Annotated in this window: 98 protein-coding genes, 1 tRNA gene and 1 pseudogene (2 of these 100 only partly in view); 54 read left to right on the top strand and 46 right to left on the bottom strand. The window is 71.5% G+C overall.

The window, feature by feature from the left end; translation table 11 throughout:
- The 4 genes in view from OHT57_RS19200 to OHT57_RS19185 are tightly spaced (at most 7 nt apart) and all read right to left on the bottom strand, a layout consistent with a single transcriptional unit that may run on beyond the window.
- On the bottom strand, positions 1 to 679 hold the 5' portion of the coding sequence (locus OHT57_RS19200; RefSeq protein WP_328747672.1) for an acyl-CoA dehydrogenase family protein. It extends 482 nt beyond the left edge of the window; 679 of the gene's 1,161 nt are visible here — the first part of the coding sequence; the start codon lies at positions 677 to 679; its stop codon lies off the left edge, out of view.
- 7 nt (positions 680 to 686) lie between these two features.
- A complete protein-coding gene (locus OHT57_RS19195) occupies positions 687 to 1,607 on the bottom strand; it encodes a hydroxymethylglutaryl-CoA lyase (protein ID WP_328747671.1) in 921 nt (306 codons plus the stop codon).
- Positions 1,604 to 3,520 carry an acetyl/propionyl/methylcrotonyl-CoA carboxylase subunit alpha gene (locus tag OHT57_RS19190; RefSeq protein ID WP_328747670.1) on the bottom strand — a complete coding sequence of 639 codons (1,917 nt, stop codon included), beginning with the start codon at positions 3,518 to 3,520 and terminating at the stop codon, positions 1,604 to 1,606. Before OHT57_RS19190 ends, OHT57_RS19195 begins: the two co-directional genes overlap by 4 nt.
- 6 nt (positions 3,521 to 3,526) lie before the next feature.
- Positions 3,527 to 5,143, bottom strand: a complete 1,617-nt coding sequence (locus tag OHT57_RS19185; protein WP_328747669.1) for a carboxyl transferase domain-containing protein — start codon at positions 5,141 to 5,143, stop codon at positions 3,527 to 3,529.
- A gap of 98 nt (positions 5,144 to 5,241) precedes the next feature.
- Between OHT57_RS19185 and OHT57_RS19180 the strand changes: the two genes are divergently transcribed.
- The 3 genes from OHT57_RS19180 to OHT57_RS19170 all read left to right on the top strand — a co-directional run bounded on the left by OHT57_RS19180 (position 5,242) and on the right by OHT57_RS19170 (position 8,064).
- Complete coding sequence (locus OHT57_RS19180; protein WP_328747668.1) at positions 5,242 to 5,835, top strand: SACE_7040 family transcriptional regulator; 594 nt, start codon at positions 5,242 to 5,244, stop codon at positions 5,833 to 5,835.
- Positions 5,836 to 5,999: 164 nt separating this feature from the next.
- Complete coding sequence (locus OHT57_RS19175; protein ID WP_328747667.1) at positions 6,000 to 7,157, top strand: acyl-CoA dehydrogenase family protein; 1,158 nt, start codon at positions 6,000 to 6,002, stop codon at positions 7,155 to 7,157.
- Between the two features lie 34 nt (positions 7,158 to 7,191).
- Positions 7,192 to 8,064 (top strand): acyl-CoA thioesterase, encoded by an 873-nt coding sequence (locus tag OHT57_RS19170; RefSeq protein WP_328747666.1) that lies wholly within the window; start codon positions 7,192 to 7,194, stop codon positions 8,062 to 8,064.
- A gap of 22 nt (positions 8,065 to 8,086) precedes the next feature.
- Here OHT57_RS19170 and OHT57_RS19165 read toward each other — a convergent pair whose 3' ends face one another.
- Together OHT57_RS19165 and OHT57_RS19160 are read right to left on the bottom strand one after the other, a co-directional pair.
- On the bottom strand, positions 8,087 to 8,875 hold the full coding sequence (locus OHT57_RS19165) for a phosphatase (RefSeq protein WP_328747665.1): 789 nt from the start codon (positions 8,873 to 8,875) through the stop codon (positions 8,087 to 8,089).
- Positions 8,876 to 8,945: 70 nt separating this feature from the next.
- Entirely contained in the window at positions 8,946 to 10,406 is a 1,461-nt protein-coding gene (locus OHT57_RS19160; protein WP_328747664.1) for a PucR family transcriptional regulator, read from the bottom strand.
- 124 nt (positions 10,407 to 10,530) lie between these two features.
- On the opposite strand from OHT57_RS19160, the gene speB reads away from it, so the two are divergent.
- Positions 10,531 to 11,514, top strand: a complete 984-nt coding sequence (gene speB / locus OHT57_RS19155; RefSeq protein ID WP_328747663.1) for an agmatinase — start codon at positions 10,531 to 10,533, stop codon at positions 11,512 to 11,514.
- Complete coding sequence (locus OHT57_RS19150; RefSeq protein WP_328747662.1) at positions 11,511 to 13,199, top strand: thiamine pyrophosphate-binding protein; 1,689 nt, start codon at positions 11,511 to 11,513, stop codon at positions 13,197 to 13,199. Before speB ends, OHT57_RS19150 begins: the two co-directional genes overlap by 4 nt.
- Positions 13,200 to 13,287: 88 nt before the next feature.
- Here OHT57_RS19150 and OHT57_RS19145 read toward each other — a convergent pair whose 3' ends face one another.
- Both OHT57_RS19145 and OHT57_RS19140 read right to left on the bottom strand, forming a co-directional pair.
- A complete protein-coding gene (locus OHT57_RS19145; protein WP_328747661.1) occupies positions 13,288 to 14,094 on the bottom strand; it encodes an endonuclease I family protein in 807 nt (268 codons plus the stop codon).
- A gap of 189 nt (positions 14,095 to 14,283) precedes the next feature.
- The gene (locus OHT57_RS19140) at positions 14,284 to 16,560 is read right to left on the bottom strand and encodes a glycosyltransferase family 39 protein (protein ID WP_328747660.1); all 2,277 of its coding nucleotides are present in this window, start codon (positions 16,558 to 16,560) and stop codon (positions 14,284 to 14,286) included.
- A gap of 143 nt (positions 16,561 to 16,703) precedes the next feature.
- On the opposite strand from OHT57_RS19140, the gene OHT57_RS19135 reads away from it, so the two are divergent.
- The 5 genes from OHT57_RS19135 (at position 16,704) to OHT57_RS19115 (ending at position 24,566) form a co-directional block, all read left to right on the top strand.
- Positions 16,704 to 17,546, top strand: coding sequence for a serine hydrolase (locus OHT57_RS19135; RefSeq protein WP_328747659.1), 843 nt, complete (start codon positions 16,704 to 16,706; stop codon positions 17,544 to 17,546).
- A gap of 162 nt (positions 17,547 to 17,708) precedes the next feature.
- Complete coding sequence (locus tag OHT57_RS19130) at positions 17,709 to 18,743, top strand: esterase-like activity of phytase family protein (protein ID WP_328747658.1); 1,035 nt, start codon at positions 17,709 to 17,711, stop codon at positions 18,741 to 18,743.
- Positions 18,744 to 18,835: 92 nt separating this feature from the next.
- On the top strand, positions 18,836 to 22,540 hold the full coding sequence (locus OHT57_RS19125; RefSeq protein ID WP_328747657.1) for an ABC transporter ATP-binding protein: 3,705 nt from the start codon (positions 18,836 to 18,838) through the stop codon (positions 22,538 to 22,540).
- Positions 22,541 to 22,613: 73 nt separating this feature from the next.
- Complete coding sequence (locus OHT57_RS19120) at positions 22,614 to 23,003, top strand: hypothetical protein (protein WP_328747655.1); 390 nt, start codon at positions 22,614 to 22,616, stop codon at positions 23,001 to 23,003.
- Positions 23,004 to 23,126: 123 nt separating this feature from the next.
- Positions 23,127 to 24,566 (top strand): S28 family serine protease, encoded by a 1,440-nt coding sequence (locus tag OHT57_RS19115; protein ID WP_328747653.1) that lies wholly within the window; start codon positions 23,127 to 23,129, stop codon positions 24,564 to 24,566.
- Positions 24,567 to 24,606: 40 nt separating this feature from the next.
- Here the strand turns inward: OHT57_RS19115 and OHT57_RS19110 are convergent, their stop codons facing one another.
- A complete protein-coding gene (locus OHT57_RS19110) occupies positions 24,607 to 25,248 on the bottom strand; it encodes a hypothetical protein (RefSeq protein WP_328747652.1) in 642 nt (213 codons plus the stop codon).
- A gap of 133 nt (positions 25,249 to 25,381) precedes the next feature.
- Positions 25,382 to 27,178: a glycoside hydrolase family 3 protein gene (locus OHT57_RS19105; protein ID WP_328747651.1), complete on the bottom strand. Its 1,797-nt coding sequence runs from the start codon at positions 27,176 to 27,178 to the stop codon at positions 25,382 to 25,384.
- Positions 27,179 to 27,567: 389 nt separating this feature from the next.
- On the opposite strand from OHT57_RS19105, the gene OHT57_RS19100 reads away from it, so the two are divergent.
- The 3 genes from OHT57_RS19100 to OHT57_RS19090 are packed head-to-tail and all read left to right on the top strand — an operon-like array spanning position 27,568 to position 29,784.
- On the top strand, positions 27,568 to 27,810 hold the full coding sequence (locus OHT57_RS19100) for a hypothetical protein (RefSeq protein WP_328747650.1): 243 nt from the start codon (positions 27,568 to 27,570) through the stop codon (positions 27,808 to 27,810).
- 59 nt (positions 27,811 to 27,869) lie between these two features.
- A complete protein-coding gene (gene aroA, locus OHT57_RS19095) occupies positions 27,870 to 29,144 on the top strand; it encodes a 3-phosphoshikimate 1-carboxyvinyltransferase (RefSeq protein ID WP_443053463.1) in 1,275 nt (424 codons plus the stop codon).
- A 7-nt stretch (positions 29,145 to 29,151) separates the two neighbouring features.
- The gene (locus OHT57_RS19090) at positions 29,152 to 29,784 is read left to right on the top strand and encodes a GNAT family N-acetyltransferase (RefSeq protein ID WP_328747646.1); all 633 of its coding nucleotides are present in this window, start codon (positions 29,152 to 29,154) and stop codon (positions 29,782 to 29,784) included.
- Between the two features lie 67 nt (positions 29,785 to 29,851).
- On the opposite strand, the gene OHT57_RS19085 is transcribed toward OHT57_RS19090, so the two are convergent.
- Together OHT57_RS19085 and pdxR are read right to left on the bottom strand one after the other, a co-directional pair.
- Positions 29,852 to 31,087 (bottom strand): MFS transporter, encoded by a 1,236-nt coding sequence (locus OHT57_RS19085; RefSeq protein ID WP_328747644.1) that lies wholly within the window; start codon positions 31,085 to 31,087, stop codon positions 29,852 to 29,854.
- A gap of 92 nt (positions 31,088 to 31,179) precedes the next feature.
- Positions 31,180 to 32,589, bottom strand: a complete 1,410-nt coding sequence (gene pdxR, locus OHT57_RS19080; RefSeq protein WP_328747643.1) for a MocR-like pyridoxine biosynthesis transcription factor PdxR — start codon at positions 32,587 to 32,589, stop codon at positions 31,180 to 31,182.
- 92 nt (positions 32,590 to 32,681) lie between these two features.
- On the opposite strand from pdxR, the gene OHT57_RS19075 reads away from it, so the two are divergent.
- Positions 32,682 to 32,939: a hypothetical protein gene (locus OHT57_RS19075; RefSeq protein ID WP_328747642.1), complete on the top strand. Its 258-nt coding sequence runs from the start codon at positions 32,682 to 32,684 to the stop codon at positions 32,937 to 32,939.
- Here OHT57_RS19075 and OHT57_RS19070 read toward each other — a convergent pair.
- From OHT57_RS19070 to OHT57_RS19060, 3 genes are all read right to left on the bottom strand, one after another.
- Entirely contained in the window at positions 32,923 to 33,723 is an 801-nt protein-coding gene (locus tag OHT57_RS19070; protein WP_328747641.1) for a sugar phosphate isomerase/epimerase family protein, read from the bottom strand. The two genes, OHT57_RS19075 and OHT57_RS19070, sit on opposite strands and share 17 nt — an antisense overlap.
- Before the next feature lie 4 nt (positions 33,724 to 33,727).
- The gene (locus OHT57_RS19065) at positions 33,728 to 34,666 is read right to left on the bottom strand and encodes a bifunctional helix-turn-helix transcriptional regulator/GNAT family N-acetyltransferase (protein WP_328747640.1); all 939 of its coding nucleotides are present in this window, start codon (positions 34,664 to 34,666) and stop codon (positions 33,728 to 33,730) included.
- A 77-nt stretch (positions 34,667 to 34,743) separates the two neighbouring features.
- A complete protein-coding gene (locus OHT57_RS19060; protein WP_328747639.1) occupies positions 34,744 to 35,355 on the bottom strand; it encodes a dihydrofolate reductase family protein in 612 nt (203 codons plus the stop codon).
- Between the two features lie 435 nt (positions 35,356 to 35,790).
- On the opposite strand from OHT57_RS19060, the gene OHT57_RS19055 reads away from it, so the two are divergent.
- Positions 35,791 to 36,990, top strand: coding sequence for a 4-hydroxybenzoate 3-monooxygenase (locus OHT57_RS19055; protein ID WP_328747638.1), 1,200 nt, complete (start codon positions 35,791 to 35,793; stop codon positions 36,988 to 36,990).
- A 137-nt stretch (positions 36,991 to 37,127) separates the two neighbouring features.
- Entirely contained in the window at positions 37,128 to 38,855 is a 1,728-nt protein-coding gene (locus OHT57_RS19050; protein ID WP_328747637.1) for a methyltransferase, read from the top strand.
- A gap of 168 nt (positions 38,856 to 39,023) precedes the next feature.
- On the opposite strand, the gene OHT57_RS19045 is transcribed toward OHT57_RS19050, so the two are convergent.
- Positions 39,024 to 40,070 carry a LacI family DNA-binding transcriptional regulator gene (locus OHT57_RS19045; RefSeq protein WP_328747636.1) on the bottom strand — a complete coding sequence of 349 codons (1,047 nt, stop codon included), beginning with the start codon at positions 40,068 to 40,070 and terminating at the stop codon, positions 39,024 to 39,026.
- Between the two features lie 415 nt (positions 40,071 to 40,485).
- Between OHT57_RS19045 and OHT57_RS19040 the strand changes: the two genes are divergently transcribed.
- From OHT57_RS19040 to OHT57_RS19030, 3 genes are read left to right on the top strand one after another with little or no spacing between them, the layout of a single operon-like run.
- Positions 40,486 to 41,643: a Gfo/Idh/MocA family protein gene (locus tag OHT57_RS19040; RefSeq protein ID WP_328747635.1), complete on the top strand. Its 1,158-nt coding sequence runs from the start codon at positions 40,486 to 40,488 to the stop codon at positions 41,641 to 41,643.
- On the top strand, positions 41,640 to 42,794 hold the full coding sequence (locus tag OHT57_RS19035) for a dihydrodipicolinate synthase family protein (RefSeq protein WP_328747634.1): 1,155 nt from the start codon (positions 41,640 to 41,642) through the stop codon (positions 42,792 to 42,794). The genes OHT57_RS19040 and OHT57_RS19035 overlap by 4 nt, the downstream gene beginning before the upstream one ends.
- A 32-nt stretch (positions 42,795 to 42,826) precedes the next feature.
- Entirely contained in the window at positions 42,827 to 43,624 is a 798-nt protein-coding gene (locus OHT57_RS19030) for a sugar phosphate isomerase/epimerase family protein (protein WP_328753246.1), read from the top strand.
- Between the two features lie 189 nt (positions 43,625 to 43,813).
- Here OHT57_RS19030 and rbsD read toward each other — a convergent pair whose 3' ends face one another.
- The 5 genes from rbsD to OHT57_RS19005 form a co-directional block, all read right to left on the bottom strand.
- Positions 43,814 to 44,203, bottom strand: coding sequence for a D-ribose pyranase (gene rbsD / locus OHT57_RS19025; RefSeq protein WP_328747633.1), 390 nt, complete (start codon positions 44,201 to 44,203; stop codon positions 43,814 to 43,816).
- Positions 44,200 to 45,105, bottom strand: coding sequence for a ribokinase (locus tag OHT57_RS19020; protein ID WP_328747632.1), 906 nt, complete (start codon positions 45,103 to 45,105; stop codon positions 44,200 to 44,202). The genes rbsD and OHT57_RS19020 overlap by 4 nt, the downstream gene beginning before the upstream one ends.
- 66 nt (positions 45,106 to 45,171) lie before the next feature.
- Positions 45,172 to 47,121, bottom strand: coding sequence for an ABC transporter permease/substrate-binding protein (locus OHT57_RS19015; protein WP_328747631.1), 1,950 nt, complete (start codon positions 47,119 to 47,121; stop codon positions 45,172 to 45,174).
- Entirely contained in the window at positions 47,111 to 48,631 is a 1,521-nt protein-coding gene (locus OHT57_RS19010; protein WP_328747630.1) for a sugar ABC transporter ATP-binding protein, read from the bottom strand. The genes OHT57_RS19015 and OHT57_RS19010 overlap by 11 nt, the downstream gene beginning before the upstream one ends.
- Positions 48,628 to 49,668 (bottom strand): LacI family DNA-binding transcriptional regulator, encoded by a 1,041-nt coding sequence (locus OHT57_RS19005; RefSeq protein WP_328747629.1) that lies wholly within the window; start codon positions 49,666 to 49,668, stop codon positions 48,628 to 48,630. The genes OHT57_RS19010 and OHT57_RS19005 overlap by 4 nt, the downstream gene beginning before the upstream one ends.
- A 222-nt stretch (positions 49,669 to 49,890) precedes the next feature.
- On the opposite strand from OHT57_RS19005, the gene recD2 reads away from it, so the two are divergent.
- Together recD2 and OHT57_RS18995 are read left to right on the top strand one after the other, a co-directional pair.
- Positions 49,891 to 52,146 (top strand): SF1B family DNA helicase RecD2, encoded by a 2,256-nt coding sequence (gene recD2, locus OHT57_RS19000; protein WP_328747628.1) that lies wholly within the window; start codon positions 49,891 to 49,893, stop codon positions 52,144 to 52,146.
- A 231-nt stretch (positions 52,147 to 52,377) separates the two neighbouring features.
- Positions 52,378 to 53,667, top strand: coding sequence for a citrate synthase (locus OHT57_RS18995; protein ID WP_328747627.1), 1,290 nt, complete (start codon positions 52,378 to 52,380; stop codon positions 53,665 to 53,667).
- Positions 53,668 to 54,419: 752 nt separating this feature from the next.
- Here OHT57_RS18995 and OHT57_RS18990 read toward each other — a convergent pair.
- Both OHT57_RS18990 and OHT57_RS18985 read right to left on the bottom strand, forming a co-directional pair.
- Positions 54,420 to 56,639 (bottom strand): heavy metal translocating P-type ATPase, encoded by a 2,220-nt coding sequence (locus OHT57_RS18990; RefSeq protein WP_328747626.1) that lies wholly within the window; start codon positions 56,637 to 56,639, stop codon positions 54,420 to 54,422.
- Positions 56,640 to 56,763: 124 nt separating this feature from the next.
- Entirely contained in the window at positions 56,764 to 57,003 is a 240-nt protein-coding gene (locus OHT57_RS18985; RefSeq protein WP_328747625.1) for a heavy-metal-associated domain-containing protein, read from the bottom strand.
- Positions 57,004 to 57,312: 309 nt separating this feature from the next.
- Between OHT57_RS18985 and OHT57_RS18980 the strand changes: the two genes are divergently transcribed.
- Positions 57,313 to 58,356 (top strand): zinc-dependent alcohol dehydrogenase family protein, encoded by a 1,044-nt coding sequence (locus OHT57_RS18980; protein ID WP_328747624.1) that lies wholly within the window; start codon positions 57,313 to 57,315, stop codon positions 58,354 to 58,356.
- On the opposite strand, the gene OHT57_RS18975 is transcribed toward OHT57_RS18980, so the two are convergent.
- The 3 genes from OHT57_RS18975 to OHT57_RS18965 form a co-directional block, all read right to left on the bottom strand.
- Positions 58,337 to 58,903 carry a GNAT family N-acetyltransferase gene (locus OHT57_RS18975; RefSeq protein ID WP_328747623.1) on the bottom strand — a complete coding sequence of 189 codons (567 nt, stop codon included), beginning with the start codon at positions 58,901 to 58,903 and terminating at the stop codon, positions 58,337 to 58,339. The genes OHT57_RS18980 and OHT57_RS18975 overlap by 20 nt on opposite strands.
- Positions 58,904 to 58,991: 88 nt before the next feature.
- Entirely contained in the window at positions 58,992 to 59,192 is a 201-nt protein-coding gene (locus OHT57_RS18970) for a helix-turn-helix transcriptional regulator (protein ID WP_123989353.1), read from the bottom strand.
- 393 nt (positions 59,193 to 59,585) lie between these two features.
- Positions 59,586 to 60,503, bottom strand: a complete 918-nt coding sequence (locus tag OHT57_RS18965) for a sugar phosphate isomerase/epimerase family protein (RefSeq protein WP_328747622.1) — start codon at positions 60,501 to 60,503, stop codon at positions 59,586 to 59,588.
- 131 nt (positions 60,504 to 60,634) lie between these two features.
- On the opposite strand from OHT57_RS18965, the gene iolC reads away from it, so the two are divergent.
- The 9 genes from iolC to OHT57_RS18920 all read left to right on the top strand — a co-directional run bounded on the left by iolC (position 60,635) and on the right by OHT57_RS18920 (position 74,118).
- Positions 60,635 to 61,585 (top strand): 5-dehydro-2-deoxygluconokinase, encoded by a 951-nt coding sequence (gene iolC / locus OHT57_RS18960; protein ID WP_328747621.1) that lies wholly within the window; start codon positions 60,635 to 60,637, stop codon positions 61,583 to 61,585.
- Positions 61,582 to 62,463, top strand: coding sequence for a Cgl0159 family (beta/alpha)8-fold protein (locus OHT57_RS18955; RefSeq protein ID WP_328747620.1), 882 nt, complete (start codon positions 61,582 to 61,584; stop codon positions 62,461 to 62,463). Before iolC ends, OHT57_RS18955 begins: the two co-directional genes overlap by 4 nt.
- A gap of 10 nt (positions 62,464 to 62,473) precedes the next feature.
- A complete protein-coding gene (gene iolB, locus OHT57_RS18950) occupies positions 62,474 to 63,289 on the top strand; it encodes a 5-deoxy-glucuronate isomerase (RefSeq protein ID WP_328747619.1) in 816 nt (271 codons plus the stop codon).
- Entirely contained in the window at positions 63,286 to 65,163 is a 1,878-nt protein-coding gene (gene iolD / locus OHT57_RS18945) for a 3D-(3,5/4)-trihydroxycyclohexane-1,2-dione acylhydrolase (decyclizing) (RefSeq protein WP_328747618.1), read from the top strand. Before iolB ends, iolD begins: the two co-directional genes overlap by 4 nt.
- Before the next feature lie 16 nt (positions 65,164 to 65,179).
- A complete protein-coding gene (mmsA, locus tag OHT57_RS18940) occupies positions 65,180 to 66,682 on the top strand; it encodes a CoA-acylating methylmalonate-semialdehyde dehydrogenase (RefSeq protein ID WP_328747617.1) in 1,503 nt (500 codons plus the stop codon).
- 278 nt (positions 66,683 to 66,960) lie between these two features.
- On the top strand, positions 66,961 to 69,591 hold the full coding sequence (locus OHT57_RS18935) for an alpha/beta fold hydrolase (RefSeq protein ID WP_328747616.1): 2,631 nt from the start codon (positions 66,961 to 66,963) through the stop codon (positions 69,589 to 69,591).
- The gene (locus OHT57_RS18930) at positions 69,588 to 70,454 is read left to right on the top strand and encodes an ABC transporter permease (protein ID WP_328747615.1); all 867 of its coding nucleotides are present in this window, start codon (positions 69,588 to 69,590) and stop codon (positions 70,452 to 70,454) included. The genes OHT57_RS18935 and OHT57_RS18930 overlap by 4 nt, the downstream gene beginning before the upstream one ends.
- Before the next feature lie 147 nt (positions 70,455 to 70,601).
- Complete coding sequence (locus OHT57_RS18925; protein ID WP_328747614.1) at positions 70,602 to 72,125, top strand: vWA domain-containing protein; 1,524 nt, start codon at positions 70,602 to 70,604, stop codon at positions 72,123 to 72,125.
- 73 nt (positions 72,126 to 72,198) lie between these two features.
- The gene (locus OHT57_RS18920) at positions 72,199 to 74,118 is read left to right on the top strand and encodes an AMP-dependent synthetase/ligase (protein WP_328747613.1); all 1,920 of its coding nucleotides are present in this window, start codon (positions 72,199 to 72,201) and stop codon (positions 74,116 to 74,118) included.
- A gap of 80 nt (positions 74,119 to 74,198) precedes the next feature.
- On the opposite strand, the gene OHT57_RS18915 is transcribed toward OHT57_RS18920, so the two are convergent.
- From OHT57_RS18915 to OHT57_RS18905, 3 genes are all read right to left on the bottom strand, one after another.
- Positions 74,199 to 74,609, bottom strand: coding sequence for a rodlin (locus OHT57_RS18915; RefSeq protein WP_328747612.1), 411 nt, complete (start codon positions 74,607 to 74,609; stop codon positions 74,199 to 74,201).
- Between the two features lie 126 nt (positions 74,610 to 74,735).
- A complete protein-coding gene (locus OHT57_RS18910) occupies positions 74,736 to 75,746 on the bottom strand; it encodes an LCP family protein (protein ID WP_328753245.1) in 1,011 nt (336 codons plus the stop codon).
- Between the two features lie 107 nt (positions 75,747 to 75,853).
- On the bottom strand, positions 75,854 to 76,255 hold the full coding sequence (locus tag OHT57_RS18905) for a rodlin (protein ID WP_328747611.1): 402 nt from the start codon (positions 76,253 to 76,255) through the stop codon (positions 75,854 to 75,856).
- A 222-nt stretch (positions 76,256 to 76,477) separates the two neighbouring features.
- Between OHT57_RS18905 and OHT57_RS18900 the strand changes: the two genes are divergently transcribed.
- The 5 genes and pseudogenes from OHT57_RS18900 (at position 76,478) to OHT57_RS18880 (ending at position 78,437) form a co-directional block, all read left to right on the top strand.
- Positions 76,478 to 76,894 carry a rodlin gene (locus OHT57_RS18900; RefSeq protein ID WP_328747610.1) on the top strand — a complete coding sequence of 139 codons (417 nt, stop codon included), beginning with the start codon at positions 76,478 to 76,480 and terminating at the stop codon, positions 76,892 to 76,894.
- Positions 76,895 to 77,152: 258 nt separating this feature from the next.
- Positions 77,153 to 77,380, top strand: a complete 228-nt coding sequence (gene chpD / locus OHT57_RS18895; RefSeq protein WP_328753244.1) for a chaplin ChpD — start codon at positions 77,153 to 77,155, stop codon at positions 77,378 to 77,380.
- A gap of 130 nt (positions 77,381 to 77,510) precedes the next feature.
- Positions 77,511 to 77,663 (top strand): annotated as a pseudogene (locus tag OHT57_RS18890) (chaplin); the annotation flags it as partial.
- Between the two features lie 188 nt (positions 77,664 to 77,851).
- Positions 77,852 to 78,346, top strand: a complete 495-nt coding sequence (locus OHT57_RS18885; protein WP_328753539.1) for a hypothetical protein — start codon at positions 77,852 to 77,854, stop codon at positions 78,344 to 78,346.
- A 7-nt stretch (positions 78,347 to 78,353) separates the two neighbouring features.
- Positions 78,354 to 78,437, top strand: a complete 84-nt coding sequence (locus OHT57_RS18880; protein ID WP_328753243.1) for a hypothetical protein — start codon at positions 78,354 to 78,356, stop codon at positions 78,435 to 78,437.
- 60 nt (positions 78,438 to 78,497) lie between these two features.
- Here OHT57_RS18880 and OHT57_RS18875 read toward each other — a convergent pair whose 3' ends face one another.
- Positions 78,498 to 79,766: an FAD-dependent oxidoreductase gene (locus OHT57_RS18875; protein ID WP_328747609.1), complete on the bottom strand. Its 1,269-nt coding sequence runs from the start codon at positions 79,764 to 79,766 to the stop codon at positions 78,498 to 78,500.
- Positions 79,766 to 81,085 carry a carboxylate--amine ligase gene (locus OHT57_RS18870; protein WP_328747608.1) on the bottom strand — a complete coding sequence of 440 codons (1,320 nt, stop codon included), beginning with the start codon at positions 81,083 to 81,085 and terminating at the stop codon, positions 79,766 to 79,768. Before OHT57_RS18870 ends, OHT57_RS18875 begins: the two co-directional genes overlap by 1 nt.
- A 136-nt stretch (positions 81,086 to 81,221) precedes the next feature.
- On the opposite strand from OHT57_RS18870, the gene OHT57_RS18865 reads away from it, so the two are divergent.
- Entirely contained in the window at positions 81,222 to 82,556 is a 1,335-nt protein-coding gene (locus OHT57_RS18865) for a glycoside hydrolase family 26 protein (protein WP_328747607.1), read from the top strand.
- A 28-nt stretch (positions 82,557 to 82,584) separates the two neighbouring features.
- Here the strand turns inward: OHT57_RS18865 and OHT57_RS18860 are convergent, their stop codons facing one another.
- The 9 genes from OHT57_RS18860 to OHT57_RS18820 are packed head-to-tail and all read right to left on the bottom strand — an operon-like array spanning position 82,585 to position 93,049.
- Positions 82,585 to 83,697, bottom strand: a complete 1,113-nt coding sequence (locus OHT57_RS18860; protein WP_328747606.1) for a GNAT family N-acetyltransferase — start codon at positions 83,695 to 83,697, stop codon at positions 82,585 to 82,587.
- Positions 83,694 to 84,371, bottom strand: a complete 678-nt coding sequence (locus tag OHT57_RS18855; protein ID WP_328747605.1) for a lipopolysaccharide biosynthesis protein — start codon at positions 84,369 to 84,371, stop codon at positions 83,694 to 83,696. The genes OHT57_RS18860 and OHT57_RS18855 overlap by 4 nt, the downstream gene beginning before the upstream one ends.
- Positions 84,368 to 85,522 (bottom strand): glycosyltransferase, encoded by a 1,155-nt coding sequence (locus OHT57_RS18850; RefSeq protein ID WP_328747604.1) that lies wholly within the window; start codon positions 85,520 to 85,522, stop codon positions 84,368 to 84,370. Before OHT57_RS18850 ends, OHT57_RS18855 begins: the two co-directional genes overlap by 4 nt.
- A gap of 1 nt (position 85,523) precedes the next feature.
- Positions 85,524 to 86,240, bottom strand: coding sequence for a polysaccharide deacetylase family protein (locus OHT57_RS18845; protein ID WP_328747603.1), 717 nt, complete (start codon positions 86,238 to 86,240; stop codon positions 85,524 to 85,526).
- Positions 86,224 to 87,996 carry a murein biosynthesis integral membrane protein MurJ gene (gene murJ, locus OHT57_RS18840; protein ID WP_328747602.1) on the bottom strand — a complete coding sequence of 591 codons (1,773 nt, stop codon included), beginning with the start codon at positions 87,994 to 87,996 and terminating at the stop codon, positions 86,224 to 86,226. The genes OHT57_RS18845 and murJ overlap by 17 nt, the downstream gene beginning before the upstream one ends.
- Complete coding sequence (locus OHT57_RS18835; RefSeq protein ID WP_328747601.1) at positions 87,993 to 89,336, bottom strand: O-antigen ligase family protein; 1,344 nt, start codon at positions 89,334 to 89,336, stop codon at positions 87,993 to 87,995. The genes murJ and OHT57_RS18835 overlap by 4 nt, the downstream gene beginning before the upstream one ends.
- 7 nt (positions 89,337 to 89,343) lie before the next feature.
- Entirely contained in the window at positions 89,344 to 90,768 is a 1,425-nt protein-coding gene (locus tag OHT57_RS18830) for an exopolysaccharide biosynthesis polyprenyl glycosylphosphotransferase (RefSeq protein WP_328747599.1), read from the bottom strand.
- Entirely contained in the window at positions 90,765 to 91,940 is a 1,176-nt protein-coding gene (locus OHT57_RS18825; RefSeq protein ID WP_328747598.1) for a glycosyltransferase, read from the bottom strand. Before OHT57_RS18825 ends, OHT57_RS18830 begins: the two co-directional genes overlap by 4 nt.
- 50 nt (positions 91,941 to 91,990) lie before the next feature.
- Positions 91,991 to 93,049 carry a DUF3344 domain-containing protein gene (locus tag OHT57_RS18820; RefSeq protein WP_328747597.1) on the bottom strand — a complete coding sequence of 353 codons (1,059 nt, stop codon included), beginning with the start codon at positions 93,047 to 93,049 and terminating at the stop codon, positions 91,991 to 91,993.
- Between the two features lie 257 nt (positions 93,050 to 93,306).
- Here OHT57_RS18820 and chpG point away from each other — a divergent pair, with 257 nt between their 5' ends.
- The 8 genes from chpG (at position 93,307) to OHT57_RS18780 (ending at position 98,408) form a co-directional block, all read left to right on the top strand.
- The gene (gene chpG / locus OHT57_RS18815) at positions 93,307 to 93,546 is read left to right on the top strand and encodes a chaplin ChpG (protein WP_328747596.1); all 240 of its coding nucleotides are present in this window, start codon (positions 93,307 to 93,309) and stop codon (positions 93,544 to 93,546) included.
- A gap of 259 nt (positions 93,547 to 93,805) precedes the next feature.
- The gene (locus OHT57_RS18810; RefSeq protein ID WP_328747595.1) at positions 93,806 to 94,603 is read left to right on the top strand and encodes a hypothetical protein; all 798 of its coding nucleotides are present in this window, start codon (positions 93,806 to 93,808) and stop codon (positions 94,601 to 94,603) included.
- A gap of 172 nt (positions 94,604 to 94,775) precedes the next feature.
- On the top strand, positions 94,776 to 95,063 hold the full coding sequence (locus tag OHT57_RS18805; protein ID WP_328747594.1) for a hypothetical protein: 288 nt from the start codon (positions 94,776 to 94,778) through the stop codon (positions 95,061 to 95,063).
- A 161-nt stretch (positions 95,064 to 95,224) separates the two neighbouring features.
- On the top strand, positions 95,225 to 95,722 hold the full coding sequence (locus tag OHT57_RS18800; RefSeq protein WP_328747593.1) for a DUF5949 family protein: 498 nt from the start codon (positions 95,225 to 95,227) through the stop codon (positions 95,720 to 95,722).
- Positions 95,722 to 96,306, top strand: coding sequence for a vitamin K epoxide reductase family protein (locus tag OHT57_RS18795; protein WP_328747592.1), 585 nt, complete (start codon positions 95,722 to 95,724; stop codon positions 96,304 to 96,306). Before OHT57_RS18800 ends, OHT57_RS18795 begins: the two co-directional genes overlap by 1 nt.
- Before the next feature lie 131 nt (positions 96,307 to 96,437).
- The gene (locus OHT57_RS18790) at positions 96,438 to 96,950 is read left to right on the top strand and encodes a hypothetical protein (protein WP_328747591.1); all 513 of its coding nucleotides are present in this window, start codon (positions 96,438 to 96,440) and stop codon (positions 96,948 to 96,950) included.
- Positions 96,951 to 97,075: 125 nt separating this feature from the next.
- Positions 97,076 to 97,558 carry a tyrosinase family oxidase copper chaperone gene (locus OHT57_RS18785; protein ID WP_328747590.1) on the top strand — a complete coding sequence of 161 codons (483 nt, stop codon included), beginning with the start codon at positions 97,076 to 97,078 and terminating at the stop codon, positions 97,556 to 97,558.
- On the top strand, positions 97,542 to 98,408 hold the full coding sequence (locus OHT57_RS18780; RefSeq protein ID WP_328747589.1) for a tyrosinase family protein: 867 nt from the start codon (positions 97,542 to 97,544) through the stop codon (positions 98,406 to 98,408). The genes OHT57_RS18785 and OHT57_RS18780 overlap by 17 nt, the downstream gene beginning before the upstream one ends.
- An 88-nt stretch (positions 98,409 to 98,496) precedes the next feature.
- Here the strand turns inward: OHT57_RS18780 and OHT57_RS18775 are convergent, their stop codons facing one another.
- Positions 98,497 to 98,793, bottom strand: coding sequence for a chaplin (locus OHT57_RS18775; RefSeq protein WP_328747587.1), 297 nt, complete (start codon positions 98,791 to 98,793; stop codon positions 98,497 to 98,499).
- 193 nt (positions 98,794 to 98,986) lie between these two features.
- Between OHT57_RS18775 and OHT57_RS18770 the strand changes: the two genes are divergently transcribed.
- Positions 98,987 to 99,604 carry a DUF2087 domain-containing protein gene (locus OHT57_RS18770; RefSeq protein ID WP_328747586.1) on the top strand — a complete coding sequence of 206 codons (618 nt, stop codon included), beginning with the start codon at positions 98,987 to 98,989 and terminating at the stop codon, positions 99,602 to 99,604.
- On the opposite strand, the gene OHT57_RS18765 is transcribed toward OHT57_RS18770, so the two are convergent.
- Together OHT57_RS18765 and OHT57_RS18760 are read right to left on the bottom strand one after the other, a co-directional pair.
- The gene (locus tag OHT57_RS18765) at positions 99,581 to 100,540 is read right to left on the bottom strand and encodes a D-2-hydroxyacid dehydrogenase family protein (RefSeq protein ID WP_328747584.1); all 960 of its coding nucleotides are present in this window, start codon (positions 100,538 to 100,540) and stop codon (positions 99,581 to 99,583) included. The two genes, OHT57_RS18770 and OHT57_RS18765, sit on opposite strands and share 24 nt — an antisense overlap.
- A gap of 255 nt (positions 100,541 to 100,795) precedes the next feature.
- Positions 100,796 to 100,871 (bottom strand) — tRNA-Arg (locus OHT57_RS18760).
- Between the two features lie 322 nt (positions 100,872 to 101,193).
- On the opposite strand from OHT57_RS18760, the gene OHT57_RS18755 reads away from it, so the two are divergent.
- From OHT57_RS18755 to OHT57_RS18720, 8 genes are all read left to right on the top strand, one after another.
- Positions 101,194 to 102,801: a dynamin family protein gene (locus tag OHT57_RS18755; protein ID WP_328747583.1), complete on the top strand. Its 1,608-nt coding sequence runs from the start codon at positions 101,194 to 101,196 to the stop codon at positions 102,799 to 102,801.
- Between the two features lie 3 nt (positions 102,802 to 102,804).
- On the top strand, positions 102,805 to 104,736 hold the full coding sequence (locus OHT57_RS18750; RefSeq protein WP_328747582.1) for a YfjP family GTPase: 1,932 nt from the start codon (positions 102,805 to 102,807) through the stop codon (positions 104,734 to 104,736).
- Between the two features lie 279 nt (positions 104,737 to 105,015).
- Positions 105,016 to 105,489 (top strand): single-stranded DNA-binding protein, encoded by a 474-nt coding sequence (locus OHT57_RS18745; protein ID WP_328747581.1) that lies wholly within the window; start codon positions 105,016 to 105,018, stop codon positions 105,487 to 105,489.
- A gap of 357 nt (positions 105,490 to 105,846) precedes the next feature.
- Positions 105,847 to 107,232 (top strand): TQXA domain-containing protein, encoded by a 1,386-nt coding sequence (locus tag OHT57_RS18740; protein ID WP_328747580.1) that lies wholly within the window; start codon positions 105,847 to 105,849, stop codon positions 107,230 to 107,232.
- 43 nt (positions 107,233 to 107,275) lie between these two features.
- On the top strand, positions 107,276 to 107,638 hold the full coding sequence (locus tag OHT57_RS18735; protein ID WP_328747579.1) for a hypothetical protein: 363 nt from the start codon (positions 107,276 to 107,278) through the stop codon (positions 107,636 to 107,638).
- A gap of 231 nt (positions 107,639 to 107,869) precedes the next feature.
- Positions 107,870 to 109,534 carry an energy-dependent translational throttle protein EttA gene (ettA, locus tag OHT57_RS18730; protein WP_328747578.1) on the top strand — a complete coding sequence of 555 codons (1,665 nt, stop codon included), beginning with the start codon at positions 107,870 to 107,872 and terminating at the stop codon, positions 109,532 to 109,534.
- A 6-nt stretch (positions 109,535 to 109,540) separates the two neighbouring features.
- Positions 109,541 to 109,954, top strand: coding sequence for an acyl-CoA thioesterase (locus tag OHT57_RS18725; protein ID WP_328747577.1), 414 nt, complete (start codon positions 109,541 to 109,543; stop codon positions 109,952 to 109,954).
- On the top strand, positions 109,951 to 110,619 hold the full coding sequence (locus OHT57_RS18720) for a hypothetical protein (RefSeq protein WP_328747576.1): 669 nt from the start codon (positions 109,951 to 109,953) through the stop codon (positions 110,617 to 110,619). The genes OHT57_RS18725 and OHT57_RS18720 overlap by 4 nt, the downstream gene beginning before the upstream one ends.
- Here OHT57_RS18720 and OHT57_RS18715 read toward each other — a convergent pair whose 3' ends face one another.
- The 3 genes from OHT57_RS18715 to OHT57_RS18705 all read right to left on the bottom strand — a co-directional run.
- Positions 110,620 to 111,579: an ABC transporter ATP-binding protein gene (locus tag OHT57_RS18715; RefSeq protein ID WP_328747575.1), complete on the bottom strand. Its 960-nt coding sequence runs from the start codon at positions 111,577 to 111,579 to the stop codon at positions 110,620 to 110,622.
- Positions 111,580 to 111,739: 160 nt separating this feature from the next.
- Positions 111,740 to 114,436 (bottom strand): FtsX-like permease family protein, encoded by a 2,697-nt coding sequence (locus OHT57_RS18710; protein ID WP_328753242.1) that lies wholly within the window; start codon positions 114,434 to 114,436, stop codon positions 111,740 to 111,742.
- A gap of 115 nt (positions 114,437 to 114,551) precedes the next feature.
- Positions 114,552 to 115,343 carry the 3' portion of an FtsX-like permease family protein gene (locus OHT57_RS18705; protein WP_328747574.1) on the bottom strand. The gene runs 2,403 nt beyond the window's last position, so the window shows 792 of its 3,195 coding nt (coding positions 2,404-3,195); its start codon lies beyond the right edge, outside the window; its stop codon occupies positions 114,552 to 114,554.

Below are 115,343 nucleotides of genomic sequence, written 5' to 3'. Positions count from 1 at the left end.
CCGCCGGGACCCGGACGTCCGAGAAGGACAGCTCACGGGTGTCGGAGGCGTTCCAGCCGACCTTCGAGTACGGTGCCGCGACCGCGAAGCCCGGCGTGCCCGACGGCACGATGATCGAGGAGATCAGGGGCTTGCCGTCCGGCTTGCGCCCGGTGACCGCGGTGACGGTGACCAGGCCCGTGATGTCGGTGCCGGAGTTGGTGATGAAGCACTTGGTGCCGTTGATGACCCACTCGTCGGTGTCCGGGTCCAGGCGGGCCGTCGTACGGGTCGCCCCGGCGTCGCTGCCGCCGTCCGGCTCGGTCAGTCCGAAGGCGCCCAGGATCTCCCCGGAGCACAGCCGGGGCAGCCACTCGCGCTTCTGCTCCTCGGTGCCGAAGAGATGCAGGGGCATGGCGCCCAGGGAGACGCCGGCCTCCAGGGTGATGGCCACCGACGAGTCGACCCGCGCGAGTTCCTCCAGCACGAGGCCGAGGGCGAGATAGTCGCCGCCCATGCCGCCGTACTCCTCGGGGAACGGCAGGCCGAACAGGCCCATGCGGCCCATCTCACGGACGATCTCGTACGGGAACTCGTGGTGTTCGTAGTACTCGCCGATCTTCGGCGCCACTACGTCATGCGCGAACTCCTCGACCGTACGGCGGAGTTCTTCCAGTTCGGGGGAGAGACGGTGGTCCATCGGTGGGTCACTCCTGGTGGGAGAGGGCGCGGACGGTGCGGGACGGGCTGGGTCGGCCCAGGTGTTCGGCCATCCAGACGCTGGTGGCGACGAGAGTGCCGAGGTCGACCCCGGTGTCGATGCCGAGGCCCTGAAGCATCCACACGAGGTCTTCGGTGGCGAGGTTGCCGGTGGCGGACTTGGCGTACGGGCAGCCGCCGAGGCCGCCCGCCGAGGCGTCCACCGTGGTGACGCCGTGCTGGAGGGCCGCGTAGGTGTTGGCGAGCGCCTGGCCGTACGTGTCGTGGAAGTGCACGCCCAACCTCTCGACCGGTACGTCGAGTTCGGTCAGCAGCGCGCGTACGTGGCCCGGTGTCGCCACCCCGATCGTGTCGCCGAGGCTGAGTTCGTCGCAGCCCATGTCGAGCAGGGCGCGGCAGACCCCGACCACCTGCGGGACGGGGACGGCGCCCTCCCACGGGTCGCCGAAGCACATCGACAGATAGCCGCGGACGTGCACGCCCGCCGCCTTCGCTCGGCCGACGACCGGTTCGAACATCGCCAGTGCCTCGTCCACCGTGCGGTTGAGGTTGGCCTTGGCGAAGGACTCGGTGGCGCTCGCGAAGACGGCCACCCGGGTGGCGCCCAGCGCGAGGGCGCGGTCCAGGCCGCGTTCGTTCGGCACGAGGACGGGGAGGTCGGCCGCCAGGTCGCTGACGAGCGGGAACAGCTGCTCCGCGTCGGCCAGTTGGGGCACCCACTTCGGGTGGACGAAGCTCGTCGCCTCGATCGTGGTGAGCCCCGCGCCGGCGAGGCGGCGCACGAACTCCGCCTTCACCTCCGTCGGCACGGTCGACTTCTCGTTCTGCAGGCCGTCGCGGGCGCCGACCTCGTGAATACGGACCCGGGCGGGCAGGCCGGCTTCGGGGACCGTCATGGGCAGGGTCACTTCGCCGCCTCCTCGTGAGGTGCGATCACGGCCAGCACCTGGTCCATGGCGACCGTCGTGCCCGGTGTGACGTCGAGCTCGGCGACGGTGCCGGCGTGCGGGGCGGCGATGACGTGCTCCATCTTCATCGCCTCGACGACGAGCAGGCTCTGGCCCGCGGCGACCTCGTCCCCCACGGCGACCTTCACGACGGTCACGGTGCCCGGCATGGGCGCGGTGAGCGAGTCGGCCCCCTCGTGCGCGGAGCGGGTGAGGGACGCGGCCACCGGGTCGTGGTCGCGGACGTGCCAGGCGTCGCCGTCACGGCCGATCCAGTCGCCGGCGTGGTGGAAGGTGCGGCGGACGCCGTCGAGGGTGACGGTGACCTGGCCGGCGGTGACGGTGTGGGTGCCGCGCGGGGCGTACTCCACGGGTTCCTGTACCCGGAGATGGAATCCGACGGGCTTGCCGAAGCCGCCCAGCCGCCAGCCGCTCGGCACCGAGAACGGGTCGGTCCAGCCGGCTTCCTGCGGGCGCAGCGCTTCGAGGCGTACGGCCGCCGCCGCCTCGTACACCTCCTCCGGGACGTCGGTGGAGACCAGGTCGTCCACCACGCGCTCGACCAGCCCGGTGTCCAACTCGCCCGCGACCACCGCCGGATGGGCCAGCAGCCGCCGCAGGAACCCCGCGTTGGTCTGCACGCCCAGCGTCACCGTCTCCGCGAGAGCCGCCCGGAGTCTCCTGAGGGCGGTCGCGCGGTCCGGGCCGTAGGCGATGACCTTGGACAGCATCGGGTCGTAGAGGCTGCCGACCTCCGTGCCCTCGCTGAGCCCGGAGTCGGTGCGGACGCCGTCGCCCTGCGGCTCGTGCAGTCGCAGCACCGTGCCGCCCGACGGCAGGAACCCGCGTGCGGGGTCCTCGGCGCAGACACGGGCCTCGATCGCGTGCCCGGTCAGCCGGACGTCCTCCTGCCCGTACGGCAGCCGCTCGCCCGCCGCGACCCGCAGCTGCCACTCCACCAGGTCCAGCCCGGTCACCAGCTCGGTCACCGGGTGCTCGACCTGGAGGCGGGTGTTCATCTCCATGAAGTAGTACGACGACGGATCGCTGCCCGGGACGATGAACTCCACCGTGCCCGCGCCCCGGTAGCCGCAGGAGCGGGCCGCCTGGACCGCCGCCTCGCCCATGGACGCGCGCGTGCCCTCGTCCAGCAGGACCGAAGGGGCCTCCTCGACGACCTTCTGGTGCCGCCGCTGCAACGAGCACTCGCGCTCGCCGAGGTGGATCACGTTGCCGTGGCCGTCCGCCAGTACCTGGATCTCGATGTGCCGGGGCCGGTCCACCCACCGCTCCACGAGCAGCGTGTCGTCGCCGAAGGAGGTGCGGGCCTCACGGCGGGCGGCGGCGATCTCCTCTTCGAGGACGGTGAGGTCACGGACCAGCCGCATGCCCTTGCCGCCGCCGCCCGCGCTGGGCTTCAGCAGCACCGGAGGGCCCAACTCGCGGGCGGCCTCGGCGAGATCGGGGTCCCGGCCGCCGGGTACGACGGGCACTCCGGCAGCCTGCACGGTCTCCTTGGCGCGGATCTTGTCGCCCATGAGGGCGATCGCGTCCGCCGGGGGTCCGATGAAGACCAGCCCGGCGTCGGCGCACGCGCGCGCGAAGGCCGCGTTCTCCGCGAGGAAGCCGTAGCCAGGGTGCACGGCCTGGGCGCCGGTACGAGCGGCGGCCTCCAGGAGCCGCTCGACGGACAGATAGCTCTCCGAGGCCGGTGCCGGTCCCAGGCGTACCGCCGTGTCCGCCTCCCGGACGTGCCGCGCGTCGGCGTCCGCGTCGGAGAAGACGGCCACCGAGCGCACGCCCAGCGCGCGCAGGGTGCGGATGACGCGGACCGCGATCTCGCCCCGGTTGGCGACAAGCACTGTGTCAAACATGGGTCCTCACATCCGGAAGACGCCGAACTGGGGGTCGCCCAGCGGCGCGTTGGCGCATGCGGTCAGGGCCAGGCCGAGCACCTGCCGGGTGTCGAGCGGGTCGATGACCCCGTCGTCCCACAGGCGGGCGGTGGCGTAGTAGGCGTTGCCCTGGCGCTCGTACTGGGTGCGGACCGGGTCCTTGAAGGCTTCTTCGTCCTCGGCGGGCCACGTCTCGCCGCGAGCCTCCAACTGGTCCCGCTTGACGGTCGCGAGGACCGACGCGGCCTGTTCGCCGCCCATGACGGAGATCTTGGCGTTGGGCCACATCCACAGGAACCGGGGGGAGTAGGCCCGCCCGCACATGGAGTAGTTCCCGGCGCCGTACGAACCGCCGACGACCACCGTCAGCTTCGGCACGCGCGTGCAGGCGACCGCCGTCACCATCTTGGCGCCGTGCTTGGCGATGCCGCCCGCCTCGTAGTCCCTGCCGACCATGAAGCCGGAGATGTTCTGCAGGAACAGCAGCGGAATGCCGCGCTGGTCGCACAGCTCGATGAAGTGGGCGCCCTTCTGGGCCGATTCGGAGAACAGGATGCCGTTGTTTCCGACGATGCCCACCGGATGTCCCTGGATCCGGGCGAAGCCGGTGACCAGGGTCTGCCCGAACTCGGCCTTGAACTCGGCGAAACGGGAGCCGTCGACCAGGCGGGCGATGATCTCGCGTACGTCGTAGGGGGTGCGGGAGTCGGTGGGGACCGCGCCGTAGAGGCCGTAGGGGTCCACCTTGGGCTCCACCGCGGGCCGGACGGACCAGGGCAGCGGCCCGCGCGCGGGAAGGGTCGCGGCGATGTTCCGCACGATCCTCAGGGCGTGGGCGTCGTCCTCGGCGAGGTGGTCGGTGACGCCGGAGACCCGGGAGTGCACCTCGCCGCCGCCGAGCTCCTCCGCGGTGACGACCTCGCCGGTGGCGGCCTTCACCAGCGGGGGACCGCCGAGGAAGATCGTGCCCTGGTTCCGCACGATGACGGCCTCGTCGCTCATCGCCGGGACGTACGCGCCGCCGGCCGTGCACGACCCGAGCACGGCCGCGATCTGCGGGATGCCCGCCCCCGACATCCGGGCCTGGTTGTAGAAGATCCGCCCGAAGTGCTCGCGGTCCGGGAAGACCTCGTCCTGCATGGGCAGGAAGGCGCCGCCGGAGTCGACGAGGTAGATGCAGGGGAGCCGGTTGTCGAGCGCGACCTCCTGGGCGCGCAGGTGCTTCTTCACGGTCATCGGGTAGTACGTGCCGCCCTTGACGGTGGCGTCGTTGGCGATGACGACGCACTCCCGCCCGCTGACCCGCCCGATCCCGGCGATGACCCCGGCGGCCGGGGCCTGTCCTTCGTACATCCCGTCGGCGGCGAGGGGGGCGAGCTCCAGGAAGGGCGAGCCGGGGTCGAGCAGGCCGTCCACCCGGTCCCGTGGCAGCAGCTTGCCGCGCGCGGTGTGCCGGGCCCGGGCCCTGTCCCCACCGCCCAGCCGGGCCGCGGCGAGCTTGTCGCGCAGCTCCTCCACGAGGGCCCGGTGGGCCTCCTCGTTGGCCTTCCAGGCCTCCGACGCGGGGTCTGCCGCGCTCGTCAGCTCGGGTGCCTGATCCATGTCCGGCGGTCTCCCTCACCCAGTGATCTGCTGTTAATGAGCGTTAACCAACTCCTTCAGGTTAACGACCGCTAACCTCCCTGTCTAGAATTGCTTCCATGGCCACCAGAACCGACGCCCCCACCCGCCGCGAGCAGATCCTCAAGGAGGCCGCGCGGCTGTTCGCCGAGCGCGGGTTCCACGGCGTGGGTGTGGACGAGATAGGCGCCGCGGTCGGCATCAGCGGCCCCGGCCTCTACCGGCACTTCCCGGGCAAGGACGCGATGCTCGCGGAGCTGCTGGTGGGGATCAGCGGGCAGTTGCTGACGGGCGGGAAGCGGAGGGTGGCCGAGTGGGGTGGCGACGACCCGGAGGCGCTGCTGGACTCGCTGATCGAGGGCCACATCGACTTCGCCCTCGACGACCGTCCCCTCATCACCCTCCACGACCGTGAACTGGACCGCCTGCGCGACAGCGACCGCAAGCTGGTCCGGCAGCTCCAGCGGCAGTACGTCGAGCTGTGGGTGGAGGTGGTCCGCGAGGTCTACCCGGCCCTGGCCGAACCGGCGGCCCGTTCCGCGGTCCACTCGGTCTTCGGCCTGCTGAACTCGACCCCGCACCTGGGGCGGCCGGGGTCGCTGCCGGGGCGGGGAGTGACAGCCGAACTGCTGCACCGCATGGCCCGGGGAGCGTTCGCGGCGGCGGGGGCGTGACGAGCGTTACGGGATCACCTCTGGACGCCCCTCCCTACCGGCCGGTACCTTGATTCTGAGCAAGCGCTTAGCCCAGGGACCGCAACCATCAATTGAGGACCCCCACGGCGAGCAACCACATACGCGAGAGCGGCGCCGGCTTAGGCGCAGAAAGGGAGCCGGCGGTGCGCCGTACTGTGTTCAACGAGGACCACGAGGCGTTCCGGGAGACCCTGCGGGCCTTCATCGAGGCCGAGGTCGTCCCGGTCTACGACGAGTGGTTCGCGGCCGGCCAGGCGCCGCGCGACTTCTACTACAAGCTCGCCGAGCTCGGCGTCTTCGGCATCCGCGTAGACGATGAGTTCGGCGGCGCCGGCATCGACTCGTACAAGTTCGAAGCCGTGATGTACGAGGAGACCGCCCGCGCGGGTGTCCAGTTCGGCGGCTCCGGTGTGCACGTCCTGCTCGGACTGCCGTACATCAAGATGCTCGCCACCGACGAGCAGAAGAAGCGCTTCCTGCCGAAGTTCGTCTCCGCCGAGGAGATGTGGGCCCTCGCGATGACCGAGCCGGGCACCGGCTCCGACCTCGCGGGCATGAAGACCACCGCCAAGCTCTCCGAGGACGGCACGCACTACGTCCTCAACGGCTCCAAGACCTTCATCACCGGTGGCGTCCACGCCGACCGCGTGATCGTCTGCGCCCGCACCTCCGCGCCCACCGCCGAGGACCGCCGCTTCGGCATCTCCCTGTTCGCCGTGGACACCAAGTCCGAGGGCTACTCCATCGGCCGCAAGCTGGACAAGCTGGGCCTGAAGACCTCCGACACCGCCGAGCTCGCGTTCGTCGACGTCAAGGTCCCCGTCGAGGACCTCCTCGGCGAGGAGAACAAGGGCTTCTACTACCTCGGCCACAACCTCGCCTCCGAGCGCTGGGGCATCGCCTTCGGCGCCTACGCGCAGGCCAAGGCCGCCGTCCGGTTCGCCAAGGAGTACGTCCAGGAGCGCACCGTCTTCGGCAAGTCCGTTGCGTCCTTCCAGAACACCAAGTTCGAGCTGGCCGCCTGCCAGGCCGAGGTGGACGCCGCGGAAGCCGTCGTCGACCGCGCCCTCGAAGCCCTCGACGCCGGCGAGCTCACCCCCGCCGAGGCCGCCAGCGCCAAGCTGTTCACCACCGAGGTCGCGCACCGCGTCATCGACCGCTGCCTCCAGCTGCACGGCGGCTACGGCTTCATGAACGAGTACCCGATCGCCCGCCTGTACGCGGACAACCGCGTCAACCGCATCTACGGCGGCACCAGCGAGATCATGAAGTCGATCATCGCGAAGGACATGGGCCTGTAAGCCGCGCGGAATCACCGACCGGTACAACAGTTCCATGAGCCAGGCACTTCAGGATCTCCTCGATCTGCTCGACCTCGAGCAGATCGAGGAGAACATCTTCCGCGGCGCGTCCCGCCCCGCCGTCGTCCCCCGCGTCTTCGGCGGGCAGGTCGCGGCGCAGGCGCTCGTCGCCGCCGGGCGGACGGTCCCCGAGGACCGGCTCGCCCACTCCCTGCACGCGTACTTCCTGCGCCCAGGTGACCCGGGCGCGCCGATCGTCTACACCGTCGACCGTATGAACGACGGCCGCTCCTTCACCGCGCGCCGCGTGCTCGCCGTCCAGCACGGCCAGCCGATCTTCGCCCTCTCCGCGTCCTTCCAGCGGCACGAGGAGGGCTTCGACCACCAGGCCCCGATGCCGGCCGCCCCCGACCCGGTCACCCTCCCGACCTCCGCGGAGCGGCTGCGCGGCTACGACCACCTGGACGCGGCTGTCGTCGAGCGGTTCCTGGAGACGCGCGAGGCGATCGACCTGCGCTACGTCGAGGACCCGCCGTACGGGAAGTTCGGCGAGTCGCGCGAACCCCACTCCCAGGTCTGGTTCCGCACCAACGGCAAGCTCGCGGACGATCCGCTCCTGCACGTCGTCCTCGCCACCTACGTCTCCGACATGACGCTCCTCGACTCGGTCCTCCTCGCGCACGGCCGCGGCGGCTGGGCCGTCGGTGACGTGGTCGGGGCCTCGCTCGACCACGCGATGTGGTTCCACCGCCCCTTCCGCGCCGACGAATGGCTCCTGTACGACCAGGAGTCGCCGTCGGCCTCGGGTGGCCGCGGTCTCGGCCAGGCCCGTATCTACACGCAGGAGGGCCAGTTGGCGATCTCGGTGATCCAGGAGGGCGTCGTCCGGGCGCCCCGGCGCACCTGAGGCCCCCGGGCGGGCGAGGGCACTAGCGCAACGCGGCCTCGCTGAGGAGATACGCCGTCATCGGGTCGTAGTGGCGCGGGCTCACGACATGGTCGTCGAGCGGGACCGTCACCTGGACCGTGCCCTCCGACTCGCCGACGAACAGGGCCGGGTCGTTGGAGTCGGCGTACCCGACGGAGTCCACGCCGTGCTGTCCGGCGTACCCCGCCCAGCCGTGGTCGGCGACGACCAGGTCGGGCAGCGGGCGGCCCTCGCGCTCCAGGGCGGTGAGGATGGCCTTCATCGGCTCGCCGGAGTGCGTGTGCCACAGGGTGGCGCCGTGTTCCAGGACCGCCACGTCCGCGAACTGCATGACGTACCCCTCGTCCGTCTGCAGCCCGTCCGGGATGACCACGATCTCGCAGCCGGCCGCGCGCAGTGCCGCCGCCGTGGCGTGGTGCACGTCGAGGAGCCCGCCGGGGTGACCGGTCGCGAAGAGCACCCGCTGCTGCCCGTCCGCCGCCTTGCGCAGCCGGGCCGCCATGCGCTCAAGGCCGCCGACGGTCAGCTCGGGGTCGATGGTGTCCTGGCCGTACCGGTACTCCGGGTCGTCGCTGACCCCCGCCCGCTCCGCCATCACCGCGAGCACGTCCTGCTCGTCGCTCCAGCGGTCGCCCAGCTCCAGACCGAACCAGTAGTGGCGGTTGCCGTTCGCCAGCTGACGGTAGTGGGAGAGGTTGTTCTCACGCGGGGTGGCGACCTCACCCGCGATACGGGTCTTCACAAGGTGGTCGACGAGCTCGGCGCGGCTGGGTGTCCCGGGTATCGGCATGTCTCCCATTCTGATGCACTCCTTCACGGGATCGCCGCGCATCCCGCGCGCTGGGACGCGGGTCACGCGATCATGACCGGCGCAGCGCGAACCACAGCTCCATCCGTACGTCCGGGTCGTCCAGGTCCAGCTCCAGCAGCGCCCCGCACTTCGCGATCCGCTGCCGCACGGTGTTGCGGTGCACGTCCAGCGCGACCGCCGTACGGTCCCAACTGCCGTGCAGGGACAGCCAGGTGCGCAGCGTCGAGGTGAGGGTGGGAGCGAGCGGGGCCAGGAGCGCCCTGGCAAGTTGCTCGGCGTCCGCCTCCGGCACCAGGTCGGCGAGGGCCGGCCGGGCCCCGTACCGGACCAGCCCGGCCCGGGTGGCCCGGGCACGGGCCAGCGCCCGCCCCGCCTGGGCGTCGGCGACGGGCCATTCGGCGGGACCGGCCACGGCACTGACCCCGAGCGTCCACCCCGGCTGCGGGGCGGGCTCCCGGTCGGCGGCCAGCAGCACCCGTACGACATCCCGCGCCACGTCGATGAGCGGCGACCCGAGCGAGGCGCCCAGCGCGGAGGCGGCGACAGGGTCGGGAGCGGCGAACGTGTCCGGGCGGGCGTGCACGACGACCCACCGCTGCCCACCGAGCAGCGGAGCCACATCCTGCGCCGACGCTCCCAGCAGCAGCCGCACCAGAGCCGACGACCGCGCCGCCCCCGACCCGCTCTGCTGCTCACCGGTGAGCAACGACAGCAGCACGGCCGCGACGGAGGCGATGGTGTGGTCGCCGGGGTCGCGGTGGGGCGCGGCGACCCCGAGCACGAAGCCGTGGCCGGCGCCGAGGGCGTAGGCGGCGAGGTGGACGTCGGCGGTCGCCTGGCCGGCGGAGGCCGGGACTCCGGGGCCGGAGGGGCGTACGACCTCCGCGAGTTCGGTCAGTGCCTCCCGGGCGGCTGTCCGTACCGGTCGCCCGGCGGACACGACCTCCGTCCCGTCCGCCCCGTACAGCACCGCCCACCCTCCGACCCGCTGCGCCAGCTGCCGCAGCACCGACGGCACCGGATCGGGGCGGGACGCGGCGGCGGCCAGGCTCTGCTGGGCCTCGGTGACGCGGCGGAGTTCCGCGTGGCGGGCCTGAGCCATCAGCTGCCAGACCGCGCGGGCCACGCCGGAGAAGGTGGTCCGGGGCGGGATCTCGATCAGCGGCAGCCCGTGGGCGTCGCAGGCGGCGACCAGGGCGCGCGGGACCGTGTCGTGCACCGGTGCCACGCCGAAGCCGAGGGCCGCACCGCCCGCCGCGACGATCCTCGACACGTAGTCGTCGAAGTACGTGCCGGAGCCCGCGGCCTCCGGGATGTGCACCCCGGCCGTCAGCAGCAGCTCGCCGCCCAGCAGATACGGGTACGGGTCCGCCATCTCCGAGGCGTGCGCCCAGTGGATCACCGTGGCCGGGTCGGTGGGTCCCGCGATCTGCCGTAGCGCCAGGTCCTCGCGGGCCAGGAGTGAGGCCAGCGGGACGGGCGGGGTGGGTGGGACTGCCGGGTCCGGCATGGTGGATGTTCCCTCCATCCGGGACCGATCGAATGGATGAAACGTACACTTCGCAGTCGCATTCCTTGCTGTCTAGTGTCGGCAGAAGGACAGAAGGAGAAGGACACAAGGAAGGCATACGACCATGAGCGCATCCGGGACGCCCCGCGGCCCCGTCGACTCCTCCCGCATCCCCCGGTACGCCGGCCCGGCGACCTTCGCCCGGCTGCCGCGTCTCGACGAGGTCGGCCGGGCCGATGTCGCCGTGGTCGGGGTGCCGTTCGACTCGGGTGTCTCGTACCGGCCCGGCGCCCGCTTCGGCGGCAACGCGATCCGCGAGGCGTCCCGCCTGCTGCGGCCCTACAACCCGGCGCAGGACGCGGCTCCCTTCGCGCTGGCGCAGGTGGCGGACGGGGGCGACATCGCCGTCAACCCGTTCGACATCCACGAGGCCGTGGAGACGATCGAGGCGGCGGCGGACGAGCTGCTGGGGACCGGCGCCCGGCTCATGACCCTCGGCGGCGACCACACCATCGCGCTCCCGCTGCTGCGGTCGGTGGCCAAGAAGCACGGCCCGGTGGCGCTGCTGCACTTCGACGCCCACCTCGACACGTGGGACACGTACTTCGGCGCCGAGTACACGCACGGGACGCCGTTCCGGCGGGCGGTCGAGGAGGGCATCCTGGACACCTCGGCGCTCTCCCACGTGGGCACGCGCGGGCCGCTCTACGGCAAGCAGGACCTGGACGACGACGCCAAGCTGGGCTTCGGCATCGTCACCTCGGCGGACGTCATGCGGCGCGGTGTCGACGAGGTCGCCGACCAGCTCCGGCAGCGCATCGGCGACCGGCCCCTCTACATCTCCATCGACATCGACTGCCTGGACCCGGCGCACGCGCCCGGCACCGGCACGCCCGAGGCGGGCGGCATGACCTCCCGCGAGTTGCTGGAGATCCTGCGAGGTCTGGCATCGTGCAACCTGGTGTCGGCGGACGTCGTCGAGGTGGCCCCCGCGTACGACCACGCGGAGATCACGTCGGTGGCGGCCTCCCACACCGCGTACGAACTGACCACGATCATGTCCCGCCAGATCGCAGAGGCGAGGGCTCAGGAGAAGGCTGCGAAGTGACTCACGACCACGACCTGGTGCTCCGTCCGACCCCCGCGCAGACGGCGGCCGCACTGAACCCGCCGCCCGGCCGCAACGGCGGAGACCTGGTCGTGGAGACCCTTGCCGGGCTCGGCGCGACCACCGTCTTCGGTCTTCCCGGCCAGCACGCGCTCGGCGTGTTCGACGCGCTACGGCGGTCCGACCTCCGCTACATCGGTCTGCGGGTCGAGAACAACGCGGGCTTCGCGGCGGACGCGTACGGCAGGATCACCGGCGAGGCGGCCCCGCTGCTGCTGTCGACGGGACCGGGGGCGCTGACGTCCCTGGCGGCCCTCCAGGAGGCGGCCGCCGCTTCGGCGCCGGTGCTGGCGATCAGCAGCCAGATCCCCACCGCCGGTCTCGGCGGTGGCCGGCACGGCTACCTCCACGAACTCCCGGACCAGTCGGCCTCGTTCAGGGGCGTGGTCAAGTCGGTCCACACCGTCCGCGCCCAGTCCCAGATCCCCTCCGCGATCGAGGCGGCCTGGAAGTCGGCGCTGACCGCCCCGCACGGCCCGGTGTGGGTGGAGATCCCGCAGGACGTCCTGCTGGCCCCGACCCTGATCCCCGTGGTGACGGGCGGCGACGCCTTCCCGGAGGAGCTGCCACCGCGCCCCGAACTGACGGCGGTGGCGGCGGACTTGCTGTCGAGCGCCGCCCGCCCTGCGATCATCGCGGGCGGGGGAGTCGTACGGTCGGACGCGTCGGGCAAGCTTCGCCGGCTCGCCGAGCTGCTGCAGGCGCCGGTGGTCACGACGCCGGGCGGCAAGGGCGCCTTCCCCTGGACGCACCCCCTGTCCCTCCGGTCCTGGATCGAGGACCGCCACACCACGGACTTCCTGGAGGACGCGGACGTGGTCCTGGTGGTCGGCTCGGGACTGGGTGAACTCTCCTCCAACTACCACACGTTCAAGCCGCGCGGCCGGGTGATCCAGATCGAGGCGGACCTCGGCAAGCTGGAGTCCAACCACCCGGCGCTGGGCATCCACGCGGACGCGCGACTCGCGTTGCAGGCGCTGCTGGAGACGGTGACCGAGCGTTCGGACCCTTCGGCGCCGGAACGCGTCCGCGAGGTGCTGACCAAGGTCGCCGACCGCATCGCCGCCCAGGAACTCACCCTGGAACAGGAGCTGTTGGCCTCGATCCGCCGAGCCCTGCCCGCTGCGTCCCCCTCCTTCTGGGACATGACGATCCTGGCGTACTGGGCCTGGTCGGCCTTCGACGCCAAGGGCCCCAATCTCCTGCACTCCGCGCAGGGCGCCGGAGGTCTGGGCTACGGCTTCCCCGCGGCACTGGGCGCGGCGGTGGCCGACCCTTCGCACCCGGTCCTGGCGGTCTCGGGAGACGGCGGAGCCCTCTACTCCATCGCCGAACTGGCCACGGCCCGCCAGTACGACCTCGACGTCACCTGGCTCATCGTCGACGACGGCGGCTACGGCATCCTGCGCGAGTACATGACGGACGCGTTCGGCGAGACGACGGCGACGGAACTGACCCGGCCGGACTATGTGGCGCTGGCGGAGTCGTTCGGGGTGCCGGGGGTACGGACGTCGCCGGAGACCCTCGCCGACGACCTGTCCAAGGCGTTCGCGGCACCGGGGCCCTCGGTGGTCGTCCTCCCGGCGGTGCTGCGGATGTTCGCGGCGACGCACCTGGACGGCTGACGGGCCATGCGCCCCCACCACCGACAGCGGGCACGCCGTCCGTGGGGAACGGCATGCCCGCGTCGGGGGACGTCACATGGCTGGCGTCCTACCAGATCGCCTCGACCCACTCCGGGTGGTCGATGAACGGGTTGCGGTTGTGCTGGTAGGTGTCGTAGATGGCCTGGTTGCGCTTCTCCTCGAAGGCGCTCGGCGGGTCCGCCTCGCTCCAGGCCTTGAGGACGGAGAGCTTGCCGATGTACGGGTTGCTGCCGTTGCCGACCTTCTCGTTGGGCTCCAGGTCGGCGAAGCCGTCGTCGCCCTCGTAGCGCACGGCCATGTACAGGATCATGCGGGCCACGTCGCCCCGGTCCGCGGCGCGCGGCGCGAAGGAGTCGGAGTCGACGGTGCTGCCGCCGCCGTTGGTGACCGCGCTGCCGCCGTTGTCGAAGTCCAGGTTGCCGCGGATGCTGTTGACCTGGACGTCCGCCGGGCGCAGGTGGTGCAGGTCGGTGCCGGGGCCGGTGACCTCGCCGAAGTCGCCGTGGGACTTGGCCCACACGTGCTCGCGGTTCCAGTCGCCGACGTCGCCGCCGTTGAGGGACTTGGCGCGCGAGACGCCGCTGTACAGCAGGATCACGTTGCTGCTGTTGTTCGGGTCCTGGTCGGTGACCTTGAGCGCGTCCCAGACCGCGGAGTACGAGATCTTCGTGACGTTGGCGCTGATGATCGTGTGCAGGGACGACTTCAGGCTCGTCCCTGTCTTGCCGACCGCGTTCTTGTAGTACGTCGCGTCGTACGCGGTCGTGGTGGCGGCGGCCGGGGTCGTGGTCACGACCGGGGCGGCGAACCCGACCAGCACGGCGGCGGTGGTGAGCGCCACCGACTTCCAGCTGCGTATGCGTGTCGCCAGCATAAAGGGGGTCCCATCTACGCGGGTTGAATGGAGGCGGCAGATGGGAGCGTGGCATGGACATGCAGCCGTGTAAATGGATGGCGCGTGTCCATTGGGTGACCTGAAACGGCAAATCGGGCCGTGTCTACGCGAGTTGACACGCGAAAACGGCCCCCGGTACATCACCGGGGGCCGTTTTGCCGGACTTGGTCAGCCGACGTCCGACGCGTCCAGGCGGTAGACGGTCGACGTGGAAGTGGAAGTGGAGGTGGAAGAGGAAGTCGACCCCGACCCCGACGTCGAGCTCTTGCCCGTGCTGTAGTCGCTCTCCTTCACCGCCGTGCCGTTCTTCTGCACCCAGGTCGTGAGCTCCTGGTCAGCGCCTCCCATGCCTCCCATGCCGCCGCCGCCGAGCTGGATGTAGTGCAGCTCGCCCTTCTTCACCAGCTCCTTGAGCTTGGCCAGCGTCATCGCCTTGTCCTGGCCGGTGAAGCCGCCCATGGAGATGACGGGCTTGTGCGTGCTGAGGATCAGCTGGCCGGCGCTCTGCGAGTTGGACACCGCGAGCAGCCACTTGGCGCCGTCCTGGTGCTTCTCCAGGTACGAGACCAGCTCGCTGTCGACGCTGCCTCCCATGCCGCCACCGCCCATGCCACCGCCACCGGGGCCGCCGCTCGTGGTGCCGCTGCCGCCGGGAGCCGTACCGGACTGGCCGCTCTGGCCGCCGGACGTGCCGCCGGGAGCGGTGCCGCCGCCCGGGAGTTCCCCGTTCGTGCCGCTCGGCGCGCCGCCGCCCTGGGGCAGCTCACCGTTGCCGCCACCCGGCTGCATCCGGCCGTTGCCGCCCCCCGGGAGCTCACCGTTCGCCTGGCCGCCCTGCTGGGTGCCCTGTTGGCCACCCGGCCCGCCACCGTTGCCGCCGAAGCCGCCCCGGCCGCCACCGCCGCCGGGACCGCCCATGCCGCCGCCGGTCGAGGGGCCCGCCGTCGGGTTGGTGCCGCCCATCATGCCGCCGGCGGAGCCGAAGGCCGGCGAGGCCGCGTACGCCGTGGGACCCGCGAGGGCCGCGACGACCGCCGCCGCGACGGACACCCCGAGCAGCCGGAGCCTCGTCCCCGAGCCCGCCGTACGGAAGACGAACAGACCCACGACCGCCAGGACCATGAGGACACCGATGACCGGCCACAGCCAGGTGTTCCAGCCGGTGGCCCGGCGCAGCAGCACGATCGCCCAGATTCCGGTGACCGCGAGCCCGGCCGGCAGGACCCAGGACCAGCGGGCGTCGGCGCCGCGGAAGGCGCGCCACAGCATGACGCCGCCCGCGCCGGTCAGCGCCGCGATGCCCGGGGCGAGCGCGGTCGTGTAGTACGGGTGCATGGTGCCCTCGGCCATCGCGAAGGTCAGGTAGTGCAGCACCAGCCAGCCGCCCCACATGACGAGCGCGGCGCGGGTGGCGTCGGTGCGCGGGGCCCGGCCGCACAGTGCCAGACCGGCGACCAGGGCGATGAAGGCGAAGGGGATGAGCCAGGAGATCTGGCCGCCGAGGACGTCGTTGAACATCCGGCCGATGCCCGCGCTGCCGGCGAAGGTGGCGCCGCCCCCACCGCCTCCGCCGTTGCCCTCGCCGCCGAGGACCCGGCCCAGGCCGTTGTAGCCCATGATCAGGTTCCAGGCGCTGCCGTCGGTCGAACCGCCGATGTAGGGCCGGTCGTCGGCGGGCACGAGCGAGACCGCCGTCGCCCACCAGAAGCTGGCGACCGCCAACGCCACAGCCGCGAGGGCCAGGTTGACGGCCTTCTTCTTCCAGCCGAGCCTCGACGCGTAGAGGTAGACCGCGAAGACGGCCGGCAGGGCGATGTAGCCCTGGAGCATCTTGGTGTTGAAGGCGAGTCCGAACAGGACCGCCGAGCCGATCAGCGGCAGCAGCCTGTCGTTGCGCACCGCGCGCAGGGCGAGGGCCGCGCCGCCGACCATCAGCAGGACGAGGAGGGTGTCGGGGTTGTTGTCACGGTTGATCGCGACGGTGATCGGGGTCAGCGCGAGGACGAGCGCGGCGATGGTGGCCGCCATGTGCCCGAAGACCCGCTTCACGGAGGTGTGCAGGATCCAGATCGTGCCGAGGGCGGCGGCGATCTCGGGCGCCATCATCTGCCAGGTGCCGAAGCCGAAGATGCGGCACGACAGGCCCATGACCATCAGCGCGAACGGCGGCTTGTCGACGGTGATGAAGTTGCCGGCGTCCAGCGAACCGAAGAACCAGGCCTTCCAGCTCTGTGTGCCGCTGTAGATGGCGGAGCTGTAGAAGCTGTTCATGCCGGAGCCGGACAGGTTCCAGCCGTACAGGACCGCGGCCAGGACGAGGATCGCGACCAGCGCGGGCAGCGACCAGCGGGGGGCCTTGTCCGGTGGGGCCGAGGGCGGGGCCGGCGGCGGCCAGTCGGCGGACACGGTCTCGGTGTGGGGGTGGGGATCGGTGGCAGATGTCACCTGGGCATCGTGCGGAGGGGACTTGGGTGAGGGCTGTGACGTACCTGGCGCCTTCCTGTGAAAGCGCCACGGGTTAGGTAACGACTCGTACAACCATTCCCTATGCGTACAACCATTCACCCCTGTCCGAAAGTCAACTGGGCATGACACGGGGGATATTCAGACACAGGAAATGGATCGCCGCGGGCGCGCTGGCCGCGAGCGTCGCCGTCGCCACGCCGGCCGCCGCCGCGACCGCACCGGCCGTCAGCTGCACGTCCGCCAAGGCGGGCCTCGCCGACAAACTCAAGCGGGACATCACGTCCGCCGTCACGAACCGCTCGGGCACGATCGCCGTGGGCGTCTACGACCGCACGACGAAGACCACCTGCACCCTCAGGGCCTCCACCGCCTACGACTCCGCGAGCGTCGTCAAGGTGACCGTCCTCGCCACGCTGCTGTGGGATGCCAAGAAGCACGACAGGTATCTGACCGCCACCGAGAACACCCTCGCCAAGGCCATGATCACCAAGTCGGACAACGACGCGACCAGCAAGCTGTGGAAGCAGCTCGGCCTGACGAAGATCAAGGGCTTCCTCACCGCGGCCGGCATGACCCAGACCAAGCCGGGGGCGAACAACTACTGGGGCCTGACGCAGATCACCGTCACCGACGAGCAGAAGCTGCTCAAGCTGGTCAGCGCGAAGAACACCGTCCTGAGCGACAACTCGCGCGCCTACATCCTCAAGCTGATGGGCCAGGTCATCTCGTCGCAGCGCTGGGGCACCCCGTACGGCGCCGGGTCGGGCATCGCGGTGCACGTCAAGAACGGCTGGCTGCAGCGCTCCACGCACGGCTGGCGGGTGCACAGCGTCGGCACCTTCACGGGCGGCGGCCACGACTACACGATCACGGTGCTCACCCACGGCAACAGCACCATGAACTACGGCATCACGACGATCCAGGGTGTCGCGAAGGCCGTTCACCGGGATCTCGCGGCGAGCTGACGCCTGCCGGACCCGCGCACGTCATCGTGCCGCTCCATGGTGCCGCCGGTCGGTTCGCGGACACCGTCCGGCCTCGCACCGCGGTGCGAGGCCGGACGCGGCGGGACGGCCCTTCATGACACGGACCCCCGCACGTCACCGTGCCGCCCTACGGTGACGTCCATGCAGCTGAGAACCGTACTCGCGACCACCACCGCGGCCCTGGCGGCGGCGACCTGCCTGACGGCAGGACCTGCCGTCGCCTCGGCCCCGGCCCTGGCTCCAGTGAGCCACGTCTGCTCGCCGTCCGTCACCCTCGACCGCTTCTCCGACGCGCTCGACAAGACGACGTACGACGGCACCTTCGTCGGCAACCTCTCCGCGCTCGCGGTGGACCGGGACGGCTCGCTCGTCGCTCTGTCGGACCGTTCCGCCCTCTTCGGCCTGGACGCGCGGACCCTCGCGCCGACGTCGGTCGTCCCGCTCGCCGACGAGAACGGCGCCGCGCTGGACTCCGAGGGCCTGGTGGTCGACCGGGACGGCACCCGCCTGGTCACGTCGGAGACCGAGCCGTCGATCCGCCGGTACTCGAAGGACGGCAGGATCCTCGGCCGCCTCCCCGTCCCGGCCTCCCTCCAGGTGGCCCCGGCCGGCCGCGCCACGTCGAACCAGACCTTCGAGGGCCTGACCCTCATGAACGGTGGCCGCACCCTCCTTGCCTCCATGGAGTACGCGCTCTCCGGCGACACGGCCGGCATCGTCCGTTTCCAGACCTGGCAGCGGCACGGGAAGAGCTGGAAGCCCGGCGCCCAGTACGCGTACCGCACCGACGCCGCCTTCCTCGGCGTCCCCGAGGTCCAGGCCCTCCCGGACGGCCGCCTCCTGGTGCTGGAACGCGGCTTCACCTCCGGCGTCGGCAACACGGTCCGCCTCTACCTGGCCGACCCCCGCCGCGCCACGGACACGGCCGGAGTCGAGAACCTGACCGGCCAGACCGACGTGCGCCTCATCAGGAAGACCCTGCTCACGGACATCGCGAGCTGCCCGGCCCTGGGCGCCACGGCGAAGCAGCCCCAGCCGAACCCCCTCCTCGACAACATCGAGGGCATGACGGTCACGGGCCACGACAAGGGTCGCCTCAAGGTGCTCCTGGTGAGTGACGACAACCAGAACGCGGTGCAGACGACGCGGTTCTACTACCTGCGGGTCCGGGTCTGACCCCGGATTTGTTGCGGAGGGATGAAATCCGCTTCGGTCCGTGTTGGTGCCTTCCGGTAGATCAGGGCTTCTGAGCGACGGAGGACACCCGCGTGGATCCGCAACGGGGATGGGCACGACGACTGGCCGGGTACGCCTGGCGCTACCCCAAGGACGTCGTCCTGGCCCTGGGCTCCTCCCTCGCCGGCATGGCCGTCATGGCCGTCGTCCCCCTGATCACCAAGGTGATCATCGACGACGTCATCGGCGATCACAGCCGTGACATGGCGCCCTGGGCCGGAGCCCTTGTCGTGGCCGCCGTCCTCGTCTACGCCCTCACCTACGTCCGCCGCTACTACGGCGGCCGGCTCGCCCTCGACGTGCAGCACGACCTGCGGACCGAGATGTTCGGCACGATCACCCGCCTCGACGGCCGCCGCCAGGACGAGCTGTCCACCGGCCAAGTCGTCGGCCGAGCCACCAGCGACCTCCAGCTGATCCAGGGCCTGCTCTTCATGCTGCCGATGACGATCGGCAACCTCGCCCTCTTCGTGATCTCCCTGGCCGTGATGGCCTGGCTTTCCATCCCGCTCACCCTGGTCGCCGTGGCGGTCGCCCCGGCCCTGTGGTGGATCGCCAAGCGCTCCCGCTCCAAGCTGCACCCCGCCACCTGGTACGCCCAGGCCCAGGCCGCCGCCGTCGCGGGCGTGGTCGACGGCGCCGTCAGCGGCGTACGCGTGGTGAAGGGCTTCGGGCAGGAGGACCAGGAGACCGGGAAGCTCAGGGAGGTCGGCCGCCGCCTCTTCGCGGGCCGGCTGCGCACGATCCGCTTCAACTCCCGGTACACCCCGGCCCTTCAGGCCGTCCCGGCCTTCGGCCAGGTCGCGATGCTCGCGCTGGGCGGCTGGCTCGCCGTCCGCGGGCACATCACCCTCGGCACCTTCGTCGCCTTCTCCACCTACCTGGCCCAGCTCGTCGGCCCGGTCCGGATGCTCGCCATGGTCCTCACGGTCGGCCAGCAGGCCCGCGCGGGCACCGAGCGCGTCCTGGAGCTGATCGACACCGAGCCGTACCTGACGGGCGGCACCAAGGAGCTGCCCGCCGACGCACCGGCCACCGTCGAGTTCGACGACGTGTCCTTCGGCTACGACGACCAGCGCCCGGTTCTCGACGGGCTGAGCTTCCAGATCCGCCCCGGTGAGACCCTCGCCGTCGTCGGCTCCTCCGGCTCCGGCAAGTCCACCGTCTCCCTCCTCCTGCCGCGCTTCTACGACGTCACCCACGGCGCCGTCCTCATCGGCGGCCACGACGTCCGCGAGCTCACCCTCGACTCGCTGCGGGCCGCGATCGGCCTGGTCCCCGAGGACTCCTTCCTCTTCTCCGACACGGTCCGCAACAACATCGCGTACGGCCGTCCGGACGCGACGGACGCCCAGGTCGAGGAAGCCGCCAGGGCCGCCCAGGCGGACCGTTTCATCGCCGAGCTCCCCAAGGGCTACGCCACCACGGTCGGCGAACACGGCCTCACCCTCTCCGGCGGCCAGCGCCAGCGCGTCGCACTGGCCCGCGCGATCCTCACCGACCCGCGCCTGCTGGTCCTGGACGACGCCACCTCCGCCGTGGACGCCAAGGTCGAACACGAGATCCACGAGGCCCTCAAGCAGGTCATGGAGGGCCGCACGACCCTCCTCATCGCCCACCGCCGCTCCACCCTCAACCTCGCCGACCGCATCGCCGTCCTGGAGAACGGCCGCCTCGCCGACCTCGGCACCCACGCCGAGCTGGAGAAGCGCTCGGCCCTCTACCGCCGTCTGCTCACCGACCCCGACGGCCTCGGCGGTGTCTCCCCGGGCCACGCCCGCCCGGTCGCCGTACAGGAGGACACCTCCGTACGCGACGAGCTGGACGCCGAGTTCGACGCCGAACGCGGTGTCACGCCCCGCCTGTGGACCGGGGACCGAGAGCCCAGGGACGCGGCGCTCGCCGGCACCCCGGCCACCCCCGAACTCCTCGCCGAGGTCGACGCGTTGCCCCCGGCGACGGACACCCCGGACATCGACGAGGCACGCGCGGTCACGCCCGAGGAGTCCTACGGCCTGCGGCGGCTGCTGCGAGGCTTCGGCGCCCCGCTGCTGATCAGCCTGGGCCTGGTCGCCGTGGACGCCGGGATGAGCCTGCTGCTCCCGGTGATGATCCGGCACGGCATCGACGACGGTGTCTCGAAGGCGGCCATGGCCGCGATCTGGACGGCGTCCCTCCTCGCCCTCCTCGCGGTGGGCGTCCAGTGGGCGGCGCAGATCGGCGAGACCCGCATGACCGGACGCACGGGGGAACGGGTCCTCTACTCCCTCCGGCTGAAGATCTTCGCCCAGCTCCAGCGGCTCGGACTCGACTACTACGAGCGGGAGTTGACGGGCCGGATCATGACGAGGATGACGACGGACGTCGACGCCCTCTCGACGTTCCTGCAGACCGGTCTGGTCACGGCGTTCGTCTCGGTCGTCACCTTCTTCGGCATCATGGTCGCCCTGCTGGTGATCGACGTACAGCTGGCTCTGGTCGTCTTCGCGACCCTGCCGCCGCTGGTCGTGGCCACGTACTTCTTCCGCAAGGCGAGCGTGAAGGCCTACGAACTCGCCCGTGAGCGCGTCGCGTCGGTCAACGCCGACCTCCAGGAGTCGGTGTCCGGGCTCAGGATCGTGCAGGCGTTCCGGCGCGAGCAGGACGGCGGGGCGCGGTTCGCGGAACGCAGCGACAGCTACCGCCAGGCCCGCATCCGCGGCCAGTGGCTGATCTCGGTGTACTTCCCCTTCGTCCAGCTGCTCTCCTCGGTGGCCGCGGCGGCCGTACTGATCGCGGGCGCGGGCCGGGTGGACGCGGCGACCCTGACGACCGGCGCCCTGGTGGCCTACCTCCTCTACATCGACCTGTTCTTCGCCCCGGTCCAGCAGCTCTCGCAGGTCTTCGACGGCTACCAGCAGGCGACCGTCTCGCTGGGCCGCATCCAGGAGCTGCTCCAGGAGCCGACGTCCACGAAGGCGACCGACGAGCCGCTGGAGGTCCTGTCCCTGCGCGGCGAAGTCGCCTTCGAGGACGTGCACTTCGCCTACGCGGACGACGAAGAGGCCCTCGGCGGCATCGAGTTGAGGATCCCCGCCGGGCAGACGGTCGCCTTCGTCGGCGAGACGGGCGCGGGCAAGTCCACCCTGGTCAAGCTGGTGGCCCGGTTCTACGACCCGACCGGCGGCCGGGTCACGGTCGACGGCACCGACCTGCGCACCCTGGACCTCACCTCCTACCGGCACCGCCTCGGCGTGGTCCCGCAGGAGGCGTACCTCTTCCAGGGCACCGTCCGCGACGCCATCGCCTACGGCCGCCCGGACGCCACCGACGCCGAGGTGGAGGCGGCGGCCCGCGCGGTCGGCGCCCACGAGATGATCGCCACGCTGGAGGGCGGCTACCTCCACGAGGTCGCCGAGCGCGGCCGCAACCTCTCGGCGGGGCAGCGCCAGCTGATCGCGCTGGCCCGCGCGGAGCTGGTCGACCCGGACATCCTGCTTCTCGACGAGGCCACGGCAGCCCTCGACCTCGCCACGGAGGCCCAGGTCAACCAGGCCACCGACCGTCTCGCGGGCCGTCGTACAACCCTCGTCGTGGCCCACCGCCTGACCACGGCGGCCCGCGCCGACCGGGTCGTGGTGATGGACCACGGCCGGGTGGTGGAGGACGGCACCCATGACGAACTGCTCGCGCGGGACGGCCGATACGCCTCGCTGTGGCGGACGTTCGTGGGGGAGCCGGCAGAGGTGTCTCGCTGACGGTCGTGCAACCGTCCGACACATGTCCTGCGTCCGTACACCCGTACGCCCGAGGGTTGCGGGAGGGACGGCAGTGAAGAGTGGAGCGATACGGCGGCTGGCGGTGGGGCTGGCCGCTCTGACGGTGTCCGGACTGATCGGGGTGGCCGTGCCGGACCAGGCGCAGGCCGCGCCCGCGTCGTGCGGGGGGCGCAAGGTCCGGTCCTTCCCGTTCTCCACCGGCACCGTGGAGGTGTACAAGCGGGGCGGATACGTGTGCGCGGTCACCCTGCCCAAGCGTGTCGGGCCCCGGCAGCACATGCGGGTGAGCCTGCGCGCGTACGGGCTCCGGCCGGTCGAGGACGCCGGGCGGTTCAAGTACCGGGCCGGCCCCGTCACCGTGCACGCCGGGCAGCGCAAGGTGTGGGTGAAGGGCGAGGTGGGCCGAGGGAAGTTCGACTCCGAGGGCTGGATCCGGATCTGAGATCCGGCTCCGAGTCACAGAATTCCCACAGGGTTTTCCCCACGATGAGGCCATCTCCCCTGGTGCGGACCGGACTTGCGACGCTAGCGTCCGGCGCACATCTGTACACACAGGGGAGGGTGCATGCGCAAGGCGCTCAGATGGCTTCTCACGCTGGTCGTGCTCATCGGCACGATCGGTACGGCCGGAGCGGCCACCGCCGCCGAACCGGAGGCCTACGGCACCGGTGCCACCACCGACATCAAGGACCAACTGCTCTCCATCCCGGGGATGAGCCTCATCGAGGAGAAGCCGTACACCGGGTACCGCTACTTCGTCCTCGGTTACACCCAGCCGGTCGACCACCGGCATCCGTCCAAGGGCACGTTCCAGCAGCGGATCACCGTGCTGCACAAGGACGTCAGCCGCCCGACGGTGTTCTACACCAGCGGCTACAACGTCTCCACGAACCCCGGCCGCAGCGAGCCGACCCGGATCGTGGACGGCAACCAGGTCTCCCTGGAGTACCGCTTCTTCACGCCCTCCCGGCCGGCCCCTGCGAACTGGAGCAAGCTGGACATCTGGCAGGCCGCCAGCGACCAGCACCGCGTCTTCAAGGCGCTGAAGAAGATCTACACCAGGAACTGGATCGCCACGGGCGGCTCCAAGGGCGGTATGACCGCCACCTACTTCGAGCGCTTCTACCCGCGTGACATGGACGGCGTCGTCGCGTACGTCGCCCCCAACGACGTGGTCAACAACGAGGACTCCGCCTACGACCGCTTCTTCGAGGCCGTCGGCACCAAGGAGTGCCGCGACCGCCTGAACGCGGTGCAGCGCGAGGCGTTGGTCCGCCGGGAGCCGCTGGAGAAGAAGTACGCCCAGTACGCGGCCGACGAGGGCTTCACCTTCTCCACGGTCGGCAGCCTCGACAAGGCGTACGAGGCGGTCGTCCTCGACTACGTGTGGGGGTTCTGGCAGTACAACCTGCTCGCCAACTGCGCCGACGACGAACTGGTCCCGCCCGACGCCAAGGCCGCGACCGACGACCAGATCTGGAACTCGATCGACACGATCTCCGGGTTCTCCTTCTACACCGACCAGGGCCTGGCGCCGTACACGCCGTACTACTACCAGGCGGCCACCCAGCTCGGCGCCCCGACGATCCGCTTCCCGCACATCGAGAAGAAGTACGTCCGCTACGGCTACCAGCCGCCGCGCAACTTCGTCCCGAGGGACATCCCGACGAAGTTCCAGCCGTACGCGATGCGGGACGTGGACAACTGGGTGCACAACAACGCCCAGCACATGCTCTACGTCTACGGCCAGAACGACCCGTGGGGCGCGGAACGTTTCCGCGTCGGCAAGGGGGCGAAGGACTCGTACGTCTTCACCGCGCCCGGCATGAACCACGGCGCGAACGTCGCCGGTCTGGTCGCCGACCAGAAGGCCTTGGCCACGGCCAGGATCCTCGACTGGGCGGGCGTCTCCGACGCGGCCGTCGCCCGGGCGAAGCCGCTCGCGACGTTCGACAAGAAGCTGGACGTGCCGGACGTGGAGAGGGAGCCCACGCTGCGGCACTGATCCGCTCGTCGGTTGTTCTCGCACCGCGCCCGGTCGCCGCTCACAGCGGCCGGGCGCACCCCACCGGCCGGGCCCCGCCGAGCTGGACGTACAGGGCCGTCGACAGGGGGCAGCCGCTGCGCTCGGCGACCGCCTTCACCACCTTGTACTGCGGTTTCCTCGCGCCCTTGCCGTCGCACGCGGTCTCGCGGACCTGTCCGCTGCCCGAGCCGTACACACAGTCGCCGACGATGGTCCGCGGCCCGCCCCCGCCGCCGGGGTCACCCGGATGCGGTGACTCCAGATTGCGCATGCAGGCGTACCCCTGCGGCACCGCCCCGTCGCCGTCCTCGTCGGAGATCTGGCTCTGCTCGCTGATGTGCAGCACGAAGTCGGTGGTCGCCGGGCAGGGCGGTCCGCCGGCGGTCGTGCCGTCGTGCCGGGCCACGACCCGCGCCGCCGCCCGCTCACCGGTGCAGGGCACCTCGGTGAAGCTGGTCTTGCCGAAGGAGCTGCACTCGTCGACCGCGAGGAACACCGCGCCGAAACCGGAGGCCCGGCCGGCGGACGACGAGACCGAGGCGGCGCCGCCGGACCGACCGCCGCCGTCGGTGCCGGCCGCCTGCTGGGTACACCCCGTCAACAGGGCGGCGAGCAGCGCCAGCAGGACGCACACCACCCCCGTGGAACACTTCTCGCGCATTGCAATCCCCCCGGACTACCCCCGTCGTCCAGCGTGACCGTCGCGGCGGGGCCACGCCAGACGTGTGGGGTCCTTTGCGCCTTTCGGGGGTGGTGCGCGGCGTGCGCGCCGTACGGCGACTACGCCCCGTGCGCTATCGGTCGTACGACAGCCCGTACCCGACCGGGTACAGCACCTTCGCCGGATCGTCCACCTGCTGCACCGGCACCGGCAGCTTCCCGTGCGGTGCCGTCCTCCCCGCGATCACCCGTGCCGCGGCCCGCAGTTCGACGTCGGTCCAGGAGTAGGACGCCAGGCAGGCCGGGACGGTGGGCAGGTGGGCCACGTCGTAGGGATTGCGGATCGCGACCGCGACCACCGGCCTCCCGGTCGCCACGAGCTGCTCGACGAGGGCCTGCTGGGCGGGCGTGATGTTGTACGTCCCCACGATCACCGCGTCCGCCTGCCGAGCGGCGCCGACGGCCCGGGCGACGGTGTCCGCCGAGGGTGCCGTACCGGTCGACAGGGCGGTGGCCGTGAAGCCCAGTTCGGTGAGGGCGGCGGCGAGGACTCCGGTGGGCGGGCCCGTCGTGCCGGACGGGGAGGCCGGGTCGGCGCCCACGACGAGCAGCTTGCGATGGGTGCGCCGGGAAAGGGGCAGCAGCCGCTTCTCGTTGACCAGCAGCGTCGTCGTCCGCCCGGCGATCCGGTCGGCCGCCGCGAGGTGCGCCGGGGTGCCGACGGTCCGGGTGACACCGCCCTGGCCGACGTACGGCGCCTCGAACAGCCGCAGCCGTGCCTTGAGCCGAAGGATCCGCAGGATCGACTCGTCGAGCCGCGCCTCGGTGAGCTCGCCGTCCTGCACGGCTCTGAGGACGGCGTTCCACGCGACGTCCAGGGAGGGTGGGTTGAGGAGCTGGTCGACGCCGGCCTTGAGGGCGAGGACGGGGACGCGGTCGTCGCCGTACTTCTGCCGGACGCCCTCCATGCCCAGGGAGTCCGTGACGACGGCCCCGTCGTAGCCGAGTTCGCCGCGCAGGATCCCGGTGAGGATCGGGTGGGAGAGGGTGGCCGGGTCGCCGGAGGGGTCGAGGGCCGGGAACTGGATGTGCGCGGTCATGACCGAGTCGATTCCGGCGCGGATCGCGGCCCGGAAGGGCACGGCGTCCAGTTTCTCCCACAGTTCCCGGCTGTGGGTGATGACCGGGAAGCCGTAGTGGCTGTCGACGGCGGTGTCGCCGTGCCCCGGGAAGTGCTTGGCGGTCGCCGCGACCCCGGCGCCCTGGTACCCCCTGACCTCCGCGGCGACGAGTCCGGCGACCGCCTGGGGCTCGGCCCCGAAGGAGCGCACGCCGATGACCGGGTTGGCCGGGTTGACGTTGACGTCGGCCACGGGGGAGTAGTTCTGCCGGATGCCGACGGCCCGGAGCTCCTGCCCGGCGACCTGGCCGAGGACACGGGCGTCCGTGCGCGAGCCACCGGCGCCGATCGCCATCGCGCCGGGGAAGAGCGTGGCGGGCGCGCCGACCCGGCACACGATCCCGTGCTCCTGGTCGGTGGAGATGACGACGGGCAGCCCGCGTGGCTGTCGCAGGGACGCCCGCTGGATCCCGTCGGACAGGTCGGCGATCTGGTGCGGATCACGGGTGTTGTGCGCCCAGGTGAAGTAGATGATCCCGCCCACCCGGTACTTCGCGATCATCTCGGCGGCCGTACGGACGCCGATCTCCTGGAGGTTGGCGTCGATGTCCGCCTGGTCGGGGGCGGTGGCGGAGTGGCCGTAGACCCGCATCACGAAGAGCTGGCCGACCTTCTCCGGGAGGGTCATCCGGGCGATGAGGGAGCGGAGCTTCTTGTCGTCCTGCTTGTCGTCCGCGGAGGCGGTCCCGCTCACGGCGAGAGTGGCGGCGACGCCTGCTGTCGCGGCGAGGACGGTACGTCTGGAGGGCACGTGTGCTCCTTCCGGAGGTGATCCGCTGAAGGAAACTTCCGAGAAGTCACCAATAACCGGGAAGTTTCCGCCAGTCAAGGAAGTGCACAGTAACGCGGCACCCACAGGGCGCATGGGACGCCGCCATCGGCGCTGTGGAGGGGGGCGCGCCGATGGCGGCGTGTGCTGCCGGCCGCAGTACGGAGGAGAGGGTTTGGTCAGCGATCGCAGCCAGCAGCGAGGCCGACGCCGCACTACGGTGACTCTCCGGCAGCTTGCGCATTGGACGAGCGGGGACGGGGCGGGGTTCCCGGCTCGGGCCCGATTTCCCGAAGTTGGTGCGGCCGGGGCCGACGGGACGGATGAGCCGACATCTTGGACTGTCCGCGCCCCCGGCGTACGGTCGTTGGATGAGCCAGTCGCTGCCGTTCCTGGCCGTCCTCGCCGGACTCGCCGTCACCCTGGCCCTCTTCACCCTGCTCGCCCGGCATGTCCGTCGCCGCGGAACGGCGGGCGCGGGCCTGCGCGGGGCGCTTGCGGCACACGACGAGGTGTGGCACGGCACGGCGGCGGACTCGTACTACGAGATCCAGGAGCAGACGAACCGCAGGGCGCCCCTGCCGGACGACCGCTGGAAGCGCCGCCCACGCTGACCACCGGGCGGGGTCCATCCCCTGGACGTGCGCGCACCGGAGGCCGCCGTGGGGCGATCATGACGGGTATGCCCGCAGCCCACGCGCCCGCCCCGCAGTCCCTCTCCCTGCCCGGTTCGAAGTCCATCACCGCCCGCGCCCTCTTCCTGGCCGCCGCGGCCGACGGGGTCACCACCCTTGTGCGCCCGCTCCGTTCGGACGACTCGGAGGGCTTCGCCGAGGGCCTGGTACGGCTCGGCTATCGGGTCGGCCGTGCTCCGGACGCCTGGCAGGTGGACGGCCGCCCCGAGGGACCGGCGGTCACCGACGCGGACGTGTACTGCCGTGACGGCGCGACGACGGCCCGCTTCCTGCCCACCCTGGTGGCCGCGGGCCACGGCATGTACCGCTTCGACGCGTCGCCGCAGATGCGCAGGCGTCCTCTGCTGCCCTTGTCGCGTGCGCTGCGCGACCTGGGCGTGGACCTGCGGCACGAAGAGGCGGAGGGCCACCATCCGCTGACCGTGCGGGCGGCGGGCGTCGAGGGCGGAGACGTGGTCCTGGACGCGGGCCAGTCCTCCCAGTACCTCACCGCGCTCCTGCTGCTGGGCCCCCTGACCCGCCGGGGCCTGCGGATCCGCGTCACGGACCTGGTGTCGGCGCCGTACGTCGAGATCACCATCGCGATGATGCGCGAGTTCGGGGTGGAGGTCGTGAGGGACGGCGACGTCTTCGTGGTCCCGCCGGGCGGCTACCGCGCCACGACCTACGCGATCGAGCCGGACGCGTCCACGGCGAGCTACTTCTTCGCGGCGGCGGCGATCACGCCGGGCGCCGAGGTGACGGTCCCCGGCCTGGGCACGGGCGCGCTCCAGGGCGACCTCGGCTTCGTGGACGTGCTGCGGCGGATGGGCGCGGAGGTGTCCGTCGGCGCCGACGCCACCACGGTCCGGGGCACGGGCGAACTGCGTGGCCTGACCGTCAACATGCGGGACATCTCGGACACCATGCCGACCCTGGCGGCGATCGCGCCCTTCGCGTCCGCCCCTGTCCGCATCGAGGACGTCGCGAACACCCGGGTCAAGGAGTGCGACCGCCTGGAGGCCTGCGCGGAGAACCTGCGGCGGCTGGGCGTGACGGTGGCCACGGGCCCGGACTGGATCGAGATCCACCCGCACGCCGCTCCCGCTGGAGCCCGGGTGACGTCCTACGGCGACCACCGCATCGTCATGTCCTTCGCGGTCACCGGCCTGCGGGTACCGGGAATCTCGTTCGACGACCCCGGCTGCGTACGGAAGACTTTCCCCGGTTTCCACGAGGCGTTCGCGGAGTTGCGACAGGGCATCGGGAGTTGATCGGGCAGTGGGTTTCCAACTGGAAGGGCCGGTACTGACAGGCGAGTTGGTACGCCTGGAACCACTGGACCACACACATGCGGCGGACCTGGCCGTGGCGGCGGAGGAGAACCGCGGTACGTACGAGTTCACCTGGGTGCCCAGGGCCGCCGAGGTCGGCGCCTACATCGACGCACAGCTCGCGCGGGCGGCGACCGGGAGCCTCGCCCCGTACGCGCAGGTGTCGGTCGAGACGGGGCGAGCGATGGGGGCTACCTCCTACTGGGAACCACGCTGCTGGCGGGCCGACGACCGGCTCGACGCCGTGGAGGTCGGCTTCACCTGGCTCGCGGGGCCGGCGCAGGGCACGGGCATCAACGCCGAGGCCAAGCTGCTGCTCTTCCGGCACGCCTTCGAGGAGTGGCACGTCTCCCGCGTCGACCTGAAGACGGACGCCCGCAACGACCGCTCCCGCGCGGCCATCGAAAGCGTCGGCGCCCGCTTCGAGGGCGTCCTGCGCAACTGGTCCCGCTCCTGGGCACCGGGGGAGGAGGGGAGGTTGCGGGACTCGGCGATCTTCTCGATCACGGCGGAGGAGTGGCCGCGGTGCCGGAAGCGGCTGGAGGAGCGGGTGGCGGGGTTCGTGGCGCGGAGGGGCTGAGGCGGCTGACGAAGGAGGCCCGCACTCGGCGCACAGCCTTCCGGGCGGCTGCGAGGGTGCGCGGCGATCACGCCTCGTCCGTGGCCGGAACCGCCCGCAACTCCGGTGTGCTCGCGCCCACATAGGTCACCGCCGCCACGCACATCAGGCCACCCGTGATCAGAGCCGTCACGCCCGAGCTCCAGCCCGCGACCAGACCTCCGCGCAGGTTGCCGAGGTGGGGGCCCGCCTGGCCGACGATCGTCTCGGCGGCCGTGACGCGGCCGAGGAGGGCGTCGGGGGTGTGGGTCTGGACGATGGTGGTGCGGGAGAGGACGGACAGGGAGTCCGCCGCGCCGGCCACGGCCAGCATGCCGAGGCCCGCCCAGGCACTGGTCGTCAGGCCGAACAGGGCCAGGGCCGCGCCCCAGGTCGCCGCCGCGCACAGCATCACCGGACCGGGCCGGGCCAGGCGGGTGACCGGCCCGGAGAAGACCGTCGCGGCGACCCCGCCCACGGCGAGCGCGGACAGGAACAGGCCGAGCGTGCGCGGGTCGCCGCCGAAGCGTTCCTCGTTGACCAGGGGGAACAGGCTCACCGGCATGGACAGCACGGTCGCGGCCAGGTCCGTTATGAGCGCGCCGCGCACCACCCGGTGACCGGTCAGGAAGCGCAGGCCGTCCAGGACGCCGTGCACCCCGGGCCGGGACTTCTCGCCCTCGGGCGGCAGTGCGGGCAGCCCGTAGGCGCCGTAGAAGGACATGGTGAAGCTGAGGGTGTCGAGGAGATAGCAGACGCCGATGCCCCACCAGCCGAGCACGACCCCGGCGACGGCCGGGCCGACCAGCATCATCGCCTGGCCGGTGGCCTGCTGGAGCGCGAGACCGGCGGCCACCTGCTCCTTGGGCAGTAGCCGCGGTACGAACACGCCGGCGGCGGGCGCGCCCAGCGCGGCGAAGGAGGTCTGCACCGCGACGAGCAGCAGGACGACGACCACCGGCGCGCGCCCCGCGAAGCCCTGCACGGTCAGCAGCAGGGAACAGACCGCCGAGCCGACGGTGCCCGTGAGGTAGACCCGGCGCCGGTCGGCCCGGTCGACCCAGGAGCCCGCGAACAGGCTGACCCCGACCATCGGCACCGCCTGCGCGACAGCGACCGCGCCGCTCCAGATCGTGCTGTGGGTCATGTCCCAGACCTGGTACATGACGGTGACCATGGTCATGAAGCCGCCGAGCGTGGACACCGTGCGCCCGAACAGCAGTCGCCGGAAGACGGGGGAGGAGCGGAGCGGCCGTACATCCAGGAACGTGCGGCTGAGGCTCACGGGGTCAGGACCGGGGGAGGAAGGGGCTGATGCACCCCGGGACGCTAACCGGCCGCCACCGCCCAGGCCACCGAATTACCGCGGGACCCCCGTCAACGGCTCGCCTCGATCGCCGTACGGAGGTGGCGTACCGCCTGCTCCACCATGCTGTCGGCGAGGTTGCCGTAGCCGAGGACCAGCCCGTGATCGGCGTGGTCGTCGGTGGCGTGATAGGCGGCGAGGTCGGCGACCGACAGTGAACGGGCGGCCGCCGCCCTGACCACGGCCGCGGTGTCCACGTCGGCCGGCAGCCGCAGGATGAGGTGGAGTCCCGCCGCGATGCCGGAGACGGGGGTGCCGGGCAGCTGCTCGGCGAGGGCCCGCACGAGCGCGTCGCGCCGGTCTCGGTAACGACGGCGGCAGGCCCGCAGGTGACGGTCGTAGGCGCCCGACTCCAGCAGGGCGGCGAACGCGAGCTGGTCGAGGACCGGAGGCGGGGTCGCCGCCTGGCCGGTCCGGTGCAGGGCGTCGGTCCAGCGGGGCGGCGCCACCAGCCATCCGATGCCGAGCGCCGGGGACAGGGTCTTGCTCAGGGACTTCAGCAGCACGACCCGGGACGGGTCCATGGCCTGCAGGGCCGCGACCGGTCGGCGGTCGTAGCGGAACTCCGCGTCGTAGTCGTCCTCCAGTACGACACCGTCCACCCGGCGGGCCCAGTCCAGCAGGGCCGCGCGCCGCTCGGGCACGAGCACCGTCCCCAGCGGGAACTGGTGCGCCGGAGCCGCCAGTACGGCCCGCAGACCGGCGTGTGCGACGAGGTCGTCGACGCGCAGACCGCCGTCGTCCGCACGGACCGGCACCGGCTCCAGACCGGCGGCACCGATGACCTGGCGCAGCCGCGTCCAGCCCGGCTCCTCACAGCCCACGGCGGTGATGCCCTGGGCGCGCAGGGCATGGCAGACGCGCCGCACCCCGTCGGTCACGCTCATGCACACCGTCACGTCCTGCGCCGTCGTCGAGACGCCACGGGAACGGCCCAGGTACTCGGCGAGCAGTCGCCGCAGCCGCGGGTGGCCGCCGGACGGCGGGTAGCCGAGCTCCGTGAACGCCACGGTCGTCATCTGCGCGCGTACGGCCTCCGCCCACCTGCGGCGCGGAAAGGCCCGCAGGTCCGGCAGACCCGGCGCGAGGTCGAAACGGGCCACGGGAGCCCGGCCGGCCGCGGGCCGCTCGGAGTCGCCGTCCCGGTCGCCGGACCAGCGCACCCGGGTCGCGGAACCGCTGCGGGCCTCCAGATAGCCCTCGGCCACGAGCTGGCCGTACGCCTCCGTCACCGCCCAGCGGGAACAGCCGAGGTCAGCGGCGAGCTGCCGGCTGGGCGGCAGGGCGGTGCCGACCTCGACCCGCCCACTGCGGATCGCCGAGCGCAGCGCCCGCTTCACCCGCTCGTGCAAGGCGCCGTCGCCGGGCCGACCCAGGTCGATCAGGAGATCGCCCACCAGATTGGTCTGTGATTCCCGCATGCCATTGGACGGTAGCAGCGAGCCGTTTCTCCCTAACGTCGACAGTGAGCTTCAGCAGACACGAGAGCAGACACGAGCAGGAGGACGTAGTCATGGCCGTACTGAAGAGGTCGCTGCCCGTCGAGGCCGTACACCCGCTCTTTCAGGGCGTGTTCAGCGACTGGCAGACGAAGGCCGGAGTCCTGTCCGCGCTGCCGGACGCACCGGTCGTCGCCGACGACTCCCGGACCGGACGGCCGCTGTGGCGGCACCGGCCGCGGTCCGGCAGGGGGTCCCGTCGGTGGTCCCGCCTGGCAGGCCTCGCGCGGATCCGCGTGACCCCCTCCCGCTCGCCTACGCCGAGTCGTTGAGCAGCCGGGCCAGGTGCTCGCGGCCCGCGCTCAGCAGGTCCTCCAGGGGTGCCGCGTTCTCGTACCAGCGCTTCTCGTACTCCCAGCACAGCCACCCGTCCCAGCTGTGCCGGGAGAGGACCTCCACGCACTCCGCGAGCGGCAGGACACCCGCGCCGAGCGCGACCGGGGTGGTGTCCTCGGCGGACGCGATGTCCTTGACCTGCACATATCCGAGATGCGGGGCGAGGGCCGCGTAGGTCTCGGAGGGCTGCTCGCCACCGAGCCAGGTGTGCATGACATCCCAGAGCGAGCCGACCTGACGGTGGCCGACCGGGCCGAGGACCCGGATCGCCTCGGCACCCGTGCGGTGCGAGTCATGGGTTTCGAGCAGGATCCGTACGTCGAGGTCGCCCGCGTACTCCGCGGCCGTGCCGAGCCGCCGGGCGGCCGTGGCGTCGGCCTCCTCGCGGGACTGGTCGGGGGCGGCGCCGGGGAAGACCCGGACGAAACCGGCACCGAGGTCACGGGCCAGGTCCAGGAGACGGTGGATCTCCTCGACCACGGGCTCGTCGTCGCCCGGCGCGGCGACACGCGCGTACCCGGCGACACCGAGGACCTCGACTCCCGCCGCCTTGAACTCGGCCACCGCGTCGGCCCGTTCCGCGAGCCCGATACCGGGGTGCACCGGCTCCTCCGGATGCGCGCGCAGTTCCACGCCGTGATAGCCGTGCGAGGTCGCGAGCCGTAGCACGTCCGAGAGGGGGAGGCCGGGGACACCGAGGGTGGAGAACGCCAGTTTCATGGTTCTACTCTCGCCCGGCCGAGTCGGTGAGGTCCAGCCGCCAGTCCTGGCCGTTCAGGTCCCTGCCGAAGGAGCGGTGGGGTTTCTCGGCGGCCAGGACGAACCCGTGGCGCTGGTAGACGCGGCGGGCGGCGGCGAGGACGTCGTTGGTCCACAGCACCAGGTCGCGGTAGCCGGCGTGGCGCGCGAAGCCGACGACGGCCGCCACCAGCCGGTCCCCGATGCCGAGTCCGCGCGCGGCCGGCTCGACGAGGAGCAGCCGCAGCCGGGCCGTGCCGGGCGCGTCGTCCCGTACGCACATCACGCACCCCACCGGGCGCCCGTCCAGCTCGGCGATCCAGACCCGCTCCAGATGCGGATCGTGGTCCTGCGCGAAGTCGGCGACGATCCTCGCGACCAGGCCCTCGTAGTCGGCGTTGAAGCCGTACTCGGCGGAGTACAGGGCCGCGTTGCGGGCCACCATCCACCCGAGGTCGCCGGGGCCCGGCTCGCGCAGGAAGACGTCCTCGCGGCGCGGCGGGCGGCCGTCGGAGAGCAGGGCGCGGACGGTGTGCATCGCCTCGGCGAGCCGGGGCCGTTCGACCGGCGGCACGGTCGCGAGGAGCGCGCCCACGGATTCGTCCGCGCGCTCCGCGAGCAGCGCGGCGGTCTCCCGGCCGCGTGCGGTGAGCGTGACATGGCGTCGGCGCGGATCCTGTCGTGAGGCCGCGCGCTCGATCAGCCCGTCCTGCTCGAACTTGTTCAGGATCCGGCTCAAGTACCCGGCGTCCAGGGAGAGTTCGGTCCGCAGATCGGCCGCGTCGGTGCGGGCCGAGTGCGCGAGTTCGTACAGGACGCGGGACTCGGTGAGGGTGAAGGGGGCGTAGAGGTGGCGGCTGTAGTCGAGGGCGCCGATCACGTTCGTGTAGAAGCGGTTGAAGGCGCGGATGTCCTGGACGGTCATGATCGGTCGACCCCCGGATACTTGACTCAGTCAGAGATATCGATGGACTGAGCGTAGGACGGCCGCGCCCACCGCGGCTACCCCTGCGCCTGGCCGGCGTCGGGTGCGGGCCGGTACACGCACAGCTGCACGCCCGTCTTCCCGGCGACCGTGGACACGAGCTCGAAGGGCCGCTTCCCGCCGTCCTCCGGGAAGATCGACTTGCCGCCGCCGAGGATCACCGGCATCACGATGAGCTGGAGCTCGTCGACCAGCCCCTCACTGATGAGGGTGCGGACCAGGGTCGGGCTGCCCATCATCGCCAGCTCGCCGCCCTCGCGGGCCCGCAGCTCACGGATCCGCGCGACGGCCTCGCCGCCCGGGATCCGCTCGGTGTTGTTCCACGTCAGCTCGTCATCACCGAGGGTGTCCGTGACCACGTACTTCTTCAGGGAGTTCAGCCGGTCGGCGAACGGATCCCCGGCCCGCTCCGGCCACGCCCCGGCCATCGTCAGATAGGTCCGCCGCCCGTACAGCAGCGCCTCGGCCCGCTCCATCCCCTCCATGAACGCGGAACCGAGCACCTCCTCGTCGAAGTACGGATGCGACCAGCCGCCGTGCGCGAACCCACCGTCGGTGTCCTCCTCCGGCCCACCCGGGGCCTGCACGACACCATCCAGACTGATGAACTCACTGATCACGATACGCATGGGACTCACTCCGGTTCCTTGTTGCTCTTCGGCGCGGGGTTGCTCTCCCGCTGGGGATTGCTCTCCCGCTCGGGCGATGACGGCAGTACAGACCGGGGGCGGGCGCGGAAATCATCGGTGGGGATCACGGCGGATCGGATCTCTGGTGAGCCACGCACCGGGCGCGGGTGGAGCGGTCCGCGAGGGCCCATCTCCGGTCGTGAGGGCCCGCCCACGCTTTCCCTCCTCCGCGTCCTCCTTGTCTTCATCCTCATCCTCGAACGAATGAACCCGTGTGACGATCCCGCGGTCCTGGCGGTCGCATCACGGCAGGTCAGCGGTGTTCTGCCGGGCCTGACCCGCCGGCCCCGGCCATGGTGCGCGTCATGTTTCAGCCACTCAATCTCCCCGCTCTGCTATTAATCCACATGATCAATGGATGAGCTGGAGCGAAAAGTGACAAAGCGTCCGTTTGAGGACGAGGTAACGGTACTGATCGTCGGTGCCGGGCCCGCCGGGCTGGTGCTCGGCAACCTGCTGCTGGCGGCCGGTGTCGACTGCCTGATCGTGGAGCGGAGCAGCCGTGCCCACGTCGAACGGCGGGCGCGGGCAGGCTATCTGGCGGCCCACACCGTCCGTGTCCTCGTCGACAACGGCCTCGGTGCCGGGCTGCTGGCGCGCGGACGGCAGCACGACACCTGCGTCTTCCGCGGTGAGCAGGGAGAGTTCACCCTCCGGTACGGCGAACTGGGCCGGGGCGAAGTGCACACCGTCTATCCGCAGCAGGAACTGGTGGCGGACCTGGTGGCCGAATTCCTGCGACGCGGCGGTGATCTGCGCTTCGACACCGCGGTGACCGAGGTGGGCGGGGTGGACGGCGAGCGGCCGTGGCTGGTGACGCACGAAGCGGACGGCACCGAGCGACGGCTGACGGGCCGTTACGTCGCCGGGTGCGACGGCCGTCAGGGCGTGTGCCGCAGGCGGCTTCCGGCGGGGGCCACGCGAGCGCACCGGCGTCGGCACGGCGTGTCCTGGCTGGCGCTGCTCGTCGAGGCCCCGCCCTCACTGTCCTCGGTGACCTACGCGGTGCACGACCGCGGGTTCGCCGGCCACATGGCCCGCACCGCGACCGTCACCCGCTACTACCTCCAGTGCCCCGAGGGCACCGATCCGGATGCATGGAGCGACAGCGCTGTATGGGACGAACTCGACCTGCGGATGCGGGCGGAACGGTTCGGCCCGCTTCGCCGCGGACCCGTCCTGGAACGTGCGGTGGTCGATCTGGAGTCGGACGTCCTCGACCCGATGCAGTACGGGCGGCTGTACCTGGCGGGCGATGCGGCCGGCCTGATCAGCCCCTCGGCGGCGAAGGGCGCCAACCTCGCCGTCATGGCGGCGGAGGCCCTGGCAGACGCCTTCGCCGCCGCCGTCCACCACGGTGACGAGGGGCCGTTGGCCCGGTACTCGGCCACCTGCCTGCCGCGGATCTGGCGGGCCCAGGAGTTCTCCCACTGGATGATCGGCCTGCTGCACGCGCCCGCCGGGGACGACGAGGAGTCCCGCTTCCTGCGCGCCCTGCGCACCTCCCGCCTGGACAGCCTGCGGACGTCCAGGACTCAGCAGCACTACTTCGCGGACAACTACGTAGGCGTGTAGGCGCCCTTGGGCCCTGCACCCTGTGCCCCAAGCGCGCGCTGTGGCCGGACGGCCGTCGACGGTACGACCCCGCCACCCTCCCCAGCGACTGTCCCACCCCTCACCCCTCACCCATCGACCCGAGGACACCCACACCCATGGCCATTGCGTCGGCGCCCGAGTGCTGTCTCCCCCCGGCAGATCTCGACCGTATCGAGCAGGCGTCCGAGTTCATCCGGAGAAACGACACGGCAAGCGCCCTCGACGCGCTTCTGCCGTCGCTGACCGCGGCGGAGAGAGAGGAGATCGGCCGCCACCTGAGGCTGGCTCACACCGCCCTTCTCGTGTTCCCGCGCACGATGGAGGGGCTCCGTGAGGAACTGTCGGCGCGGGGGCTGCACGCGGGGGAGCCGACGCCGAGCGTGGTGGTGCGCGGGCGGCTCGCACAGCGGTACGGGAGACCGGCCGGGGAACTGCCGGTGGCGATCGTGCGGGTGGCGGTGACGGGGGAGGAGGCGTACGGCGAGGCCGACGGACGCGCCGAGGTGGAGCTCTTCGCCCTGGAGGTGCCCGAAGGATCGGAGCTCGCGCTCGTCGCGGCGGCCGAACGCGCCGCCGGTCACGAGGCGCACACCGCCTTCGAGGCCGTAGCCCCCACCCCGCTCGTCCTGCACGGCCTGACCACCCTGCTGCTGGACCGGGCCGGAGCCTTGGCCGAAGGCGGTGGCCACAACCCGCACGAGAACGCGACCGTCCTCTACTTCCGCACGGCCACGGACCACCGCATCGAGCTGTACGTCCCCGGTCGGCATCCCGAGCTCCTGGCGGCACACCTGCGTCGCACGGCGGCACCGCAGTCCCCGGGCCGGGCCGAACCGGCACGCGACCGCCTGCTGCACCTGATGACGGGAGCCTGGACCACCCAGGCGATCGCGGTGGCCGCCGAACTCCGGCTCGCGGACCACCTGGACAGCCACCCGGGCGCGGACTGCGAGACCCTGGCCGACCTGAGCGGCAGTCACCCCGACAGCCTGGGGCGACTGTTGCGGTATCTGGCCGGCCTCGGGTTGGTGAGGGCGGCCGCAGACGGCTCGTACCATCTCACCGAACTGGGAGAGCCGTTGCGTACCGGCTCCAGCGCCTCGTTCCACCCGCTGGCCCGTCTCTACGGCGGACCGTTCTACCAGTCGTTCGGTGAACTCCTGCACGCGGTCCGCACGGGGGAGGAGGGCTTCGCGCACCTCTACGGCGAGCATCACTTCGTGTACTTCGCCCGCCACCCCGAACTCGCGGACCTCTTCGACCGGGCGATGGCCGCGAGTGCCCCGATGTTCGCGCCCGTTCCGGACCTGGTGGAGCTCTCGGCCCACCGCACCGTGGTGGACGTGGCCGGAGGCAACGGCGAACTCCTGAGGCGCCTCCTCCAAGTCGCCCCGCACCTGAACGGCGTGCTCCTGGAACGCTCCCACGCGGTGGAGTCCGCCGAGAAGGCCTTCGCCGCCGCGGGCCTGACCGACCGCTGCCGCTTCGTGACCGGGGACTTCACCTCGGGGATCCCTGAGGGAGGCGACCTCTACATCCTCTCCCGGGTCCTGCACGACTGGGACGACGCGCAGTGCCTGGCACTCCTGCGCCGTTGCGCCCGGTCGATGGCCCCGGGCACGGAACTCCTGCTGATCGAACGTCTCCTGCCCACGGACCCCCGCCCCTGTCTCGCCACCGCCTGGGACATCCACATGCTGTGCAACGTCGGTGGCCGCGAACGCACCGGGGCCCACTACCGCCAACTCCTCCAGGAGGCCGGCTTCACCCCGGGCACCCATCACGAACTCCCGCTTCAAGGAGCCCTGTTGCGGGCACGCCGCCAGGGTGCCGCCACGCGGTAGGCGGGGCGAGGCCGAGCCAAGTCGTTCCGGCACACCTGGGAAGTCGCGGAGGAGCCGGAGCGACTGCACCCACTGAAGGGGCGCGGGGAACTGCGCGCCCAGCCCCCACCGGCCCGCACCCGTCCCCGCCTCCTCACCTCCGGGCAGCCCCCGAAGACCCCCGCCTCCTCACCCCCGAGGAGCCCCCGAAGACCCCCGAACCATCAGCTCTCCCCGAACCGTCGCGATCCCCCCGGGCGGCGGCTCCTCCCGCCCCATGGCGATCCGTCCCGCCCGGGCCCCCGCCTCCGCCAACGGCAACCGCACCGTCGTCAGCGCGGGTACCACGTCGATGCTGAACGGCAGATCGTCGAACCCGGCGACGGACACGTCGTCGGGGATCCGCAGCCCGGAGTCCCGCAGGGCCGCGCACGCCCCCAGCGCCACGGAGTCGTTCGCGGCGACGACGGCCGTCAGCGACGGATCCCGGCGCAGCAGCTCCAGCGTGGCCTCGTACCCGGACCGCCGGTCGTAGCGGCCGTACACGGTCCAGCGCGGGTCCTCGGTGATCCCGTGCGCATCGAGGGCCGTCCGGTGCCCCTCCAGCCGGTGCCGGGTCGTCGTGCGCTCCTCCGGCCCCGCGATGTACCCGAGCTTTTGGTGCCCGAGCCCGATGAGGTGCTCGGTCAGCTCGCGGCCCCCGCCCCGGTTGTCGAAGGTCAGCGCGACCGCCCCGGTCTCCGGCGCCGGAGGCCGCCCGCACAGCACGATCCGGGTGCCCGCGTCCGCCAGCTTGCGCAGCTTGGCGGACATCGCGGCCTGGTGCGGCGCGTCCTCCATGGCCCCGCCGGTCAGTACGACCGCCGCCGCCCGCTGCCGCTGCAGCAGGGTGAGATACGTCAGCTCCCGCTCCGGAGAGCCACCCGTGTTGCACACCACACCGAGCCGCTCACCGCCCGCGCGCCCGCCCGGCCCCCCGATCTCGGACTGGATGGCGCCGGCCATGATCCCGAAGAAGGGGTCGGCGATGTCGTTCACCAGGATCCCGACGAGATCCGACGTGGCGGCGGCGAGCGCGCTCGCCGGACCGTTCAGCACGTAGTCCAGCTCGTCCACGGCCCGCAGCACCCGCTCACGGGTGGTCGCGGCCACGGGGTAGTTCCCGTTCAGTACGCGCGACACCGTCGCGGGGGAGACCTGGGCGCGGGCCGCCACGTCCGCCAGGGTCACCGTCATCTCGTCGTCCTCCGGTCGCGCGCCGCAGCGCATCTCAGTCGTACTCCGTCGTACACGCGGGCACCCGGGGCCCGGTTCCGGGCCGGCCTCGGGGCCGGTCCCCCGGATCATGTCGGCGCCGTGGGCCCCGGGCACGCGCGTCCACGGCCTTGTCGTCGCGGCTGCACGCACCGGCCCCAGCTCGACCTGTCGAGAGGAGCCGTATGTCACAGCCGACCTGATCCAGAAGACCGACCCTAAGCCCATTAGCCTGAGTTGTTCGCCCCCTCGAACAACTCACCCCTGTTGCGGTCTTGTCCAGACCGCTGGTCAGAGGCTAGCTTCTTCAGAGATAGAAAGCGCTTGCTGTAACGCTCGTCAGTGGGGGGCGTGCGCGGCGCGCACAACCGCGTACGACGCCTATGAAGGGAATGACGTGACACGCAAGACGGTGCGTATCGCCATGAACGGTGTGACGGGGCGCATGGGCTACCGCCAGCACCTCGTCCGGTCGATCCTCGCGATCCGTGAACAGGGCGGGCTCGACCTCGGCGACGGCGACGTGCTGTGGCCCGAGCCGATCCTCGTCGGCCGCCGCGAGCACGCGCTCAAGGCCCTCGCCGAGCAGCACGGCCTGGACCCGGCGAACATCTCCACCGACGTCGACGCGGTCCTCGCCGATCCGACCGTCGAGATCTACTTCGATGCTCAGGTGACCTCCGCGCGCGAGGGGGCCATCAAGAAGGCGATCGCCGCCGGCAAGCACATCTACACCGAGAAGCCCACCGCCACCGGCCTCGACGGCGCCCTGGAGCTGGCCCGCCTCGCCGAGGCGAAGGGCATCAAGCACGGCGTCGTCCAGGACAAGCTCTTCCTGCCCGGACTGCTCAAGCTGAAGCGCCTCATCGACGGCGGCTTCTTCGGCCGCATCCTCTCGATCCGCGGAGAGTTCGGCTACTGGGTCTTCGAGGGCGACTGGCAGACCGCCCAGCGCCCCTCCTGGAACTACCGCGCCGAGGACGGCGGTGGCATCGTTGTCGACATGTTCCCGCACTGGGAGTACGTGCTCCACGAGCTCTTCGGCCGGGTGAAGACCGTCCAGGCCCTCACCGCCACCCACATCCCGCAGCGCTGGGACGAGAACGACAAGCCCTACGACGCCACCGCCGACGACGCCGCCTACGGCATCTTCGAACTCGACAGCGGCGCCATCGCCCAGATCAACTCCTCCTGGGCCGTCCGCGTCAACCGCGACGAGCTCGTCGAGTTCCAGGTCGACGGCACCGAGGGCTCCGCCGTCGCCGGTCTGCGCAACTGCCGCGTCCAGCACCGCAGCGCCACCCCCAAGCCCGTCTGGAACCCGGACATCCCGGCGACCGAGGTCTTCCGCGACCAGTGGCAGGAAGTCCCGGACAACGCGGAGTTCGACAACGGCTTCAAGGCCCAGTGGGAGCTCTTCCTCCGGCACGTCTACGCCGACGCCCCCTACCAGTGGGACCTCCTCGCCGGCGCCCGCGGCGTCCAGCTCGCCGAACTGGGCCTGAAGTCCTCGGCCGAGGGCCGCCGTCTCGACGTCCCGGAGATCTCGCTGTGACGATCCGACTCCCCGACTTCCAGGGGGGCTTCAGGGCCTACGAGCCCCGCAAGGAGCCCCTCGCCGCCACCCCCGGCACCCCCTTCACCTCCCGCACGGTCTTCTCGGCGGCGCACGTCGTCGCCGACCCGTTCGCCGACAGCACGCCGGACTCCCCGGCCGCCGTCGACTGGGACGCCACCCTCGCCTTCCGCCGCCACCTGTGGTCGCACGGACTCGGCGTCGCCGAGGCGATGGACACCGCCCAGCGCGGGATGGGCCTGGAGTGGGCGGGCGCGGCCGAGCTGATCCGCCGCAGCGCCGCCGAGGCCAAGTCGGTCGGCGGTCTCATCGCCTGCGGCGTGGGCACCGACCAGCTCACCGGGCCGGCCACGCTCGCGGAGGTCCGCGCCGCCTACGAGGAGCAGCTCGCCCTCGTCGAGGAGTCCGGCGCGCAGGCCATCCTGATGGCCTCCCGGGCACTCGCGACCGCGGCGAAGGGCCCCGAGGACTACCTGGAGATCTACGGCCACCTCCTGCGCCAGTCCACCGAGCCGGTGATCCTGCACTGGCTCGGCCCGATGTTCGACCCGGCCCTCGATGGCTACTGGGGCTCCAGCGACCTCGACGCGGCCACGGACACGTTCCTCCAGGTCATCGCGGCCCACCCGGACAAGGTCGACGGCATCAAGGTCTCGCTCCTGGAGGCCCAGCGCGAGATCGACATCCGCCGCCGGCTCCCGCAGGGCGTCCGCTGCTACACCGGCGACGACTTCAACTACCCCGAGCTGATCGCGGGCGACGAGCAGGGCTTCAGCCACGCCCTGCTCGGCATCTTCGACCCGCTGGGCCCGCTGGCCGCCGAGGCGGTCCGCGTCCTGGACACCGGCGACGCCAAGGGTTTTCGTGAACTCCTCGACCCCACGGTCGAGTTGTCCCGCCACCTCTTCCAGACGCCCACCCGCTTCTACAAGACGGGCGTGGTCTTCCTGGCCTGGCTGGCCGGCCACCAGAGCCACTTCACGATGGTCGGCGGCCTCCAGTCGGCCCGCTCCCTCCCGCACTTCACGCGCGCCTACGAACTCGCCGACGGCCTGGGCCTGTTCCCGGACCCGAAGACGGCCGAGGAGCGCATGAAGAACCTGCTCTCGCTGTACGGGGTGACCCAGTGACCGGCGACCTGTCCCGCTTCTCCATCAACCAGATGACGGTCAAGCAGCTGTCGATCCCGGAACTGGTCGACGCCTGCCGGGAGTTGGGCATCGGCAACATCGGCCTGTGGCGCGAGCCCGTTCAGTCGTACGGTGTCGAGGAGACGGCCAAGCTGGTCCGCGACGCGGGGCTGACCGTCACCACCCTGTGCCGCGGCGGGTTCTTCACGGCGATCGACCCGGACGAGCGGGCGGCGGCCCTGGACGACAACCGGCGTGCGGTCGACGAGGCGGCGACGCTGGGCACCGACACCCTGGTCCTGGTCTCGGGCGGCCTCCCGGCCGGTTCGAAGGACCTGCACGGCGCCCGTGAGCGCATCGCGGACGCCCTGTCCGTCCTGGGCCCGTACGCGGAGGAGCACGGGGTGCGGCTGGCCATCGAGCCGCTGCACCCCATGTACGCCTCCGACCGCTGCGTGGTCTCGACGCTCACCCAGGCCCTCGACCTGGCGGAGCGTTTCCCTGCCCAGCAGGTCGGCGTCACGGTGGACACGTACCACATCTGGTGGGACGACAACGCGCCCGCGCAGATCGCCCGCGCGGGCGCAGGCGGCCGTATCCACACCTTCCAGCTCGCCGACTGGACGACCCCGCTCCCCGAGGGGGTCCTCAACGGCCGCGGCCAGATCGGCGACGGCTCGATCGACATGCGGGAGTGGCAGGGGTACGTCGAGGCGGCCGGCTACACGGGCGCCATCGAGGTCGAACTGTTCAACGATGCCCTGTGGGCCCGGGACGGCCGCGAGGTCCTCGCCGAGACCGCCGAACGCTTCGTGGCCCACACCATGTGAGTGGTCAGGAATGACGGACAAAAAAATTCCGGAGAACCGTACAACCCTCTCCCCACCTCGCCCGTCGTACATGGCATCAGGACTCTTGGAGGGGGATCCGGGGGGATCGCGGGGGTTCTGACGGGGAGGGAAAACCGAGGGGGCCCGGTCTACGGACCGGGCCCCTTCGAAGTGTGTGCGGCCACCGGACTAGAAGAACACCCCGCACCTGAGCAGCACGTTCGCATACGGCCGCGCCTCGCCCGTGCGGACGACCAGTCGGGCCCGCGCCGACAGCTCCTTGAGCTTCTCGTGGGAGACCAGGTCCAGCTCGGGGAAGCGGGCGTCCAGCAGCGTGGACGCCTCCGTGTTCGCGCCGCGCACCTCCGTCGCCGCCGTCGCCCCCTCCACGACCAGCTCGGCGAGCAGCCCGTCAAGCACCTCCGCGAACGACGGCACCCCGGCGAGGAACGCCAGGTCGACCACGCGCGGACCGTCGGGAATCGGCATGCCGGCGTCACACACCAGCACCCCGTCCCCGTGCCCCAACTCGGCTATCGCACCGGACAGTTGACGGTTCAGGATTCCGGCCTTCTTCACAGCGCCTCGACCTCGTCCGCCGTCGGGAAGGAGTCCTGCGCGCCCTCCCGGGTCACCGCGACCGCCCCGACCCGGGACGCGTAGGCCGCCGCCTCCGTCAGGGAGGCACCCGCCCCCAGCCGGAAGGCCAGCGCCGCCGTGAAGGCGTCGCCCGCACCCGTGGTGTCCACCGCGTCCACCTTCACCGACGCCACCCGGGTCACGCCCGCGGAGGAGGACGCCACCAGGGAGCCCTCCGCGCCCAGCGTCACGACCACCGACTTCGGCCCCTTGGCGAGCAGCAGCCGAGCCCAGTCCTTGGGCGCGTCGCTCACACAGGCGTCCCCGAGGATCACCTTCGCTTCGTGCTCGTTGACGATCAGCGGGTCGCAGGCGGCCAGCACCTCGGTCGGCAACGGCCGCGGCGGCGACGGGTTCAGCACGAAGCGGCTGTCCGGCGCCAGGTTCCGTACGACCTCCACGACCGTCTCCAGCGGGATCTCCAGCTGTGTCGACACCACCCGGGAGGCGTGGAAGAGGCTGGTCGCGGCCCGTACGTCACCCGGAGTGAGCCGCCCGTTGGCGCCCGGCGACACCACGATGCTGTTGTCCCCGGACGGGTCGACGGTGATCAGCGCGACGCCGGTGGGCGCCCCGCCCACCAGCACGCCCACCGTGTCGACACCGGCCGCCCGCAGCGAGTCCAGGAGGAGCCGGCCGTGGCCGTCGTCGCCGACCCGGGCGAGCAGGGCCGTGTGCGCGCCCAGCCGGGCCGCCGCGACCGCCTGGTTGGCGCCCTTGCCCCCCGGGTGCACGGCCAGGTCCGAGCCGAGCACCGTCTCGCCGGCCGCGGGCCGCCGCTCTACGCCGATCACCAGGTCGGCGTTGGCCGACCCTACGACCAGTAGGTCGTAGTCGTACATGGATGACTCCCCTAGTCGGTGACGTGGGGCGGGTGGCCGAAGCGGCCGCCCGCCGGTGCGCCGTCGTCAGCCCGTGAACCCGGCCACGTTCTCCTTGGTGACCACCTTCACCGGCACCTTGATCGTCTCCTCGACCTTCTTGCCCTGGAGGGCCTTGAGCGCGTTGTCCACCGCGATTTTGCCCAGTTGCGACGGCTGTTGTGCCACGGATGCGTACATCGTTCCGTTCTTCACCGCGGTCAGGCCGTCCGGTGTGCCGTCGAAGCCGACCACCGAGACCGACGTGCCGGCCTTGGAGCCCAGCGCCTTGATCGCGCCGAGCGCCATCTCGTCGTTGGCGGCGATGACGCCCTGGACGTCGGAGTGGGCCTGGAGCAGGTTCGACATCACGTCGAGGCCCTTGGTGCGGTCGAAGTCGGCGGGCTGCTGCGCGACGACCTGGATGCCCGGGTAGGCCTTCAGACCCTGTGCGAAACCCTGCGCGCGCTCACGGGCGGCGGACGTACCGGCCTGGCCCTGGAGGATCACGATCTTGCCCTTGCCGCCGAGCTTCTCGCCGATGGACTTGGCGGCCAGCTCACCGCCGGCGATGTTGTCGGAGGCCACGAGAGCGTCCACGGAGGCCTTGTTGACGCCGCGGTCCACCGCGATGACCGGGATCTTCGCCTTGTCGGCGGCCTTCACGGAGTTGCTCGCCGCATCCGAGTCCACCGGGTTGACGATGATCGCGTCGAGGCTCGAACTGGTGAAGTTCTGCAGCTGGTTGGCCTGCTGGGAGGCGTCGTTCTGGGCGTCGGTGACGGTCAGGTCCACGCCCAGTTTCTTCGCCTCGGCCTGGGCGCCCGCCCGGATCTGCACGAAGAAGGGGTTGTTGAGGGTGGACAGCGACAGACCCATCTTCGGGTTCGCCGTCGAGGACGAGCCGTTGTGCAGGAAGGAGGTCGCGCCGACGATCGCCACGGTGACGACGGCCGCGAGCCCGTACGTCGCCGCCTGGCGCCCCCTGCCGCCCTGCGAGGCACCGGTCACCGGGGTGGCCCCGGCCTTGCGGCGCAGGGTGTCCAGGAGCACCGCCAGCGCGATGACGACGCCGATGACGACCTGCTGCCAGAACGCGGACACGTTCAGCAGGTTGAGGCCGTTCCTGAGCACCGCCAGGATCAGCGCGCCGATCAGCGTCCCGGAGGCCTTGCCGGTGCCGCCGGCCAGCGAGGCACCGCCGATGACGACGGCGGCGATCGCGTCCAGCTCGTAGCCGTCGGCGGCCTGCGGCTGCGCGGACGAGAGGCGGGCGGCGAGCACGACACCCGCGACGGCGGCGAAGACACCGGAGAGGGCGTAGATGGCGAGCTTCTGCTTCTTCACCCGCAGCCCGGAGAGCCGGGCCGCCTCCTCGTTGCCGCCGATCGCGTACATGGAGCGGCCGATGTAGGTCCGTGCGAGGACGAAGGCCGCGAGGAGCCCCATGACGACCATGACGAGGACGGGCACCGGCAGCCAGCCGCCGAGCGTGTCACCGAGGTGCGAGACGGAGTCGGGGAAGGCGATCGGGGAGCCCTCGGAGATCACCAGCGACAGACCGCGGGCCACCGAGAGCATCGCCAGGGTCGCGATGAACGGGGGCAGTTTGCCGTAGGCGATCAGGAAGCCGTTGACGAGACCGGCCGCGATGCCGGTGACGACGGCGAGCACCACCGCCATGAAGACCGGCACCCCGTGCGAGGTGGCGGTCCAGGCGAGGACGGTGGCCGACAGGGCCGCCACCGAGCCGACCGACAGGTCGATGCCCGCCGAGACGATCACGAAGGTCACACCGAAGGCGAGGACGGCGGTCACGGCCGCCTGGACGCCGACGTTGAGCAGGTTGTCGGTGGTGAGGAAGTCGCCCGACAGCGCCGACATGGCGATGACGAGGACGATCAGCGCGGTGAGCGCGCCGTTGTCGAGGAGCAGTCGGCGCAGACCGCCGGCGGCGCTGTCGGCGCCCGCCCTGCTCTTGAGCGTGTCAGTGGCCACGAGCGGCCTCCTTGTCGGTCGTGGGGTTGCTGACGGCGAGTGCCATCACGGAGTCCTGCGTGGCCTCGTCGGCGTCGAGTTCGCCGGCGATCCGGCCCTGGGCCATCACGAGCACCCGGTCGCTCATGCCGAGCACCTCGGGCAGGTCGCTGGAGATCATGAGGACGGCGGCCCCTGCCGCGGTGAGTTGGTTGATGAGCTGGTAGATCTCGACCTTGGCGCCGACGTCGATCCCGCGCGTCGGCTCGTCGAGGATGAGCACCTTCGTGTCGGCGAGCAGCCACTTGCCGATGACGACCTTCTGCTGGTTGCCGCCGGACAACGTACGGACGTGCTGCTGGAGTCCGGCCATCCGCACGCCGAGCTGCTCGGCGATCCGCGCTGCGGCCTCGCGCTGCCCCTTGAGGTCGACGAGCCCCGCGCGCGTGGCGGACCGCATGGTCACCAGGCCCAGGTTCTCCTCGACCGTCTGGTCGAGCACCAGGCCCTGGCCCTTGCGGTCCTCGGGGATCAGCCCGATACCGGCCGCCATGGCGGCGCCCACGTCATGCCCCTTCAGGGCCGTCCCGGAGACCTTCACGGCCCCCTTGTCGTACGGATCCGCGCCGAACACCGCCCGCGCCACCTCGGTACGGCCGGCCCCGACCAGTCCGGCGATGCCGACGACCTCACCGGCGTGCACCTCGAAGCCGATGTCGTGGAAGACACCGTCACGGGTGAGGCCCTCGACCTTCAGCAGGGCCTGACCGGTGTCGCCGCGCTCGCGCGGGTACTGCTGCTCGATGGAGCGCCCCACCATCAGGCGTACGAGCTCGTCCTCGGGCGTGGTGGCGGGCACCTGCCCGACGGACTTCCCGTCCCGGAGGACCGTGACCCGGTCGCCCAGGGCGGCGATCTCCTCCAGGTGGTGCGTGATGAAGACGATCCCGACGCCGTCCTCGCGCAGCGTGCGCACGATCGCGAAGAGCTTGTCGACCTCCTCGGAGGTGAGCACCGCGGTCGGCTCGTCCATGATCAGCACGCGCGCGTTCAGACTGAGCGCCTTGGCGATCTCGACCATCTGGAGCCGGGCGATGCCGAGTTCGCGGACACGCGCGCGGGGCGAGACGTTGACGCCGACGCGCCCCAGCAGCGCCTCGGCGTCGGCCTCCATCGTCTTGCGGTCGATCATCCCGAGGCGGCGCGGCTGCCGGCCCAGGAAGATGTTCTCGGCGACCGTGAGGTCGGGGACGAGGTTGAACTCCTGGTAGATGGTGGCGATGCCCAGCCGCTCGGCGTCCTGCGCCCCGCGGATGTGCACCTCCTCGCCGTCCACCAGGACCCGGCCCTCGTCGGGGTGGTAGGCGCCCGACAGCATCTTGATCAGCGTGCTCTTGCCGGCGCCGTTCTCGCCGAGCAGCACGTGCACCTCGCTCCGGCGCAGGTCGAAGTCGACGCCGTCGAGCGCGACCACGCCGGGGAAGGACTTCCGAATGCCCTCGATGCGCAGCAACTCGTCCTGGTTGCTCACGGCTTGCTCCTGTTCGTTACGGGGTTCACTGCGACGTTCTCCGGGGCGGCCTCACCGCAGGAGCGGCGAACGACGAGACGGGCGGGGAGGATGACGGACTCGGGGTGCCGCCCCTCGATGCGGTCCACGAGCGCCCGTACGGCGGCCCGCCCCAGCTCCCCCGTGGGCTGGGCGATCGCGGTGATGGGCGGATCGGTGTGCACGAACCACGGGATGTCGTCGAACGCGGCCAGGGCGAGGTCGTCGGGGACGCGCAGCCCACGCGCGCGTACGGCGTCCAGCGCGCCGAGCGCCATCAGGTTGTCGGCGGCGAAGACGACCTCGGGCGGCTCGGGCAGGTCGAGGAAGCCCTCGGTGACCCGCCGACCGCTCTCGGCCTGGAAGTCGCCCTGGCCTATGTAGGCGTCGGGCAGATCGAGGCCGTACGCCTGGAGGGCCTCCCGGAAGACGGTCACGCGCTCCTGGCCGGTGGTGGTGGCCGCGGGGCCCGCGATGATCGCGAGCCGCCGGTGCCCCAGTCCGTGCAGATGGGCGACGAGATCCCGTATCGCGGCCCGCCCGTCGGCCCGGACGACCGGCACGGCCACCCCGGGGATCCACCGGTCCACGAAGACCATCGGCGTCCCCGCGCGCACGGCGCCCAGCATCAGCGGGGAGCCGCCGTCGGTGGGGGAGACCAGGAGGCCGTCGATACGGCGGTCGAGCAGGTTCCGTACGTGGTGGTCCTGGAGGGCGGGCCGCTCGTCGGCGTTGCCGATGATCACGCTGTAGCCCAGTGCGCGGGCCTCCTCCTCCACGGAGCGGGCCAGCTCGGTGAAGTAGGGGTTCATGACGTCGCTGATGACCAGGCCGAGGGTGTGGGTCTGGTCGGTGCGCAGGGAGCGGGCGACGGCGTTCGGGCGATAGCCCAGCGCCTCGACGGCGGCCAGCACACGCGTGCGTGCGTCCGTGCTGACCGACGGGTGGTCGTTCAGGACGCGCGACACCGTGGCGACGGAGACCCCTGCCTCCGCAGCGACGTCCTTGATACTCGCCATCGCCGCTCCACCTCCTCGTGGAATCGATTACACGACTTCGTGTACCGAGGATTGGAATCGATTACACGAGGGTTGGGCAAGCCCTTGGCCGGATCTCGATACCCGATCGTGATGTCGGGGGCGCCAGGGGGGCGGCTCCGGTGGGAGCAGATCGGACGAGGTCGGCGAGCGCGGGACGGCCGGGCCGGTCGGGCTGTCGGTGCCGGGCGGTACCGTCGGATCATGTCCAATCAGGCGGGGGCTTCCACGGGCGAACGACAGCTCGCCGTACTCGAAGGCGTCCTGGAGCGGATCACCTACGCCAACGAGGAGAACGGCTACACGGTCGCCCGCGTCGACACCGGCAGGGGCGGCGGCGATCTCCTCACCGTCGTCGGCGCGCTGCTAGGTGCCCAGGCGGGGGAGTCCCTGCGAATGGAGGGCCGCTGGGGCTCCCACCCGCAGTACGGCAAGCAGTTCACCGTCGAGAACTACACGACCGTCCTGCCGGCCACCATTCAGGGCATCCGCCGCTACCTCGGCTCGGGCCTGGTCAAGGGCATCGGGCCCGTCTTCGCCGACCGCATCACCCAGCACTTCGGCGTGGACACCCTGACGGTCATCGAGGAGGAGCCGAAGCGGCTGATCGAGGTCCCCGGCCTCGGCCCCAAGCGCACCAAGAAGATCGCCGACGCCTGGGAGGAACAGAAGGCGATCAAGGAGGTCATGCTCTTCCTCCAGACCGTCGAGGTGTCCACCTCCATCGCGGTGCGCATCTACAAGAAGTACGGCGACGCCTCGATCTCCGTCGTGAAGAACCAGCCCTACCGGCTCGCGACCGACGTCTGGGGCATCGGCTTCCTCACCGCCGACAAGATCGCCCAGTCCGTCGGCATCCCCCACGACAGCCCGGAGCGCGTCAAGGCGGGCCTGCAGTACGCCCTTTCGCAGTCCGCCGACCAGGGGCACTGCTACCTCCCCGAGGAGCGGCTGATCGCCGACGCGGTCAAGCTCCTCCAGGTCGACACCGGCCTGGTCATCGAGTGCCTGGCCGAACTCGCCCTGCCCGACCAGGACTCCGGCGAGCCAGGGGTCGTACGGGAGAAGGTGCCCGGCCCGGGGGACGGCTCGGAGTCCGTCACCGCGATCTACCTCGTCCCCTTCCACCGCGCCGAACTCTCCCTCTCCGCCCAGGTGTTGCGCCTCCTGCGCACCGACCAGGACCGGATGCCGGCCTTCCGCGACGTGGTCTGGGACAAGGCGCTGGGCTGGCTGAAGTCCCGTACCGGCACCGAACTCGCCCCCGAGCAGGAGGCCGCGGTCAGGCTCGCGCTCACCGAGAAGGTCGCCGTCCTCACCGGCGGCCCCGGCTGCGGCAAGTCCTTCACGGTCCGCTCGATCGTGGAGCTGGCCCGCGCCAGGAAGGCCAAGGTCGTCCTCGCCGCCCCGACCGGCAGGGCCGCCAAGCGCCTCGCGGAGCTCACCGGCGCGGAGGCCTCCACCGTCCACCGCCTGCTGGAGCTGAAGCCCGGCGGCGACGCGGCCTACGACAAGGACCGCCCGCTCGACGCCGACCTGGTGGTGGTCGACGAGGCGTCCATGCTGGACCTGCTGCTCGCCAACAAGCTGGTGAAGGCGGTGCCGCCCGGGGCCCATCTGCTGTTCGTCGGCGATGTGGACCAGCTGCCCAGCGTCGGTGCCGGAGAGGTCCTGCGCGACCTCCTCGCCGACGGCGGCCCGGTGCCCGCGGTGCGCCTCACACGCGTGTTCCGCCAGGCCCAGCAGTCCGGCGTCGTGACGAACGCGCACCGCATCAACGCCGGACAGCATCCCGTCACCGACGGCATGAAGGACTTCTTCCTCTTCGTCGAGGACGACACGGAGGAGGTCGGGCGGCTCACCGTGGATGTGGCGGCCCGTCGGATTCCGGCCAAGTTCGGGCTCGACCCGCGCCGGGACATCCAGGTGCTCGCCCCCATGCACCGCGGCCCCGCCGGCGCCGGCACTCTCAACGGCCTGCTCCAGCAGGCCATCACCCCGGGCCGCCCTGACCTCGTGGAGAAGCGGTTCGGAGGCCGGGTCTTCCGGGTCGGCGACAAGGTCACCCAGATTCGCAACAACTACGAGAAGGGCGCCAACGGTGTCTTCAACGGCACCGTGGGCGTGGTCACCTCGCTCGATCCGGTCGACCAGCGCCTCACCGTGCTGACGGACGAGGACGAGGAGGTGCCGTACGAGTTCGACGAGCTGGACGAACTGGCGCACGCGTACGCGGTGACCATCCATCGTTCCCAGGGGAGTGAATATCCCGCAGTGGTGATCCCCGTCACCACCAGTGCATGGATGATGCTGCAGCGGAACCTGCTCTACACGGCGGTCACCCGGGCGAAGAAGCTGGTCGTCCTCGTCGGCTCCCGCAAGGCGATCGGTCAGGCGGTGCGCACGGTCTCGGCGGGACAGCGCTGCACGGCGCTGGACTTCCGGCTCGCGGGCCGGTGAGGCGCGTCAATGTCGGGCCTTCACAAAAAATGATCGATCAAATGAGTCATGTGGGTCACAGAGCTCTTCCGGAAGTGGCAGGAGAGGGGCAGGATGGGCGAGTTGGCGGCACTCAGTGCCGCCGATACGCCCAACGGCCGACCCCGAGTGCACTCTCCTGCGCCAAATGGGGGATGGTAGAGACAGTCAGGGCAACCTCGAAGAAGAGGCACAACGTCGGTGAGGGATGACGTGAGCGACAACTCTGTAGTAGTGCGGTACGGCGATGGCGAGTACACCTACCCGGTGATCGACAGCACCGTCGGCGACAAGGGCTTCGACATCGGGAAGCTCCGTGCCCAGACCGGTCTGGTCACCCTGGACAGCGGCTACGGCAACACCGCCGCCTATAAATCCGCCGTCACCTATCTCGACGGCGAGGCCGGCATCCTCCGGTACCGCGGCTACCCGATCGAGCAGCTGGCCGAGAGCTCGACCTTCCTGGAGGTCGCCTACCTGCTGATCAACGGCGAGCTGCCGAAGACCGACGAGCTCACCGTGTTCCAGAACGACATCACGCAGCACACCCTGCTGCACGAGGACGTCAAGAACTTCTACCGCGGTTTCCCGCGTGACGCCCACCCGATGGCCATGCTGTCGTCGGTCGTGTCCGCGCTGTCCACGTTCTACCAGGACAGCCATAACCCCTTCGACGAGAAGCAGCGCAACCTCTCGACGATCCGGCTGCTCGCCAAGCTTCCGACGATCGCAGCGTACGCGTACAAGAAGTCGATCGGTCACCCGTTCGTCTACCCGCGCAACGACCTCGGTTACGTCGAGAACTTCCTGCGTATGACCTTCTCGGTCCCCGCCCAGGAGTACGACCTGGACCCGGTCGTGGTCGCGGCCCTGGACAAGCTGCTCATCCTGCACGCCGACCACGAGCAGAACTGTTCGACCTCGACGGTCCGCCTCGTCGGCTCGTCCCAGGCGAACATGTTCGCCTCGATCTCCGCTGGCATCAACGCCCTGTGGGGCCCGCTGCACGGCGGCGCCAACCAGTCCGTCCTGGAGATGCTGGAAGGCATCCAGGCCTCCGGCGGTGACGTCGACTCCTTCATCCGCAAGGTGAAGAACAAGGAGGAGGGCGTCCGGCTGATGGGCTTCGGTCACCGGGTCTACAAGAACTTCGACCCGCGCGCCAAGATCATCAAGGCTGCGGCGCACGACGTCCTCTCGGCCCTCGGCAAGTCCGACGAGCTGCTGGACATCGCGCTCAAGCTGGAGGAGCACGCGCTCTCCGACGACTACTTCGTCTCGCGCAGCCTCTACCCGAACGTCGACTTCTACACGGGCCTCATCTACCGCGCCATGGGCTTCCCGACCGAGATGTTCACGGTCCTGTTCGCCCTCGGCCGCCTGCCGGGCTGGATCGCCCAGTGGCACGAGATGATCAAGGAGCCGGGATCCCGCATCGGCCGCCCGCGCCAGATCTACACGGGTGTCGTCGAGCGCGACTTCGTCCCGGTCGAGCAGCGCTGACACCTTGCCGGTGGAAGTGCGGTACGCGTAGGACTTCGCCGCTTGAGGAGTGTGGGCGGCTGCGGGCCGGTTGTGGCCGGCCGCGCAGTTCCCCGCGCCCCTTGGGCGGGTGCGGCATGCTCGTGCAAAGCGGTGGCGGCCTGGCGACGGTCCACGGGCCGGCCATGGCTGGGCGCGCAGATTCCCTGCGCCCCTCAGGGGTGCGGCGCACGCTTGTAGAAGTGAAAAGCGGAAGGCGCCCTGGCGACGGTCCCCCCACGGGCCGGCGTCCAGGGCGCCTTCCCATGTCCCGGTGCGGATTCCCCCCACGGGATCCGGCCGGGCGTCTGAGAGACCAGCGCCTGAATCGCTGTTCTTGATACTTCTTGTACCGCTGTTTGAGCAGAACGAGCAAAACTCCTCGTACTACTCCAGTGTGCGATCTGCCGGGACACCGCACGGTCGGGAGGGCCGCTCAAAGCTTCCCTAGGTGCGTGCCCCGGCAACGCATCTCCGAGGAAGTCCCCCAAGACATCCTCAGACGTCAGTCAGCGCCCCCCAAGACGCTGCCTGACATCGCCAACTTAGACCTTCGAAGCCCTTCGATGGTTACGTTCGCATCACTGTGATCTGCGTCTCTTGCAAATGTCCGTTAGATACGCAAGAGCCCGGGTACAGCGAACGGGACCCCAGCGTAAGGACGATGCGCGAGTCTTGTGAAGAGCTTATGTGAGCGTGGCCCGGGACTCCATAGCGGGTCCGTCAAAGGATCCTCAACGGAAAGCACGTAGCCGCAGGCTGTTGGTCACCACGAACACCGAGGAGAACGCCATCGCGGCGCCCGCGATCATCGGGTTCAGCAAGCCCGCCGCCGCCAGCGGCAGCGCGGCCACGTTGTAGCCGAAGGCCCACACGAGATTGCCCTTGATGGTCGACAGGGTGCGCCGGGAGAGCCGGATCGCGTCCGCGGCCACGCGCAGATCCCCGCGCACCAGGGTCAGGTCTCCCGCCTCGATCGCCGCGTCGGTCCCGGTTCCCATCGCCAGGCCCAGGTCGGCGGCGGCGAGCGCGGCCGCGTCGTTGACCCCGTCACCGACCATCGCGACGACACGGCCCTCGCCCTGAAGCCGCCGTACGGCGTCGACCTTGTCCTCGGGAAGCACCTCGGCGACCACGTCGTGGATACCGACGGCCCGGGCCACGGATTCGGCCACCGCCCGGTTGTCCCCGGTCAGCAGCACCGGCGTGAGCCCCAGCGCCCGCAGTGACCGCACCGCCTCCGCGCTGGTCTCCTTGACCGTGTCGGCGACGGCCAGGACGCCCCGGGCCACGCCGTCCCAGCCGACGACGACCGCCGTACGGCCGTCCCGCTCGGCCTCTTCCTTCGCCCGGGCCAGCTCGACGGGCAGCGCGTCGAACAGCCGCCCCACGGCCACCTCGTGGCCCTCCACGCGCCCGCGTACGCCCTTCCCGGGTACGTTCTCGAACCGCTCGGCCTGCGGCAGCGGTCCAACCCGCTCCTCGGCGCCCGCGGCGACCGCGCGGGCCACGGGGTGCTCGGAGGCGTGCTCCAGTGCGCCCGCGAGCCGCAGCACCTGCTTCTCGTCGGCGTCCCGGACGACGTGGACCTCCTGGAGGGTCATCCGGCCGGTGGTGACCGTGCCGGTCTTGTCCAGGACGACGGTGTCGACGCGGCGCGTGGACTCCAGGACTTCGGGGCCCTTGATGAGGATGCCGAGTTGGGCGCCGCGCCCGGTGCCCACCATGAGCGCGGTCGGCGTGGCCAGCCCGAGGGCGCACGGGCAGGCGATGATCAGCACGGCGACGGCGGCGGTGAACGCGGCGACGGTGTCCCCGGTGGCGCCGAGCCACCCGCCGAAGGTGGCGACCGCGATGAGGAGGACGACCGGCACGAACACCGCGGAGATCCGGTCGGCCAGCCGCTGCACCTGCGCCTTGCCGTTCTGCGCGTCCTCCACGAGCCTCGCCATCCGCGCGAGCTGTGTGTCGGCCCCGACCCGGGTCGTTTCCACGACGAGCCGCCCGCCGGCGTTGACGGTCGCGCCGGTGACGATGTCGCCGACGCCGACGTCCACGGGTACCGACTCGCCGGTCAGCATGGACGCGTCCACCGCGGAGACGCCCTCGACGACGGTGCCGTCGGTCGCGATCTTCTCCCCGGGCCGTACGACGAACCGGTCCCCGACGCCCAGCCGCTCCGCCGGGATCCGGACCTCGCGCCCGTCCCGCAGCACGCAGACGTCCTTGGCGCCCAGCTCCAGCAGTGCCCTGAGGGCCGCCCCGGCGTGCCGCTTGGCGCGGGCCTCCAGATAGCGGCCCAGCAGGATGAAGGCGATGACCCCGGCGGCGACCTCAAGATAGATCGTCGAGGCGCCGTCCATGCCGCCGACGGTGAACTCGAACCGCTCCCGCATGCCCGGCATCCCCGCGTCACCGAAGAACAACGCCCACAGCGACCAGCCGAACGCGGCGAGGGTACCGACCGAGACCAGGGTGTCCATGGTGGCCGCGGCGTGCCTCATGTTCGTCCAGGCGGCCTTGTGGAAGGGCCACCCGCCCCACACGACGACGGGCGAGGCGAGGGTGAGCGCGAGCCACTGCCAGTTGTCGAACTGGAGGGCGGGGATCATGGAGAGCAGGACGACGGGGACGGCCAGCACGGCGGAGACGACGAGCCGCTGACGGAGGGCGGCGAGCTCGGGGGCCTCCTGGGCCTCTTCGCGCGCAGGCGGCGCGGGCTCCTCGGCCGTGTACCCGGTCTTCACCACGGTCGCGATCAGGTCGGCGACCCCGATCCCGGCCGGGTAGCTGACCCTGGCCTTCTCGGTCGCGTAGTTGACGGTGGCACTGACGCCGTCCATCCGGTTGAGCTTCTTCTCCACCCGCGCCGCACACGAGGCACAGGTCATCCCGCCGATGACGAGCTCGACTTCGGCGACCGGCGTGGTCGGAACCTGAGTGGTGCTGGACATGTCGGGTGACTCTCCATGAAGGGTTGGGCAACGCCCTCGGGGGCCGGGGCGGGGAACTGCAGGACAAGCCATGACGAGGCCGTCAGTCGCCCGGCGGCCTCACACGGCACTGCGGTCGGTGCCCTCAGGCCCGCCCGACCAGTTCGAACCCGGCCTCGTCCACGGCGGCCCGTACGGCTTCCTCGTCGAGCGGTGCCGAGGAGACCACCGTCACCTCCCCGCTGGAGGCGACCGCCTTCACGGAGTCGACCCCGTCGATCTCGGAGATCTCACCGGAGACGGCTCCTTCGCAGTGTCCGCAGCTCATCCCGCTCACCTTGTAGACGGTGGTGACGGAACCCGGGGTGTCGGTCTGTGCGGTCATGTCGTTCTCCTCATGATTCATGAGAGGCGTGCAGGGTCTATGGTGCACACACTATACCCCTAGGGGGTATTTCTCAAAGAAGGGTCCCGTCGGGTCGGGGAGGCCGGACGGGCGGGCGGTCCGGCCTCACCGGCGCAACCCCGCCGACGACCGCCGTCCACCGGCCGTGCCGGAAGGGGCGAGTACCCCGCGCGGCATCCCCGTCTCCGGCAGAGCCCGCAGGAATGTGTACCGAGGAGCCCCGCCTGCGCACGGCCCGCGCGACCGGCGACGATGAACCCGCAGACGGAAACGGCGAGGGGACGGCACATGCGAGCGGTGGTCTTCGAACAGTACGGCGAGCCTCTGGAGGTGCGTGAGGTCCCCGACCCCCACCCGGCGGACCACGGCGCAGTGGTCCGCGTGGAAGCCACCGGCCTGTGCAGAAGCGACTGGCACGGCTGGCAGGGTCACGACCCGGACATCGTCCTCCCGCACGTTCCCGGCCATGAACTCGCCGGTGTCGTGGAAGCGGTCGGCCCCCGGGTGGACGCCTGGCGGCCCGGCGACCGGGTGACCGTCCCCTTCGTCTGCGCCTGCGGTACCTGTGCGTCCTGCGCCGCGGGCGACCACCAGATCTGCGAGCGCCAGACACAGCCCGGCTTCACCCACTGGGGATCGTTCGCCCGGTACGTGGCGCTGGACCACGCAGACGTGAACCTCGTGGCCCTGCCGCAGGACATGTCCTTCGCCACGGCGGCCTCGCTGGGCTGCCGTTTCGCCACCGCGTTCAGGGCGGTGTCGCACCAGGGAAGGGCCGCCGCGGGGGAGTGGGTCGCGGTGCACGGCTGCGGCGGGGTGGGCCTGTCCGCGGTGATGATCGCGGCGGCCTCGGGTGCCCGGGTGGTGGCCGTCGACGTGTCTGCCCGAGCGCTCGCCCTGGCAAGGGAGTTCGGCGCGGCCGAGTGCGTGGACGCGACGGCCGTGCCCGACACCGCGGCGGCGATCCGTGAGCTGACCGGCGGCGGCGCCCACGTGTCCCTGGACGCCCTCGGCTCCCCGGCCACCTGCGCTGCGTCCGTCGGCTCCCTGCGTCGCCGCGGCCGGCATGTCCAGGTCGGCCTGCTGCCCTCGGCGGACGGTACGACCCCGGTCCCGATGGCCCGTGCGATCGGCCTGGAACTCGAACTCCTCGGCAGCCACGGCATGGCCGCCCACGCCTACCCGCCGATGCTGGAACTGGTCCGGGCGGGTGTCCTGCGGCCGGACCTGCTGGTCACGTCCACGATCCCCCTGGACGCGGCCCCGGACGCCCTGGCGGCGATGGGTACGGCTCCCGGTGCGGGGGTGACGGTCATCGAGCCGTGGAGCTGAGGGCGGCCCAGTCGCGGTCGAGGATGCCCATGACCACCCAGTCCACCCACTCGCCGTCCCGCAGATCGGCCTCCCGCCGCACCCCTTCGACCACGAACCCGGCCTTCTCGTAGACCCGCAGAGCACGGGCGTTGTGGCCGTAGGCCTCCAACTCGATCCGGTGCAGCCCGAGTTGCTCGAAGCCGTACCCGACGACGAGGCGGGTGGCCTCGGTGCCCAGGCCGCGTCCGCGCCCCCGGGGGCCGATGAGGGTGCGGAACGTGCAGCTGCGGGCGTGGGTGTCGTACTCGTACAGGACGACCTCGCCGACGAGTCCACCGTCGGCGCGGTCGGTGACGGCCAGGTCGAGCCGGTCCGCTTGGGCGGACCGGGAGCCGTACCAGGACCGCAGGCGCTCCAGGGTGAGGTCGCCGGTGGGTGGCCCGGTGAGGCGGACGACCTCGGGGTCCTCGATGATCTCCGCCATGACCTCGGCGTCCGCCGCCGTGAACGGTCGCAGCACGGTCCTGTCGCCGGTCAGCACGGGTTTGGCGGAGAAGTCGCTCATGGGCCGACTGTGTCAGAAGCCGGTACCCGGCGCCCCGGGATTTCCGGAGCGCCGGGTACCCGAGGCGGCCGGGTTGCCCGGCGGGCTGTCAGTCCTCTCTGCGTCCCCGGTTGCCCGGCCTGGACGCGACCCAGGTGCGCACGGTGTCCGCGTACCAGAAGGGCTTGCCGCCCTCGACGTGGTCGGGCGGCGGCAGCAGCCCGTGCTTGCGGTACGACCGCACGGTGTCCGGCTGCACACGGATGTGCGCCGCGATCTCCTTGTACGACCAGAGCCTTCGGTCGGTCATGGTGCACCTCCTCGCGCGCACCGCGGCGGCGGCCGGGAACGGCCGTCGGGGGTACCGGGCGCTGCGCTGGCGATCACAAAGCCTGTGCCCCCGAGAACGACGCTCGGTGACCTTCGGTCAGCGCCTGTGTACCGGGTGTGACGCGCAACCCGCGTACACGCGACATGTGTGACACGGAGGTGGTGTTTGTGACAGAGGTGACGCAATGGCGCACGCGGGCGTGCGGGCGCGGCGCGTTGACATGGGCCGGCCCGGCCCTCCATCGGTGCCGCCGCAGGCCTCGACCGGGACCGCCGAGGCCTGCCTCGCGACGCCGGGCGCGCGAGAGCAGCGGGTGCGGGTGGACGGCTCGGGCTCCGTGCCGGACCACCCCGCGCCCCCGCAGCCGAAGGGCTACGCCCCGCAGGACCTCAGGAACGCCCGGGTCCGCTGAGCGATCGGCAACGGCTTGTCCGGCTCGCACGGGTACATGTCCTGCTCGACGATCGCGAACAGATCCACGTCCAGCTTCTGGGCCGCCTCCAGGACGGGCCCGAGCGCCGGCACGCCCGAAGGCGGCTCGCACATCACGCCCTGGGCCACGGCGGGCCCGAACGGCGTCCCCTTGGAGCGCACGTCCGCGAGGATCTCCGGGTCCACCTGCTTGAGGTGCAGGTACCCGATCCGCGACCCGTACGTCTCGATCAGCTTGACGCTGTCGCCGCCGCAGTACGCGTAGTGGCCGGTGTCCAGGCACAGCGACACGAGTGAGGAGTCCGTGACGTCCAGGAAGCGGACGACGTTCTCCTCGCTGTCGATGTGGGTGTCGGCATGCGGGTGGACGACGATCTGCAGCCCGTACTCATCCCGCACCCGCTGCCCGAGCCGCTCGGTCAGCGAGGACAGGTTCCGCCACTGCTCGGGCGTCAGGGTGTCCGATTCCAGTACCGCACCCGTCTTGTCGTCCCGCCAGAACGACGGGATCACGACCAGGTGCTTCGCCCCCATCGCCTGCGCGAGCACCGCGTTGTCCGCGACATGCGCCCAGGTCTTCTCCCACACGGCCTCGCCGTGGTGGAGACCGGTGAATACGGTGCCCGCGGACACCTTGAGGCCCCGGCGGTTCACCTCTTCGGTGAGGACCGCGGGATCGGTCGGCAGATACCCGTACGGCCCCAGCTCGATCCACTCGTAACCGGAATCCGCGACCTCGTCGAGGAAGCGCTGCCAGGGGACCTGCTGGGGGTCGTCGGGGAACCACACACCCCACGAGTCGGGAGCCGACCCGATCCGGATGCGGGACAGTGAGGGCTGAGGCGACAACGACGTCATGCCGGTCAGCTTCCGTTCGGACAGCAAGCGCTGTCAAGCTCTCGTCAGAATGTCTGGACAAAACATTGACAGGGCTCGCTGTCCGGGACTACAAACGCCGGGAGAGCCGACGCAGGTACGAAGGGAAGTCGATGGCGTACGACCTGATCACCATGGGGCGGATCGGTGTGGACCTGTATCCACTCCAGACCGGTGTCCCGCTGCCGCAGGTGACGTCCTTCGGCAAGTTCCTCGGAGGATCGGCGACGAACGTCGCGGTCGCCGCGGCACGCCTGGGACGGCGGACCGCGGTGATCTCCCGCACCGGTGACGACCCCTTCGGCACCTATCTGCACGAGGCCCTCCAGGGCTTCGGCGTGGACGACCGCTGGGTCACCCCGGTCCCCGGCCTGCCGACCCCGGTCACCTTCTGCGAGGTCTTCCCCCCGGACGACTTCCCGCTGTACTTCTACCGGCAGCCCAAGGCCCCCGACCTGGAGATCGACGCCCACGAGCTCGACCTCGACGCCCTGCGCGAGGCGAGCGTCTTCTGGGTCACCGGCACCGGCCTGAGCGAGGAGCCCAGCCGTACGGCGACCCTGGCGGCCCTCGCCCACCGCGCGAAGGCCGGCACCACGGTCTTCGACCTGGACTGGCGCCCGATGTTCTGGAACGACCCGGCCGCGGCCCGCCCCTTCTACGAAGAGGCCCTGCGCCACACCACCGTCGCCGTCGGCAACCTCGACGAGGTCGAGGTCGCGACCGGGGTGCGCGAGCCGCACGCCGCCGCCCGCGCACTGCTGGACGCCGGCGTCGAACTGGCCGTCGTCAAGCAGGGCCCCAAGGGTGTCCTCGCCGTCAACAGCAAGGGTGAGTCCGCGGAGGTCCCGCCGCTGCCCGTGAACGTCCTCAACGGTCTCGGCGCCGGCGACGCCTTCGGCGGCTCCCTGTGCCACGGCCTGCTGAGCGGCTGGGACCTGGAGAAGATCATGCGCCACGCCAACGCGGCCGGGGCCATCGTCGCCTCCCGCCTGGAATGCAGCTCGGCGATGCCGACGACCGACGAGATCGAAGCAGCGATCGCCGCAGGAGCCGTCAAGTGACCGTCGACATCACGGAACTCGTCCGCCTGCGCGCCGAACGCCCCGAGGCCGTCGCCGAGGCCGCGGCCCGCCGTACCCGCAGATCGCTCCTGGGCGCGAGCGGCCGTCTGATGATCGTCGCCGCCGACCACCCGGCCCGCGGGGCCCTCGGCGTCGGCGCCGACAAGTTCGCCATGGCCAACCGCGTCAGCCTGCTCGAACGCCTCTGCCTGGCGCTCTCCCGCCCCGGCGTCGACGGCGTCCTCGCCACCGCCGACATCCTGGACGACCTGCTCCTGCTCGGCGCCCTCGACGGCAAGGTCGTCATGGGCTCGATGAACCGCGGCGGCCTCCAGGGCGCCGCCTTCGAACTCGACGACCGCTTCACCGGCCACCGCCCCGAGGACATCGAACGCCTCGGCTTCGACGCCGGCAAGCTGCTCCTGCGCATCGACTACGCCGACCCGGGCTCCCTCACCACGATGGAGTCCACGGCCCGCGCGATCGACGACATGGCCGCCCGCCGGCTCCCCGTCTTCGTCGAGCCGTTCATCAGCGGCCGCACCACCGAGGGCAAGGTCAGGAACGACCTCTCCGCCGAAGCCGTCACCAGGTCCATCGCCATCGCGTCCGGACTCGGCGGGAGTTCGGCCTACACCTGGCTCAAGGTGCCCGTCACCGACAACCCCGACGACATGGCCGACGTCATGGCGACCTCCACGCTGCCCGCGGTCCTGCTGGGCGGCGAGGTCGGCGACGACCAGGACGGCGCGTACGAGAAGTGGCGCGGCGCGCTGCAACTCCCCACCGTGCGCGGCCTGGTGGTAGGCCGTTCGCTGCTGTACCCGGCGGACGGCGACGTGGCCGCCGCCGTGGACACCGCCGTAGGACTGCTGTGAGGGCCGCCGCATGACACAGAACGAGCTGTACGTCCCCAAGGGTGGCTCCGCGGGAGCCCAGTACACCGTGGACATCGACCCCAAGCGGGCCGGCTGGACCCACAGCAGCCTGCGCGTCGTCGAGCTGGCGCCCGGCGGCACGCACACCTTCACCACCGGTGACAGCGAGTGGATCGTCCTGCCGCTGGCAGGCGGCTGTACCGTCCACACCGGTGACGAAGAGTTCCAACTCCTGGGCCGGGAAAGCGTGTTCGCCGGAGTCTCCGACTTCGCGTACGTGCCCCGGGACGCCCAGGCATCGATCGCCTCCGGCGCGGGAGGCCGCTTCGCCCTGGCAGGAGCGAAGTGCGAGCGACGACTCCCCGCCCGCTACGGCCCCGCGCCGGAGGTCCCCGTCGAAGAGCGCGGCAGCGGCAGCCAGTTGCGGCACGTGCGCAACTTCGCCTCCGCCGACGCCTTCGACTGCGACAAGCTCATCGCCGTCGAGGTGATCACCCCCGGCGGCAACTGGTCCTCGTACCCGCCGCACAAGCACGACGAGAACCGGCCCGGCGTGGAAGCCGAGTTGGAGGAGATCTACTACTTCGAGATCGACGGCCCGAACGGGTTCGGCTATCAGCGCGTATCTCCCTCCCGTGAGGGCGGATCCGACGTCCTCGCCGAGGTCCGCTCCGGCGACGCCGTCCTCGTCCCCGACGGATGGCACGGCCCGTCCATCGCCCAGCCCGGCCACGACATGTACTACCTGAACGTCATGGCGGGGCCGGGTGAGACGCGGGAGTGGCGGATCTGCTTCCACCCGGACCACACCGAGGGGTACCGATGACGATCCGCCTGACCGTCGCGCAAGCGCTGGTCCGTTTCCTCGCCGCCCAGTACACCGAACGCGATGGCATACGGCAGCGTTCGATCTCCGCGACCTGGGGCATCTTCGGCCACGGGAACGTCGCAGGCCTCGGCCAGGCACTCGTCGAGTACGCCGACGACATGCCCTTCCACCAGGGCCGCAACGAACAGTCCATGGTGCACGCGGCCGTGGGCTACGCGCGTCAGGCCAACCGCCTCTCCGCGCACGCCGTGACGACCTCCATCGGCCCCGGCGCGACCAACCTCGTCACGGGCGCCGCCCTCGCGACCGTCAACCACCTCCCGGTCCTGCTCCTCCCCGGCGACATCTTCGCCACCCGCGTCGCCGACCCGGTCCTCCAGCAGCTCGAAGTCCCGTACGCCGGCGACATCAGCGTCAATGACTGTCTGCGCCCGGTGTCGAGGTACTTCGACCGCGTCATGCGCCCGGAGGCCCTGATCCCGGCGGCGTTGCAGGCCATGCGGGTCCTCACCGACCCCGTCGAGACCGGCGCCGTCACCCTCGCCCTCCCGCAGGACGTGCAGGCCGAGGCTTACGACTGGCCCGAGGAGTTCTTCGCCGAGCGCACCTGGGTCGTACGACGCCCGGGTGCCGATCCCGCCGAACTCGCCGAAGCGGCAAGGGCGATCAGGTCGGCCCAGCGGCCCCTGCTCGTCGCCGGCGGCGGAGTCCACCACAGCCGCGCCGAAGAGGCCCTCGCCGAGTTCGCAGCGAGCACCGGCATCCCCGTCGCCTCCACGCAGGCCGGCAAGGGCTCCCTGCGCCACGACCACCCCCAGGACGTCGGCGCCGTCGGCCACACCGGCACCGCCACCGCCAACGAACTGGCCCGCCAGGCCGACCTGGTGATCGGCGTCGGCACCCGGTACACCGACTTCACGACGGCCTCCGGCACGCTCTTCGAAAAGCAGGGCGTCCGCTTCCTCAACCTCAACATCGCCCCCTACGACGGCCACAAGCTCGCCGGCCTGCCGCTGGTCGCGGACGCCCGCAGCGCCCTGACGGACCTCACCGGGGCACTGCGGCCGCAGGCCCACCGGGTCACCGACACCTACGTCGACGAGTACACGCTCGACAAGGAGCGCTGGGAACAGCGCGTCGACGCCTGCTACGAGGCCGACGAGCCCGACATCAGGCCGACCCAGCCGCAGGTCCTCGGCGCCCTGGACGCCCTGGCCGACGAGTCGGACATCATCATCAACGCGGCCGGCTCCCTCCCCGGCGACCTGCACAAGCTGTGGCGCGCCCGGTCGAGGGACCAGTACCACCTGGAGTACGGCTACTCCTGCATGGGCTACGAGATCCCGGCCGCGATCGGTGTGAAGATGGCCGCTCCCGACCGCAACGTCTGGGCGCTGGTCGGCGACGGAACGTACCTGATGATGCCGACGGAGATCGTCACGGCCGTACAGGAGGGCATAGCGATCAAGCTCCTCCTGATCCAGAACCACGGCTACGCCTCCATCGGCGGCCTCTCCGAGTCGGTCGGCGGCGAGCGGTTCGGCACGGCGTACCGCTTCCAGTCCGACGACGGCACCTACACGGGCGCCCCGCTGCCCGTGGACCTGGCCGCCAATGTGGCCAGTCTCGGCATGCGCGTGCTGCGCGCGAAGACCGTACGAGACCTGCGGGCCGCGCTCGAAGAGGCGCGGGCCGCCGACACTCCCACATGTGTCTACGTCGAGACCGAAACGGCCGACACAGTGTCGGGCCCGCCTCCGGCGCAGGCCTGGTGGGATGTACCTGTGGCCGAGACCGCGACCCGACCCTCCGCGGTGAAGGCACGTGAGCTGTACGAACGGCACGTCTCAACCCGACGCCGCCATCTGTGAAAAGGAGTACTCGGTCATGACGAAGATCGTCAACCACTGGATCGGCGGCAAGCCCGTCGAGGGCGCGTCGGGCAACTACGGGCCGGTCACTGACCCGGCGACCGGCGCGGTCACCACGAAGGTCCCGTTCGCGTCGGTCGACGAGGTCGACTCCGCGGTCGCCGCCGCCAAGGACGCGTTCCAGACCTGGGGCACCTCCTCGCTCGCCAAGCGGACCACGATCCTGTTCCGCTTCCGGGCGCTGCTGGAGGCGAACCGGGACGCGATCGCCGAGCTGATCACCGCCGAGCACGGCAAGGTGCACTCCGACGCGCTCGGCGAGGTCGCGCGCGGCCTGGAGATCGTGGACCTGGCGTGCGGGATCACCGTGCAGCTGAAGGGCGAACTGTCGACCGAGGTCGCCAGCCGCGTGGACGTCGCCTCGATCCGCCAGCCGCTCGGTGTCGTCGCGGGCATCACGCCGTTCAACTTCCCGGCGATGGTCCCGATGTGGATGTTCCCGATCGCCATCGCGACCGGCAACACCTTCGTGCTGAAGCCGTCCGAGAAGGACCCGTCGGCCTCCCTCAAGATCGCCGAACTGCTCGCCGAGGCCGGTCTGCCCGACGGTGTCTTCAACGTCGTCCACGGCGACAAGGTGGCCGTCGACCGCCTCCTGGAGCACCCGGACGTCAAGGCCGTCTCCTTCGTCGGCTCGACCCCGATCGCCCGCTACATCCACACCACCGCCTCCGCGAACGGCAAGCGCGTCCAGGCCCTGGGCGGCGCCAAGAACCACATGCTGGTCCTCCCGGACGCCGACCTGGACGCGGCGGCCGACGCGGCCGTCTCCGCCGCCTACGGTTCCGCGGGCGAGCGCTGCATGGCGATCTCCGCCGTCGTCGCGGTCGGCTCCATCGGCGACGAGCTGGTCGAGAAGATCCGCGAGCGCGCCGAGAAGATCAAGATCGGCCCCGGCAACGACCCGGCCTCCGAGATGGGCCCGCTCATCACCAAGGTGCACCGCGACAAGGTGGCGTCCTACGTCACGGGCGCGGCGGCCGAGGGCTGCGAGGTCGTCCTGGACGGCTCCGGCTTCACCGTCGAGGGCTTCGAGGACGGCCACTGGATCGGCATCTCGCTCCTGGACAAGGTGCCGACCACCGCCAAGGCCTACCAGGACGAGATCTTCGGCCCGGTGCTGACCGTGCTGCGCGTCGACAGCTACGACGAGGGCATCGCCCTCATCAACGCCTCCCCGTTCGGCAACGGCACCGCGATCTTCACCCGGGACGGCGGCGCCGCCCGCCGCTTCCAGCTGGAGGTCGAGGCCGGCATGGTCGGCGTGAACGTCCCGATCCCGGTCCCCGTCGGCTACCACAGCTTCGGCGGCTGGAAGGACAGCCTCTTCGGCGACCACCACATCTACGGTAACGACGGCACGCACTTCTACACCCGCGGCAAGGTCGTCACCACCCGCTGGCCCGACCCGGCCGACGGCCCCACCGGCGTAGACCTGGGCTTCCCGCGCAACCACTGAGCCTGAGAGGAGGGGCCGCCCGCACCGCGGACGGCCCCTCCTCCATTTCTGAATTCCACAGGAGTCGGCCCCCGATCGCCCCGCAGGGGCGAAAGGGGGCGCGGGGAACTGCGCGACCAGCCACGATGGCGCGGCAGACGGCCAAATCGCCGATGAACCGAGCTCATAGCCGTACCGCGTCTGCTGTACGAAACGAGAACCCCTCCACCCCCAGGATGGCGACGAGTTCAGCCCTCGGGCGACAAGTCCCCGACAGTTTCACCCCGTACCGTTGAAGCATGGATCTTCGACGCCCCCGGAGGCCGAAACGGTGGATCGCCGCCACGGCCTCCGCCGTCGTCCTCGCCGCAGCCGCCGGGACATGGACAGCCGCAGCCTCCGACGACCCCCCTCCGGTGCACCGCGCGGACCAGGTCATGTCCATCGACGGCGTGCACATCGACACCTCGTACTTCACGACGAGCGGCGCCGAGAAGCGCCCCGCGGTCCTCATAGGCCACGGCTTCGGCGGCAGCAAGAACGACGTACGCCAACAGGCGCAGGAACTGGCCCGGGACGGCTACGCGGTCCTCACCTGGTCCGCCCGAGGCTTCGGTGAATCGACCGGCAAGGTCGGCCTGAACGACCCCGAGGGTGAGGTCGCCGACGTCAGCAAGCTGATCGACTGGCTGGCGAAGCAGCCCCAGGTCCAGCTCGACAAGCCCGGCGACCCCCGAGTCGGCGTCACCGGCGCGAGCTACGGCGGCGCGATCTCCCTCCTCGCCGCCGGCCACGACCACCGCGTGGACGCCATCGCCCCCGAGATCACCTACTGGAACCTCTCGGACGCCCTGTTCCCGAACGGCGTGTTCAAGAAGCTCTGGGCCGGCATCTTCGTCAACAGTGCGGGCGGCTGCGCCAAGTTCGAACCGCAGATCTGCGCGATGTACGAGCGCGTCGCCGAGTCCGGCACCCCGGACGCCCAGGCCGAGCAGATGCTGGAGGAGCGGTCCCCGTCGGCCGTCGCCAAGGACATCAAGGTCCCCACGCTCCTCGTCCAGGGCCAGACGGACTCCCTCTTCCCCCTGAACCAGGCAGACGCCGCGGCGAAGGCGATCCGCGCCAACGGCGCCCCCGTCGACGTCGACTGGATCGCGGGCGGCCATGACGGCGGCGACATGGAGACGAGCCGCGTCCAGTCCCGCGTGGCGAACTGGTTCGACCGCTATCTGCAGGACGACAAGGCCGCCGACACCGGCCCGGCCTTCCGCGTCACCCGCACCCTCGGCACCGGTACCAGCGACGGCGAACCCCGCCTCACCGGCGTCACCGCCGACACCTACCCCGGCCTGGAGAGCGACGACCGCAAGATCGCCCTGGCCGGCCGCGAACAGGACTTCGCCAACCCGGCCGGCGCCAGCCCGCCCGCCGTCTCGGCCCTCCCCGGCCTCGGTGGAGGCGGTCTCTCCCAGCTCTCCTCCCTCGGCGTCGGCGTCTCCCTCGACTTCCCCGGCCAGTTCGCCGCCTTCGAGTCGGCCCCGGTCAGGGGCGACCTCCAGATCACCGGCTCGCCCACGGTCACCGTGCACGTGAAGTCGACGAGCGACGACGCGGTCCTCTTCGCCAAGGTGTACGACGTCGGCGCGAACGGCCGGCAGACCCTGCCCTCCCAACTCGTCGAGCCGATCAGGGTCGAGGGCGCGAAGGCAGGCAAGGACGTCACGATCACCCTCCCGGCGATCGACCACGATATCGACGACGGCCACCGCCTCAAGTTGGTCCTCGCCTCCACGGACCTCGGCTACGCCTCCCCGGCGACCCCGGCCACGTACACCGTCTCCCTGAAGGGCGACCTGAACGTCCCGACGGCCCTCAGCGAGAAGAACACCCGGGCCCCCCTGCCCGCCTGGGTATGGTGGCTGCCGCTGTCCGGCGCGGTGCTCGCCCTCGGCCTGGTGGCCACGGGCCGCCGCCGTACGACGGCCCCCGCCGCCCCCGACCCGGAACTGGCCGAAGTCCCGCTGCAGATAACCGACCTGAGCAAGCGGTACGCCAAGTCCGCCGACCGTTACGCGGTCCGTGACCTCTCCTTCCGCGTCGAGAAGGGCCAGGTCCTCGGCCTGCTCGGCCCGAACGGCGCGGGCAAGACGACCACCCTGCGCATGCTGATGGGCCTGATCAAGCCGGACGGCGGCGAGGTCCGCGTCTTCGGTCACGCGATCGCCCCGGGCGCCCCCGTGCTCTCCCGGGTCGGCGCGTTCGTCGAGGGTGCGGGTTTCCTCCCGCACCTGTCGGGCCGCGAGAACCTGGAGCTGTACTGGCAGGCCACCGGCCGCCCGCCCACGGACGCCCACATGGACGAGGCGCTGGAGATCGCCGGCCTCGGTGACGCCCTGGCCCGCGCGGTCCGCACCTACTCGCAGGGCATGCGCCAGCGCCTGGCCATCGCCCAGGCCATGCTCGGCATGCCGGACCTGCTCATCCTCGACGAGCCGACCAACGGCCTCGACCCGCCGCAGATCCGCGAGATGCGCGAGGTGATGATCCGCTACGCCGCGGCCGGCCGCACGGTCATCGTCTCCAGCCACCTGCTGGCCGAAGTCGAGCAGACCTGCAGCCACCTCGTGGTCATGGACCACGGCCGACTGGTCCAGGCGGGCCCGGTCGCCGAGATCGTCGGCTCCGGCGACACCCTCCTGGTCGGCACGGCCGAACCGGTGGAGGAGCCCGTGGCCGAGAAGGTGGCGGCCCTGCCGGGCGTGGTGTCGGCGATCACCACCGAAGACGGCCTGCTCGTACGGCTCGACGCGGACGGCAGCGCACAGCGCCTGGTCGCCGAACTCGTCCGGCTGGAGGTCCCCGTCACGTCGGTGGGCCCTCACCGCCGCCTCGAAGACGCCTTCCTCACCCTGATCGGAGACTCCGCATGAGCAGCACCTCGACCGTGCGCGCGGAGGTCGCCGACGGCTACCGCGCGGGCCGCACCCTGCCCGTCCGGGTCGAGCTGGTACGGCAGTTGAAGCGCCGCCGCACACTCATCATGTTCGGCATCCTGGCCGCCCTGCCCTTCGTCCTGCTGATCGCCTTCCAACTGGGCGGCGGACCGGACCCCGGCAACAACCAGGTCAACCTGATGGACACGGCCACCCTGTCAGGGCCGAACTTCGCCGCGGTGAACCTCTTCGCCTCCGCGGGCTTCCTGCTGATCGTCCCCGTGGCCCTGTTCTGCGGGGACACGGTCGCCTCGGAGGCCAGCTGGTCCTCCCTGCGCTATCTGCTTGCCGCGCCCGTACCCCGGGCCCGGCTGCTGTGGTCCAAGCTCGTCGTCGGACTCACCCTCAGCCTGGCCGCGATGCTCCTGCTCCCGCTGGTCGCCCTCGCGGCCGGCACGGTGGCGTACGGCTGGGGCCCGCTGCAACTCCCCACCGGCGGCTCACTGGAAGCCGGCACCGCGGCCCAACGCCTGCTGATCACCGTGGCGTACATCTTCGTCTCCCAACTCGTCACCGCCGCCCTGGCGTTCTGGCTCTCCACCCGGACGGACGCCCCGCTCGGTGCGGTCGGCGGTGCGGTCGGCCTGACCATCGTCGGCAATGTGCTCGACCAGGTGACGGCCCTCGGCGACTGGCGCGACTTCCTCCCCTCGCACTGGCAGTACGCCTGGCTGGACGCCGTCCAACCCCGCCTGGAGTGGTCCGACATGATCCAGGGCACCTCCCTGTCGGTAACGCTCGCCCTGGTGCTGTTTGCCCTGGCCTTCCGGGGTTTCGCCCGCAAGGACGTCGTCTCCTAGGTCAACGGAAGATCACCCACCGGTCTCGACGGCCCCCTGCCGTGCCCCCTTCGAGACCCATCCGCAACGCTCCGTAACGCACGTTCCGCCCCCTGGTGCCGTCACAGTCACAGATGTCGACGTCAACAGGCCCAGGGGGTACGGACGATGGAACGACAGCGAACACGACAGGTGATACTCGCGCTCACACTGGCGGGTGGTCTGCTGCTCACCGGCTGCGGCGGAAGCGACGACGGCGGCGACAAGAGCAGCGCGGACGGGTCGAAGGGCGGCTCGTACGACTCGGGCTTCCCGGCCCCGAACCAGCCACAGGGCGAGACGGACTCCGACGAGTCCCGCGGCGAGCACGCCGCCCCGTCGTCCCCCGACTACCTCTCCACCTTCGCTCTCGACGTCGACACCGCCTCCTACGGCTACGCCCGCCGCACTCTCGCCGAGGGCCGCCGTCCGGCACCCTCGACGATCCGCCCCGAGGAATTCGTCAACAGCTTCCGCCAGGACTACGACCGCCCCGACGGCAACGGCTTCACGGTCACCGTCGACGGCGCCCGCACCGACCGGGACGACTGGTCGCTGGTGCGCGTGGGCCTGGCCACGAGGGGTGCACCGGCCGACCCGGACGACCGCCGGCCCGCCGCCCTCACCTTCGTCATCGACATCTCCGGCTCCATGGCCGAACCCGGCCGCCTCGACCTCGCCCAGCAGTCCCTCGACACGATGACGGAGCGCCTGCACGACGACGACTCGGTCGCCGTCGTCACCTTCAGCGACCAGGCCGAGACCGTCCTGCCGATGACCCGTCTGGGCGGTCACCGCGGCCGGATCCACGAGGCGATCGACGGTCTGGAACCGACGTACTCCACCAACCTCGCCGCGGGCGTCGAGACCGGCTACCGGACGGCCGTCGAGGGTCTGCGCAAGGGCGCCACCAACCGTGTGGTCCTCATCTCCGACGCCCTCGCCAACGACGGCGACACCAGCCCCGACTCCATCCTCGACCGCATCGACACCGCCCGCCGCGAACACGGCATCACCCTCTTCGGCGTCGGCGTCGGCAGCGACTACGGCGACGCCCTGATGGAACGCCTCGCCGACAAGGGCGACGGTCACACCGTCTACGTCTCCGGCGCCGACGACGCCGAGAAGGTCTTCTGCGAGCAGCTCCCGCAGAACATCGACCTCACAGCCCGCGACGCCAAGGCCCAGGTCGCCTTCGACCCCGAGACCGTGGCCTCCTTCCGCCTCATCGGCTACGACGACCGCCGCGTCGCCGACGACGACTTCCGCGACGACCGCGTGGACGGCGGCGAGGTCGGCCCCGGCCACACCGTCACCGCCCTCTACGCGGTCCGCACCCGACCCGGCGCCGACGGCCACCTCGCGACCGCGACCGTTCGCTGGCAGGACCCGAAAACCCGCGCCCCGCACGAGGAGTCCGGACAACTGGACACCCTGGACGGCTCTTTGTGGGACGCGAGCCCCCGCTTCCAGGTGGACGCGGTAGCCGCCTACTTCGCCGACGCCCTGCGCGACAGCGGGAGTCGGCTCCCCGGCCGCCCCTCCCTGAGTGAACTGGCCAATCGCGCGGACCACTTGGCCGACACCACCGAGGACAAGGCGGTACGCCAGCTCGCCGACACCATCCGCGAGGCCCGGCGCCTCGCGGACTAGCGGCCGGCCCCATTGACCTTTTCCTACTTGCGAGTAGGTTGACCACCCAGTCAGAGCGGATCGGGGAGCCGGCATGGGCGTGCGCAAGGATCTGAAACGGGCGAAACAGCGCACCGACCTGGCGAGTCGCTCCAGGGTCGAGGTCGTCAAGGACGCCGCCGGCACCGTACGCGAGGCCCGGACCCCGGCCCTCGCCCGGCCTCTGACCACCGGAAGCATCGCGGACCTCCCGTTCACCAACGCGGCCGAGACCCCCGACGCCGTGATCCTGCGCCGCCAGGAGGAGGACGGCTGGCGCCCGGTCACCGCCCGGGAGTTCGCCCGCGAAGTCACCGCCGTGGCCAAGGGGCTGATCGCCGCCGGTGTCGAACCGGGCGGCCGCGTCGCCGTGATGTCCCGCACCCGCTACGAATGGACGGTCCTGGACTTCGCGATCTGGGCGGCCGGCGGCCAGACCGTCCCCGTCTACGCCACCTCCTCCGCCGAGCAGGTGGAATGGATCGTCCGCGACTCCGGTGCCCGGCACATCATCGTGGAGAGCGCCGAGAACGCGGACACGGTCGCCGTCGGTACGGCAGGCCACGAGGAGTCACCCCACTCCTGGCAGCTGGACGCCGGAGAACTCACCGGCCTCATCGCCCTCGGCCACGACCTGCCCGACGAGGAGGTCACCAAGCGCCGCGCCGCCCTGGTCCCCGACACCATCGCCACGATCTGCTACACCTCCGGCACCACCGGCCGGCCCAAGGGCTGCGTCCTCACCCACGCCAACCTGCACACCGAGGCCGCCAACACCGTCGAACTGCTCCACCCCGTCTTCGAGGCCGTCACCGACCAGGTCGCCTCGACCCTTCTCTTCCTCCCGCTCGCCCACATCATGGGCCGCACGCTCCAGATCGCCTGTCTGATGGCCCGCATCGAGACCGGCCACTTCCCGAGCATCAAGCCCGAGGAACTGCGCCCCGCGCTCAAGGAGTTCCGCCCGACCTTCGTCGTCGGCGTCCCGTACCTCTTCGAGAAGATCCACGCCACCGGCCGCGCCACCGCCGAGAAGCTGGGCCGCGCCGCCTCCTTCGACCGCGCCCACCGCGTCGGCGTCCGCTTCGGCGAGGCGTACCTGAACAAGTTCCTGGAGACCGGCAAGGGCCCGGGCCCCGGCCTCTACGCCGCCTGGGCCCTGTACGACCTGCTGGTCTACCGCCGGGTCCGGGCCGAACTCGGCGGCCGCATGCGCTACGCCATCAGCGGCGGCTCACCCCTGGACCGCGACCTCAACCTGTTCTTCTCCGCGGCCGGGATCATCATCTACGAGGGCTACGGCCTCACCGAGACCAGCGCCGCCGCCACCGTCGTCCCGCCCCTCGGCCCACGCCCCGGCACGGTCGGGCAGCCCGTCCCCGGCACCGCGATCCGCATCGCCGACGACGGCGAGGTCCTCATCAAGGGCGGCGTCGTCTTCGGCGCCTACTGGAACAACCCGCAGGCCACCGACGCCGTCCTGAAGGACGACTGGTTCGCCTCCGGCGACCTCGGAGCACTCGACGAGGACGGCTATCTCACCATCACCGGCCGCAAGAAGGACATCCTCGTCACCTCGGGCGGCAAGAACGTCTCCCCGGCCGTCCTGGAGGACCGCCTGCGCAGCCGGGCCCCCGTCGGTCAGTGCCTGGTCGTCGGCGACAACCGCCCCTTCGTCGCCGCCCTGATCGCCCTCGACCCCGAGGCGATGGCCCACTGGCTGTCGGTGAGGGGACTGCCCGCCGACACCCCGCACACCGAGCTGGTCCGGGACGAACGGCTGCGCGCGGACATCCAGCAGGCCATCGACCACGCCAACGCGGCCGTCTCCCGCGCCGAGTCGATCCGCGCCTTCCGACTGGTCGAGGGGGAGTTCACCGAGGACAACGGCATGCTCACGCCGTCCCTGAAGGTCAAGCGGCACACGGTGACGGCGGCGTACGCGGAGGAGATCGAGGCCATCTACCGCAAGTGAGGGCCCCCTTCGGCCCGAGGGCACGCGAAACGGCGGGCCACCGGAGGACCGGTGACCCGCCGTCGCGGAGGAACCGAGGCTCAGCTGCCGTTGGCGCCGTTGCCGGACAGGGCCGAGATGTCGTCCAGGATGTGCGACAGCGGCTCGTCGCCCTTGGCCTGGGTGGAGTTCTCGACACACTGCTGGTTCTGCGGGGCCGAGAGGACCGGCACGTCCTGGAGCACACCGACGGCGGCGACGCCGACGAGGCCCTGCAGGTTCAGCTTGGCCGGCAGGCCGACACAGGGCTTGTTCAGCGAACCCTGGACCAGCGAGAGCTGCGGGCTCATGTCGCCGAAGGTGGCCGAGTTGCCGAACTCCTGCGAGGCACCGTTGCCGCTGGCGGACGTGGTGCCGTGGTCGTTACCGATGGCAAGCGCCTGAGGAGCGGCCGCTCCGGCGATACCGGCGACGGAGGCGGCGACAGCGGCGGTTGCCCACAGCTTCTTCATGTTCATTCCCTTTCGAAATGCGGACTCCGGGGAGGAGCTGCATGATCGTCAACGCGCGAACCCCGGTCGGGGTTGCGCTCTTTGCCCCGATTGGCCCAGCGCGCACACAGGTCTCATGAGCGCCCCTCAGTCACAGGCGAAAGCACTCCCGCGCACGGTGACGGAACGTGTCATGCGCGGTGGGTCGTACGGCTTGGGATGTGCGCCCGCCTTCAGCAGCGGCCGGTCCTCGCGCAGCTTCGTGAACATCGCGTCCGCCTTCCTCCGGTCCCAGGCCAGCGTCGAACCGATGTCCGGCCGGGTCGGGTTGAATCCGGCGACCGGCACCGTCGCGAACTCGGTGTTCCTCGCCGGCACCTTGTGCAGCGCGGCCGCCAGCTCCATCAGATCCCGGGCGCCGAAGCCCTGGTCGACATGCCCGGACCCGAGGAGGGTGCGCACCAGGCCGGCCGCCGCCACCGGGTCGGTCAGCAGGTGCTTGCCCTGCAGCCCGCGCAGCGCCTGTACCAGGAACCGCTGCTGACGCTGGATCCGCCCGAGGTCGGCAGCCCGGTCCACCTTCCGGGAGCGGACGTATTGCAGCGCCTGCCCGCCGCCGAGCCGGTGTCTGCCCGGCAACAGATCGAGCCTGGTGGCCGGGTCCCTGAGAGGACGCGCGGTGCACACCTCGACACCGCCGACCTCGTTCACGGCGTCGATGAAACGCCGGAAGTCCACCTGGAGATAGTGGTCGAAGTCCATCCCGGTCATCGACTCGACGGTGGCTACGGTGAGCCTGGGCCCGCCCTCGGCGTACGCGCCGTTGATCTTCGAAGGGCGTGCCGGGCGTTTCGCGCCGGTGGCGTCGTCGCGGTGGGGCGGGATGTCGGCGTAGGAGTCCCGTGGCAGGGCGACGACGCTCACGCGGTCCCGGCGGGCCGACACGTGGACCACCATCAGGACGTCCGTGCAGTCACAGGCGAAGCCGCCCGCGTGGAACTCGCGCTTCTCGGCGGCGGTGATGGTGTCCCGGCCGTCCGTGCCCATCAGCAGGATGTTCGTGCCGTGCGGAGCGGGGGCGGTCCGGCCGGGGAGAGCGGCGCCCGACAGCAGCAGGGCGGAGGTCGCCAGGACGACCGAGGCAAGGGGTCTCTTCATCGTCACGCGACGCAAAATAAGCCAGCGGGCCGCCATTGATACGGCGGCCCGCTGACGGGGGCTCAGAAACCAGCCCCAGGGCTCATCGGCCCACGGTGAGCGACAGCTCAGCTGCCGTTGGCGCCGTTGCCGGACAGGGCCGAGATGTCGTCCAGGATGTGCGACAGCGGCTCGTCGCCCTTGGCCTGGGTGGAGTTCTCGACACACTGCTGGTTCTGCGGGGCCGACAGGATCGGCACGTCCTGGAGCACACCGACGGCGGCGACGCCGACGATGCCCTGCAGGTTCGCCTTCGCGGGCAGGCCGATGCAGGGCTTGTTGAGCGAGCCCTGGATGAGGGCCATCTGCGGGCTCATGTTGCCGTAGGTGGCGGAGTTGCCGAACGACTGCGAAGCCCCGTTGCCGCTGGCCGACGTGGTGCCCGTGTCGTTGCCGATGGCCATGGCGGGGGAGGCGGCACCGACGACGGCCGCGGCGACAGCGGCCGAAGCCAAAACCTTCTTGATCACGTGAGTAGTCCTTTTCTGGAGAAACCCCGTCCACCGGAGCGCTCTGGTCAACTGCCGCGGGCCCGCTTGGTTGCTGCTGTTCACTCCGATGGCCCACAGGCGACTTTTGTCGACTCCATACCGCGTGCGGGCCGTTCGGGTGACGCGTCGAAACCAATCGAGCCGTTACCGGTTGATGCGGACGCAGGACGGTGTGTCCCGTGCCTCAGGAAAGGAAGCGAAATGCTGAAGAAGGCAATGGCCACGGCGGCGGTAGCCGCGGCCGTCGTCGGTGTCACGGCGACGGCCGCCCCGCAGGCGCTCGCCATCGGCAACGACAACGGCACCACGTCCGCCAGTGGCAACGGTGCCCACAGCGCGTTCGGCAACCAGATGACCAAGGGCAACATGAGCCCGCAGGCCACGCTGGTCCAGAGCTCGGTCAACAAGCTCTGCGTCGGCCTGCCCGCGAAGGCGAACCTCCAGGGCATCGTCGGTGTCCTCGCCGCCGTCGGTGTGGCCCAGGACGTACCGGTCCTGTCGGCCCCGCAGAACCAGCAGTGCGCCGAGAACTCCACCCAGGCCAAGGATGACGAGCCGGCCTCGCACATCCTGGACGACATCTCCGCCCTGTCCGGCAATGGTGCCAACGGCAGCTGATCAGTCGTCAAGAAATCGCCCGGGTGAACGCCCGGGCGATTTTTTTGTGCTGATACACCGTCAATCTCCATTGCGAATACTCGTATGACGCGTTTCATCCAAGGCGTTCGAGTGAATTACCCGGCAACACACGTTCCGCAGTTTCTTCCGCTGTCTATCCCTCGTTCTACAGCCTGCAGGTCATGGTGCGAGCCGTTCCGACTGTGCTCGCTCGGTTTCGACCGTCATAGAGGCATGACCGCAGAGAAGGGAAATCTCATGAAGAAGACCGCTGCTGTCGTCGCGGGCGCAATCATGGCCCTCGGCATGGCCGCCCCGGCCTTCGCCGACGCCGGCGCCGAGGGTGCCGCCATCGGTTCCCCCGGTGTCCTCTCGGGCAACGTCGTTCAGGTTCCCGTTCACGTGCCCGTCAACGTGTGCGGCAACACCGTGAACGTCATCGCCCTGCTGAACCCGGCGTTCGGCAACGCCTGCGTCAACGACTGACGACGTAACGCATCACAGCCGCCCGGCTGTGCACGGCCGGCCCCGGACGTCTTCCATTCGTTCGGGGCCGGCCTTTCCCACTTCTTCAAGCAGGAAGACAACGAGATTGCGCCAGACCCTGAGTAAGGGAATGGTCGCGGCCGCAGCCGCGACGAGCATTCTGTCCCTGTGCGGCAGCCCCGCGATCGCCGGCTCGCATGCGGGCGGGGCAGCCAAGGACTCGCCGGGCGCGCTGTCCGGCAACACCGTGCAGGCGCCGCTGGAGGTGCCGGTCAACGCCTGCGGCGACTCCGTGGACGTGATCGCCGCGCTCGACCCGGCCTTCGGCAACTCCTGCGCGAACGGCCCGGCCTCGCACAAGGGCGGATCGCACGGCCGCCACGGCTCCCACGGCCACGGCTACGGCGACGATCAAGGCTACGGCGGCGAAGACTGCGACAGCGACGCCGGTTACGGCGGCCACGGCGAGGAATGCGGCGAGGAGACGACCCCGCCGACGAAGCCGCCGACCGGGCCTCCCACGTCGCCGCCCACCACCACTCCGCCGACGAAGCCGCCGACTTCGCCGCCCACGGGTCCGCCGACCGGTCCGCCGAGCTGGCCCCCGACGGGTCCGCCCACCACGCCCCCGACGGGGCCCCCGACGTCCCCTCCCACGGGTCCGCCGACGGGGCCGCCCACGACCACGCCGCCGACGAAGCCGCCGACCGGGCCACCCACGTCGCCCCCGACGACCACGCCGCCGACGAAGCCGCCGACCGGGCCTCCCACGTCGCCTCCCACGGGTCCGCCCAGCACTCCGCCGACGAAGCCGCCGACTTCGCCGCCCACGGGTCCGCCGAGCTGGCCTCCGACGGGTCCGCCCACCTCGCCCCCGACGTCCCCTCCCACGGGTCCGCCGACGGGGCCGCCCACGACACCGCCCACGACACCGCCGCAGCTGCCCCACACCGGCAGCAGTGGTGAGGCCCTGTTGGGTGCCTCGGGTGTCAGTGCCGCGATGATCGTGGCCGGGGCCGTCCTGTACCGACGAGGCAGAGCCGCGTCCCGTCGGTAGGACCGCGCCGGGTGCCGGGCGCGTCCAACCGCCCGGCACCCGCGCCCGCTCTGTGCGCCCTCAGCGGCGCACCGCGTCCACCGCACCCCGCCCGTCCCGGCTCTCCGGCACCCGGACCGCCCCGACGGACGGTGTCCCCTTGTCCAGTCGCCTTCGCACTCCCCGCACCAGCGCTCCCGCCGTGTACGTCGCCCCGTGCACGAAGCGCATCGCCGGGCCGTACCCCGACGCCGTCACCAGACCGGCCATGAAGAGCCCGGGGTGCGACGACTCGAAGTCCCGCCCGATCTCCGGCGCCCCGTCGGCCCCCGCGGCTAGGCCCCCGCGCAGTTCCTCCGACAGGAGTTCCAGCCGCTCGCGGGTTGCGGTGAACCCCGTTGCCGCGATGACGTGCTCGGTCTCCAGCGGGCGCACCGTACCGGCCCGGTCCCGTACGTCCAGCCGTACGCCCCCCGCCACCGCGCGGGCCGCCGAGACCTCCTGACCGAGCAGCAGCTCGACACTGCCCTCCACCCGGTCACGCACCCACCAGGCACCAGCGGGCCCCAGCGCGGTGCCCGCGATCCGGGCCCGGGTCGTCTCGGGGAGACGGTGGAAGAGGCCGGGGCGCTCGGCGTAGAACCAGTTGCGCCAGCCGCAGCCGAGGCCGCTGTGCGGGGAGCGGGCCGACCGCCACCAGGGGCGCTCCCAGGGCGGCGGCACGTCGTTCCAGGTCAGTCGGGCCGCGCGGGCCAACACCCGGGTGTGCGTGCCCTGTTCGGCGAGCAGCGCGGCCGTCTCCAGGGCGGCCTGACCGCCGCCGATCACCGTGACGTCCCCGCCGCGGAAGCGGTCGAGCGCGCTGTGGTGACTGCTGTGCGAGACCAACGCGGGGTCCAACTCGCGCAGGGCACCGGGGACTTCGACGAACGGCATGACCCCGACGGCCAAAGCGACCGTGCGCGCGTGCAGGACCTCGCCGTCCTCGGTGACGGTCTCGAAGCCGCCCGGGCAGGGCGACACCCGGGTCACCGTGCGCTCGTCCACCTCGGGCACGGCGTTGCGGGCGAACCACAGTCCGTACGCGGCGAACATCTCCACCGGGATCGGCTCCCCGTGCCGGGCCGAGACACCCTGGCCCGCGCAGTACCGCTCCAGGGTCCAACGCCCCTGCGGGGAGGAGAGGTTGGACGCCCACGGTTCCGACTTGAGGAACATGCCGCGGGGCATGTGGTCGCGCCAGGACGCCATGGGCCGGCCGAAGACCTTCAAACGCAGTCCGGCGGCCGCCGCGTGGGACGCGATCGACAGCCCGTACGGGCCCGCGCCCACCACCAGCAGGTCATACATCAGCAGCTGCTCGCTTTCTCGTCGCCCGGCAGATCGGAGAGACCGGTCGGACCGGTCAGGTCGGTGAGGTCGGTGAGGGACGCCACGGGGGCGGCCGCCTGGCGGACCACGTGCGCGGCGTCCCCGTGCCCGCGCCGCGCGCACAGTCGGCGCGCCCGGTCGAGCAGGCGCCGGGACACATGGCGGCCCCACAGCGTCCACATCGCCCACCCGGGTCCCCGGTCGTCCGCCGCGTGCCACGCGAACTCCCGTCCGCCGGATGCCGGGCGCAGTGCGGTGAGCGGCGCGTAGTTCTCCACGACGAACGCCCGCCCCGGCAGCGGCACCCCGTCCGGCAGCGCCCGGTGCGTCAGGTCCAGGTGCAGCGCGCGTACGACGTCGAGGCCCGCGGAGTCGGCGAAGAGCCGGAACTGGGCGCCGGGCCGCGGGTTGAAGTCCAGCAGGTGGTAGTCCCCCGTGGTGCCGCAGCGCCGGAAGTCGAGGTCGAGGATGCCGCGGTAGCCGAGCGCGCCGGCCAGCCGTTCGGCGAGCGCCCGCACCCGCGGGTTGGACCGCCAGTGGCCCACCGCGGTCAGGCCGGCGCCGCGCGGCCAGGACTGTTCCTTGACGCCGGAGCCGCCCGCGCGCATCGTGCCGGAGCGGTCGGCGTACCCGTGGAAGAACCAGTCGCCGTCCGGGCCCGGCGGCAGGAACTCCTGGAGCAGCAGCCGGCTGCCCGCCTCCGCCGAGCGCCGATACAGCTCGCGGGCCTGCTGCGGGGACTGCACCACCACCGTGCTGCGCAGCCCGCCCTCCGTCGGCAGCAGCCAGGGCCGGCTCCACTTGGCGACCACCGGCAGCCCCAGCCGCCAGGCCATCGCGGACGCCTGCTCGGCGCTCTCCGGGACCAGCGTCACCGGGTGCGGCACCCCCACCGCCGCGCACACCTCGGCCAGTTCCGCCTTGTCCGCCACCCGCTCGGCCAGCGCCCCGGGTTGCTGCGGCAGCAGATAGGAGGGGGCCAGCTCCTCGCGCAGAGCACCCACCGCGACGGCGCTCGCGTCGTCCATGGGGATCAGCACGGCGGGGTGCGGGATCCGGGCGGCCACCCGGCGCAGCACGGCGGCGATGTCACCCGCCGAGGCGCCCGGGGGCGGCGGCGGATGCAGCTGCCGTACGAAGCGGGAGCCCCCGACCGGACTCCCCGTGCAGTCGGCGACCACATGCACGTCCACGCCCGCCCTGCCGAGCGAGCGCACGGCACCCAGCGTGCCGTGGTGAAAGGGATTCCGGTCGATCCGCAGCAGCACGGCGGGGACTCGGGTGTCGAACAGCGACACGGGCTATTCCTTCGGGTCGGTTCACTCGTGCGGACCATGGCGCCACTCGAAAGCCGTAAGCGCGGTGGCGGAATTCATATTGATATGACTGAGTGTCAGTTATCGGATAAGCGCGAGAGTGAGGAAAGGAGCAGGAATGGACTCACAGCAACGACGGACTCGTACCGGACGGCTGGCGTTCATCGCGGTGACAGTGGCCGCGTCGGCCGCCCTGGCGTCGGGTCCGGGGTTCGCCGCGGGGGTGGTGCGGGTCGCCGATCCTCCCGCTCCGGCCGCGGTCACGCCCGTCCCCGAACCCCCGCAGACCCCTGCCATGCCGGCCGGAGTGACGCCCGCACCGGGGACCGTCGCACCGGTGGAGCCCGTCCAGCCTGTGGAGCCCGTGCCGCCGGTCACGCCCAAGGACGTCCCCGCCTTCGGCGCCTACCTCGACTACGGCGCCCGCGGCATCTCCCGCATGGCCGACCTCAGCCGCTGGCTGGGCAACGCCGACATGCGCGTCGGTCACACCTACCTGCCCGGCGACCGCTGGAGCAACATCGAGGGCAGGCCGGGCTTCCTCGACATCTGGGCGGACTGGCGCACCGAGCGCGCCGACCGGATGCTCGTCCTCAACGTCCCCATGCTGGAACGCAACGAGGACAACGTCTCCGACACCGAGGTCCGCTACCTGCTGCGCCGGGGCGCGGCCGGTCAGTTCGACGCGCACTACCGCGCCCTCGCCGAGCACCTGGTCGAGCTGAAGGTGCCGGACACGGTGATCGTGCTCGGCTGGGAGATGAACGGCACCACGTACACCCATCGCTGTGGTCCGGACCCGGTGGCCTGGAAGAGGTACTGGAACAGGATCGTCACCACCATGCGGTCGGTACCGGGCCAGAAATTCAAGTTCGACTTCACCCCGACGCGCGGCCGGGACGCCGTTCCGTGGACCCAGTGCTACCCGGGTGACGACACCGTCGACATCGTCGGCATGGATTCCTACGACCAGCCGTCGGGGCTCACTTTCGACGAGCAGATCAAGGAGCCCTACGGCCTTCAGGCGCACGTGGACTTCGCGAAGGCCCACGGAAAGCCCATCTCGTATCCCGAATGGGGGCTTTTCCGCAACGGCGACAACGCCGAGTACATGAAGCGCATGCTCGGCTGGATGGACGAGCACAAGCCGCTGTACAACACGCTGACCGACTACTGCCCGCACGGCGTGTGGCAGTGCTCGGCCAACCCCAAGTCGTCCGAGGTCTACCGGTCGGTGCTGTTCGGCCGTACCGGTGAACCGACCACACCCACAACTCCCACAACTCCTACGACACCCACGACACCTCCCGCCGAACCCACGAAGCCGCCCACCACGCCCACCACGCCCACGACTCCGCCGAACTGCTCGCCCCTGCAACTGGGCGACTGGGTGGAGTACTGGCTCGGCGGGAAGCTGTGCCTGCGCTTCGACTGGTTCTCGCGCAACCGCTAGCCGCACCACCCGGTGGCGGCAGGCCCTCTCAGGACCTGCCGCCACCGGCATGTTCCCTCCGCTCCTTCCAGCGCAGCAGCAGTTCCTTGCCCCGCCGCCGCGCGGCCACGTCACAGACGACCGCGGACAGCAGCGGTGCCGTGTGGTTCCGGGCCAGCAACAGCCTTTGGTTGACCACCGGTTCGGGCCGCCAGTGCTGCTTGTACGGCTCGTTGCCGCGCAGCAGGCTCAGCGTGCCGCGGCCGCCCTCACGGGTGTGTTCGGTACACGCGTCGAGCAGCATCACCGCCACGTCCGCCTTCCGCTCCCGCAGCCGCGGATGCGCGCCGTACAGGTAGCCGCCCGCCAGCCGTCGCGACAGCAGTGTCAGATCGACGGCCACCACGTCGTCGTCCAGCCGGAACTCGGTGACCACCGCGTCCCCCGCACGCACCATCGGCCCGACGGAACGCACCAGGTGGTCGCAGAACCGCGGCCGCAGATGCTCCGACGTCACCTTGCGGCCCTGCCACTGGAGCTGGTGCAACTCGATGAGCCGCCGCAGCGCCGAGTCCACCTCGTCCGGGCGTACGACATGACGCTCGACCCCGAGCGAGGTCAGCTTGCGCAGCTTGGCGCGCACCCGCTGCTGGGCCTTCGCGGACGGCAGCCGGGCGACCAGCTCGTCCATCGGTACGGCGGGCAGCTCCAGGCACATCGAGTCGCCGACCCGGCGCCGGGGCCCGCTCCAGTGCTCGTAGATCCGCTCGGCCGCGCCGCCCGGGCGCACCTCGCGGAAGTCGACCAGCGCGGTGCGAGCGGCCCGGGCGAGGCCCTCGGTGAGCGCGGCCACCGCGTCCTCGCCCCGCTCGTCGTCCAGCAGGACGTCCCCGTAGTCGGAGATCGCCCCGCCCAGCGGCACGAGGGACGGCACCGGGCGGCCCACCCGCATCAGCGGGGCGACGGCGACCAGTTCACCCCCGTGCCGGACCAGGACCAGGCGCAGCCGCCCGGGCCGGCCGTACGACAGCCACCAGGAGTGCAGCCAGGCGTGGCTCTGGAACGGGGTCGCGGCCTCACACCGGCGGTACAACTCGGCCCACTCGGGGCCCAGTTCGGTGAAGGTCTGCTCGTCGGTGACGAGGTGGGTCGTGTACGTCACAGCTGTCCGTGGGCTTCGGCGGCCATGGCCGGGGCGGGCACCGATGCCGGGCGGCCCTGGTCCCGGCCGGACCCGGACCGCCGTGGCCGGGCCAGCAGCACCAGGCCGCCGAGCAGCCCGCCCGCGCTCGCGCCGACCAGACCCGTCACCGCCGGGGAGGCCGAGGACGGTTCGGTGGGCTTGGTGGCGCGGGCGAACTGCTGGAGCTCGACATTGGTGGCGTTCTTGGTGTCGTTCGCGTGCCGGGTCAGGGCGCGCGAGACCGCGTTGGCCATGTCGGCGGCGACGTCGGGGCGGGCGGCGGTTGCCGTGATGGCGACCATCGGCGCGTCCGGCGAGGTCGCCGCCTGCACGCCCGACTGCAGCGTCTTCACCGACACCCCGGCCCACACCTGGGCGTCGCCGAGCACCGCGACCTGCGTGGCGACCCGGCCGTAGGCCTGCGCGAAGCCCAGCGCGGACGCCGAGTCGGACTTCTCGGTCGGTACGGCGACCACGTACGCCGTGGCCGTGTACGCGGGCGGCTTGGCGAGGCCGTAGGCGCCGCCGAGCAGTCCGCCGGCGAGGACGCCGGCCGCGATCAGCGACCAGGAGGGGAGGGCCTTGGCGCGGGCCAGGGCGGCCGGGCGGCGAGGACCGGTGGGGCGCTCGGTCGTGGAGGTCGAGGAGGTCATGGGGAACTTGCTCCCTGGGGTGACGGGGACACGGAAGGGGCGGCCAGGGCGGCCGTGTAGACGTTCATCAGCCGGGCGGCGCTGCGGGTGATGCTGTAGTGGTGGGCGGCGTCGGGTGCGGTGCGAGGCCCGGAGTCCTGTGCGCGGGTGGCCGCGACGGCACGGGCGAACGTGCGGGCGTCGCAGGCGACTTGGCGGGCCGCGCCCGTCGTCTCCGGCGGCAGGTCCTCGATCGCCGGGCAGGAGGCGTAGAGCACCGGCAGCCCGGCCGCCAGTGCCTCCACCGCGGCGAGACCGAAGGCCTCCTCGGGGGAGGGGGAGGCCAGCAGGTCCATCGCCGAGGTCAGCGAGGGCAGGTCGGGGCCGGGTGAGCCGTCGGGGACGTAGGGGCGTTCGCCGGTGAACAGGACCCGGTCGGCCACGCCCGCCTGGTGCGCGGTACGCCTCAGCAGGTGTTCCTCGGGGCCGCCGCCGACCAGCAACAGACGGCAGATGTCCGGGAGTTCGACAAGTGCGCGGATCAGGATGTCGAAGCGCTTGCCGGGGGTGAGGCGTCCGACGCCGCCGATGACGTACGCCGTCTCGGGCAGGCCCAGGAGCCGCCGGGTGCGCAGCCGGCTCGCCGGGTCGAAGCGGAAGCGGTCCAGGTCGATGCCGTTGGGGACGACCTCGATCCGGGGTGCGGGCACGCCCCAGCGGCGCAGCCGGTCGGCGACCGTGGGGGAGACGGCGACCGTGGACCGGCCCAGGCGCTCGCTGGCGAGGTAGAGCCCGCGCACCCCTCTGGTGAGTCTGCGGCCCTCCATCTGCGAGTCGCCCAGGGAGTGTTCGGTGGCGACGATCGCGCGGACCCCCGCGAGCCGGGCGGCGAGACGGCCGTAGACGCAGGCCCGGTAGAGGTGGGTGTGCACCAGGTCGTAGCCGCCGGACCGGATGTGCCGGACCAGGCGGGGCAGCGCGCCCAGGTCCCGGTTCCCGGTCATCCCGAGGTGCGTCACCCGCACGCCGTCGGCGATCAGTCCGTCGGCGACCGGGCCCGGGTTGGTCAGTGTGACGACCTCGCAGTCGACCGGCAGATGCCCGAGCAGCAGCCGCAGTTGCTGCTCGGCACCGCCCACGCCGAGCCCGGTGATGACATGGAGGGCCTTCACCTCAGATCCCCTCGACGGGGCGGCGGCGCAGCCGGTGCAGCCGGTACTTGAGGAAGAGGCGTACGGCGGTGTCGTTCTGCCCGATGTGGACGCGGGGCAGGGCGAGGGGACTGTTGATCTCACCGGGGTCGATGGCGCAGCCGTAGGTGTACCCGGCTTCCCTGACGGCGTCGACGACGCGCTGGTCGAGGGTGCCGTACGGGTAGCAGAAGCCGGCGACGGGGGAGTCGGTCAGCTCCTCCAACAGCTTTCTGCTGTCGGCCACTTCGCTGTGCAGCGCGATGTCCTGAGCCTGCGTCAGGTCCACGTGGGCCAGCCCGTGCGAGCCGATCTCGATGCCGGCCCGGGCCGCCGTCCGGATGCCGTCGGCGGTGAGGAGCGGCTTGCGCGGGCCCAGCGGGTCCCAGGCGTTGTCGCCGCCGAGCCTGCCGGGCAGCACGAAGAGGGTGGCGCCGCAGTCGTGACGCGCGAGGACGGGCAGGGCGTCGTCGACGAAGTCGGCGTACCCGTCGTCGAAGGTGAGGCCCACCAGGCCGGTGCGGCTGGGTGCGGCGAGCAGCTCGGACACGGAGACGCCCCGCAGGCCGCGGCGGCGCAGCCAGGACAGCTGACGGTCGAGGCGGTCGGGCGTGACGGTGATGCGGTAGGGGTCGTCGGAGCAGTCGCCCACCGAGTGGTACATCGCGATCCACGGGGTGGATTCAGGAGGTGCGGCCATGAGTGAGCCTTCGTGTGACGGAGCGGACGGACCGGACTACGGGTTCGAAGCCCTGGGAGCCGAGGGCCCGGGCGAGGAGGGAGAAGACGACGAGGACGGTCGCCGCGCCGGTGACCAGGCCGGTCAGGGCGGAGTCGGCCCGGCTCGCGACGAAGGCGCCCGCCAGGGTCGCGACCACGGCCGCCCGCACCGGCCGGCTCAGCTCGGCGAGCACCTGCCGGGTGCGGATCGGGACGCTGCGGCGACGCATCCCGGCGAGCAGCAGGGCGGCCGTGACGGTGATGCCGGAGGCGTTGGCGGCGGCGATCCCGAGGACACCCCAGGGGCCGACCGTCCAGGCGCCGACCCATGAGGTCACGACGATCCCGGCGGCCATCGCGGAGACCGGGTACCAGGTGGGGCGGCCCGCGGAGAAGTAGGAGCGCACCAGGCAGCCGGTCACGGTCTGACCGAGCAGCCCGAGCGCGTACACCCGCATGACGTCCGCGGTGGCGGCGGAGTCCCGGGCGGTGAACGCGCCCCGCTGGAAGAGGAGTTCGACGATCTGGGGAGCGCAGGCGATCACCGTGGCGGCGCCGAGCAGCACCACGCAGACCGCGAGCGCCAGGTCCCGCTCGACTCGGGTGCGGGCCCGCTCGACGTCACCGTCGGCCAGGGCGCGGGCGACCACGGGGAAGGTGACCGTGCACAGCATCAGCGAGAGGGTCATCGGGATCTGGGCGACCTTCTGCGCGTAGTTCAGGTGCGAGATGGCGCCGGCGGGAAGGGTGGAGGCGAGGAAACGCTCGATGAGGACCTGGGACTGACGGCACAGCGCGAAGAGCAGCACGGTGGCGACGAGGGATACGGACACCGCGCGCTCGGTGCTCTCGACGAGCTCGGCCCGGACGGTTCGTCGGCGACACAACTGCCGTACGAAAGAGGGCAGTTGGATCAACGCCATCAGTCCGCTGCCCACCGCGACCCCGAGCGCCGCGGACCGCACGCCCCAGTGCCCGCCGAGGACGTACATCGCCGTGATGATGCCCGCGTTGTACGCCACGTAGATCGCCGCCGGTGCCACGAACCGGCGGTGGGCGCGCAGGGCCGCGCTGAAGTATCCGGTGAGTCCGAAGCCCAGCACGCACAGCGCGGTCAGACGGGTGCAGTCGACGGCGAGCGCGGGGTGGGGCAGGCCGGGCGCGAGAGCCTCGACGAGCTGCGGGGCGGTGCCGACGATCAGCGCGGACACTGCGACGAAGGCGAGCGAGAGGCGGGGCAGGGTCGTCGCGACCAGCGAGCGGACCGGGTCGCCGGGAGCGCCCTGGGCCCGCCGCGCCAGCGCCAGACTGAACGCCGGGATCAGCACGAAGGCCAGCCCGTCCTCGATCAGCAGCGTCGACGCGAACTCCGGCACGGTCCACGCGACGAGGAACGCGTCGGTCTCGCTGCCGGCGCCGAAGAGCCGCGCCAGGGCCTGGTCGCGGAGCAGCCCCAGGAGGGCGCCGGCGATGGAGAGCACCGCGGTGACGAGGGTGGCCTTGGCGAGGAACCCCCTTGAGACGGGGGCGAGTTCGGTATCGGCGGAGCGGGCGGGGGGAACGGCGGGGGCGGCCGTGGCGGTGGCACCGGCTCCCTGGGCGGTCGCGTGGGCTCGTCCGTGCGGGGTTTCGGGGGCCCGGCCATGGACGGTTCCGTAGGTCGAGGTGGTGCGGCCGTTCGCGGACGGCCCCGAAGCCCGCGGCTCCCGGGACGCCCGTGGCCGCGTCACCCTCATCGGACCGCGGCCTTCTCGGCCGGCTCGCGTACCGGGGCCTCGGGCCCGGCCGGCTCCTCGGTGTCGCCCGAGCCCAGCGCCCACCACGCCGCCAACCCGAAGCACACCGCCGTCAGCACCGTCGAGGTCCCGCCGATGTCGGCGTACGCGAAGTCCGTCAACTGCCAGGCCAGCAGCCCGCAGGCGACCAGCGCACAGTCGAGACCCGGGCCCGCCCGGCGGACCCGGACCAGCCGGCGCAGACCGCACACCAGCAGGGCCAGCCAGCCGCCCGCCAACGCCAGCAGCCCGATCAGGCCCTGTTCGGCGAGGACCAGCAGATACATGTTGTGCGGGGACAGCAGCGGCTGCTTGCGGAACCCGGAGCCCGCGCCCTCTGTGTCGCTGCCCGCGGACAGCGACAGTGCGGCGTGCGCGTCCCGGTGCTCCGGGAAGCCCTTCAATCCGACGCCGTTCAGCGGGTGTTCGCGCCACATCCCGACGGCCGCCGCCCACATCGTGTACCGGTCGGTGACGGACTGGTCGGGTGCGTCGGTGACCTGCGTGATGCTGTCGACCCGCTCCTGGAGCATCGCCGAACCGACCCCGAAGCCTCCGACGAGGATCACGCCCAGGGCGGCCACCACCGCCCCCACCTTCAGCGCCCGCCCGAGACCGGCCAGCATGAACTGCACGACGATCGTCACCACGGTGGCGATCCACGCGCCCCGGCTGAAGGACAACGCCAGGGGAACCAGCAGCGCGAGAGCGCAAGCGGCGGCAACAGCCCGGTGCCGTACCGGAGTCTGTCCCAGAGTCAGCCCCACCGCGCACACCAGACCGAAGGACACGACGGTTGCCATGCCCATCACGTCCTGCGCCCCGAAGGTGCCGACCGCCCGGATCTCCTCACCCTGGTAGGAGGCACCGGTCCCGGTCAGGAACTGGTGGACACCGACCGTCCCCTGCCACAGCGCGAGCCCCACGAACGCCCAGGCCAGCAGCCGGAAGTCACCCCGGCCGCGGATCAGCAGCAGTACGGCCGCCGGGACCAGCACGAAGATCTGCAGATAGCGGCCCATGCCGGTCAGCCCGGCACCCGCCGAGGACGCGCCCATCGCGGCGACGGCCAGCCCGATCACCGGCAGCCCCAGCAGCACGGCGGCCGTGCCGGACAGCGGGCGCCGTCGCTCCCGCAGGAGCCGCAGCACGCAGTACAGCACCGCCAGCGCGGAGACCGCGTCGGCCGGTCCCGCGCCGCCGTCTCCGCCGGGGCCGATGGGCAGCGCGAGGAGAGCGATCACCACCAACACCGGCAGGACCGGGGGCAGTTCGCGGACACGGGTCAGGGGGTGGGTCATGGGCGGCTCAGCTCCCCGTCGGACGCACGAGCGCGGCCGCGGTGCGCAGCAGGATGCAGATGTCCTGCCACAGCGACCAGTTGTCGATGTAGGCGTTGTCGAAGCGGGCCCGGTCCTCGATGGAGGTGTCGCCGCGCAGCCCGTTGATCTGGGCGAGACCGGTGATGCCGGTCCGCATCCGGTGCCGGGCCGCGTAACCGGGGTAGGTCTGGCTGAACTTGCCGACGAAGTAAGGGCGTTCGGGGCGCGGACCGACCAGGCTCATGTCGCCCCAGAAGACGTTCCACAGCTGGAGCAGCTCGTCCAGGGAGGTCTTGCGCAGGAAGCGGCAGAACCAGGACATCCGGATCTCGTTCGCCACGCTCCACCGGGTCGCGGCCTCGCGCTCGTCGACCGGGCGGTGGGTGCGGAACTTCAGCAGCGTGAACGGCTTGCCGTCCTTGCCGATGCGCTCCTGGCGGAACACCACACCCCGGCCGTCGGTCAGCCGCAGCACCACCGCGCACACCACCAGCAGCGGAGCGACCAGCAGGAGCAGGGTCCCGGACACGGCCACGTCCAGCACCCGCTTGCCGACGCTGCCACGCCGCCGTCGACCCATGTCCAGACGGCGGCAGGAGAACCCGGCGAGCTGGTGCCGCGTCGCGTACGACGGAGAGTCCGCGTCCACCTCCCACACCGCGCAGCCCGACTCCGCGAGCGCCCGCAGCAGCGGCCCCTGTTCGGACCGTACGGAGGGATGGACGGCGAGAACCTCCCGTACGCCGTTCTGGATGAGGGCGCGCTGGACCTCCTCGCCCGTCATCAGTACGGGCAGCCCCTCGGAGCCGTCCTGCTGGTCGGACACCACGCCCACCGGCCGCACCCCGCAGCGCGGATGGCGCAGCACGGCGGCGGCCACGCGCTGCGCGGTGCCCGCCGGGCCGACGACGAGGGCGGCGCGCGGTCGGGCCAGCCGGGCCGTGCGGCGGCGCCAGTGCACGCTGCCGCGGCCCACGCAGGCCACCACCGACTGGATCAGGAAACCGCCGGCGAGCGTGCCGGCGCCGAGGGCCAGGTCCGCGTCGTAGGCGGCGACGAGTGCCGCGACCGCGAGCCACGCCACCGCGATCCGGCCGCAGACGGTGGGCAGTTCGTCGAGGATTCCCGGTACGGGCCCGGGCAGCTGCGGGCGCAGCAGTGTCGACGCGGCGACCAGCAGGGCCGCGAGCATCGGATGGCGCAGGGCCTCGGCCATCGCGGAGGCACCGATCAGGGCGGCGAAGACATCGGCCGCGAGCAGCGGCACCGGCGACGCGGGCCGGGCCGGAGGCCGGCGCAACGGGAACCGGAAGCCGGTGGTGGTGCCGCGTGGCGGCATGAGCGAGACAGGCGAGAATCGCAGATTCCGTGGCTGCCCGCCGGGCGAGGGGACGGTACTTTCCGCGGTCACGAGTGGATGGACTCCCTGTACTCGGTGGGCGCGATGCGCCCTGCGAACTCGCCGCCGAGGAGCTCGCGGTACACGTCCGCCACCGCCCCGGCCGTGTGCCGTACGTCGTGTGTGGCCAGGACGTGCCGACGCCCCTGATGGCCGATCGACTCGCGCAGCAGCGGGTCGAGCAGCAGATCGCTGACGGCGCGCGCGAGGGCGGCCGGATCACCGGGCGGCACGAGGCAGCGCGGGGCGAGACCCGGCGGCAGGCTCTCCCGGGCGCCGTCGACGTCCGTCACCACCACCGGCCGCCCGCACGCCATCGCCTCCAGCGGCGCCAGCGCCATGCCCTCCCAGCGCGAGGGCAGGACGACCAGGTCGGCGGCCTGGTACCAGGGCACGCTGTCGGCGACGGAACCCGCGAACACCACGGACCGCGGCGACCTGTCCCTGAGGGCGGCGGCGTCCGGGCCGTCACCGACCAGCACGAGCCGAGCCCCGGGCACCCGCGCCAGGATGGCCTCCCAGGCCCGCAGCAGGACGTCCTGGCCCTTCTGCCGGCACAGCCGCCCCACGCACATCACGAGCGGGGCCGCCGGATCGACATCGGGCAGCAGCGACGCGCGTACGGTGTCGACGGCGGCGGGATGGAAGCGCTGCGGCTCGATGCCGTTGGGGATGACACTCCAGCGGCCGGCGATCCCGGCGCGCACGCCGGTCGCACGCTCCGCCTCGCTCACACACACCATCCGGTGCGCCCAGCGCGCCCCCTCCCGCTCCCACCGCAGCGCGAGCGCCGAGGTGGGTCCGCCGACCGCCTCGAAGGACCAGGCGTGCGGCTGGAACACGGTCGGGATCCGCCCCCGCACCGCGAGCCGGCCCGCGAGCCCGGCCTTCGCGCTGTGCGCGTGCACCAGGTCGGGCCGCACCTGGCCGATCACGCGGGAGAGCCGCCGTACCTCCCCAAGGAGCGCGGGGCCGGGCGAGCGGGTCGCAGCCCAGGGCAGTACGTTGGCGCCGAGCGCCCGGAGTGCGGGTGTGAGCGGGCCGTCCGGGCAGGCGACCGTGACGTGCAGGCCCGCCGCGAGTTGGGCCCTCGCCAGGTCCGTCACCACCCGGGCGACCCCGCCGTCCACCGGCTGGGTGAGGTGCAGGACCCGTGGCCGGGGGTCGGTGCCTGACTGGTGCATGCGCGGTTTCCTCGCTCACGGGTGGTGCTCAAGAGGGGCGGGAACGCGCCTCATTTGCGGGCATCGACGGCGGCGAAGAGCACACCGGTCCACGCCGCGTCGCGCTGGGAAACGAGCCGGAAGGCCAGCTGGTCACCACCGGACCCGAGCGCCTTGCCGAGATCGAACACATCCGAGTCGTAGCCGAGGGTGTTCGAGTACGAGGGCTCACGCCGTGCAGGGGCAGGTCCGGGCTCACTGATGGTCGAATTCAGTACGTCTGTACGGGGGTTGGCGGTGTCGGTGAGGGGTCCCCCCGGTCGGCCGTCCGTCGAAAGAGTGAACGAGTCACCCGTTCGGCCGCGGTCGCCGTTGTACGCGACGAGCCCGACGCGGCCCGTGGCCCCCTTCGGAAAGGGCACCCGGATCGTCGCCCCGACGCCGGCGGCCGGTGTGTCGAACCCGTCCCAGAGCACGAGGTGTCTGAGGGGCTCGCGCGGGTTCTCGTACGCCGCCACGAGCGTCCATCCGCCCCAGGCGCCGGCGACCGACCTGCCCATCGCCACATTGACCTGGGCCACCGTGTACAGACCCGAACCGCTCGCGCGCACCAGCTTCGTGACGTCCGCCGAGGCCTGGAAGGCGTCCGCGCCCTGTGCCACCCGGTGGCCCACGACTGTGTCGGCGAGGACCTCCTTGTACTGGCCGCCCGGCTCGGCGACGAGCACCCGCCCGTTGTCCTTCGGCGGCTTCTGCTCGCCCACCTTGAGGTTGCCGCCCCAGTACAGGCGCGCGTACGTCACCCGGGAGCCCGCAGGCAGCCGGACCTCGGCGCGGGAGGAGTTGTAGGTGTTCGGGTCGCTGTCGACGTCCACGTAGAACATGTCGAAGTCGCCGTTGACGGCCCGGCCCTCACGGGCGGCAGAGCAGGCGGCCGCCGTCGTACGGCAGCTGATCGAGGTGTTGGCCGCGCGGACCATGCCGCCGTGCTGGAGCGCGTGGTGGCGCTCGGCGAACGGGATGCGCTGCCCCTCCGGCGAGGGCGGCGCGGGCGGCGCGGCGGCTACGGCGAGGAGGGCCAGGGAGACCGCCAGGGTGCGACGCAGTAGCGGACCCGGGGATTTAGGCATGACCGGCGTTGCCCTTCCGGAAAGTACGGGCCCCTATGGGTGCGACGAGCTGGCTATAGGGGTGTTTCAGGAGGTCCGCAACACTAGTCGCTATCCGTATTAATCAGCTGAAAGGCGACAAGTGTGTCGGAATGGCGGAGTCGCGGCTCTCGTGAGATCACCCCATTGGGGGCACAACCCGCGGGCGCGTCGCGCGTTGACACAGCGCCGGGCATCCCCGCCCGGATGTTTGTGTCAACCCCAAGGAGCACCTCCCCATGTCGCGTATTGCGAAGGGCCTGGCCCTGACGACTGTTGCTGCCGCCGCCGTTGCGGGCAGCGCCGGCCTCGCCGTCGCCGACTCCGGCGCGCAGGCCGCCGCCGCCCACTCCCCGGGTGTGCTGTCGGGCAACGTCGTCCAGGTTCCGGTTCACATCCCGGTCAACGTCTGCGGCAACACGGTCAACGTGATCGGCCTGCTGAACCCGGCGTTCGGCAACACCTGCGTCAACGACTGACGTCAACGTCGTCCCCTTTGCCGGCCGGGCTCCCGTGACTCCATCACGGGAGCCCGGCCGGTTCTCGTTTCCTTCGGCCCGTTGCCCCGAATGGGGGTCGGGGGCCCGATGTGGTCGGCTGCGCTTGACATGGCCCTCACCAGGGGGAACGCAAGGTTGACGCGGCGGACGTGATTGCGTGGCGTATTCGCTCGGTTGCAGAGCGCGGTGGGCGCTTCCACGGTGGACACAAGATCCCTCGTGCTCGAAAGGAACACCCATGCGTGGTCTGCCCGCCCGGCGTATCGCCTCCTCTGCCCTCTGCGGCGCCCTTCTGCTGGGGCTCGCCGGACCGGCCGCGGCGGCGGCCGAGACCGAAACGGCTCGGGCCCGCGTCCAGGCCGCCTCCCGGGCGCCCGTTCCCGGTGCGGACGCGCTCCTCGCCCAGGTCCAGGGCCTCGGGAACCTCGGCGCGGTGCTCACCCCGGTCACCGATCTGCTCAACGCCGTACTGAAGGCCGACAGCGGCCAGCTCTCGCCCGAGGAGGCGACCAAGCTCGGTGACGCCGTGAAGGACGCCATCGCCAAGGTCTCGGCCGCGGCTCCGGCGGCGCCGGCGGTACCCGTGGCCCCGCCGGCCCCTACGCTGCCGACGAGTTCGCTGCCCACGAGTACGCTTCCGGCGCTTCCCTCGCTCACGAAGAGCGCCGACGACTCCAAGGCCTCGGCGGCTTCGGCGGCTTCGTCCGCGATGCTTCCGGCCGACCTCGTCGCCGACTCGCTGGCCGCTCTCCAGAAGGCGGTCGACACGCTGCTCAAGGCCGTCACCTCCGGCGACGTCACACAGGTGGTCCCGGCGGTCACGGGCGTGCTGACCGGGCTGGTCAACGTCCTCGCCGCCACACTGCTGGGCGGGAAGCTGCCGCTCCCCAACCTGCCCGGGCTGCCGGCACTGCCGAGTCTGCCCAGCCTGCCGACGAGCTCGCTGCCCACGAGTTCACTCCCGACCAGCTCCCTGCCGACCAGCTCGCTCCCGACGAGTTCGCTGCCGACCTCGGGTCTGCTGCCGGTGTCGTAAGGCGTATGTGTTCGAACCGTTTCGTTGCGCCGGCCCTTTCCGGGGGCCGGCGCAACGGCTTTTTCATGAAAGCCCAATTACTGCGCGCGGGGTTTCCGTATCGGACAGAGATCGTTGGGCACGACGTCCGAATTCCCTCCGGTGACGTGAGTTGCCGACAGAAAGGAACCCGATGAAGTCCCTGAAGGCCGCCGCCGTAGTTGCCGGTTCCCTGGCCCTCGCCGGTGCCGCCGCGCCCGCGTTCGCCTACGACACCGCCGACCTCACGCCCACCAGCCTCAACGGCGCCGTGAACACGCTCACCAGCGGTCGGCTCGAGCCCGGCGACGCGATGCCGCTGCAGCACCAGTCGGACGCGCTCGACACCGAGAACAAGGACTCCGTGCTCAACACCGTGAAGGGCGCGACCACCACCCTGAACTCAGGCGGTCTTCTCGGTGGTCTTCCGCTTCAGAGCTGACATTCCTCTCGTGCCGTCAGGACCGGTGTCACACCGCAAGAGACCGGTCCTGTCAGCCTGTTCGACGTGCTTCCCTCGTTCGTGTGGAGCGGACGCGGGCGATCGCCCGGTCGGGTGAGAAGGCAGCCGTCGGCCTTCCGGTGCGTCGATAAGGTCACGCGGTGACCTCAACCTCAAGCGAAACCCGACCCTTCCACGCCCCAGATCTGGGGACGCTGGTCGTGATGGCCTGGAGCGGCGAAGCCCCCGACGGCGACATGCCCTACCTCCTCGCCTACTCCCTCGGCGACGGCGTGGCCGGCCCGGAGGGCTCGACGGCCGCCGTCGAGGCACTGCTGGAGAACAACGGCCTGCCCGTCGGCGGCGACCTCGTCGACGGCAAGGCGCGGCCCAGCCTCCCGGTCAGCCTGCTCGTCGAGGCCGGCACCGCCGTCGTCACCATGCCGGGCTTCAACGCCCAGTGCGTCCCGCCGCCCGAGTGGCTCGCGGCGGTCGAGGAACGCGGCTTCTGCTACTTCGTGTTCACCACCCGACCCTGGCCCGAGGCCGAGCCCGGCAAGCCCGTCGACCCCGAGGCACTGGCCGCCTTCGCGGGTTCCGAGGAGACGCTGAACGAGGCGGCGCACATCGTGCTCTCGCCCCGCAACCTGCGCGGCTGATGGATCGGACCGCAGGCGGCAGTCGCGGGTTCGCCACACTGCTGGTGATCACAGGGGCCGCCGGACTGTGGGCCGCCTGGGTGATCACCCTCGACAAGTTCAAACTGCTGCAGGACCCGGACTTCACCCCGGGCTGCAGCCTGAACCCGGTGGTGTCCTGCGGCAGCGTCATGAAGAGCGACCAGGCCTCGGCCTTCGGGTTCCCCAACCCGATGCTGGGCCTGGCCGCCTACGCCGTCGTGATCTGCGTGGGCGTCGGTCTGCTGGCCGGCGCGCGTTTTCCCCGCTGGTACTGGCTGACGTTCAACGCCGGCTGTGTGTTCGGCGTCGGATTCGTGTCGTGGCTCCAGTTCGAGTCGCTGTACCGGATCAACGCGCTGTGCCTGTGGTGCTGTCTGGCGTGGGTCGCCACGATCGTCATGTTCTGGTGCGTGACGTCGTTCACCGTGCGCGGTGGGTTCCTGCCCGCACCGGGCGGGGCGAGGACGTTCTTCGCCGAATTCGCCTGGGTGCCACCGCTGTTGCACATCGGGATCGTCGGGATGCTGATCCTGACGCGCTGGTGGGACTTCTGGACGAGCTGATTGCCGTACGTCCTATTACTGCGGCAGACGGGGGAATCTTGTACTGGTCTCAGGCCCGGAATCGTTACGGGAGAAGGACGTTGAGCTTGCCGATTCCCGATTCCTGATTCCCGAAAGGCACCGTACCTGAGATGAAGTCGACCACCCGAGGAACCATTGCCGCCGTCATCACGGGCGTAGCGGCCGCGGTGGGCGCCGCCACCCCCGCCGTCGCGGTGGGCACGGTTCCGGTCCCCGTGCCGCTGGAGGGCGTCGAGAACTCCCTCAACATGCAGCTGCCGAAGCTCGGTGCGGAACTTCCGCTGCTGACGCCCGGCGCGCCCGAGGGCCCGCAGTACGTCGAGGGGCGGCTCATCCCCGAGCGGGTGCTGCCGCAGGTGCCGGTCGGCGGTGCGCTGCCCGGCGCGGGCCTGCACGCCCCGCTGCCGCACATCCTCGGCGACGACTTCGACCACGTCGGCGTCGCGGCCCCGGCCTCCGACCTGCGGACCCTGGCTCCCGGCCTGGACGTGGACGCCCCGCTCACCGCGCCCAACCCCGACAACTACGGACTCCCGGACGCCAAGCTCCCCCAGGTGGGCATCCTGGCCCCGGTTCTCCAGACGGTCCCGGGCGCGGACCTGGTGACGGGCCCGGGCCTGTAGGACCGACCTGATCGACGGGCCCGGGCGCTTCTGCCCGGGCCCGTCGGTTTTCGCGGCCCTTCGACGGTGACCGAGAGGGGGGTGCGGCGGTTACCGGTACGGAAAACCGAACCGGAGGAGCAGCAATGGTCGTGAGTGTCGGCGGAGCAGCGGTGGGGGCGGAGCCCCAGGGGGCGGCACGGCAGAGAGGCGGGCCCGCCCGGGTGAGCCGGCGGGGCCTGCTGCTCGGGCTGTTCGGGCCGGTGGCCGTCGCCGCGGCGTTCGTCCCGGTCGTCGCGGCCACCCGAGCGATCCGCGCCGCCGAACCGCCCGCGGACATCGTCTTCGACGAGACCTACCGGGGCCGCCACATCCGCGGCATCAGGACCTCCGCCACCTCCGCGGGGCGCGTCCTCGGCGACGCCCGGTGGCATGTCACGGTCGACGGACGGGCCCTGCACCTGATGCGCCGCGCCGACGGCACCTGGCTGAGCATGGTCGACCACTACCGGTCGTACGCCACACCGCTCGACGCAGCCCGCGCCGCCGTCGACGAACTCGGTCCCGGTCGGGAACTGCGTGACGGAGAACAGGAACACATGGGGGGAGACCATGGCGTACACGCGTAAGGACGTCAGCACACTGACCGTCGGCGAGAAGCGGCGGTTCGTGAAGGCGATGCTGGAGGTGAAACGGCGCGGTGAGTACGACCAGTTCGTGCGCACCCACATCGAGTACTACAACTCCGACGGCGAGGAGGGTTTGCGTACGGCCCACATGGCGCCCTCCTTCCTGCCCTGGCACCGGCGCTTCCTGCTGGACCTGGAGCGGGCGCTGCGCAGGGTCGACTCGTCGGTGACCATGCCGTACTGGGACTGGACCCGCGACCGTACGACGACGTCGGCGCCCTGGACCAAGGACCTCCTCGGCGGCAACGGGCGGCGCTCGGACCGGCAGGTGATGACCGGGCCGTTCGCCTTCGCGAGCGGAAACTGGACCCTCAAGGAGGGCGTCACCGACGGGGAGTTCCTCACCCGGGACCTAGGGCGGGTGAGTGCTCCCCTCGCTCTGCCGACGAAGAGCGAGCTGGAGGGGGCGCTCGCCGACCCCGTCTACGACGTCTCGCCCTGGGACTCGACGGTGACCCGGGGGTTCCGCAACAAGCTGGAGGGGTGGGGGAGCGGGCGGGGAAGTGCCGCCTGGCGCAACCACAACCGGGTGCACCGCTGGGTCGGCGGGGCCATGGTCGGCGGCGCGTCCGTCAACGACCCCGTCTTCTGGATGCACCACGCCTTCATCGACCTGTGCTGGTATCGCTGGCAGCGCCGGCACGCCGGCGCCCGTTATCTGCCGGCCAGGCCGCCCGGCCTGGCGAGTGACCAGCACGAGCGGATCGTGGCACGCAACGAGAAGCTGCCCCCGTGGGACGTGACGCCGGATCAGCTTGAGGACGTCAGCGGGATCTACCGGTACGCCTGAGCCCTCCCGCTGACCCCGCTGACACCGCGGACATGGCAGAAGCCCCGGCGCTCGAGGTGCCGGGGCTTCGGTGTCGCGGTACGGACGATCAGTGGCCGTAGCCGTAACCGCCGTGTCCACCCGGGCCGGGGTTGCCCTTGTGGCCGCTCTGGTTGACGCAGGTGTTGCCGAACGCCGGGTTCAGCAGGCCGATCACGTCGACGGTGTTCCCGCACAGGTTGACCGGGACGTGGACCGGGACCTGGACGAGGTTGCCGGACAGGACGCCGGGCGAACCGACGGCCTCGCCCTGGGCGCCCGCGTCCGCCAGCGCCAGGCCGGCGCCGCCGATGACCACGGCACCGGTGCCGAGGGCGACACCGGCTGCCTTCGCGATGCGAGACATCACGTTCTCCTTTTGACTCGGGGGGTGCGGCGGCAGGACATGCCGTCGCACTCCCCCTTCAACGCGCCCACTCACTCCTGGTAACGGCGTTCACGGGGGGATCACCCTTTTTGAACAGGAGGCCCGGGTACCGCTTCCGCGTGCGAGAGAAATTCGCTCGGACCGGTGGGGGGTGCTCCACTAGCCTCCGGACATGGCTACCGACACCGAACCGGCCGCCCAAGTGATCCGTCTGTTCGCCGAGGAGAAGCGGGTGCGGGCCTTCGCCGCGGTTGCCCTGGGCGCCGACAGCCCCGCGCAGGTCGCCCGGGCGGCCGGACTGTCCGCGCGGGAGACCGCCGTGGCGCTGCACCGGCTGGGCGAGCAGGGCGTGGTGGCGGAGGGGGCCGACGGGGCCCTGGGCGTGGCGTACGGCCTGTTCCGGGAGTACGCGCGGGACGCGGCGCGGCAGCAGCGGGCCGGCGAGGAACCGGCCGCCGGGGATCCGGTGCTGCGGACCTTCGTCCAGGACGGGCGGCTCGTGCGGCTGCCCGCCCAGTGGAGCCGCAAGAAGCTGGTCCTGCAGCACATCGCCGAGCAGACCTTCGAGCCGGGCGTCGAGTACCCGGAGCGGATCGTCAACGAGAAGCTGCGGGCGTGGTGCGAGGACAGCGACGACATCGACCATGTGACGTTGCGGCGGTACCTGGTGGATCTGTGTCATCTGCGGCGGAGCGAGGGCATCTACCGCAGGGTGCCTTCGGAGGACGGTTCGACTGAGGGCGACAGCTCGTCTGCGGGCGACAGCTCAGGGGAGCCGTCGGACGGGTGAGCCCGCCAGGTACGCCTGGATGTTCTCGACGGCCTGGCCGTAGTACGTCGCGTAGTTGGCCCGCGAGACATAGCCGAGGTGCGGGGTCGCCAGCAGTCGCGGGGCCGTGCGCATCGGATGGCCGGCGGGCAGGGGCTCGGTGTCGAAGACGTCGACGCCCGCGCCCGCGATACGGCCCTCGTGCAGGGCGGCGAGGAGCGCGTCTTGGTCGACGATCGCCGCGCGCGAGGTGTTGACCAGGTAGGCGGTGGGCTTGAGGAGAGCGAGTTCGGCGGGGCCGAGCAGGCCTCGGGTGCGGTCGCCCAGGGCGAGGTGCACGGAGACGAAGTCGCTTTCCGCGAGCAGCTCTTCCAGGGACCCGGCCCGGTCCACGCCCACCTCCTCGGCGCGCTCCTCGGTGAGGTTCTGGCTCCACGCGCTCACCTCCATGCCGAAGGCGAGCCCGATCCGCGCCATCGAGCCGCCGATCTTCCCGAGGCCGAGCAGCCCGAGCCGGCGGCCGTACAGGTCGGCGCCGACGGTGGACTGCCAGGGGCCTTCCGTGCGCAGGGCGTTGCTCTCCTCGACGATCCCGCGGGCCAGGCCCAGCAGCAGCGCCCAGGTCAGCTCGACCGGCGGAGTCGAGGAACTCGCCGTACCGCAGACGGTCACGCCGTGCGCCTCGGCGGCCGCGTAGTCGATGACGCTGTTGCGCATGCCGGAGGCGATGAGCAGCTTCAGCCGGGGCAGACGGGCGATGAGGGAGCCGGGGAAGGGGACGCGTTCGCGCAGGGTGACCACGATGTCGGCGTCGGCGAGCGCGGCGGCCAGGGCGTCCTCGTCGGCGAAGTGGGTGTCGTAGGAGACGACTTCGACCCGGTCCGCGAGCGCTGACCAGTCCGCGAGCTCGGTCGCCACGCCCTGGAAGTCGTCGAGTACGGCACACCGCAGTTGCATGTCGATCCCTCTCCCTCGCCCGGACCCGGCGGGGTCCGGCCCAGGTGATCGACTCTACGCGGCGGCAGTGACAGGGGCGGTCGCGCAGGATCCGGGTCGCCCCGGAGGGCCGGGGCCGCTGGGCTGATGAGGGAGCCGGGGTGGAGCAGAGGGAAGCGGGGCCCGGTCGAAGCGGACACCGGGGACGAAATGTGAGGGTTGCGGCCGGGTTCGTATGGGTGGCCGACGATCATTTCGGCCAACTTTGCCGCCGTGTGGCGCCCCCGGCAGGACTCGAACCTGCGGCCAAGCGCTTAGAAGGCGCCTGCTCTATCCACTGAGCTACGGGGGCCGGGTGTGGTGGCCTCTGTCGTGGGTGCCCGGGTGTGGGCCGTTCCGTGACGTTGCCGGGGACAAGGATAGGGCTCCCACGACCTTGTCCCTGTTGCTTCACTTCCGTGGCTCGATGTGGAGGTTCAGTGAAGCGGTCCTGATAATCGCAGGCAGGTACGAATCGTGCATCGCTTTTGGCACCTCACGCACCGGGTGTTGTGCACTCGTTATGCCTGGACTGTGCCTACGTCCCAGTCGTCCCTTCCATCCCTTGTGTCTGGTCGGCGCGCAGACATGCTCATATGCTTCAGAAATCCCCTAAAATTGGGCATTCTTCGCATGTGGTGACCTTGGACGTACGGCCTCAGCTGCTCGACGCACTCTCCGCCCTGCGCGACCGTGTCGCCGCCGCACGCTTCCCGCTGCCCCTGGCGGGGGCCCCACGCGCGCGTGCCAACCGCGACGAACTGCTCGCCCAGCTCGACGACTATCTGGTGCCCCGGTTGAGGGACCCCGAAGCTCCCTTGCTGGCCGTGGTGGGCGGTTCCACCGGGGCCGGCAAGTCGACCCTCGTCAACTCCCTTGTGGGGCGACGGGTGAGCGAGGCGGGCGTGCTGCGCCCGACCACGCGGACACCGGTGCTGGTCTGCCATCCGGAGGACCATCACTGGTTCAGCGGAATGCGCGTGCTGCCCGACCTCACACGCGTGTGGGTGCCCCACGACGAGCCGGGGGACGAACTCCTGCTGCCCGGCGAGAACCCCGCCCGCGTTCTGCGCGTCGAGACCGCGGACACCCTTCCACCGGGCCTCGCACTTCTCGACGCGCCCGACGTCGACTCCCTGGTCGCCGACAACCGCGTCCTCGCCGCCGAACTGATCTGCGCGGCCGACGTCTGGATCATGGTCACCACGGCCGCCCGCTACGCCGACGCCGTGCCCTGGCATCTCCTGCGCACCGCCAAGGAGTACGACGCCATGCTCGTGACCGTCCTGGACCGCGTCCCGCACCAGGTCGTCTCCGAGGTCTCACGGCAGTACGGCGCCCTGCTCACCAAGGCGGGCCTCGGGGAGGTGCCCCGGTTCACAGTGCCGGAACTGCCCGAGTCGGCCTGGGGCGGGGGACTGCTCCCGGCCACCGCGGTGGCACCGCTGCGGGCCTGGCTCGTCCACCAGGTGCAGGACCCGACGGCTCGGCAGCACGCTGTCGCCCGTACGGCCCACGGCATCCTCGCCTCCCTCAAGTCCCGGATGCCCGAGCTGGCCGGTGCGGCCGCCGCCCAGTACGCGGCCGCGACGCGGCTCACCTCCGCCGTCGAGGGGGCGTACGACAGCGAGTACGCACGCGTGCGGGGCCGGCTCCAGGCCGGTGCCGTGCTCGCCGGTGACGCCCTCAAGCGCTGGCGGGCCTTCCCCCTCGACTGCACCGCCGCCGAGCTCCTGGACGCCCTGGTGGAGAGCCTGGGCGCCCTGCTGTTGTGCGCCGTCACCGCCGCCGACGAACGAATCGACGAGGCCTGGCGGCGTGAACCGGCCGCGGGCGCGCCGGAGCTGGCGAACCGTGAACCGGCCCTGGAGGGCGCCGAACACCGGATCGGGATGGCCGTACGACGCTGGCGGCGCGAGCTGGAGGAGTACGCCGAGGAAGAGGTCCGCGATTTCGACCGCGGTGTCGCGCCGGACCCCGAGACGATCGCCGCCGTCGTCGCCACCGCGCTGCTCGGCGGACGCCGGGCACGGGTCGCCGGTGAGGGGCTCGCCGAGCGGATCGGCGCCCACGGGGCCCTGCGCCTGCGCGACCGGGGCGGACGGCTGCTCGCCGACCACCTCGACCGGGTCGTGCACGCCGAACGCGAGCGTCGGCTCGCCCCGCTCGACGCCCTCGACGTACACCCCGAACCCCAGGCCCAACTCATCGCCGCGCTGTCCGTACTTCAGAAGGAGAGGTGACCGATGACCGCCGTCACGGATCAGGACCACACGGAGCAGGCGGGGGACGCCGTACCGGGAGAGCCGGGGGAGGGGGAGTCGCCGGCCGAGAAGCCCCTGCCGGAGGGCGGGACCGATTCCAAGGGCGACGACGGGCCCGCGCGCGTGGACGCCGGTGACGGGCGGGACGACGTCAGGCACACGCGCGCAGAGGCCGGGCCGGTCCCCGAAGGAGCGGCCGGTGCCGAACCGCCTGCCGACGGCGACTCCGGCGGCACCTGGGACGACGGGCTCATCGCGCGACGCGTCACCGCCGAGACCGAGCAGGCAGTCGTCGCGGAGGTCCGCGGCCACAACGCGCCCCCCGCGGCCCCGCTGGCGTACGACGGCCCCCTGCGCTCGCGTCTGGACGCGCTGCGGGAGCTGATCGGGCTCTCGCGGGCCCGGCTCGACAGCCGGACGCTCGCCGAGGCCGGGCAGGTGCTCGACGAGGCGGCCGCCCGGCGCAAACTCTCCGGGCAGCACACCGTCGTGGCCGTCGCGGGCGCTACGGGCAGCGGCAAGTCGCAGCTGTTCAACGCGCTCGCCGGAGTGGCCATCTCGGAGACCGGCGTACGCCGGCCCACCACCGCCGCACCGATCGCGTGCAGTTGGAGCGACGGCTCGGCCAGCCTCATCGAACGGCTCGGCATCCCGCCCCGGCTGCGGCGGCGCCCGCTGCAGACCGCCGAGTCGGAGGCCCAGTTGCGCGGGCTCGTCCTGGTCGATCTGCCCGACCACGACTCCGCCGCCGTCCAGCACCGCGAGCACGTGGACCGGATCCTTGCGCTCGTCGACGCCGTCATCTGGGTCGTCGACCCCGAGAAGTACGCCGACGCCATGCTGCACGAGCGCTATCTGCGGCCCATGGCGGGCCACGCGGAGGTCATGTTCGTCGTCCTCAACCAGATCGACCGGCTGCCCGGGGAAGCCGCCGAACAGGTCCTCGACGACCTGCGGCGGCTGCTCGACGAGGACGGAATCGCACTGGGCGAGTACGGCGAACCGGGCGCCACCGTGCTCGCCCTGTCGGCGCTGACCGGGGACGGCGTCGGTGAACTGCGGGAGGCGCTCGGCCAGTTCGTGGCCGAGCGCGGGGCCCCGGCGCGGCGGATCGCCGCCGATGTGGACGCGGCCGCGTGGCGGTTGCGGCCCGTCTACGCGACGGCGCGGCGCACCGGGCTCAGCGAGGAGGCGCGCGACGACTTCGCCGCCCGGCTCGCGGACGCGGTCGGCGCCACCGCGGCGGGCGAGGCCGCCGAACGCGCCTGGCTGCGCAACGCCAACCGCGCGTGCGGAACTCCCTGGTTGCGGTTGTGGCGCTGGTACCAGGACCGGCGGGAACCCGCCACGGGCCGGCTGTCGCTGCGCGCCCAGGCCGACGAGGAGGCGACCGCGCGGCAACGGGTCGAGCAGGCCGTACGGACGCTCGCCGACCGGGCCTCGGTGGGCCTCCCCGCGCCGTGGGCACTGGCGGTTCGCGAGGCGGCCGTACGCGGCTCCCAGGGGCTGTCCGAGGCGCTGGACGAGCTGACGGCACGGGCCTGGCTGCCCCCGGGCAGGCCGCCGCGTCCGGGCTGGTGGCCGGTGGCCGTCCTGGCACAGGCCTCCATGACGCTCCTTCAGATCGTCGGCGGGCTGTGGCTGGTGGCCCAGATCGCCGGGGTCATGGCGCCGAACCTGGGGGTTCCGGTGCTGCTGATGGTGGCCGGCATCATCGGTGGCCCGCTCGTCGAGTGGAGCTGCCGGATCGCGGCGCGGGGGCCGGCCCGGCGGTACGGGACGGACGCGGAACGACGGCTGCGGGAGGCGGCGGCCGGATGCGGCCGGGCGCGAGTGCTGGATCCGGTGGCGGCGGAACTGCTGCGCTACCGGGAGGTCCGGGAGCAGTACGGGAGGGTCGTCGGGGTGGGGTGACGGGTGCCCCTGTGGATCGGGTTGCTCGTGGACTCGTGGACTCGTCGATCGGTGGCTTGCTCGTGCACGGGTTTCCTCGTGCACCGGGCATCTCGTGGACCGGTCCCTCGTTCGGGTGGCGGGGTTTTCCACAACCGGTGGACGGTCCACAGGGCTCAGCGGGCCCGGCCCGACGGAGGCAGTCTGGCTTCGCGGCGATCGCGGTGACGCGGTCGGCACGCAGACAGCAGCAGCCGTACGGGACGGGCCCGTACGCATGTCCGGGAGGGGTTCCCCGAGATGAACGAGACGATGATCTGCGCGGTGGGCAACGTGGCGACGCAGCCGGTGTACCGGGAGTTGGCGACGGGCGCTTCGGTGCGGTTCCGGCTGGCGGCGACCGCGCGCTATCTGGACCGTGAGAAGAACGAATGGACGGACGGTCACACCAACTTCTTCACGGTGTGGGCCAACCGCCAGCTCGCCACGAACGTGTCGGGATCGCTCAACGTGGGTGATCCGGTGGTCGTCCAGGGCCGGTTGAAGGTGCGTTCGGAAGGACGCGAGGGACAGCCGTCCTGGACCTCGGCCGACATCGACGCGGTGGCGATCGGCCACGACCTCGCACGCGGCACCTCGGCCTTCCGGCGCACACAGCGGCCGGAGAACGCCGTCGCCGGTGCGACCGCGCAGCCGGAGCCGGCCTGGGAGACCCCGCCGGACGAGACGGCGGACGAGACGGCGGTCCGGCAGGAGCCCGTCGGGGTGGCGTGACATCGGGGGTGCGGACTCGGCGCTGGTTCCGACTCCCACTCCGGCTTCCACGCCCACTCCCGCTCCGAATCCGGCTGTCGCTACGGCCTGACCGAAGTACGGCTTATCGGCGAATGCATTCCGGAAACCGCCGGTCGCTTTGTCGATAAGCCCTGCCGGTGAAGGGTGTTGGCGATAACGATTCCGAGTCGGATCGATCTTCCGACCGCATCCCCGGGAAGAGGGGCGCGGCCGCGTCCCTAGGATGCCGAACACGGCTCTCGGGGCTGCTGATTCTGCTGGTGGGACCGCCACCCGCTCGTCAACGGGTCCTGCTCGAAGGGGAATTCCTTGTTTTCTGCGTTCTCCGCGCTGTCCATGCGTGGACGAGGGGCGGCTCGCCTCGCGGCCGTCACGTTCGTCTCCGGCCTACTCGCCGCCGGTGTGACGGTGGCTGCCGCCGGTACGGCGTCGGCGGACGACACGGCACAGAACCAGAGAGGGGCCACCGCCACCATAGGAGGCCTGAAGACCTACGGCGACGCGGTGATACACGGCACCGACGGCGATCTCCAGGTGTCGGCCGGGCTCTTCGAGATGTCGGTGGAGGGCGGCGGAACCCTTCAGACGTACTGCGTCGACCTCTACAACCCCACGCAGAAGGACGCCAAGTACCACGAGACCGACTGGAGCGGCACCTCGCTGGGCACCAACAAGGACGCCGGCAAGATCCGTTGGATCCTCCAGAACTCCTACCCCCAGGTGAACGACCTCGCGGCGCTCGCCGCCGAGGCCGGCATCCCCGCGGGCCTCACCGAGCAGGACGCGGCGGCCGGGACCCAGGTCGCGATCTGGCGCTACTCGGACGCCGCGGACGTGGACGCCGCCGACCCGCAGGCCGAGAAGCTCGCGGACTACCTCCAGAAGAGCGCCCGTGGCGTCGCGGAGCCGGCGGCCTCACTGACGCTCGACCCGCCCGCGGTCTCCGGCCACCCCGGCGAGCTGCTCGGCCCGGTGACGGTGCACACCAACGCGGCCGGTGTGACGGTCAGTCCTCCGGCGGACGCGGCCACGAGCGGGGTGCGGATCGTCGGCAAGGACGGCAAGCCGGTGACCTCCGCCAGTAACGGCAGCGAGCTCTACTTCGACGTCCCCGAGGACGCGGCGGCGGGTTCGGCCGACCTCGCCGTCCAGGCCTCGACCACGGTGCCGGTGGGCCGCGCGTTCGCCTCCGAGAGCCGGAGCCAGACGCAGATCCTCGCCGGTTCCAGCGAGTCGACGGTCTCGGCGACGGCGAGTGCGACCTGGGCGAAGCAGGGTGCCGTACCGGCCCTCTCCGCGGCCCGCAACTGCACCGAGGGCGGCCTGGACATCACGGCGACCAACCAGGGCGACGAGGAGTTCGGGTTCGAGCTGATGGGCACGGAGTACGCCATCGCGGCGGGCGAGTCCCGCACGGTGACGGTCCCGCTGCAGGAGGACCAGGCGTACGACTTCACGATCAAGGGTCCCGACGGGTTCGCGAAGCGGTTCACCGGAGTCCTCGACTGCCGCACCCGCGGCGGTGACACGGGCGCCACGACCCAGACCCTCAGTGAGCCCAGTCCGGCGACGGTGGCCGCACCCTCCGCCGACGTCAACCTCGCCGAGACCGGTGGTTCCGCCACGACCCCGCTGATCGCCGGCACCGCCATCGCGCTGGTCGTGATCGGGGGCGCGGCCCTGGTCCTCACGGGCAGGAAGCAGAACGGGACGCACGACTGACCGCGGAGGGTCGGCGACGGGGAGTGACGGGCAGAATGGCGGCATGACCAAGCCAACCGCGCTTCCGGCACGTCACGCCTCCTCGGTGTCCCTGCTGTCCCTGTGGTCGCACGACTCGGTGCTGTCGATCGGCTCGGTGGGCTCGGTGCTGTCCATCGGCTCCGTCGGTTCGGCCCTCTCGGTCGGCTCGATCGGCAGCGCCCTGTCCGTCGGCTCGATCGGTTCGGCCCTGTCCCTGATCTCGACGGGCTCATGGCTGAGCACGGGCTCGCTCTTCTCGGCGCAGTCGAAGTGGTCGGTGCTGTCGTGGCGCACGTCGCACGGTCTGATGCGGTCGGCGGGTGTGGCGGGAGCCGTCGGAGCGGCTGCCGCCGTGTTCCTCGCCGTGCGCAGGACCGGCGACTGACGACGCGGGCCGATGTCGAGGTCCGGAACCGGCCGGGCCGTCCCCGGGCCGCCCGGGGCTCCCCCGGGCCGGTCGGCGGTGACCGACAGTGACAGTCGACCCATTGGCCGCCGACAATGAACCCCCAGGTCACAGCCCCCCGCCCAAACGGGTTACCACCCAAGGGTGGACCTCAGGCAAGATGGGGTGTATCCCACCACTGCCAGATCTCAAGTTGCCGGACGGTTTCTCTTGGCTGAGTACATCTACACCATGCGCAAGACGCGTAAGGCGCACGGCGACAAGGTCATCCTTGACGACGTGACGCTGAGCTTCCTGCCCGGCGCGAAGATCGGTGTGGTCGGGCCTAACGGTGCCGGTAAGTCCACCGTTCTCAAGATCATGGCGGGGCTTGAGCAGCCGTCCAACGGTGACGCGTTCCTGTCGCCCGGCTTCAGCGTCGGCATCCTCATGCAGGAGCCGAAGCTCGACGAGTCCAAGACGGTCCTGGAGAACGTCCAGGACGGCGCCGCCGAGATCATGGGCAAGCTCAACCGCTTCAATGAGGTCGCCGAGCTCATGGCGACGGACTACTCGGACGCGCTGCTTGACGAGATGGGCAAGCTCCAGGAGGACCTGGACCACGCCAACGCCTGGGACCTGGACGCGCAGCTGGAGCAGGCCATGGAGGCGCTGGGCTGTCCGCCCGGCGACTGGGCCGTCACCAACCTCTCCGGTGGCGAGAAGCGCCGCGTCGCGCTGTGCAAGCTGCTGATCGAGGCCCCGGACCTGCTCCTGCTCGACGAGCCCACCAACCACCTCGACGCCGAGTCGGTGAACTGGCTGGAGCAGCACCTCTCGAAGTACGCGGGCGCTGTCGTCGCCGTCACTCACGACCGGTACTTCCTGAACAACGTCGCCGAGTGGATCCTCGAGCTCGACCGCGGTCGCGCGATCCCCTACGAGGGCAACTACTCCACGTACCTGGAGAAGAAGGCCACTCGCCTCAAGGTCGAGGGCCGCAAGGACGAGAAGCGCGCCAAGCGCCTCAAGGAAGAGCTGGAGTGGGTCCGCTCCAACGCCAAGGGCCGCCAGACCAAGTCCAAGGCCCGCCTGGCCCGTTACGAGGAGATGGCGGCCGAGGCCGACAAGATGCGGAAGCTGGACTTCGAGGAGATCCAGATCCCGCCGGGCCCGCGTCTGGGCTCCATCGTCGTCGAGGTCAACAACCTCTCCAAGGCGTTCGGCGACAAGGTCCTGGTCGACGACCTGTCCTTCACGCTGCCGCGCAACGGCATCGTCGGCATCATCGGCCCGAACGGCGCCGGCAAGACCACGCTCTTCAAGATGCTCCTGGGCCTGGAGTCCCCGGACTCGGGCTCGGTCAAGATCGGTGACACGGTCAAGATCAGCTACGTCGACCAGAGCCGCGCCAACATCGACCCCAAGAAGTCCCTCTGGGCGGTCGTGTCGGACGAGCTGGACTACATCAACGTCGGCCAGGTCGAGATGCCGTCGCGCGCGTACGTCAGCGCCTTCGGCTTCAAGGGCCCGGACCAGCAGAAGCCGGCCGGTGTCCTGTCCGGTGGTGAGCGCAACCGCCTGAACCTGGCGCTCACGCTCAAGGAGGGCGGCAACCTGCTGCTCCTCGACGAGCCCACCAACGACCTCGACGTCGAGACCCTGTCCTCGCTCGAGAACGCCCTGCTGGAGTTCCCGGGCGCGGCTGTGGTCATCTCCCACGACCGCTGGTTCCTGGACCGGGTCGCGACCCACATCCTCGCGTACGAGGGTGACTCCAAGTGGTACTGGTTCGAGGGCAACTTCGAGTCGTACGAGAAGAACAAGGTCGAGCGGCTCGGCGCCGACGCCGCGCGTCCGCACCGTGCCACCTACAAGAAGCTGACCCGGGGCTGATCGGTCTTGCGCCACCTCTACCGCTGCCCGCTGCGCTGGTCCGACATGGACGCCTACGGTCATGTCAACAACGCCGTCTTCGTCCGTTACCTGGAGGAGGCCCGGATCGACTTCCTCTTCCGGCCGGACAAGGACTTCCAGCAGGGGTCCGTGGTGGCGCGCCACGAGATCGACTACAAGCGGCAGCTCGTCCACCGGCACCACCCGGTCGACATCGAGCTGTGGGTCTCGCAGATCAGGGCGGCGTCCTTCACCATCAGCTACGAGGTGAAGGACGACGACCTGGTCTACGTACGGGCCTCGACGGTGGTCGTACCGTTCGACTTCGAGGCGCAGCGGCCTCGCCGGATCACCGCCGAGGAACGGGAGTTCCTGGAGGGGTACCGGGACGACACCAAGGAGGAGGCCGTCGCCGCATGACGGTGCTCCACCTCGCCGACGAAGGGGAGGCGGCCGACCTCGCGGCCTTCCTCTCCCGGCTGCTCCACTACGACCGCTCGGCCGCGGTACGCCTCCAGGGGGCCGGGACCGCGCTTGCCGTCTTCGGGCGGCCGCCGTCCTTCGAGGTGCTGGCGATCCGGGCGGTGCGCCTGGCGAAGCCGTACGAGAACGGCCTGGACGCCACGCTCGACGTGACCGTGTCCGCCGGTGAGCTGCTGGAGTCCGTCGACGAGGCCGCGGGCACAGCTGTCGTGCCCGACGCGGTGACCGGGCCGCCGTGGGCCGGGGTGCTGCCGCCGCGCGGTGACTGGCAGGCGGTGGCCGGGTTGCCGACGGCGGATGCACTGCGGGCGCTCGTGCGTGCCGGGGTCGCCGAATTCCGGTCCCGTACGGAGGAGTTGGGGCCCGAGGAGCGGACGCGGGCCGAACTCGACCGGATCGGGCGGGAGATCTGGTCCCGGACCGTGGGGGACACCCGGCTTCCGGTACGGGCCGTGCACGCGGCCCAGTCGCTGGGGTTCCTGCGGCCCGGAGGGCAGTGGGCGCTCGTCTCGTCGGGGGCGTGGCTGCGGCTGCGTACGCCGTACGGCTCGATCGCCGTACGCCAAGGGGGACTTGGGGCCCTCGGCGTCAGTGTGCGCTGATCAGTCCCGGCCGGTGCTGTCGTCCGGCCATACGCCGATGTGATCCGGCTCCAGTTCCAGCGCGACTCGGTCGCGCATGCCCAGCGCCTCGGTGTACTCCTTCGGGAGCTGGAGACGGCCGGCGCGGTCCAGCATCGCGTACTCGCGGGCGACCAGGGTTTCATGGCCCGTGGCCGCGTCCACCTCGCTGCGGCGCAGGACCTCCGTGGACGTACGGCCGTCCCTGATGGCCACCGTCCGGCGGACCTCGCTCGCCACCGCCTGGTCGTGGGTGACGATGACGATCGTCGTGCCGAGCTGTTCGTTGGCGGTGCGGAACGCGGCGAAGATCTGTTCCGCGGTCTGGGAGTCGAGTTCACCCGTCGGCTCGTCGGCGAGCAGGACCGCGGGGCTGTTGGCCAACGCCACCGCTATCGCCACGCGTTGCTGCTGACCGCCCGACATCTGGTGGGGGCGGCGGTTGCGACAGTCGGCCACCCCCAGCAACTCCAGTAGTTCCAGGGCTCGTTCGGTGTGGGCGCGGCGACGCTTCGTGGCGCCGGAGAGCTGGATGGGCAGGGTGATGTTCTGGGCCGCGGTGAGGTAGGGGAGCAGGTTGCGGGAGGTCTGCTGCCAGACGAAGCCGACCGTTTCGCGGCGGTAGGCCAGACGGTCCTTCGACGTCATGGTGAGCAGGTCGTGGCCCGCGACTCTGGCCGCGCCGGCGGTGGGGGTGTCGAGGCCGGCGAGGATGTTCATCAAGGTGGACTTGCCGCTGCCGGACGCGCCCACCAGGGCGAGCAGTTCGCCCTCGCGGACCAGGAGGTCGAGTCCCTGCAGCGCCTGGACCTCCACACCGTCCGTGGTGAAGATACGGACGAGCCTGTCGCAGGTGATCAGCGCGTCATGGCCGTAGGTGGGACGGGAGCGGGCCTCGGTCGCCTTCTGGGCCAGGTCGGTGAGGGTGGGGTTCGTGGTCACTGGCCGTCTCCTGGACTGTGGTCCGGTGCGGGGTGCGCAGGGGTGCGGGGCGCGGTCGTCGGGCCGCTGCTGGTCCGTGGGGGCCGGTCGCGTCCATGGGGCGGAGCCGCGTATCGACGACTGAACCCGCGTGGGGGTGCGGCAGGCGTGACACCGTGCCTCATCTCGCGTCCCCCGCTCTGAGTTCCCTGACCGACCCGCGTCTGCCCGACCACCACGCCTGTCCGATCCCCATCCCCACCGCCAGCAGCAGGACCGCCGCACCCGGTACCGCCAGCGACAGCACGTCCATGCGCAACTGCGCTCCGCCCGAAGAGGGTTGGGCCGAGGGCAGGGCGATGGCCGTCAGGTCGAATCCCGGGGCGAGGAGCAGGATGGCGGCCCAGCCCGTGAGGGCGCCGCCCAGTGCGGCCGACAGGGCCTGGGGGAGGGACTCCAGGATCAGGAGGCGGCGGCCGGCCGCCCGGGTCAGGCCCATCGTGCGCAGACGGGCCAGCAGGGCCGTCCGTTCCGGGGCCGTGCGCAGCAGGGACAGGAAGAGCGCCAGGACGGCGTATCCCGTGCCGGCCGCCACCGCCGTCGTGTAGACGCGTTCCGCGCCGGTCTGCAGGGGGGAGTCGACGTAGCGCTCCCGCTCCTCGGACCTCAGGTACACGGACGCCCTCTTCGGGGCCGCCTTGCGCAGCGCGTCGCCGTCCAGTCCCTTCCCCGTCAGCAGCATTTCCGTCGGCCGCGCGGCCGTCTCGCTCAGCGCCGTACGGTTCACGACCAGGAAGTCCGACCCCGTCAGTGCGGGTGTCCGGTCGAGAACGGCGGTGATGCGGACGGTGAGTGTGCTGCCGTCCGGGAGGAGGACCGGGAAGGGCCGGGTGCCGTACGTCCGGGCGGTGGCCGTGGCGGCGAGCGCGGGGATCGCGGCTCCGTCGGCCGGCCGGTTCAGCCGGGCCTCGGTGAAGGCGCCCTGGCCGGTCCGTGTCGACAGGGCCGCGTAGTCGGAGGGGTTCACCCCGACCAAGGGCACCGCTTGGGGGCTGTTGTCGGGCTTCGCCTCGTAGGTGATGCTCACCGCGGACACATCGCTCACCCCCGGGGACCGGCGCAGCCGCTCAGGCAGCCCGGAGGGGAGCGGTTCCGCGGCGTCCAGGGCCGTCTCCACGCGCGCGTCGGCGCCGACCGAGAGGAGGGCGGCGTGGTCGCGGGCCTCCCGCACACCCGCCAGGACCGAGCCGCCGAAGGCCGCCGTGGTCAGGGCGGTCAGCAGGGCGAGGAGGGGCAGGACGGCGGAGGCCGAGGTGCGGCCCGCTCTCGCCAGCGACAGGTGGGTCACCGCACCGCGCAGCCGGGCGGCCCGGCGGGCCAGGCCCCGCAGCGGGAGCGGGTACAGGCGGACCAGGACCAGCGCCGCGATCACCGCCACCAGCACCGGTGCCAGGGAGACCAGGTCGTCGGAGGGACCCGAGGTGCCACGGCGCCGCAGCGACTCCACCGCCCCGGCCGCCAGCACCAGCAGCGTCAGTTCGGCGACCGTACGGCGCCGGGAGGGCCGTACCGACGACACGTCCTCGCGGCCCGAGTGGATGCGGACCAGGCGGTGGGCGGCCGCCGCGCGGAGCGGGAGGGCCGCGCAGGTGACGGCGGTGACCGCGGCGGCGGCCCACACGGCGTGGGCGGTACGGGCCCCGGGGAGCGCGAGCAGCGCCGCGGCGAGACCCAGGGCGCCGGCGGGGACGGCCACGACCGCCGTCTCGGCGAGGAGCCGGGCCGTCAGGCCGCGCAGGGAGGCGCCGCGGGCGCGCAGCAGGGCGAGTTCGGCGCGGCGGCGGTCGGCGGTGAGACCGCCCGCCATGAGGAGGACCACGGCGGCGACCGTCCCGGTGCCGAACGCGGCGACCGCGACGAGCGGGGTGACTCCCTTGCGGAGCGTGTCGAAGTCGATGAGGACGTCGCCGAGGCCGGTGGAGATGTCGGTCTGGCTCTCGTACGCGGTGAGTTCGGTCGGCGGGCCGTCGATCTTCAGGCGGATCTTCTGCAGCGCCGGACCGGCTTCCAGGGACGCGATCGCCGACCGCAGGGCCTGTGTGTCGCGGGCCCGGAGACCCGTCACGGATGGCGCCAACTGCCAGTAGCGCTCCGGGTTTCCCGGGCCGGGGGCCAGCAGGACGGGGGCCGCGTCGGGGGCCAGGAGCAGGGCGCCGAGCCAGTACATGTCGACGGACGGCGCGGGCTCGTGGATCAGGGAGGGGGTGCGCAGGAGGGACTTGGTGGACCACCAGGCGCCCTGGGGGTCGCGCGGGGTGACGATGCCGGTGACATGGACGGCGAGGATGTGGTTGCCCGCGGGGACGTGGAGCACCGAACCGACCCGGATGTGCAGGGCTCTGGCGGTCTCGGCGGAGACCGCGGCCTCCACCTTGCCGGTCGCGGAGGTCACCGTGGCGTCGGCGTGCGGCAGACGCCCCCGGTCCACGGAGGAGTGGCCGGCGAGGCCCTGCTGGGCGATCAGGACCATCTCGGCGGGTTTCCCGGTCGGCTGCGGCAGCCACGGGTCCGGTACCGGGAGGTTCACGACGGTGCGCACGCCGTACGTCGACTGGTCGTCGTCGAGGACGAGGGGGCGCGGGACCAGGGCGCGGATCTTGGCGTACTGCCGGGCCAGCGCGTCGGGGCGCAGGTCGTCCTCGCGCATGCCCTGCCGCTCCATCAGGGAGGGCTGCGGGGCGTACACCTGGATGCCGGTCCGGTCGGGGCGGGCCTGTTCGGCGGCGCGGCGCAGTCCCGCGTCCTCGTACCGGTCGACGGCCCGCGGGAAGGCTGCCGCGAGGCACGCCGTCAGCGCGACCAGCAGCGCGAGCGCCATCGCGGTGCCGGGCGCGGTGCGCAGCCGGGTCCGGACCCAGGGCACGGTCACCGGCTCGACGTCCGTGCCGCGGGCCTTGAAGAACCTCGCCCCTCGGGCCTTGGAGAACCTCACCTCACTCACCCCCCTCACGCAGCGCCCGCGCCGGATCCGCCCGTCGCAGCGCGAGCGCCGCCGTGACCAGGAGCGGGGCGAGGGCCACCGCCGCCAGAAGTACGGCCGCCCGGGCGAGCGGGAGTTGGACCAGGACCACGGGGACCGGCCGGGTCGCCTCGTCCGTCAGCACGATCAGCGGGACCACCGCCCGGGTCAGAACCGCGCCCAGCAGCGCGCCCACCAGCAGCGCGAGCACCACCAGGACGCTCTGCTCCACGGCGACCGCCCGGGCCAGCCGTCGGCGCGGGGCCCCCAGGGCGCGCAGGACGGCGAACTCGGCGCCCCGCTCCCGCAGCGACCCCGCCGCGCTCACCGCGAACCCGACCGCGGCCAGCGCCGCCGCCACCCCGGCCGCCGCCGTGAACGCGGCCTCGGGGCCCGCGCCGAACGGGTCGTCACGCAACTGCCGGGCGAGTTCGTCCCGCACCACGACCTGCGTCGGGTCCATGTCGGGCCGGGCCCGTAGCGCCGCGGCGACCCGGTCCGAGGCGCCCGGGGCGGTCGACAGCCACCACTCGGTCGGCTCCAGGCTGCGGCTGTACTCCGCCTGCAACACCCGGTTCACGGACCGCAGATCGATCAGCAGGGCCCCGCCGTCGTCCGCGGCCGTGGGGATCTCCCGTACCGAGCGCACGATCCGCACCGATACGGTCTCGCCGCCCAGCGGCACATCCATCCGCTCCCCGACGGAGGCGCCCGCCGAGGTGAGGAAGCGCTCGGTCGCGACGCCCGTGATGTCGTCCGGCTCCGG

Source organism: Streptomyces sp. NBC_00285 (assembly GCF_036174265.1).
Lineage (GTDB): Bacteria > Actinomycetota > Actinomycetes > Streptomycetales > Streptomycetaceae > Streptomyces.
Note: the sequence above shows the minus strand (reverse complement) of the source record. Positions and strands in the feature narration are given on the sequence as shown.

Coding starts and splice junctions, on each gene's coding strand:
- iolC (WP_328747621.1), top strand. CDS start 60,635: ATGGCGTACGACCTGATCACCATGGGGCGGATCGGTGTGGACCTGTAT.
- OHT57_RS19145 (WP_328747661.1), bottom strand. CDS start 14,094: ATGCTGGCGACACGCATACGCAGCTGGAAGTCGGTGGCGCTCACCACC.
- speB (WP_328747663.1), top strand. CDS start 10,531: ATGAGCGCATCCGGGACGCCCCGCGGCCCCGTCGACTCCTCCCGCATC.
- OHT57_RS18735 (WP_328747579.1), top strand. CDS start 107,276: ATGACCAAGCCAACCGCGCTTCCGGCACGTCACGCCTCCTCGGTGTCC.
- OHT57_RS18935 (WP_328747616.1), top strand. CDS start 66,961: ATGGATCTTCGACGCCCCCGGAGGCCGAAACGGTGGATCGCCGCCACG.
- OHT57_RS19065 (WP_328747640.1), bottom strand. CDS start 34,666: ATGACCGTCCAGGACATCCGCGCCTTCAACCGCTTCTACACGAACGTG.
- OHT57_RS18865 (WP_328747607.1), top strand. CDS start 81,222: ATGGACTCACAGCAACGACGGACTCGTACCGGACGGCTGGCGTTCATC.
- OHT57_RS18970 (WP_123989353.1), bottom strand. CDS start 59,192: ATGACCGACCGAAGGCTCTGGTCGTACAAGGAGATCGCGGCGCACATC.
- OHT57_RS18855 (WP_328747605.1), bottom strand. CDS start 84,371: ATGACCTCCTCGACCTCCACGACCGAGCGCCCCACCGGTCCTCGCCGC.
- OHT57_RS18980 (WP_328747624.1), top strand. CDS start 57,313: ATGCGAGCGGTGGTCTTCGAACAGTACGGCGAGCCTCTGGAGGTGCGT.
- OHT57_RS19020 (WP_328747632.1), bottom strand. CDS start 45,105: ATGTACGACTACGACCTACTGGTCGTAGGGTCGGCCAACGCCGACCTG.
- OHT57_RS19050 (WP_328747637.1), top strand. CDS start 37,128: ATGGCCATTGCGTCGGCGCCCGAGTGCTGTCTCCCCCCGGCAGATCTC.
- OHT57_RS18740 (WP_328747580.1), top strand. CDS start 105,847: ATGCGTGGACGAGGGGCGGCTCGCCTCGCGGCCGTCACGTTCGTCTCC.
- OHT57_RS19185 (WP_328747669.1), bottom strand. CDS start 5,143: ATGGATCAGGCACCCGAGCTGACGAGCGCGGCAGACCCCGCGTCGGAG.
- OHT57_RS18875 (WP_328747609.1), bottom strand. CDS start 79,766: ATGTATGACCTGCTGGTGGTGGGCGCGGGCCCGTACGGGCTGTCGATC.
- recD2 (WP_328747628.1), top strand. CDS start 49,891: ATGTCCAATCAGGCGGGGGCTTCCACGGGCGAACGACAGCTCGCCGTA.
- OHT57_RS18825 (WP_328747598.1), bottom strand. CDS start 91,940: ATGCACCAGTCAGGCACCGACCCCCGGCCACGGGTCCTGCACCTCACC.
- OHT57_RS19070 (WP_328747641.1), bottom strand. CDS start 33,723: ATGAAACTGGCGTTCTCCACCCTCGGTGTCCCCGGCCTCCCCCTCTCG.
- OHT57_RS18820 (WP_328747597.1), bottom strand. CDS start 93,049: ATGCCTAAATCCCCGGGTCCGCTACTGCGTCGCACCCTGGCGGTCTCC.
- OHT57_RS18765 (WP_328747584.1), bottom strand. CDS start 100,540: ATGCAACTGCGGTGTGCCGTACTCGACGACTTCCAGGGCGTGGCGACC.
- OHT57_RS19115 (WP_328747653.1), top strand. CDS start 23,127: ATGCGCAAGGCGCTCAGATGGCTTCTCACGCTGGTCGTGCTCATCGGC.
- OHT57_RS18925 (WP_328747614.1), top strand. CDS start 70,602: ATGGAACGACAGCGAACACGACAGGTGATACTCGCGCTCACACTGGCG.
- chpD (WP_328753244.1), top strand. CDS start 77,153: ATGAAGAAGACCGCTGCTGTCGTCGCGGGCGCAATCATGGCCCTCGGC.
- OHT57_RS18785 (WP_328747590.1), top strand. CDS start 97,076: ATGGTCGTGAGTGTCGGCGGAGCAGCGGTGGGGGCGGAGCCCCAGGGG.
- OHT57_RS19075 (WP_328747642.1), top strand. CDS start 32,682: ATGGCCGTACTGAAGAGGTCGCTGCCCGTCGAGGCCGTACACCCGCTC.
- OHT57_RS18975 (WP_328747623.1), bottom strand. CDS start 58,903: ATGAGCGACTTCTCCGCCAAACCCGTGCTGACCGGCGACAGGACCGTG.
- OHT57_RS18795 (WP_328747592.1), top strand. CDS start 95,722: ATGGATCGGACCGCAGGCGGCAGTCGCGGGTTCGCCACACTGCTGGTG.
- OHT57_RS18990 (WP_328747626.1), bottom strand. CDS start 56,639: ATGTCCAGCACCACTCAGGTTCCGACCACGCCGGTCGCCGAAGTCGAG.
- OHT57_RS18885 (WP_328753539.1), top strand. CDS start 77,852: ATGCGGCGAGGAGACGACCCCGCCGACGAAGCCGCCGACCGGGCCTCC.
- OHT57_RS18805 (WP_328747594.1), top strand. CDS start 94,776: ATGAAGTCCCTGAAGGCCGCCGCCGTAGTTGCCGGTTCCCTGGCCCTC.
- OHT57_RS18835 (WP_328747601.1), bottom strand. CDS start 89,336: ATGACCCACCCCCTGACCCGTGTCCGCGAACTGCCCCCGGTCCTGCCG.
- OHT57_RS19135 (WP_328747659.1), top strand. CDS start 16,704: ATGACACGGGGGATATTCAGACACAGGAAATGGATCGCCGCGGGCGCG.
- OHT57_RS18810 (WP_328747595.1), top strand. CDS start 93,806: ATGCGTGGTCTGCCCGCCCGGCGTATCGCCTCCTCTGCCCTCTGCGGC.
- OHT57_RS19045 (WP_328747636.1), bottom strand. CDS start 40,070: ATGACGGTGACCCTGGCGGACGTGGCGGCCCGCGCCCAGGTCTCCCCC.
- OHT57_RS18770 (WP_328747586.1), top strand. CDS start 98,987: ATGGCTACCGACACCGAACCGGCCGCCCAAGTGATCCGTCTGTTCGCC.
- OHT57_RS19165 (WP_328747665.1), bottom strand. CDS start 8,875: ATGCCGATACCCGGGACACCCAGCCGCGCCGAGCTCGTCGACCACCTT.
- OHT57_RS18720 (WP_328747576.1), top strand. CDS start 109,951: ATGACGGTGCTCCACCTCGCCGACGAAGGGGAGGCGGCCGACCTCGCG.
- OHT57_RS18920 (WP_328747613.1), top strand. CDS start 72,199: ATGGGCGTGCGCAAGGATCTGAAACGGGCGAAACAGCGCACCGACCTG.
- OHT57_RS19170 (WP_328747666.1), top strand. CDS start 7,192: ATGAGCCAGGCACTTCAGGATCTCCTCGATCTGCTCGACCTCGAGCAG.
- aroA (WP_443053463.1), top strand. CDS start 27,870: ATGACGGGTATGCCCGCAGCCCACGCGCCCGCCCCGCAGTCCCTCTCC.
- chpG (WP_328747596.1), top strand. CDS start 93,307: ATGTCGCGTATTGCGAAGGGCCTGGCCCTGACGACTGTTGCTGCCGCC.
- OHT57_RS19190 (WP_328747670.1), bottom strand. CDS start 3,520: ATGTTTGACACAGTGCTTGTCGCCAACCGGGGCGAGATCGCGGTCCGC.
- OHT57_RS19005 (WP_328747629.1), bottom strand. CDS start 49,668: ATGGCGAGTATCAAGGACGTCGCTGCGGAGGCAGGGGTCTCCGTCGCC.
- OHT57_RS19160 (WP_328747664.1), bottom strand. CDS start 10,406: ATGCCGGACCCGGCAGTCCCACCCACCCCGCCCGTCCCGCTGGCCTCA.
- OHT57_RS18710 (WP_328753242.1), bottom strand. CDS start 114,436: ATGGCGCTCGCGCTGCTGGTCGCGCTGACGGCGTGCCTCGCGGCAGCC.
- OHT57_RS18780 (WP_328747589.1), top strand. CDS start 97,542: ATGGCGTACACGCGTAAGGACGTCAGCACACTGACCGTCGGCGAGAAG.
- OHT57_RS18775 (WP_328747587.1), bottom strand. CDS start 98,793: ATGTCTCGCATCGCGAAGGCAGCCGGTGTCGCCCTCGGCACCGGTGCC.
- OHT57_RS18910 (WP_328753245.1), bottom strand. CDS start 75,746: ATGAAGAGACCCCTTGCCTCGGTCGTCCTGGCGACCTCCGCCCTGCTG.
- iolB (WP_328747619.1), top strand. CDS start 62,474: ATGACACAGAACGAGCTGTACGTCCCCAAGGGTGGCTCCGCGGGAGCC.
- pdxR (WP_328747643.1), bottom strand. CDS start 32,589: ATGCGGGAATCACAGACCAATCTGGTGGGCGATCTCCTGATCGACCTG.
- OHT57_RS18750 (WP_328747582.1), top strand. CDS start 102,805: ATGACCGCCGTCACGGATCAGGACCACACGGAGCAGGCGGGGGACGCC.
- OHT57_RS19130 (WP_328747658.1), top strand. CDS start 17,709: ATGCAGCTGAGAACCGTACTCGCGACCACCACCGCGGCCCTGGCGGCG.
- OHT57_RS18930 (WP_328747615.1), top strand. CDS start 69,588: ATGAGCAGCACCTCGACCGTGCGCGCGGAGGTCGCCGACGGCTACCGC.
- OHT57_RS19100 (WP_328747650.1), top strand. CDS start 27,568: ATGAGCCAGTCGCTGCCGTTCCTGGCCGTCCTCGCCGGACTCGCCGTC.
- murJ (WP_328747602.1), bottom strand. CDS start 87,996: ATGAGGGTGACGCGGCCACGGGCGTCCCGGGAGCCGCGGGCTTCGGGG.
- OHT57_RS18900 (WP_328747610.1), top strand. CDS start 76,478: ATGCTGAAGAAGGCAATGGCCACGGCGGCGGTAGCCGCGGCCGTCGTC.
- OHT57_RS19060 (WP_328747639.1), bottom strand. CDS start 35,355: ATGCGTATCGTGATCAGTGAGTTCATCAGTCTGGATGGTGTCGTGCAG.
- OHT57_RS18985 (WP_328747625.1), bottom strand. CDS start 57,003: ATGACCGCACAGACCGACACCCCGGGTTCCGTCACCACCGTCTACAAG.
- mmsA (WP_328747617.1), top strand. CDS start 65,180: ATGACGAAGATCGTCAACCACTGGATCGGCGGCAAGCCCGTCGAGGGC.
- OHT57_RS19180 (WP_328747668.1), top strand. CDS start 5,242: ATGGCCACCAGAACCGACGCCCCCACCCGCCGCGAGCAGATCCTCAAG.
- OHT57_RS18915 (WP_328747612.1), bottom strand. CDS start 74,609: ATGAAGAAGCTGTGGGCAACCGCCGCTGTCGCCGCCTCCGTCGCCGGT.
- OHT57_RS18965 (WP_328747622.1), bottom strand. CDS start 60,503: ATGACGTCGTTGTCGCCTCAGCCCTCACTGTCCCGCATCCGGATCGGG.
- OHT57_RS18745 (WP_328747581.1), top strand. CDS start 105,016: ATGAACGAGACGATGATCTGCGCGGTGGGCAACGTGGCGACGCAGCCG.
- OHT57_RS18845 (WP_328747603.1), bottom strand. CDS start 86,240: ATGGCCGCACCTCCTGAATCCACCCCGTGGATCGCGATGTACCACTCG.
- iolD (WP_328747618.1), top strand. CDS start 63,286: ATGACGATCCGCCTGACCGTCGCGCAAGCGCTGGTCCGTTTCCTCGCC.
- OHT57_RS19110 (WP_328747652.1), bottom strand. CDS start 25,248: ATGCGCGAGAAGTGTTCCACGGGGGTGGTGTGCGTCCTGCTGGCGCTG.
- OHT57_RS18790 (WP_328747591.1), top strand. CDS start 96,438: ATGAAGTCGACCACCCGAGGAACCATTGCCGCCGTCATCACGGGCGTA.
- OHT57_RS19030 (WP_328753246.1), top strand. CDS start 42,827: ATGACGGTCAAGCAGCTGTCGATCCCGGAACTGGTCGACGCCTGCCGG.